This window comes from Pseudomonas sp. F-14 TE3482, assembly GCF_053629455.1.
Map to the genome: position 1 here is coordinate 2779728 of NZ_JBRJII010000001.1, position 113780 is coordinate 2893507.

Genomic DNA, 113780 nt, shown 5'->3' on the forward strand with positions numbered 1-113780 from the left:
TCGCCACGATGGTGGCAGTGGCGAGGCCGAACAGGAACGGGATGAAGGTGGCGATCTGCGAGATCACCACGGCGGCCATGATCCGGCGCTTGGAGGTGTCACGCGGGATGTAGCGCGACCAGTCGCCGAGGAACGCGCCGAAGGAAATCGGGTTGCTCATCGCTACCAGCGCAGCGCCGATGAAGGCCGCCCAGAAACCCGGTTGACCGAGGCTGACGCTGCCGGCGTAGTTCACATCGAAAGGACCGGCGAAGGCGAAGATGCCCAACAGGAACAACAGGCTGGCGCTCCACACGGCGATCTTGTTGACCCACAGCAGGAAGCGGAAGCCGTAGATGCACACGGTCAGCACCAGGATCGCGAACAGACCGTAGGCCAGGCCCAGGGTCAGGTCGGTTTCCGGCAGGCCGATCAAGCGTTTTGCGCCACCGATCAACGCATCGCCCGAACTCCACACCGAAAGCGAGAAGAAGGCGATGGCGGTCAGCAGCGACAGGAACGAACCGACGATCCGCCCATGCACACCAAAGTGTGCACCGGACGACACGGCGTTGTTGGTGCCATTAAGCGGACCGAACAAACCCATCGGCGCAAGGATCAGCGAACCCAGCAACACGCCCAGCACAATCGCCCAGACGCCCGCCTGGAAAGACAGGCCGAACAGCACCGGGAAACTGCCGAGTACGGCGGTGGCAAAGGTGTTGGAACCGCCGAAGATCATCCGGAACAAGTCCGTCGGGCCGGCGGTGCGTTCGTTGTCCGGGATCTGTTCGACCCCGTGGGTTTCGATTTGCGTAAGGCTTTGGTCTTTGTTGTTGTTATTCATGATCTGCTCCGATCATAAAGGCGCGCTCATCGTGTGTGAGCGTCACCTGTTTGGCTAAGGGGGTGGCAGCCCTTCCGGCATTGCGGACAAATGTTCGTGGCAGGCCAGCCATAGGCCTTGTTGTTCTTGGCCAGACGCCTGTTTTTTGAAAACAATCGTCTCGCGCTCCTGGCTGAAGTGTTGCTCCCCTTGCATGCGCAGCTCGGTGGCCACGTCATGGATGAAAATTGCCACGTCACCCTGCAGGCTGACGAAGGCGTTGCTCGAGGTGCACGACAGCACCTCGAAGCCGTCCTCGGCGCGCCAGGTGTCCCACAACGCCTGATAGGCATCGCGCGACAGCAGGGGCTGCTCGAGGGTGTAGAACACGAAGCTGGCATCAACGCTGAATGCGCCGAAGTAAGCTTCGCGATCGTTACGGGCAAAGGCCGACACCAGCTCAGCGGCGGCGTTGAGTACCTGATCACGTTCGCTCATGACCGATCCTCAGCGATGGACCACGCCCGGCAGTACGCAGAGCATTTCGTACAGCAGGTTGGCGCCCAACAGTGAGGTGTTACCGGTGGTGTCGTACGCTGGCGAGACTTCCACCAGATCGCAACCGACCAGGTCGAGGCCTTGGCAGCCGCGCACGATTTCGATCGCTTGAATGGTCGTCAGACCGCCGATTTCCGGGGTGCCAGTGCCTGGTGCCCAGGCCGGGTCGATGCCGTCGATATCGAAACTCAGGTACACCGGACCGCCGCCGACTTTCTCGCGAACTTCGGCCATCAGCGGTGCCAGGGATTTGTGCCAGCATTCTTCAGCCTGAACCACGCGGAAGCCTTGATTACGGCTCCAGTTGAAGTCATCAGCGGTGTAACCCTGAGCGCGCAAGCCAATTTGCACCACGCGGTCGCAATCCAGAAGGCCTTCTTCTACAGCGCGACGGAAGGTCGTGCCGTGGGCGATCTTCTCGCCGAACATGTGATCGTTCACGTCGGCGTGAGCGTCGATGTGCACCAGGCCGACCTTGCCGTGCTTTTTATGGATGGCACGCAGGATCGGCAGGGTGATGGTGTGGTCGCCGCCGAGAGTCATGGGGATCACATCGTGTTCGAGGATGTTGTCGTAGGCCTCTTCGATGATCCGCACGGCGTCCAGCAGGTTGAACGTGTTGATCGCCACGTCACCGATGTCGGCAACCGACAGCGAGTCGAACGGCGCGGCGCCGGTGGCCATGTTGTACGGGCGGATCATCACCGATTCCGCACGGATTTCACGCGGTCCGAAACGGGTGCCGGGGCGCAGGGACGTGCCGATGTCCAGCGGGATGCCGATAAAGGCAGCGTCCAGGCCGGCGGCGGATGGCAAATGGGGAAGTCGTAGCATGGTGGCGATGCCGCCGAAGCGCGGCATTTCGTTGCCGCCCAGTGGTTGGTGAAGAATCTTGTCCACGGGTAAGGCCTCATCGTCGTTGTTTTATTTATGTCGGTTGCACGCTCGGGGGAGAGACGGGCACCGCTGTGGGCCGATTCTGCGAAATGTAGTGACCGGGAAGAATCGCTACGGGCAAATACTTAGTTCAGATTTTTCTAAACTAATGACGAGGGCAGAGATAGACTTGCCGTCGTGCACAGAACCCCTGTGGCGAGGGAGCTTGCTCCCGCTGGGCTGCGAAGCGGCCCCAAAACCATTCACCCTGGTGTGTCAGACGGACCGGGGCAGCAGGTTTTACGACTGCTGCGCAGCCGAGCGGGAGCAAGCTCCCTCGCCACAAAGGCATCTTTGAAGCCACAAAACACCGCGCTTTTCCTTGCCCCCGGGAGCATTCAATGGCCAACGCTTTACCCGACCTGAAACTATTGCGCATCTTCGTCAGCGTGGTTCGCCATCAGGGGTTCGCCAACGCCCAGCAAGAGCTCAACCTCTCGACCTCGGCCATCAGCACTTACATGAGCCAGCTCGAAGCGGCCTTGGGCCTGGTGCTTTGCCATCGCGGTCGCGGTGGTTTCAGCCTGACCAGCAAGGGTGAGCTGTTCCATCAGGAAACCCTGCGGCTATTGGCCGAACTCGAAGGTTTCGAACAATACGCCGCCGCCCTCAAAGGCGAGCTGCGCGGAACCTTGAACCTGGGCGTGATCGACTCCACCGTCAGCGATAAGGCCTTGCCCTTCGCCGAAGCCATCGGTGCCTACAGTCAGGAGCACCCGGCGGTGCATTTGCATCTGTCGGTCATGAGCCCTTACGAGCTGCAACTCGGCGTGCAGGACAACCGCCTCGACCTGGCCATTGGTGCCTTTTCCACGCGCATGAGCGGTCTGGTCTACATGCCGCTGTACCGCGAGCAACATTGGCTGTATTGCAGCAGTCGCCATCCGCTGTTCACCGAACGGCGTATTCCCGAGCAAGTCATCACCCAACAGCGCATGGTCGGTCGCGGCTATTGGAGCCAGGCCGAACTGGCCCGCCACGGTTTCAAACACAGCGCGGCGACCGTGGAAAGTATGGAAGCCCAGCTGATTCTGGTGCTGTCCGGCGCCTACATCGGTTACTTGCCGGAGCACTACGCCCAGGCTTGGGCCGACAAAGGTGATTTGCGCGTGCTGCTGCCGGCGACGTTCGGTTATCAGGCGCCGTTCTCGATGATCGTGCGCCGAGGCCGCAGCCGCGAACCGCTGATCCAGACCTTCCGCGACCTGCTCAAAGCGCAGCTCAATCAGGCTTAAGACAATGTCCAGAATCCAGTGCCCGCGTTGCCTGCGTCCGCAAACCCATTGCCTGTGCCCGCTGATCCCGAGCCTCGACAGCCGCACCCGGGTGTTGCTGCTTCAGCATCCAAGCGAAGTGAACCATGCGCTGAACACCGCGCGATTGGCCGCGTTGGGGTTGAAGAATGCCGAGTTGATCGTTGGCGAGGTGTTCGAGGATTTGCCGGCACTGTTGAGTCAGCCGGGCTATCAGGCGCGGCTGCTGTTTCCCGCCGAGGATGCGCAACCGTTGCAGCCTTACACCACCCATGATGAACCGCTATTGCTGGTGGTTCCGGACGGCACCTGGCGCAAGGCGCGCAAAATGCTGCACCTCAATCCATTGTTGTCGGCGTTGCCCAGGGTGACATTGGCCGAAGGCGGGGTGTCGCGTTATCGCTTGCGCAAGGCTCCGGGGCCTGGGGCGTTGTCGACGGTGGAGGCGATTGTGCAGGCGTTGCAGACGCTTGAGTCGCCCATCAGTTTTGAGCCGTTGTTAAAACCGTTCGAGGCGTTGATCGAGGGGCAGATTGCGGCGATGGGGGAGGAGGTTTTTCAGCGCAATCATGGGCCGAGATAATCGTTGTTTGTAAGGGCCTCTTCGCGGGCAAGCCCGCTCCCACAGGTTTAGCGGTGTTCGCGGAATTTGTATTCGACACGGACACTGTGGGAGCGGGCTTGCCCGCGAAGAGGCCGGACCAATCACCGCAGTATCTGGATAATCACTATCGCTCGCGCATCGCCTCGGTCCGCGCTTTCAACACCGGTTTAAGCAGATAATCCAGCACACTTTTCTCCCCGGTAATAATGTCCACCGTCGCCACCATCCCCGGGATGATCAGCAGCGGTTTCGCATCCCCGCCCAAGTGATTCTTGTCGGTTCTTACCTGAATCAGATAAAAGCTGTTGCCCTTGTCATCGGTGATGGTGTCCGCGCCGATCAGCTCCAGCTTCGCACTCAGCCCGCCGTAAATCGTGTAGTCGTAAGCGCTGAACTTGACCATGGCTTTCTGGCCCGGGTGCAGGAACGCCACGTCTTGAGGGCGGACTTTGGCTTCGATCAGCAGGTTGTCTTCCAGCGGCACGATTTCCACCATGTCGTTGCCCGGCTGGACCACGCCGCCGATGGTATTGACCTTCAGCATTTTGATAATGCCGTGAACCGGCGACACCACGGTGGTGCGCGTCACCCGGTCGTCGATGGCAATGCTTGAAGCGGTGATTTTCGACAGGTCGGTGCGTTTCTCATTCAGCTCTTTTGCCGCGTCCGAACGGAAGGATTGTTCCGACTCGTCGATCTTGCTTTTGATCTCATTGATCGCCGATTCGGCACGGGGAATCGCCAGGGTCGTAGCGTTCAGCGAGCCGCGGATTTCCACCGCGCTGCGTTTGAGTCGCAGGATTTCCACCGGCGAAACCGCACCGGTGCCCACCAGCGGCGCCGACATGTTCATCTCTTGTTGCAGCAGCGCCAGGCTGGAACTGAACTGCCCTTGTTTAGAGCGGAACTCCGCCAGTTCCTGGGTTTTCTGCCGAAGTTGTTCGGTCAGCGTGCGCTGTTCGCTGGCCAGTCGGCGCTGGCGTTGTTCGTACAGCGAGCGTTCGTCCTCGGCCACTTGTGGCGCCTTGGCGATGACTTCCGCGGACAGCTTGAATGGCCGGCCTTCCGCTTCGGCGGACAGCCTTTCGACCTGCGCAGTCAGTGCATAACGATCAGCTTCACTTTCACCTTTGTTCGACAGGAATCGCGTGTCATCCAGGCGCAGCAAGGTGTCGCCCTTGTTCACCATTTGCCCTTCGCGCACGAAGATTTCCGTGACGATGCCGCCCTCCAGGTTCTGGATCACCTGAATCTTGCTCGATGGAATCGCCTTGCCTTCGCCCGTGGTGACTTCCTGCAACACGGCGAACTTGGCCCAGACCAGCGAGGTGATCAGCAGCGCCGCCGCCAGCCACACGGTGATCCGCGACCAGCGCGGCGAATCCTGCAACGACGCGCCGGCGGTTTCCGGCATGAATTCGCTTTCGGCACTTTTGCTGAAACTGCCGAGGTAGCTTCGGGCCGCTGAATCCGGTGTTTGAGCAGACATGGGCGATACCCGTCAGTTAGAGAAATAGCCGAACACAAACCTGTGGCGAGGGAGCTTGCTCCCGCTCGGCGGCGAAGCCGTCGCAAAATCTGCCGATAGGGTCCATCTGACACAACGAGATGAATGGCTTTGGGGCTGCTTCGCAACCCAGCGGGAGCAAGCTCCCTCGCCACAGGTTTTGTATTGGCATCGAGTGGGTGCCCCTAAACCGTCGCAGAGCCGACACGGCCCTTGCGCAGTGCATCGATGACCGCTTCTTTGGGGCCGTCGGCGACGATCCGCCCGTTGTCCAGCACCACCAACCGGTCCACCAGGCTGAGCATTGAGGTGCGATGAGTGACCAACAGCAGGGTTTTGCCCTGAATCCAGCCGTGGAGTTTTTGTCGCAGGACGTCTTCGCTGCTGTTGTCCATGGCGCTGGTGGGTTCGTCGAGCAGCATGATCGGCGGGTCGAGCAACAAGGCCCGCGCCAGCAACACTGCTTGGCGTTGGCCGCCCGACAGCAACTGACCGCGTTCACCCACCGGTCGGTCGAAGCCATGGGGATGTTGGCGAGCCAGCTCGGTGACGCCGGTCAGTTCAGCGACTTCGAGCATTCGCGCGTCGCTGATGTAGCGCGCGCCGAGGGTCAGGTTGTCGCGCAGGCTGCCGGCCAGCAATGGCAGGTCGTGGGCGACGTAACCGATTTGTTGGCGCAGGTCGGCGACGTCCAGTTGCCGCAGGTCCAGGCCATCGAGCAGCAACTGGCCTTCTTCCGGCGCATAGAAACCCATCACCAGCCGCGCCAATGTGCTTTTGCCCGAACCGCTGCGGCCGATGATGCCGATCCGTTCGCCGGGTTTCATGCTGAAGCTGACGTTGGCCAGGGCCGGAGCATTCTGGCCGTTGTAGTGGAACGTCACGCCGCTGACGTCTAGTGCGCCTTGCAATTGCGTGCGCTCCAGTGGCCGCTGTTTAGCGTCACGTTCCTGCGGCAACGACATCAGCGCATCGGTGCTTTTCATGGTCAGTTGTGCTTGCTGATAACGGGTGATCAGCCCGGCGATCTGTCCCAGCGGCGCGAGCACGCGGCTGCCGAGCATGTAGGTCGCCACCAGCGCGCCGACGCTGAGGTTGCCGGCAATGATGCTGTAGACCCCGGCGACGATGGTCGCCATGCCGGAGAACTGCTGAATGAACAGCGTGCCGTTGGTGGCCAGCGCCGAGAGGTTGCGCGCGTGGCTGTCGAGGCGGGTGAGGGCGCCGTGGGTGCTTTCCCATTTGTGCTGGCGTTCGCTTTCGGCGCTGCAGGCCTTGAGGGTTTCCAGGCCGCCGAGGGTTTCGATCAGCAGGGCCTGGCGTTCGGCGCCGAGGCTCAGACTCTTCTGCACGGTGTCGCGCAGACGTGCCTGAATCACCATGGCAAAGATGATCGTGATGGGGAATGCCAACAGCGGAATCACCACCAGCCAGCCACCGAGCAGGCCGATCACCACCAGCATCAGTACCGCGAAGGGCAGGTCGATCAGGCTGGTCAGCGTGACGGCGGTGAGAAATTCCCGAAGGCCCTGAAAGTCATGAATGCTCTGGGCGAAACCACCGATGGTTGCTGGCCGTGCTTTCATCGCCATGCCGGTGATGCGTTCGAACAAGGTCGCCGAAAGAATCACGTCGGTTTTCTTCCCGGCCGTGTCCAGTAAGTGCGCGCGAACCACCCGCAGCACCAGTTCGAAGCCAGTGCCGATCAGCAAGCCGATCGACAGCACCCACAACGTTGAAGTGGCCTGGTTCGGCACTACCCGATCGTAGGTCTGCATCACGAACAGCGGCACCATCAGGCCCAGCAGGTTGATCAGGAAACTCGCCAGAATCGCATCGCTGTACAGCCACTTCGACAACTTCAACGTGTCGCGAAACCATGCCTCGACTCGTGGCACCAGCGGCGCGCGCAAATCTTCGAGTTCATGCCGCGGCCGGGCGAACAAGGCCTGGCCGCTGTAGTTGGCGGCCAGCTCGTCCGTGCTGACCCATTGTTCTCCACCGTCGGCTTCGCTCGGCAGAATCAGCGCCTGACCGTCATCGCCGAAGCGACGCAAGATTGCGCAGCGGCCATGGTTGAGGATCAGCATCACTGGCAGGTTTAGCGCGGAAATCTGACCCAGTTCACGGCGCAGCACGCGCGCCTGCAAACTGGCCCGGGCCGCTGCGCGCGGCAGCAGGTCCAGGCTCAAACGTTGGTGTGCCATTGGCAGCCCGGCACTCAGGCTGGCGCGACTGACCGTCGCGCCATGAAGTTTGCAGAGAATCAACAGACCGTCCAGAAGCGGGTCATCGAAGCTCAGACGCGGATCGACACCCGTGTTGCCGGTTTCCATGCTGGTCATATTGATTGCCTGTGGCGAGGGAGCTTGCTCCCGCTTGAGTGCGCAGCACTCACACTGTCTTCATCTTCAATCGGTGTTCGGGGTTGCTGCGCAACCCAGCGGGAGCAAGCTCCCTCGCCACAATTGGTCACGTTGAGCTACTTCATTTCAGTTCAGGCAAGCGAGCTTCGTTTTTCACTTCGGTGGCGGCGATCGCATCGGCAGGCAGCACCACCCGTTGTTTGCTCAGCAACTGACCCATGTTCGCCAGCACGCGGTACATCGAAAACTCCTCGGTGTAGCGCACTTCGGTGTAGCGGCGGTTGGCGTTGTAGAGCTCGTTTTCACTGTCGAGCAAATCGAGCAAGGTCCGTTGACCCAGGCCGAACTGATCCTGATACGCGGCCCGCACACGGGTGGTGGTTTCGGCGTATTCACGGGCGGTCGGGGTTTGTTTCTTGGCGTTGAGCATGGCGTTCCAGGCCAGGTGGATGTTCTCGTTGAGCTGGCGCAGGGCGTTGTTGCGGATGTCCAGCGCCTGGTTGATCTGGTGCGCATCGGAGGCCAGCCGGGCCTTGTCGCTGCCACCACGGAACAGGTTGTAGTTCATCACCACACCTACTCGCCATTGGTTGTCGTGGCCTTCGTCGCCCTGGATATTGTTATTCGCGCCCACTGCCGCTTCAGCGTCAAAGCGCGGGTAGAACGGCGACTTGGCGACTTCGTACTGGCTTTCAGCCGATTGCACATCGGCCTGGGCGGATTTCAGGTACGGGTTGTTTTCCACCATGCTCTGCTGGGCTTCCGGCAGGGTGGCGGGCAATTCGCCGCGGGTCGATGGCGGTGCTTCGAGTTCATCGGGCATGCGCCCCACGACGCTGTAGAAATTTGTCTCGGCATCGGCCAGATCGACTTCGGCGGTGTCGAGGTTGTTTTGCGCCAGCGCCCGGCGGGCGGTGGACTGGTCGGAGTCGGCGTTGCTGCCGACCCCTCGCTGAGTGCGCAGGCCGATCTGATCATTGACCCGCATGTGCGCTTGCAGGTTGTTCTTGGCCAGGGTCACCAGTTCGCGGCGTTTGAGCACTTCGAGGTACACCTCGACAGTGCGCAGGGCCAGATCCTGGGCGGTGCCTTGAGCGTAATAGGCTCGCGAGTTGGCCACGCCTTTGGTGCGCGCGACCTCGTTGGAGGTGTTGAAACCGTCGAACAGCATCTGCCGCAGGCGCAGTTCCGATTGGGTGTAGTTGAGGATTTCGGTGTGGTGATTGCCCTGCGCCCGAGTGGTGGTGTTATCGCTGTATCCGCGCCCGTAGCCGGCGTTCAAATCCACCGATGGATAAAAGCCCCCTTTGGCGACTTTGACCTGCTCGTCGGCCGAGAGCCGGGCATCGACCCGCGACGCCAGCTCCGGGTGGGTCGCAATGGTGCTCTGGATCGCCTCGGTCAATGACATCGCCTGAGCCTGAGAAGTGCAGGCCATGGCCAGCAAAATCGCGCTGCAGAGGGGGGTTAAAACGCGCATGGATGCCTCTCCCTGATTCCTGATGGTACTTAGTGAGTCGCCAAATATTTGACGTTATTTTTAAGTGAAACCGTCTCACCCTTGTTACAACAGAGCTAAGAACATCCTGACGCGAAGCTAAGAAGGATTTCTCATAACGCTTATGCCGAAAAAAACTTATGCGCTCTGAAAAATCCAGCACATTGTTCAATGCGAAAGCCTTTGTTTATGAGCTCTCAGGAGCATCGAAGGGCTTGAGGAAAGTTCAATTCACTTTTCGACACAGAGCGAAGAAGTGCTGGAGGGGAGGGAAGCGAGACGGTTTAGAGGCGACAATTTTTTGTCACTCAAGTGATTCAAAACCGTTACGCATCGTTAGCAGGGCGGTTATTTTGGAAGTGGATCCCGATGCCGTTGATTGCAGAGGGTTTTATCCCGATCCAGAAATTCCCCTTGCGAGCGACACGCCTGGCGAAAGTGTCGGGAGGCAGTGGTTTACGTCAGGTAAACGCTTTCTCGGCAAACGATCCATCAGGCCAACCTGCTTGAACCATGGGCACGTTCTTCGCGCAAACAGGATGCCGACAGCAGTTGGCAGCGGAGGAAATGCACATGGCAACGCTCATCGGTATCGTCAGTAAAGTCATCGGTCAGGTGTATGCAGTGGCGGGTGATGGCACCCGACGCACCCTGGTCGAGGGCGATCGGCTGTTTGCCGGCGAGCAGCTGGTCACCGGGGCCGAAGGCGCGGTGGCGGTGCAACTGCAAAATGGCCAGGAACTGACCCTGGGGCGTGACAGCAGCCTGCAGATGACGTCCAAATTACTGGCGCATCAGGTCCCGCACGTGGAGACCTCTGAGGCGGTGACGCCGAGCCAAGCGCAACTGACTGATGTCGAGCAGCTGCAAAAAGCCATTGCCGCCGGCGCCGACCCGACTCAAACAGGCGAAGCCACTGCCGCCGGACCGGGCGCCTCGGGTGCACCGGGTGGATTGGGCGGCGGTCACAGTTTTGTGTTGCTGGAGGAAGTGGCGGGCCGGGTCGATCCCACGATTGGTTTCCCCACCGCGGGCTTCAACGGTATTCCCGAATTCCTCCTGGAGCGCCGGGACCCTGACAATGGCGACAATGGCGCAGGTGGTGCGGGGGGGGCAGGCGCGCCTAATAACCCGGTTACCCTCATCGGCCTGTCGGCGGCGGGGGGCGAACTCACCCTCAATGAAGCCCACCTGGCGGAAGGTTCGGCCAGCAACCCCGGAGCGCTGACTCAAAACGGTACCTTCACAGTCATTGCCGCTGACGGGCTGACCAGCCTGAACATCGGCGGGATCAACGTAATCAGTGGCGGTGTGCCCGCCGGTTTTCCGCAGTCGATCACCACTCAATTGGGTAACACCCTGACGATTACCGGCTATAACCCGGCCACCGGCGTAGTGAGTTACAGCTACACCTTGGTCGGCAACGAAACCCACTCGGCGGGCGATGGCGCCAACAACCTCAGTGAACAGTTCACCGTGGTCGCGAGCGACAGCAATGGCGATACCGCCACCGGTTCGCTGGACGTCAACATCACCGACGATGTGCCCAAAGCGATCGACGACACCAACGCCAATACCGCCTCGGAAACCCTGCTGACCCTGACCGGCAGCGTGCTGCCCAACGACCTCCAGGGCGCCGACCGCATTGCCACCGGTCCCGACAGCGGGCCGATCATTGGCGGTACGTTCAACGGGACTTACGGCACGCTGGTGCTCAACCCCAACGGCACATACACCTACACCCTGAACACCAGCGACGCCGATTTCAAAGCCCTGAACGGTGGCGGTAGCGCCACGGAAACCTTCACCTACACCCTGACGGATGCCGATGGCGATACCAGCACCGCGACGCTGGTGCTGAACATCCATGACAACGATGACCCAGTGACCCTCGATGGCCTGAACGTTAACGGCGGTGAACTCAACGTCTATGAGAAAAACCTCAGCGACGGCACCAGCCCCAATACACCGGCCCTGACCCAAAGCGGCACCTTCACCGTCACCGCCCTCGACGGTTTGCAAACCCTGACCGTGGGCGGTATCGCGATAGTCACCGGTGGCGTGGTCGCAGGCTTCCCGCAATCGATTGTCACCGCGCTCGGCAATACGCTGACCATCACCGGTTTCAACAGCACCACAGGCGTGGTCAGCTACAGCTACACCCTGACGGATAACGAAACCCATCCGAACGCCGACGGCACCAACAGCATCACCGAGAACCTCGACGTCGTTGCCACCGACGTCGATGGCAGCACGGCATTGGGTCAGATCAACGTCAACATCGTCGATGACTTGCCCACCGCCAACCCTGATCTCGCCACGATCGACGAGGGCGCAACGGCCTCGGGCAACGTGCTGAACAATGACGTCGGTGGCGCCGACGGCCCGGCACTCAGTGGTGCGGTGGTCGGCGTGCGCGCCGGCAGCGACACCTCGACCTCGGCCATCGGCGGCCTGAATACTCAAATCATCGGCAGCTATGGCTACCTGACTCTGGATGCCAACGGCAATGCCGTGTACCACAGCAACCCGAACTCGGTCAGCGCGCCGGGGGCCACGGATGTGTTTACCTACACCGTGCGCGATGCCGACGGTGATGAAAGCACCACGACCATCACCATCAACGTGGCCGACTGCACCCTCGTAGCGGCCAGCGACAGCGACGTGACGGTTCACGAAAAAGCCCTGGATCTGACCCAGGATGGCCAGGACCTGGCGGCGGGCACCGTCACCGGCAGCGAGCCGGGCAATGCCGGTGAAACCGGCTCCGGTACGCTGGTCGGTTCGGTCGCTGGCACCACTGGCACGATCACTTACACCTTGGTCGGCAGCGCCACCGGGACTTATGGGCAAATCGTGCTCAACCCCGACGGCAGCTACACCTACACCCTGACCTCCGCGCCAGCGACCACGCCCAACGTCAATGACGGGCCGAACACCCTGAGCGAAAGCTTCACCTATCAAGCGACTGATCCCTTGGGCAACAGCGTCACCAGCACCATCGTGATCAATATCGTCGATGACGTACCCACCGCTCACGCCGATGCAGTCGCGGTAGCGGAGGGCGGGACCGTCAGCGGTAATGTGTTGGGTAATGATGTGCTCGGCGCTGACGGCCCTGCGGCGGGTGGTGCAGTGGTCGGCGTGCGCGCCGGCAGCGACACTTCGACTTCGGCCATCGGCGGTTTGAACACGCAAATCCACGGCACCTACGGCTACCTGACGCTGGATGCCAACGGCAACGCCGTGTACCACAGCAATCCGAACTCGGTCAGCGCGCCGGGCGCTACGGACGTATTCACCTACACCGTGCGCGATGGCGACGGCGATGAAAGCACCACGACCATTACCATCGACGTGTCCAACTGCTCCCTTGTAGTGGCTCCCGATACCGACGTAACGGTTCACGAAAAAGCGCTGGATTTGACCCAGGATGGACAGGACCTGGCAGCAGGCACGGTCACGGGCAGTGAACCTGACAACACCGGCGAAACCGCTTCCGGCACGCTGGCCGGTTCCATCACCGGCGCCACTGGCGCAATCACTTACACCTTGGTCGGCAGCGCCACTGGCACCTACGGGCAAATCCTGCTCAACCCGGATGGCAGCTACACCTACACCCTGACCTCCGCACCAGCGACCACGCCCCATGCCAACGACGGACCGAATACCCTGAGCGAAAGCTTCACCTATCAGGCCACCGATTCTCTAGGCAACAGCGTCACCAGTACCATCGTGATCACCATCGTCGATGACGTGCCGACTGCTTACTGCGATTCAGTCGCGGTGGTAGAGGGCGGGACCGTCAGCGGTAATGTGCTGGACAACGATGTGCTCGGTGCTGACGGCCCGGCAGTGGGAGGTGCAGTGGTCGGCGTGCGCACCGGCAGCGACACTTCGACTTCGGCCATCGGCGGTTTGAACACGCAAATCAACGGCACCTACGGCTATCTGACGCTGGATGCCAGCGGCAACGCCGTGTACCACAGCAACCCGAATTCGGTGGGCGAGGCGGGCGCCACGGATGTGTTCACCTATACCGTGCGTGATGCCGATGGCGATGAAAGCACCACCATCCTGACCATCGACGTGTCCAACAACTGCCTCGTAACGGTCACCGATACCGACGTGACGGTCTACGAAAAAGCCCTGGATTTGACCCAGAACGGGCAGGACCTGGCGGCGGGTACGGTCATCGGCAGCGAGCCTGGCAACACGGGAGAAACCGGTTCGGGGACATTGGTCGGTGCAGTCACCGGCGCCACTGGAGCGATCACTTACACCCTGGTTGGCAGCGCCACCGGAACCTACGGGCAGATCCTGCTCAACCCCGACGGCAGCTACACCTACACCCTGACCTCTGCGCCAAAAACTTCGCCCAACGCCAACGACGGCGCGAACACCCTGAACGAAAGCTTCACCTACGCAGCCACCGATGCCGTGGGCAACAGCACCACGGGCACCCTTGTGGTCAGCATTGTCGATGACGTGCCCACCGCCGTCGCCTCGGACCGTTCGGTGCCCGCGGTGCAGATCGATTCCAATGTGCTGCTGGTGATCGACGTGTCCGGGAGCATGGTCGACCCGTCCGGCGTATCGGGTCTGTCGCGACTGGACCTGGCCAAGCAGGCAATCAGCACATTGCTCGACAAGTACGACGATCTCGGTGATGTGAAAGTGCAGATCGTCACCTTCAGCAGCAGCGCCACGGACCAGACTTCGGTGTGGGTCGATGTGGCGACCGCCAAGTTGATCATCGCTACGCTGACGGCGGGCGGCGGCACCAACTACGACGCAGCCGTGGCGGCCATGCAAACCGCGTTCAACACCTCGGGCAAACTCACCGGGGCGCAGAACGTCGGCTACTTCTTCTCTGATGGCAAACCCAACGAAGGCGACATCGGCCCCGCGGACGAGGCCGCGCTCAAAGCCTTCCTCGACGCCAATGACATCAACAACTACGCCATCGGCCTGGGCAGCGGCGTCAGTAACGACAGCCTCGATCCAGTGGCCTATGACGGCAGCACGCACACCGACACCAACGCCGTGCTGGTGACCGACCTCAATCAACTCGACTCGGTACTCTCGGGCACCGTACAAGGTGCGCCGGTCACCGGTTCCTTGTTGGGCGAGGGCGGTACTTTCGGTGCCGATGGCGGCTTCATCAAATCCCTCACGGTTGACGGCACCACCTACACCTATGACCCGAAAGCCAACAGCAATCAGGGTTCGCTGAGCTTCAGCGGTGGCGCCAACCACGGCACGTTCAACACCGCCAATAACACCCTGAGCATCGCCACCGATGACAGCGGCACGCTGTTGGTGAACCTCGATACTGGCGAGTACACCTACCTCTCGCAGAAAACCACGACGGCGGTGATTACCGAAAACATCGGCTTCACCGTCAGCGACAACGACGGCGATCTGGCCAGCTCCACGCTGGTGATCAACGTGATTCCGAACACGCCACCGGTGGCGGTCGATGACCATGTCATCACCAATATTCTGTCGGGCAGCATTGTGGTGCCGGGTGAACTGCTGCTGGCCAACGACAGCGACGTCAATGGCGATGCGCTCACGGCAACGCCGACCACCTTCAATACCGGGTGGGTGCTCAAGGGCGCGGACTTTACCGGCACCAACCCGAACTTCAGTTTCACCGGAAACAACCAGGCAGTGACCATCGCCCGCAGCGCATTCGTCGCCAACACGGCAGCCATGACCGCGGTACTGGTAGTCAGCGGGGCATTGGGGGCGGTCAGCAACAACAATACCAACGACGAGGATCAGATCACCGTCAACCTCAAGCAGGGTGAAACCCTCAACCTGGACCACAACCTGGCGGCCGGCCACGTCACCATGGAGTACTCGGTCAACGGCGGCGCTTTCATTGCCATCGCTGACGGCCAGACCATCACCGCCACGGCGGACGGCACGTACCAGATCCACATCACCAACATCGACGACGGTGGCCCGGGCAACAGCGGCAAGGGGTCGGAAAACTACCAACTGACCATGACCGTCAACTACGCCGGGGCTCATGACAACACCCCGGACTTCCACGGCACCTACACCGCCAACGACAACCACGGCGGCAGCGACTCGGCCAATGTGACCATCAGCTATCAGGACGGCCATACGCTGACCGGCACTTCTGGGGATGACGTACTGGTGGCGGGCGCTGGCAACAACGTCATCAATGCCGGCGACGGCAACGACGTACTCACCGCAGGTGGAGGCAACAACGAAATGCACGGTGGCGCCGGTAATGACCTGCTGTTCAGCGGAGCGGGCAATGACCTGCTCGATGGCGGCACCGGCAACGACACCGCGAGCTACGCCCATGCCACCGACGGGGTCATCGCCGACCTGAGCCTGATTACCGCGCAAAACACCCTTGGCGCGGGCACCGACACCCTGACCGGCATCGAAAACCTCACTGGCTCAAACTTCAACGACAGCCTCATGGGCGACAACAACAGCAACATCATCAACGGCGGTCTGGGCAACGACGTGCTCAACGGCGGGGGCGGCGACGACTTCCTGATCGGTGGCCTGGGCAACAACACCCTCACCGGCGGCAGCGGCGCCGACACCTTCCAGTGGCTCAAAGGCAACAGCGGCCACGACGTCATCACCGACTTCACCCCAGGCACCGACAAGCTTGACCTGTCGCAACTGCTGCAAGGAGAAAACGGCACCGCGGCATCGCTGGATGACTACCTGCACTTCACCGTCAGCGGCAGTGGCGCATCGGTCATCACCAGCATCGACGTCAGCGCCATGGCCGGCGCTACGCCGAACCAGACCATCGACCTTGCCGGCGTGAACCTGGCCAGCCACTACGGCGTCACCCCCGGGGCGGGCGGGGTGATTGCCGGCGGCGCGGATACGGCGACGATCATCAACGGCATGCTCAATGACCATTCGTTGAAGGTGGATACCGTGTGAGTTGAAACGACAAAACCCGCCATTCCGGTTGCACGGGAGGGCGGGTTTTTCATGGGGGTTTGAGCATTGAGGATAGGTTGCCTGTGAAACAGCTATCGCGAGCAGGCTCGCTCTCACAGTTGGCTGCATTCCCTTTGTGGGAGCGAGCCTGCTCGCGATGACGCCCGTATCAACACCGCAACTCATGATCGACATAAAACCCGTGGCGAGGGGCTGTTGTGGCGAGGGGGCTTGCCCCCGTTGGGTTGCGAAGCGACCCAAAAACCTGCAATCGCGGATTCTCAGGCAAACCGCACTCGCCGGTTTTACGACTGCTGCGCAGCCGAACGGGGTGATGCGGCATTCCGACAAGCCCCCTCGCCACAAACTCTCGCGAAGCTTTTGACTCAGGTCGCCTCGTTCAGGTATTTGCCCACGGTCGCCACGTTGTCGAGCGAGTACTGCTTGCTCAGGTTGGCGATCATTTTGTTCAGGGCTTCGGTCACGTTGAACTGATCGGTGGAGTTGTCGGTGTTTTGCTCGCGACCGGCTTGCAGAGCGTTTTTCAGTTCATCGCTGCTGACGCCACCACTGCTGTCGCTGTCCAGGATCTTGAGCAGTGCGGCACTGGTGTCGGTGCTGGTCGACGAGGTGCTATCGCTGGCCAGGGCGCTGCTCAGTTCGGTGTCTGTGACACTGCCGTCGCTGTCGGTATCGAGCTGGCTAAACAGCTCTTCGCTGGACACCTGCTGAGGTGGCGGTGGCGGTGGGGTCAGGCTGGCGACAAGTTCGTCCTGGCTGACGGTGCCGTCTTCGTTCTTGTCCAGCGCCGAGAAGATTTTGCCTGCACTGGTCAGGCCGCCGCTGAGTTCATCGCTGCTGATGGCGCCGTCGCCGTCAGTGTCCAGAGCGCTGATCAGCGCATCGGCCAGTTCGGTGCTCGGGGCCTGATCATGCGGTGGCGGCGGAGGAGGCATCGCGGCCATTTCCTCACTGCTCAGGCTGCCGCTTTCGTCGCTGTCCAGGTCGCTGAAGTTCTTGCTCAGGCTGACCAGCAAACCGTCATCGGTTTTCTGCGACAGGGCGCTCGTGAGCTCGTCCTGATCCACCGCGCCATCGCTGTTGCTGTCGAGTTTGGCGAGCAGTTCTTTCTGAAATTGCTGGCTGCGGGCACTGTTGGTGGAGGTGCTGCTGGTGCTGGTATAGCTCGTGTAGTTGCTGCTGACACTGCCGATCATTGTGCTCACTCCTTGGAATGGGAAACCGGTGAGTGCACCGGCTTATGCAGCCTCAAGGGGTGAGTTGTCGTGGGTATGTGGGGGTTGTACCAATTGGTACACACAAATATTGGCTTGGCTCAGATCCTGTGGGAGCGGGCTTGCCCGCGATGAGGCCAGCACATCCAACATCAATGTTCGCTGTCAGATCGCTATCGCGGGCAGGCCCGCTCCCACAGGGGAGTCGTTGTGGCTTAGAGGCGGGGCAGTCGGATGACGGCGGTTAAACCGCCACCGGAAGTCTCTTCCAGACTCAACTGCCCACCCAACCGCTCCGCGGCTTCCCGGGCGATGGTCATGCCCAGGCCGACGCCGCCGGAGTTGCGATTACGTGAACCTTCCAGGCGAAAGAATGGCTCAAACACCGCTTCGCGTTTATCCGCCGCGATACCCGGGCCATGGTCGATGACCCGGATCAGCAGTTCCTCGCGACTGTCCTCAAGGGTGATCAGCGCGTCCCCGGCATAACGCAGGGCGTTGTCCAGCAGGTTATTGATGCATGAGCGCAGGGCCATCGGCTGAACCTGCAACGGGGCGCAATGGCCGCTGGCCTGGACATTGGAACCCTGGTCCTGGGCGTTTTCGCTCAGGGATTCCACCAGCGCCTGCACGTCCATCCATTGTGGCGCCTCGCTGGTGCGATGTTCGTGCAGGTAGGTGAGGGTGGAATCGAGCATGCTGATCATGTCGTCCAGATCCTGACGCATCTGGCCTTGCAGCTTGTCGTCGTCGATCTGTTCCAGCCGCAGCTTGAGCCGCGACAGCGGCGTGCGCAGGTCATGGGACACCGCGCCAAGCATCCGCGAGCGCTGCTGCACCTGTTCAAGGATGCGCTTCTGCATCAGGTTGAAGGTGTGCGCCGCTTGCCGCGCTTCCCGTGGGCCCGACTCATCCAGCGGTGGGCTATCGAGGTTTTCACTCAGGCGCTCGGCGGCGTCGCTCAGGCGTTGAATCGGGCGGGTCAGCAGCTTGGCGCCGTACCAGGCGGCGATGATCAGCGAGACAAACTGAAAGGTCAGCGGCACCAGCGGCCCGCCGAACCACGGCCGTGGCGGCCGGTTGCCGAAGCGCGGGTCGGGTGGTGGGCGTTGTCCGTCGAAGCGCTCGGAAAATTCCGACGGCGCAGGCGGGGGAGGCGGTGGACCGTAATGCCTGAACCAGAAGAACGCCAACAGGTGCGCCAGTACGATCGCCAGCAGCAGCACGCCAAACAGGCGGCCGAACAGCGTATCGAAGCGCGCACGCATCAGCCGATGTCTCGTGCGTCGAACAGATAACCCTCGCCGCGAACGGTCTTGATCAGTTGTGGGGCTTTCGGGTCATCACCCAGTTTCTGGCGCAGGCGCGAGACGAGCAAGTCGATGCTGCGATCAAACGCTTCGATCGAGCGACCACGGGCGGCGTCCAGCAGTTGTTCGCGGCTGAGTACCCGGCGCGGACGTTCGATGAACACCCAGAGCAAACGGAATTCGGCGTTGGACAACGGTACCACCAGGCCATCGGCGGCGATCAACTGGCGCAGCACACTGTTCAGGCGCCAGGTGTCGAAGCGAATATTCGCACGTTGTTCGGTGTGGTCGTCGCGCACCCGACGCAGAATGGTCTGAATCCGTGCGACCAGTTCCCGCGGCTCGAATGGCTTGGCCATGTAGTCGTCGGCGCCCAGTTCCAGTCCGATGATCCGGTCGGTGGGTTCGCAGCGGGCGGTGAGCATCAGGATCGGGATGTCCGATTCGGCTCGCAACCAGCGGCACAGCGACAAACCGTCTTCGCCGGGCAGCATCAGGTCGAGCACCACCACGTCGAAATGCTCGGCTTGCAGCGCCTGACGCATGGCAGCGCCATCGGTGACGCCGCTGGCGTGGATATTGAACCGGGCCAGGTAGTCGATCATCAGTTCACGGATCGGGACGTCATCGTCGACGATCAGGGCGCGGATGCTCCAGCGTTTATCGTCGGCCGGCGCTTTTTGATCGTCGTTCAGAGGTGCTGGGGAGTTGTGCATGCGTGCGTTCATCTGCCAGATAGGCTGCCAACCACAAAGATAGGCTGCGAGGTTGTGGCTTCAGCATAGGCGTCCGGCCGTGAGGCGGGAAGTGCTGTAGGACCTGTTGCGGCTGCCGAGGGTAGCGCTGAAGGGTGTTGTAGGCGTGTCGTGTGTGTACCGGACTCGACACAATTGCCGCAGGAGCTAGTCTTGTCTTGGCCGCGACGACGAATTACCGATCATCGGGTCCCGCAGCGGCGCTGGTTCCGCTACAATGCGCGCCGATTTCGACTTGCCTGAGAGCCCACTCATGTCCGCCTGCCAGACGCCTATCATCGTCGCCCTGGATTTCCCTACCCGTGACGCCGCACTGAAGCTGGCCGATCAACTGGACCCGAAGCTGTGCCGGGTCAAAGTCGGTAAAGAACTGTTCACCAGCTGCGCCTCGGAAATCGTCGGCACTTTGCGCGACAAAGGCTTCGAAGTGTTCCTGGACCTCAAGTTCCACGACATCCCGAACACCACCGCCATGGCCGTCAAGGCCGCCGCGGAAATGGGCGTGTGGATGGTCAACGTGCACTGCTCCGGTGGTCTGCGCATGATGGCTGCCTGCCGTGAAGTGCTCGATCAGCGCAGCGGCCCGAAACCGCTGTTGATTGGCGTGACCGTGCTGACCAGCATGGAGCGTGAGGATCTGGCGGGCATCGGTCTGGACATCGAGCCGCAGGAGCAGGTGCTGCGTCTGGCCGCGCTGGCGGAAAAGGCCGGGATGGACGGTCTGGTCTGCTCGGCCCTGGAGGCCCGGGCACTGAAAACCGCGCACCCGTCGCTGCAACTGGTGACCCCGGGGATTCGTCCGGCGGGCAGCGCCCAGGACGATCAGCGCCGCATCCTGACCCCGCGTCAGGCGCTGGAGGCTGGTTCCGACTACCTGGTGATCGGCCGCCCGATCAGCCAGGCGGCGGATCCGGCGAAGGCGTTGGCGGCGGTAGTGGCCGAACTCGCTTAAACGCGACTAAACCTGTGGGAGCGGGCTTGCCCGCGATAGCGGTGTATCAGACAACATTGATGTTGACTGACACGCCCTCATCGCGGGCAAGCCCGCTCCCACAAGGTTTTGTGGTGCTTCAGATATCCGGTTAAACCTTCAACACCAACTTCCCGAAATTCTCGCCGCTGAACAACTTCATCAACGTCTCCGGGAACGTTTCCAGTCCTTCAACGATATCTTCCTTGCTCTTGAGCTGCCCCTTGGCCATCCAGCCGGCCATTTCCTGCCCGGCAGCGCCGAACTGTGCGGCGTAATCCATCACCACAAAGCCTTCCATCCGGGCGCGGTTGACCAGCAGCGACAGGTAGTTGGCCGGGCCTTTGACCGCTTCTTTGTTGTTGTACTGGCTGATGGCTCCGCAAATCACCACCCGCGCCTTCATGTTCAGACGATTCAGCACGGCATCGAGAATATCGCCGCCGACGTTATCGAAATACACGTCGACGCCTTTCGGGCACTCGCGTTTGAGGCCAGCGTGTACATCTTCGTTTTTGTAGTCGATGGCACCGTCAAAACCCAGCTCGTCAATCAGGAATTTGCACTTGTCCGCGCCGCCGGCAATGCCGATCACCCGGCAGCCTTTGATCTTGGCAATCTGCCCGGCAATGCTGCCCACCGCGCCTGCCGCGCCCGACAGCACCACGGTGTCACCGGCTTTCGGCGCGCCGACATCGAGCAGGGCGAAGTAGGCGGTCATCCCGGTCATGCCCAGCGCGGATAAATAGCGCGGCAGCGGTGCCAGTTTCGGATCGACTTTATAGAAACCTCGTGGCTCGCCGAGGAAGTAATCCTGCACACCGAGGGCGCCATTGACGTAATCCCCCACGGCGAAACCCGGATTGTTCGAAGCGATGACTTTTCCTACGCCCAATGCACGCATCACTTCGCCAATGCCGACCGGAGGGATGTAGGACTTGCCCTCGTTCATCCAGCCACGCATGGCCGGGTCCAGGGACAGGTATTCGTTCTTGACCAGGATCTGACCCGCCGCCGGTTCGCCGACCGGTACTTCTTGATAGGTGAATGTTTCACGGGTGGCCGGCCCCACGGGACGTTTGGCGAGCAGGAACTGGCGATTGGTCTGGGTAGTCATGACAGGCACTCAAGATGAATGAAGTCTTGTTGATAGACCTTCATGGGCGATGTCGCAAGGTTGGCTGACGCTGCGAATGCACGTCGATCCAGTGCGGTGATAGTCATGGCGCCGGTTCTATCACTGCAACTCATGGGGGGGCAACCGGCCTTCTGATAGTGCTGCCGCGCCATACGCCCCTGTGGCTAGACTGGCCACACGCGATCCCCTGCATTCTTCCCTCCGAGGACATAACAATGAGCATGACGTTTTCTGGCCAGGTTGCCGTTGTGACAGGCGCGGCCAACGGTATTGGCCGCGCGACCGCTTTGGCGTTCGCCGCCGAAGGTTTGAAAGTGGTGGTCGCCGATCTGGACGCGGCGGGTGGTGAAGGCACTGTGGCGCTGATTCGCACCGCCGGTGGTGACGCGACCTTCGTGCGCTGCAACGTCACGGTGGAAAGCGATGTAAAAAATCTGATGGACGAGGTGGTGAATACCTACGGTCGTCTCGACTATGCCTTCAACAATGCCGGTATCGAAATCGAGAAAGGCAAGCTGGCCGACGGCACGATCGATGAGTTCGACGCGATCATGGGCGTCAACGTCAAAGGAGTCTGGCTGTGCATGAAGTATCAGTTGCCGTTGCTGCTGGCCCAGGGCGGCGGCGCAATCGTCAACACCGCTTCGGTCGCCGGCCTGGGCGCTGCGCCGAAGATGAGCATTTACGCAGCTTCCAAGCACGCGGTGATCGGCCTGACCAAATCGGCGGCCATCGAATACGCCAAGAAAAAGATTCGCGTGAATGCGGTGTGCCCGGCGGTGATCGACACCGACATGTTCCGTCGAGCCTATGAAGCGGACCCGAAAAAGGGCGAGTTCGCCAATGCCATGCACCCGGTCGGGCGTATCGGCAAGGTCGAAGAAATTGCCAGCGCGGTGCTGTACCTGTGCAGCGATGGCGCGGCATTCACCACCGGTCATTCGCTGGCAGTGGATGGTGGGGTTACGGCGTTTTAATGCTGCAGGCCGCGTAATGCGTGTCAAAGCGCAATCCATGTGGGAGCGGGCTTGCCCGCGATGAGGGCGAGTCAGTCGACATCAATGTTGTCTGATACACCGCTATCGCGGGCAAGCCCGCTCCCACAGGTTTTTTTATCGATCGGCTCCGGTTCCCTGAAGACACCGGTCAATGTGTTTCAAATGGTTAGAACCGAGGGTTTTGACGGCGTTGTCGCACATCCCCTGAAGCGCTCCTGTGATTAACTGTTCCCCGCAAAACGGACAGGAGTTTGCTTGCTCATGGAGTTGAGAATCGATCGACAGGCATTGGTGCCGGTCGTGCAGCAAATCGTCGACGCATTGGCCGACTGGCTCCGTCGCGGCGAGGTGACGCCGGGGGGGCGTTTGCCCTCCGTGCGACAAATCGCGCGGATCAATCTGCTCAGTCAATCCAGTGTCGTCGAGGCCTGTGAGCGGCTGGTGGCTCAAGGGGTACTGGAGACGCGTAACGGGGCGGGTTTCTTTGTCGCGGCAACGGTGCTGGCCGCTCGGGAGCAACGCGATCTTCCCTGGTTCGAAGGGGTTGAGGGGAAGCAAGGCGGCCATGTCGAGGAACTGAAACTGGGTTGCGGCGGACTCCCCGAAAGCTGGCGCGAGACTGACGACCTGAGCTACGCCATACGCCAGGTCAGCCGCACCGACATGGCCGGGTTGTTCAACTACAGCACGCCGCTGGGCCTGCCTGCTTTGCGCCAGCAGATCCTCAAGCGGTTGAAACAACTGAGTATCGAGGTGGATGAAAGCCGAATACTGACCACGGCAGGGGCCAGTCATGGGCTCGATCTGATTGTGCGCACGCTGTTCAAACCGGGCGATTGCGTGGTGGTGGAAAGCCCCGGTTATTCGATGCTGTTCGATCTGCTCAGGCTGCACGGGGTCAGCATGATCGAGGTGCCACGAACCCCGCGCGGGCCAGACACCGAAGCACTCGAGGCCGTGCTGATGAAGTACAAACCCCGTGGCTTGTTCATCAACAGCTTTTATCACAACCCCACCGGCAGCAGTTTGACCCCGGGGGTGGCTCAGCAGGTCCTGCAACTGGCCAAAAACCATGGTGTGCGGGTGATCGAAGACGACGTCTATGCGGATTTTCACAGCGGTCCCGGCACGCGCCTTGCGGCACTGGGCATCGATGACAACGTGATCTACGTCGGCAGCTACTCCAAAACCCTCAGCAGTTCGTTGCGGGTTGGCTTTGTAGTGGCCAGTGCCGATGTCATTTCGCGACTGGCGCAGGTCAAGATGATCAGCAGCATGGGCGCTTCACGGTTCAGCGAGTCGGTGCTGGCGAGTCTGTTGGCCAGCGGTGCCTACCGCAAATTGGTGCAGCGTCAGCGCCAGCGTTTAAGTATTGGCAGGGAAGCAGCCTTGCAGGTCCTCGAAGACGCGGAGTGGGAGGTTTTCGGCAAACCGGTTGGCGGCCTGTTCATCTGGGCGCGATCGCGCAACGCTGACTATGCTCAGGTGCGCACTCAGGCTCGGCGCTTCGGTGTCCTGCTGTCTTGCCCGACGGCGTTCAGTCCGACCGGCCAGGCTCATGACTGGCAGCGGATCAACATAGCTTATGCCTGTGATCCTCGCGCCCGGGCATTTTTTCAGGCCACCGCCAGGGTCTGTTGACGTTTGGTGACGAACCGCGTTGCGCTGCCAAACGTCAACAGACCCTGAGGATCGACCTCGAGCGTTCTGAAAGCGACGCGGGCGTAGCTTTTTGCCATTATTCCGCAGCCAGAGACTTGTGTTGGCACAAGCCCGTTGCGAATCTGCATCAACAGACAATGGCAGGGGACTACGCGCAATGATTTCGGCCGTGCAAGGACGTTTTGCCAACCTCGGTATGGCGAAAAAACTGGGTGTCGGGTTTGTACTGGTGCTGCTGTTGACCGCACTGGTAGCGGCCATCGGCGTATGGTCCCTGCAAACCATCAGTCAGCGCTTCGACGGGCTCAAGCAGATGTCGTCGCTCAACAGCGGTTTGCTCAAGGTTCGCCTGCTCGAGCAGGAATACGCCTTGCACGGTAATCCGAAAACCGCGGACGCCTTGCGCGCCGGGGTGGACGCTCTGATCGCTCTGGCGACCCAGCTCAAGGCCCAGTCAACGGCCAACGTGCCGGTCATGAATGACGTCGAGCAGTCTCTGGGGGCCTATCGCAAGGCGTTCGACGAGTTTGTCTCGCTGAGTCAGGCCAAGGACCTGGCACTGGAAATGGCCAGTTGGTCGGTGTCCAGCGTGGCCAATAACCTGGACGTGCTGCAGGCCGGGCTCGCCGATGATGGTGCCTATACCTTGAAGGAATCCGAGGGCAAGGACGGCGCACAATTCATCGAACAAGCCAATCAGGTCAGCCAGGTTGCACGGCTGATGTTGCAGGCCATGAACGAAGCGCGCGTACGCCTGGACCAGAGCCGCAAGGGCGACGACAGCGGCGGGCAGGGCAAGATCGAGCAGGCCGATCAGGCGCTGACTCAGGCCGAGCAACTGAAAACTACGATCAAGGACGAGGGCTATCAGACTGTCCTCAATGAAGTGTCCGGTCACATCGCCGGTTTCAGTGAAAAACTCGCCGAGTACACCGGACTGTTGGCAGAGGAAAAAACCGTCTACGAGCAACTCCACCAGCGCGCCGCTCAAGTGGTGGAACGGGTGGATCAGGCCTACGTTGCCGAAGACCTGTCGATGCAGGCAGAGCTGAAAAAGAACTCGCTGTTGATCATCGGTTCTTCGGCACTGGCCTTGCTGGTGGGGCTGATTGCTGCGTGGGTGATCACCCGGTTGATCGTCACGCCGCTGCGCAGTGTGATTCGTGTCGCTCAGCAGATCGCCGCGGGGGATTTGAGTGCAACGATTGAAGTGACCCGCCGTGACGAGATCGGCCAGTTGATGCAAGCCATGCAGCAAATGGGCGCAGGGCTGAGCAGTATCGTCAGTGGTTTGCAGGCCGGTATCGAACAGTTGGCAAGCTCTGCTCAATCGCTGTCGGCGGTAACCGAACAGACCAACCTTGAGGTCAGCAGCCAGAAGGAAGAAACCGAGCAGGTCGCCACCGCGATGAATCAGATGACCGCCACGGTGCACGACGTCGCACGTAACGCGGAAGAGGCTGCTCAGGCGGCGCAGACTGCCGATGGCAAGGTTGAGAGCGGTCAGCAGGTGGTGCGTCAGAGCATGGTGCGGATCGAACAATTGGCGGACTCAGCCACCTCGGCCAGTTCCAGCATCGAAAGCCTCAGTGCGGAAATCCAGAACATTGGCACGGTACTCAGCGTGATCAAAAGCGTTGCCGAGCAAACCAACCTGTTGGCGCTCAATGCGGCCATCGAGGCAGCGCGGGCCGGCGAGCAGGGCAGGGGGTTTGCGGTGGTGGCCGATGAAGTTCGGGCATTGGCCAAGCGAACCCAGCAATCAACCGAGGAAATCGAACGGCTGGTCAGTGCCTTGCGCTCGGCGGCGCAGTCGTCGGTGCAGCAGATTCAGAACAGTGGCGAGTTGGTGAAACTGGCGGTGAGCGATGCATTGCAAACCGAGAGCGCGTTGGGGAGCATTGCGGCAGCGGTGTCGTTGATTCAGCAGATGAACCAGCAGATCGCAGCAGCTGCGGAAGAGCAGAGTTCAGTGGCCGAGGAGATCAATCGCAGTGTCACCAGTATCCGCGCCAGTGCGGATCAGTCGTCGCTGGCGATGCAGGGCAATGCAGCGTCGAGTATTGAGTTGGCGCAGCTGGGGGTTGAACTGAAGGGGATGGTGGGGCACTTCAGGTTGTAAACGCTGCCCTCCATCAATCCCGATGCAAAAAAAAGCCACCTGACCCGGTGGCTTTTCAGCATTGGCATGATCAGTCGTAGATCGCTTTTTTCTTCCAGTCGGCGTCAGCCTCAACGTCTTTGAGGCCTTCAGTCAGTTGGTTCATCTCGCCTTCCACCGGAGCGATCTTGTCCATGACCTGGGCGTTGGCGCGGGCCAGCAGTTTCTCCAGGTATTCCAGCTGTTCTGCGTAAATCTGCGGTTCCTGTTGTTTGCGCAGGTATTGCACGCCGCGTTCGAAGGCCAGACGAGCCTGGCCGGGCTGGTTCTGCTGCAGCGAATGCTGGCCCAGGTTGTTGAAAAATTCGATGTGCAGCAGGACCAGGATGTGGCGCACTTCACGGATCCAGCGCTTGGCTTCGTTGGGCGGCAGGAAACCGTCCTGTGCCGCGCGGGTGATCTGGCCATGCAGGGCTTCGAGCAAAAAGCGCACGTCTTTGGCTTTGGCTTCGGTCTGGATCGGTGCCGGCGGGTTGTTGACCGGGATCGATTCGCCTTGGGCGACGAGGGCACTCAGCTCGGCAATCCGTGCCTTTAAGGTGCTGTTGGATTTTTCCAGGTTCAGCAAGCGCTGGCAGACGTTCAATTCAAGACGGGTCAACAGCAGCTTGAGGGTCGGTGTCATCAACTGACCGGGGAAGGTCTCGGTGATTTCACCGCAGCGACGCAGGCGGTCATTGAGTTCAACCTTGGTGCGGGCCTTTTCCAGCTTATTGTTCTCCACCACATGGTTCATGTAGCCAATGGCGATCAATAGTGCGATCCCGGCTACGACTAGCAGGGTGATCATGAGTGGTGTCACCGGTAAGACCTCTTTTATTAGGGTTCGCGTGCGAGTCGAGTGTAGTAGCTTGGCATTTGGGCGCCTAGGGTCGCTCGACGAGTTGAATCGGCAATGGCTTTGCTTATATCGGCCGTAACGCCGGATAGATAAGTAAATAGCAGGTGAGATGCACATTGCCATCATCCGGGCCGGGACTATAGCGCCTTGCTGGATGCCAGAATATAGGCGCCAAAGGTCAGTCGACGGAAAAGCCTCAATCGCTGCTGAAAGCAGGGCGAAGTCATTGATTTAAATAAATTTATATCTGGGGGTTGACGACCCCTCAATCCATCCATAGAATGCGCGCCACTTACAGCGTAAAGCACACAGCGAAACGCGGTAGGGAGTGAATGTTGTACGTGTGTCCCCTTCGTCTAGTGGCCTAGGACACCGCCCTTTCACGGCGGTAACAGGGGTTCGAGTCCCCTAGGGGACGCCAATGCGGGAATAGCTCAGTTGGTAGAGCACGACCTTGCCAAGGTCGGGGTCGCGAGTTCGAGTCTCGTTTCCCGCTCCAGTTTTAAACGGCTTTGCTTTCGGGCAGGGCTGAGTGAAACCAGAACCTAATCTTCGGATGCGGATCTGGGCACCGAAACACACACCATGTGTTCCGGGCAGCGTGTCCCCTTCGTCTAGTGGCCTAGGACACCGCCCTTTCACGGCGGTAACAGGGGTTCGAGTCCCCTAGGGGACGCCATTTGCGGGAATAGCTCAGTTGGTAGAGCACGACCTTGCCAAGGTCGGGGTCGCGAGTTCGAGTCTCGTTTCCCGCTCCAAATTCAAAAAAAACGCCGCTCATTGAGCGGCGTTTTTTTATGCGCGTTATTTGTCACGGGCCTAAAAACCGCCTCAACTTCCGAGGCTCTGTACCAGGCTTTCGAGCACTTCAGCGGTTGTATCCTCCAGCGCCGGTTGCGCTGCTACTGCTCTGAGTTGGCAGGTCAAACGGTATTCGCTGGGTGTGCAGTTGACGAACTGCTTGAAAGCGCGAGCGAAGTAGGACGGATCCTTGAAGCCGGCTTCATAGCCGATGCTGGTAATAGGCATCTGGCTATTGTCGAGCAGTTGTTTGGCGAAGCTCATGCGCTTGTTCAGAATGTAATCGGTGAAACCGACGCCATTGGCTTCCTTGAACAGGCGGCTGAAACGGAAGGTCGTCATGCCGCAGCGCTTCGCCAACTCCCTCTGATCGATGCTGTCGCGAAAGTGCTGGTCGATGTACAGCATGACGTGGCTCAACGCCTGGTGTTTTTGGTGTCCCGAGGTCAATCGGATGCTGTCCGGCAAGGTCGGGGAGTGATCGATCAGCGAGGTCGGGCCCTGGCCGTTGGCATTTCTGCGCAACTCGCACAGCTGCACCACGGCCGTCAGGTAACGCTTTCTCTCGTTGGATGAGAGCGGCAACACCATGTATTCCCAGACACTGGAACGCATGGCCCATACCGCCAGTTCTTCCGAGTGCTGCACAGTGAACATGGTGATCGGAATGGTGGGGGTGGTGCGTTTGATCTCCAGCAACAGCCTCAAGCCCGGCGTGTCGGGGCGATCAAAATGGATGCAGATCATGTCCGCCTGTTCCCCGATGGGCAACGCGGAATTTTTCGCCAATTTGCAGTCGCAAGCACTCTCGAACTGCGCGATGAGTTCCTTCGTGGAATGATCGTGGGTCAGATCGAACCACAGTAGCGATGGCCTTCTGGTCAAATTGGACGTCATGTCTCTACTCTGGGGTTCTTAGCGCCGCTCTTCGCTGAGTAGTATTGCTAACGTTCGATCATTTTGCAGACTAAATGCTTATAAGGAACTCATGCTTTAGTTCTATGCGCTCTATATTTCGTTGAAAAAACGATACCACCCAGTTGTTTGTTAGTGTGGATCGATGTCTCGAGCCGCAACCGCTCGTCGCTTGTGAATTAACGACAATCGCATTCGCAAGTCATTTCCTTTTTTTGCCCTGCCGTTCCTTCCAAAAGCCAACTACCTGGTAGTTGGTGCCCCCGCAAAAAAGTCCTAGTGATGTGCAAAATCTTCCTAACGCCTATGCCTTGCCCCTGACTAGTGTTGCATCCAGGCAGAGCAGAACGCACTGCCTCCGAAAAAACAACATTCGAGTGAGGTGGGCAAAATGATCATGCAAACAATCAAGGCTTCGGTAGTGAAGTTCGCCAAAGACGAAGACGGCCTGACCATTGTGGAATACGCAGTGGCGGGTGGGCTGATTACAGCAGCTGTTGTCGTAGCATTCACCCTTCTTGGTGGGGTGGTGGACACCAGAATCCGGCAACTTTGCAACGCCATCATTGCTGGTTCTTGCTGATAACAACTCTGCTAGGGAGATGCGCGATGTCCATGGAACAGCTGGCAGCTACCGTAGTGCTGATAGGACTGCTGGGCGTAGCGGTGGTGAGCGACTTGCGTCGCCACCGCATTCCTAACCTGCTGATCCTGGTGGGTCTGGCCTTGGGATTGGCCGGCCAGACTTATTCAGGTGGGCTCAGCGGGATGGGGGACGGCCTGCAGGGGCTTCTGATCGGTTTTGGGCTGTTTTTGCCCATGTATGCTCTGGGCGGCATGGCTGCCGGCGACGTCAAGCTGATGGCTATGGTTGGCAGTTTTCTACCCCCCCATTTCGCTTTGTGGGCTGTGTTCTTCAGTCTGCTATGGGGAGGCTTGTGCGGTTTTCTGATCGTGCTGGCGCGCGGTCAATTGTTGCAGACCCTGGGGCGCTATCGGCTGATGTTTCGGGCACGGGCCTACATGGCGCCGAACTCGGACGAGGTGGCTGGCAAGCCCTTTCCTTATACGGTAGCGATCCTGCTCGGGACGTTGAACAGCGTCTACTGGCAACTCGTTGTCGGTGGATTCGGATTCGGAGGTTAGTCATGCACGTCATCGTCGATAGTGATGCCTACCCCAGCGATAGGGAAGCGGTGCAACGGCTGGCGCCTCAGCCATGCACCATCCGCGAAACCGGTCTGACCGACAGTTTCCTCGGTGAGTTGGTGTGCAAGCATTTGCATGACGCCGGTGTGCTGGACATGTCGCGGCTGGTGGAACGCCTGGCGCTGACCGGCGCTGTACTGGAAGAGGTCCTGGCGTTTCTGCGCAAGGATGGCCGTGTCGAAGTGCTTGGCCAGATGGGGCCGCAAACCACGAGTGGGCAGATGCTGCGTTATGGCCTGACCGAACGGGGGCGCAGTGCCGCCCGCGATGCCCTGTCACGTAGCGGCTATATCGGTGCGGCACCTTTCCCGGTGAGTACTTACCGTTCCCTGATCAAAATCCAGACCATTCACCACGGTCGCATCAACGCCGATGATATGCACAGGGCCCTCGCGGGCGTAGTGCTCACGGAAGGGATGCTTGATCAGTTGGGTGTGGCGCTGAACTCCGGGCGCGCGATCATGATTTATGGCCCCGCGGGTACCGGCAAGACGTATGTCAGCAGTCGGCTGATTCGTCTGTTCGCCGAAGCGATCTGGGTGCCTCATGCCATCGTCATCAATGAGTCAGTGATCGAGATCTATGACCCGCAGGTGCATCAGCGCCTGGATGACAACAGTCAATCGAACAATCTGATGCTCAACGAAGGGATCGACCGTCGTCTGCTGTGCTGCAAACGCCCGATTGTCATTACGGGCGGCGAGCTGAGCATGGAACAGCTGGACGTTCGCTATGACCCCTACACGCGTCAATACCAGGCCGCCTTGCAGCTCAAGGCCAGTAACGGCCTGTTCATCATTGACGACATGGGACGCCAGCGCATGGCTCCGGCCGAGCTGTTGAACCGCTGGATCGTACCCATGGAAGAGAAGCGCGACTTCATCAACCTGGGCGGCGGTCGGCATTGCGAGCTGCCGTTCGATTTGATTCTGGTGTTCTCCACCAACCTCAATCCCCTGGAGCTGGCCGATGAAGCCTTTCTGCGCCGGATTGGCTACAAGCTGCAGTTCGGTTACCTGAAGCCTGAGGAGTACGAAAAGATCTGGCGTCAGGAAAGCGAGCGTTTGGGCATTCCTTTTGACCCGCTGCTGCTGCGTTATGTATTGCAAAGGCTTTATGCAAGTGAAGGCATGCCCCTGGTGCCTTGCCATCCCCGCGATCTCCTGAACATGGCCCTCGACCGTCAGCGTTATCTGGGCGGTTCCGGAGCCCTGTCGCCGCAGGAGCTGGAATGGGCCTGGCACAACTATTTCGTCCAGCTCGACTTTCTTTGACGCGGAGATACTGACATGAGCTCTCGTACTGTTTCCCTGATAGGCATTTCCCTGGTCATGGGCCTTGGGGCTGCATGGATGGCCGACTCCTGGCTGAGCGCACGGCTCAATGCCAGCCCGGATGACAACCTTCGAAGCGTGGTGGTTGCTACGGTAGAAATTCCCTTCGGGCAGATGGTCGAGGCTCAACAGGTCACGACCATGCGCATGCCCATGGACACGATTCCGGACGATGCCTTCGACTCCACCGACAAAGCAGTGGGCAAGATCGCAACGTTCGACATTCTGAAGGGCGACATCATGCGTGGCGCGCGTCTGAGTGAGCATTTGGGCGGCAGTACCCTGGCCTCGCTGATTGCGACAGACAAACGTGCCATATCGGTACGCGTAGACGATGTGGTCGGCGTGGGTGGGTTCCTGTTACCGGGTAACCGGGTCGATGTACTGGCAACCAAACGCACTGATGGCACTGGCAACAACGCCGTGTCCAAGACCATCCTCGAGAACTTGCGAGTGTTGGCAGTGGACCAGACCGCAGGTACCGACAAGACCCAGCCGGTAGTGGTACGTGCAGTGACGCTGGAAATGACGACTGCAGAGGCTGAAACCCTGGTTACCGCACAAACGGAAGGCAAGTTGCAACTGACCTTGCGCAATCCGCTGAACGACCAGAAGAAAATCGCGACCGTTGCGCCTGCACCTGTGGCACCGGTCATGGCGATGGCCGCTGCTCCGGCGCCAAAACGCGTGGTGCGCCGCGGCAATGGCGAGGGTGGTGGTGCTATCACCATTATCCGTGGGACCCAAACCAGTGTAGTCAAACGTTGACACGGCGATAAGGGTGCCTGGGCATCAAGGTATTGGCGGAGCCGATCCGGATCAGTATCGGTAAATGAGGGCTTGATGATGAATCTTCGAATTCAGCAGCCGTTCACTGCGACGCCAAGGCGCCAGGAAGGTTCGGTGAGCGTATTGATGGTGATCGCTTTGGCGGCGATGGCGATGATGGCGGCGTTGGCTCTGGACGGTGGACACATGTTGCTGAACAAGACGCGCCTGCAGAATGCGGTGGACGCCGCCGCCTTGAGTGGTGCCAAAACCCTGAGTCAGGTGATGGGGAGTATCAATTCTGCCAGCGCGACGCAGGCTGCGGCGCTCAATACGCTGGCACAGAATGCTAATGCTGCGGGCAACAATGAATTGGCCACGGCGGTCGCCGGCAGCCCAGGCACCTTTGCGGTGGTGGAACTGTCCAGCAGTGTCTATGGCCCGTTCTCCTTTCCCGGGCCGGCGGATGCCAAATACGTTCGGGTATCGGTACCGAACTATAGTCTTACGGGGTTTTTCTGGAGCTTCGTCCAGACATTCGGCACCGGCGGCTTGGGGAACAAAAGAGTGGCGGCGATCGCCACCGCTGGACCCAGCCCTACCAGCCCGTGTGATCTCGCCCCGTTGATGATCTGTGGCGACGCGACCCAATACGACCCTGATGCCGGTATGTTCTGGGGCTTCCAGTTTGGTGATTTGCAGGTATTGAAGTCGGCGGCTGGCAATTCGTCCGCCATTGGCCCAGGCAACTTCCAGTTACTCGATTTCGGCTCGGGCGGCAGTACGGTCAGGCAGGATCTGGCTGGAGGCGGCTCGGTCTGCCGCAATGTGGGAGAGAACGTCCAGACCTCTCCCGGCAACATGGTCGGCCCTGCGTCTCAAGGCCTGAATACGCGCTTTGGCATCTACAACGGTCCGGTCAGTGCTTCGAACTACCCGCCAGACCTGGTGACCGCGTCCAGCAACCCTCAGATTACTTACAACGATTCAGTTACCCCGGCACAAGCGCAATACAAGGGGCAGCCTGTCACATCGAGCGATGGCAATCTTACGGCAGGTGGCGAGGCGATAATGGATTACAACGACTGGCGTGCCAGCGTGGCCGCGTGCGTGGCAGGGAGCGGCAGTGGCTGTGAGAGCAATGGGGTGTTCGAGCGCCGGATGCTGAAAATCGTGGTGGGTGAATGCACCGGGAAACAGGGTGGTTCAACCTCGATCCCTGTCCTGGGTTTTGGCTGCTATTTCGTGGTGCAGCCCATGAACGGGGGCGGCACGGAGGCGCAGATTTTCGGACAGTTTGTGAAGGAGTGCGAAGGCGACAACGTGCCCAGCCCCTCGCCGGAAGACGATGCCGGCCCGCAGATCATCCAGCTCTACAAAACCTATCTCAACAGCGGCACTCCGAGCACTGACTCGTAGGGAGGGGACGTCATGAGACTTCACGCGTTTAAACAGTCGCAGCGCCAGCAAGGCCTGGCCCTGGTGGAATTCACCCTCGTGCTGCCATTGTTGCTCCTGCTGTTGCTGGCTTTCGGCGAGTTCGGCCGCATGCTCTACCAGTACAACGTGTTACTGCAGGCCAGCCGTGATGCCGACCGTTTCGTCGCCAGTCAGGCCTGGAACTCGACGCTCGGCGCTGTCTCTCTGAGCAGTACGCTACAGACCCAGACGAAAAACGTCGCCGTCTATGGCGTGCCTGCAAATACCGGGACCGCGGTGGTGTCGGGGTTGACGACCGCGAACGTAGTGGTCGCCGCGGTGGGCATCGACCATGTGCGGGTCACCATCACTTATACGTTCTGCCCAGTGATTGGCGGAGGCAATTGCACCGGCTCGATTCCGGGTTTCTTCGGTAATCCGATTGCGCTGAGCATTCCGCTGGTCGCCACCACTGTCATGAGGGCACTGTGATGAATCGCAAACGCATGCGCGGCACCTATGTCGTGGAGTTCGCCATCATTGGCATGCTGGTGTTCACGCTGTTGTTCGCCGTGTTGGAAATGGGCCGCCTGTACTTCACGATCAATGCGCTGGATGAAGCCGCGCGGCGTGGTGCACGCCTGGCGGCCGTGTGCAACATCAGCGATCCGGTGGTGTTGCGGCGGGCCATCTTCAATGCCGCGACCGACGCCGGTACCAGCCAGTTGATCACCGACTTGACCACCAACAACCTGACGCTGACTTACCTGGATGCCAACGGCGCTTTGGTCGCCAACCCCGCTGACACAAGTGGAGCCAACGGATTTCGTGCCATCCGCTATGTCCAGTTGAGCCTGCAAAACTTCGTTTTCAATTTGTTTATTCCCGGGTTCGGCGTGCCCATTACCTTGCCCACATTCAGGGCAACGTTGCCACGCGAAAGCCTTGGGCGTCATTCCGATTCCGGGGAGATCACACCATGCTGAATACCAAGGAAACTCCAGTCGCCACCTCGACCGGCAAAGCCGGGCTCCGGTTGCTGATCAGCAGCCGTGACGCCACCTCTTTGCGCGATCTGCAGAGTGTCTGCCAACGCATGCCCGGCCTGGAGGTGAGCACTCGCCTGGTGAGTAATGGACATGTCGACCCGCTCTACGGCCTGGACCGGATGCCCGATCTGTTGCTGTTGCGCGTCAGCCACCTGTGGCGTGAGGAGCTGTCGGCGTTGTTGCAGCGTCCAGCCCATGAACGTCCACCGATGTTGGTGTGTGGTCTGCTGAGCGAACAGGAAGGCATGCGCCTGGCGATGCAGGCCGGCGCCCGTGACGTGCTGCCCGAGCCCATTGCCGAGACCGAGCTGGTTGCCGCCTTGAATCGTCTGGTCATGGAGGTTCGGACCGGCAGTGGAGCAGAAGGCAAATTGATCGCCGTGATGAGCGCCAAGGGTGGCTCCGGCGGAACCTTGCTGGCCTGCAACCTGGCACAACAGCTCAGCGCCAAGGGCGGCAGTACCCTGTTACTGGACATGGACCTGCAGTTTGGCAGCGTGACGCATTACCTGGATGTGGCGCAGACCCACAGCCATCTGGAGGTGTTGCATCAGATCGACGGCATGGACAGCGTCGCGTTACGTGGTTTTTGCAGTCACTTCAGCCCGACCTTGCATGTGCTGGGTGGCCGGGCCGGTGAGCTGTGTCTGCCACAGGATGCCCAGCCCGAACAGCTTGATGCCCTGTTGAAGCTGGCCCGCGCCAGCTACGACTGGGTGGTGATCGACCTGCCGCGGCAAATCGACCACCTCACCGGCTCTGTGCTGGAACAGGTGGATCGGGTGTACGTGGTGGTGCAGCAGAGCGTCAGCCATCTGCGCGATGCCAGCTCCCTGGTGCGAATTCTTCGCGATGACCTGGGTGTGCGCGGCGATCAATTGCAGATCGTGGTCAACCGCTATGACAAGGCAGCCACCATCAGCCTCAAAGACATCGGCGAGGCGCTGCGCTGCACGAATCTGTCGAAATTACCCAACGACTTCAACCTGGTCAGCCAGAGTCAGAACACTGGCGTGCCGTTGGGGCTGCATGCGCCGAGGGCAGCGATTACTACCGCTCTGCGCGACATGACCGAGGACCTGGTCGGTCAACAAGTTGCCGGGAACAAAGGCTTACTCAAACGCGCCTTCAACCGTTTTTTCGGGGGATGACCCATGATCAGCGACTTTCGTAACCGCTTGCGCAAACAGTCCGGTAAACCCGCCGCTTCGTCGGCTACTCAGCTGGGCGACGACCTGCTGGACCCGGCAGAGGAAATAATGGCGTGGGAACGTGCAGCGCCGGACGTTCTTTACGAAACCAGAAGCCAGGTCACTCCAGTGGAAGCCGAGTGGCGGGAAAAGATCTACCAGCAGTTGCTCAAGGTCATGGACCTGTCCTTGCTGGACTCCCTTGAACAGGCCGAGGCCACGCGGCAGATTCGCGATATTTGCCAGCGCTTGCTCGATGAACATTCGGCGCCGGTGAGTTCTGCCAGCCGCCAGTTGATCATCAAGCAAATCACAGACGAAGTGCTTGGCTTGGGTCCCCTGGAACCGTTGCTGGCCGATCACAGCGTGTCGGACATTCTGGTCAACGGCCATGCCTCGGTCTATGTCGAGCGCTTCGGCAAACTGCAACGGACCGATGTGCGCTTTCGCGATGATCAGCATTTGCTGAACATCATCGACCGCATCGTTTCCAGCCTGGGGCGGCGTATCGACGAGTCCTCGCCATTGGTGGACGCCCGGCTCAAGGACGGTTCGCGGGTCAACGCAATTATCCCGCCGTTGGCCATCGACGGCCCGAGCATGTCGATTCGCCGCTTTGCAGTGGACCTGCTCAATACCGACAGCCTGATCTCGGTGGGCACATTGACCCCGGCCATTGCACTGCTGCTCAAGGCGATTGTTCGTGGACGCCTGAACGTGTTGATTTCCGGCGGTACCGGTAGCGGCAAGACCACCATGCTCAATGTGCTGTCCAGTTTCATTCCGCAAAACGAGCGGATCGTCACCATCGAAGACTCGGCTGAACTGCAACTGCAGCAACCCCACGTAGTACGCCTGGAAACCCGGCCTTCGAATATCGAGGGGCGAGGCGAGGTGAGTCAGCGGGAGTTGGTGCGCAACAGTTTGCGGATGCGCCCGGACCGCATTGTGATCGGCGAAGTGCGCGGCGCCGAGGCGCTGGATATGCTGACGGCGATGAACACCGGCCACGACGGCTCATTGACCACTATTCACGCCAACACCGCACGCGATGCGTTGGGCCGAATCGAAAACATGGTGTCGATGACCGGGGCGACTTTCCCGATCAAGGCCATGCGTCAGCAGATCGCGTCGGCCATCGATGTGGTGATCCAGCTGGAACGACAGGAGGACGGCAAGCGCCGTCTGGTCAGCGTGCAAGAGATCAACGGCATGGAGGGCGAGATCATCACCATGACCGAAATCTTCTCCTTTGCGCGTCAAGGCATGGGTGAAAACGGCGAAGTGCTTGGCGATTATCGCCCCAGCGGCATGATCCCGGCCTTCCGCGATGTGCTGGCCAAGCGCGGTATCGAGTTGCCGCTGACGATGTTCAGGCCTGAGTGGATGGAGGCACGGCAGTCATGAACAATATTCCCAGTGAATTCATTCTGATGTTCCTCGGCATGGTGTTTATCGCCGTGTTCCTTCTGTCCCAGGGCGTGGTGGTGCCGGTGTTCGGCGAGGCCGGCAAGATGCGCAAGCGCATCCGCGGTCGTCTGCATGTGCTGGAGAAAGCCAATAATTTGCCCAACATGCAGACGGTGTTGCGGCAGAAGTACCTGACGCGCTTGTCGCCGCTGGAGGCCATGCTCGAGCAGTTGCCCTTTATGGCGAACCTGACACAGATGATCGAGCAGGGCGGCCACGAATACCGGGCTTATCGGGTGCTGTTGCTCGGGCTGTTCCTGGGCATTTGTGCAGCTATCTCGATCTGGATGATTTCGGCGGTCTGGTGGATGGCGCTGCTGGCGGGCTTCGGGGTGTTCTGGTTACCCCTGCTGAAAATTATTCGTGACCGTGGCAAACGTTTCGCTGAATTTGAGGAAGGCCTGCCGGATGCGCTGGATGCCATGTGCCGGGCCCTGCGCGCCGGACACCCATTCAACGAAACCCTGCGCCTGGTTGCCGAGGAGCACAAGGGCGCGGTTGCTCATGAATTCGGCCTGACTTTCTCCGATATCAACTATGGCAATGATGTGCGCCGGGCCATGCTCGGCCTGCTGGAGAGGATGCCGAGCATGACGGTGATGATGCTGGTGACCTCGATCCTTATCCATCGTGAGACTGGCGGCAATCTGACCGAGGTGCTAGAGCGTTTGAGTCGCCTGATCCGCGGGCGCTTTCGCTTCCAGCGCAAGGTCAAGACCTTGTCGGCAGAAGGCCGGATGTCGGCCTGGATACTGGTGGCCATTCCCTTCGTGCTGGCGGCAGTAATCGTGTTCACCAGCCCTACCTATTTGCCGGTGCTCCTCAATGATCCGGTCGGTCATAAGCTGATCTTCGGCGCTTTTGGTGGCATGTTGATCGGGATTTTCTGGATACGCAAAATCATCCGGATTCAGGTTTAAGCGTTATTCGCCATGTGGAGGTACAGGTCATGGATTTTTTACTCGGGTTGTTCAGTCGAGTAACAGGCAATGAGGAGATGGCACGCCTGTTGTTTATCGGTGCGATGAGTCTGAGTGCAGTGCTCGCGATCATCACCGTGATGCTACTGCTATTGGGGCTGCAGGACCCAGTGCGGCGTCGCCTGGCGCTGATCAAACGCGGTCATTCGGGGAGTTCAGTCGGGCAGGATGCACCGGGAAATCTGCAGTTATTGCTGGAGCGGGTCGGCCAACGCTTTGCCTCGCCTGAGGCGGGTCAGACATCCGCTACACAAACCCTATTGATGCACGCCGGTTACCGCTCACCGTCGGCAATCCAGATGTACTGGGCGGTGCGATTGTTGTTGCCACTGGTATTGGTTGGTCTTGCGTTGTTGGCATTGCCGCTGATCCCCAGGCTTTCTCTGATTACAGGGTTGTTGCTGGTGTTAGCAGCTGCTGCTGTCGGCTGGTTGCTACCTGCGCTGTATATCGGGAAACGCAAGCAGGCGAGGCAGGGCAGACTGCGTGCCGCCTTTCCGGATGCTCTGGACCTGATGGTAGTTTGTGTGGAGTCGGGCCTGGCCCTGCCCACGACCATCGAGCGGGTGGCTGAAGAAATGTCGGTCAGTCAGATTGAGCTAGCTGAAGAGCTAGCTCTGGTCAATGCGCAAATCCGGGCGGGCATTTCCAGTACCGAGGCGCTCAAGCAACTGGCCGTGCGCACCGGTCTTGATGACGTACAAGGGTTGGTCAGTCTGTTGGCGCAGAGTATTCGCTTCGGTACCAGCGTGGCCGATACTTTGCGCATCTATGCCGACGAGTTCCGTGACCGGCGTACGCAGGCCGCCGAAGAGATGGGGGCGAAAATCGGCACCAAGATGATATTCCCTCTGATTTTCTGTTTGTGGCCGAGTTTCTTTCTGGTAGCTATTGGCCCCGCCATGATCGGAGTGTTCAAGGCATTCGGGAAGTAATTAGGTCCTTGCTATTGAACAGGATGGCCTTGCCAACTGAGCCTGATCTGCACTTCCCTTCCATAGGTCCACATTCCTGTAAGAAGCTGCCGCAGGCTGCGATCTTTTGATTTTTCTGGCAGGCAATTCGTTGCCCAGGCCTCTGAAACAAAAGATCGCAGTCTGCGGCAGCTCCTACAGGGATTTGCGTACGTCTGTTCATCACGACCGGGCGCTGATTGTCGCGATATGCTCGGTGACAGGCTGGTCAGGGCGCAAGTAATGGTTGCCAGTCATTCCTTTAAGGAGCAGCGCGGTCAGGCGTAGGAGCTGGCGAAGCCTGCGATCTTTTGATTTTGATGGGCGAGGAATCGCTGAAGCAAAAGATCGCAGCCTGCGGCAGCTCCTACAGGGATTTGCGTACGTCTGTTCATCACGACCGGGCGCTGATTGTCGCGATACGCTCGGTGACAGGCTGGTCAAGGCGCAAGCAATGGTTGCCAGGCATTCCTTTAAGGAGCAGCGCGGTCAGGCGTAGGAGCTGGCGAAGCCTGCGATCTTTTGATTTTGATGGGCGAGGAATCGCTGAAGAGCAAAAGATCGCAGCCTTCGGCAGTTCTTACAGGGTAATCCGGCCAAGCGGGATCATTTGTAGATGCCAATGCTTTCCTGCATACGACGTCTAGCCCGGCTTTGCAGCCAGGCCACTCTGAACGACGCCAGAGGCTGATCACCCCTTGACGTGCCTCAGTTGCTGATGGTCATTTTTCCCGCTGCATCCTGGTCAAAAAACTCCGGAATCGGGTAGTTGAAGCTGTTCAGCCAACGCTGCATGGCCAGGTCACGTTCGGTGGCCGAAGCGGTTTGCAGTTTGGGTGAAGCAACTATCCCGCGAATCTGTAGCTGCATCCACTGCTCGGTGCCTTTTTGCTCCTTCGAAGAGGGACCCGGTTCAATAGCCCAGGCACTGGTGGACAGGCAAGCCATGCACACGATCAACAGCCTCTTGGTATTCATCTCGACTCCTCGTACGTTTTACTTGGTCGCACTGGATGAGGCAGCGGCTACCTCAGTTCTGCGATTCCCCTCGGATGCCACTGCTTTTTTAGCAGAAGCCTTGAGTTTTTCCGCGCGGGTTTGAGCCTCTGCGACTTGCTGAGGGCTTAAGCTGGCGCGGGTCACGAGTTCGGAAGCTGCCTTCCAGTTATCCTGATAGATCAGCAGCGTCACCATATTGATTGCCGCCAGTGAATTGGACTGTTTGAGTTCCATGGCGGTCATGAACTCAAAGCGTGCTTCAGGGATCCGTCGCTGATTGAGGTAGACCACCCCCAGGTCATTGCGCATCCTTTCGTCGGTGGGGGCCATCTTCACCGCGCGCTCAAGGTGAGTGGTAGCGTTGGCGTAATCATTTTTGGCCGCGGCCAACTGGCCCAAGCCATGTTCCCCGTCAGCGGCCATACAGGTGCCGAGCAAGCTTTGATACAACGGCCCCGCCTCGTTACGCCCCATCAAGCGCAGTACCCGAGCCTTGCGCAGGCGAACCTGAACCAGGTTGTCGGGCAAACCTTCAAGATTCGCCAGGCTGGCATACAAACGGCCCTCATTGACCATGTTATCGGCCAAGCTCAGGGCCAGCTCTTGATCCGAAGCGGGCTTGGCACACTCAGCCGGTCGCGACGACAGGCCATTGCTGGCACAACCTGTGAGCATGATTGTCGCCGCTATTGCAATGACTGCTTTCATCGAGTGTCCTCTGGCTACAACACGTTGAACGCCTGGCCAATGGCAATAAAGCTGGCTTGGCAAGCGTTCAAGATCACCGTTACGAGTGAGGTCGAGGCAAGTCTGATTCAGGCTCATTGCGAGAGCCCGGAGCGACTGTCGAAATCGCCATTTTCGAGGAAGAACATGCGGTAGAAGTTCGGGTCGTAATTGCGCAGCTGCTCGCCAGGCAATGATGGTAGTTGTGCATTGGCAGCCAGTGGCTGGACCAGATGCGGAGTAACGATCATCAGCAGTTCACGCTCTTCACGGTTGACGCTGTTGTCGCGGAAGAACGCGCCCAGAATCGGGATATCGCCCAGCCCCGGAAACTTGTTCACCTGGGAACTGTTGCGGGTGCTGATCAGGCCGCTGATGACGAAGCTTTCGCCGTCGGCCAGGGAGATGCTGGTGTCGGTACGTCGAATGGTCAGCGCCGGAACGATGGTGCCGGCGATGCTTACGGCGTTGGTGAAGTCCAGTTCACTGACTTCCGGCGCCACCTTCAGCGCGATACGGTTTTTGCCGATGATGGTCGGCGTCAGGGTCAGGCGAATACCGAATTCCTTGTACTCGATGGACACGTTATCGCTGCCGGAACTGGGCACTGGAATCGGCACTTCACCACCGGCCAGGAAGCTCGCACTCTGCCCGCTGAGCGCTACCAGGCTTGGCCGTGCCAGGGTGTAGGCGAAACCGCTGCCTTCCAGTGCGTTGATCGACACTAGAGTATCGCTGGACGCAAAAGCGAAGTTGAACATGCCGTTGTTCACCGGCACCGAGGGCGTGACAATGCCGCCGACGGTGGGCAAGGTTCTCGGTGAGCCGAACAGGAAGTTGCCTTGGCGGCCAAAAATCGAGGCATTGGCTTCCTTGAGTTTGGTCCGGCTGACTTCAACGAAGCGGATGTCGGTTTGCACCTGGATCGGCAACAGCGGATCTTCGGAAGGCACTGTCGAGACGCTGGTGAGCGCCGCGGTGGCCTTGCCCTTGACGAACACCATGCTTTGGCGCGGCGTTGTCGAACAGGCAGTCCAGACCATCAGGCTGGTGGTCCCCGGCGCCATACCGGTGAGCAAGAAGGCATTGGGGTTGTTGCCGCTGGGTTGCACGTCGGCGATTTTCGGATCGCCGACTGCCAGCTGTGTCACCGGGACGGGGACGCGCAGTTCATTCTGAAGCCCCTGACCGACCTCAAACGTTGTCGGCATATTATCCAGTTGCGAACAATTGGCCGGCGCGGCCTGAGCCGCATTCACGCTGAGGCCCGTCCAGAACAGACCATGGATAATTCGCTTGAAAGCGGGCACGGTACGATAGCTCATTAAGTGCATCCTCGCTGAATAGCCATCTTTGAGGCAAAACCAGGTTGCCTCGGATCACTACAAGGGGCCTTGGTCGGCCCTCTACCCCGCCAGACCCCTGACTAATGGCCCCGGCAATATTCCGTGGTGCTACATGCAAGCAACTGCAATACGCTGTTCTGACGGAACAACGAGCGACCTTCGCTATAACGGTTTTTAGTGATCCAGATGCCAGGGCTGTCAACCCGAACGATATACGCAGGCTCGACAGCAGCAGCTAAAGACGGCACTTTGCGCCGACCTGACTCCCCTAAAAAGCAACCGGCAATTAACGCACTGAGCCGGAAAACGCTTGTCAGGATCATAGTGAGGTAACTCCTTTTGCCAATCCGCTATCTGATCGCTGAACCTAACGTGGCATTTCGAACCGTTATGTCTTCTTCTTGTTTGAAAGGTAGTTCAACCAAGGCAAAGCGCCATGCTTTGAACGAAAACTTTCGATACAGATGTTGGTTTTTTTTCTGAAAAGCACGGCTAGGCCACGCAATCATTGGTATTGCGCTGGATGCTGATGAAATAAGGGGTGCTTTACGGTCCTGCGAGTTTTTCTTTGGGTTTTGCGCTGCATATTTCACAAAAACGCCACTCATTGAGTGGCGTCTTTTCAGGTGTGCCGGTTTGTACTTTTCGGATGCTGACCAAACCTAACAATGGCGTCTGAGGGGATATTACAAGGAAGCTGAATACGACTGATTGTGTAGCTCTACACCTGCGAAGTGCAGGTTGGCGTATTGGCCGTAAGGTACTGGATCACCTCTTCAAGCGTGTCTATATCAGGAGCATTGCTCACTAAGGCTTGCGAACTGCACCATGGGTAATCCAGATGCGATACCCACTCCATGATGCAGTGCAGATCAGTCGCTGGCAGGGTTTTCATGTGCTCAATGGTGATAGTGAGCCTCTCGACAAGCCTCGACTCGGGGCTGAACTGCCACTCATACAGACCGCAACCGACTCGGCCTTCGCCGCAGCTCTTGTCGGACATGCCGACCAGCCATTTGCACTGGAATGTTTTTGCCTGCGGTTCTGGTGGGAGTCCCAGGCAAAAGGTATAGACGTTTTCGAAAGTCTGGCCGAATCGCCTGACGAGTACATCGCCGATAGATCCGAGGCCTTCAACGTGGGGTGGAAACGAGATAGATCCGGTGTGCACGACCATGTCCAGTATCGCGTCTGGCGCAAAGGCCTGGCGTAACAAATATGGGCGATTACTGTCCTTGGCTTTTATGTACTGTTGAATCGATTGTTGAGCAGTGTTCATTGTTTGTCCGTCGAATCCCTATCAGGTTGAGAACATCCTTATCCGAGGCTCACGTTACTATGCCACGCGAGCCCGCCCTCATTTACAAAGCGCTATTCCACACATCCGTTACCAGCATGCAGCCGGGAGCATGGGTGATGCACAGCGGTGGACGTGAAGTTTGCACCACCGATTGCGGGGTCACACCGCAGGCCCAGAATACCGGGATTTCGTCGGCTTCGACTGACACGGCATCGCCGTAGTCCGGGCTGCTTAGTGAATCGATGCCGATCAGCGCCGGATCACCGATGTGCACCGGTGCGCCGTGGACGTTGGGCATGCGTGCGGTGATCTGGATCGCCTGGATCGCCGCGGCGGCCTTCATCGGGCGCATGCTCACTACCAGCTTGCCGCTCAGGCGAGCGGTAGGGCGGGTGTCTATGTTCGTCCGGTACATGGCGACATTGCGCCCCAGATCGATGTGCCTGAGGGCGATGCCGGCATCCAGCAGCGGTTGTTCGAAGGAGAACGAGCAACCGATGGCGAAGGCCACCAGATCGTCCTGCCACAAATGTCCGATATCCGACGGTTCTTCGCTCAGTTCGCCATGGCGATAGACCCTGTATCGGGACACCTCGTGACGAATATCAATGGCTGTGCCGAGATTGCGAAAATACGGATCACCGGGGTCGGTAACGTCGAGCACCGGGCAAGCCTGCCGATTGAGTGTGCAATACCGCAGAAACTCGTTAGCCCAATCGTTGGGCAGAATCACGATATTGGCTTGCACCCGACCTTGGGCCAAGCCGCTGGTGTGGCCCTGATATTGTCCGGCAGCGATGCATTGGCGCAGGGCCGGTGGAACGCTGTGCTTCAGTTGTTCGAACGACAGGGTGGGTTGGCTCATCACGGCATCTCTTCAGGTTCGATGACCCTTTTTAGAAAACCATGACGATGCCGTCCAACCAGGAATGTTGTTACCCCCCGACAACTAAAAGTTATTCAAGGGACCGTCGGCTGTTGAGACCGGGTGCCGGAACCATTCGAAGCGGGCCGACATCCGCAGCGTATTGGGAGACTACCTGGCGGCTCATGTCGACGATGCTCTCGATCAACTCCAGGCCGACGCCGGCGCGCCATGAAGCCACGACATCCAGCTGCGGCAAGCTTGTACCTGGTTCCAGCTGAATCAGCTCACCGCTGGCCAAGGGCTTGGCCACCAGCGCGGCCGGCAAGGCGCCAATACCGAATCCGTCACGAATCAGCCGGGTCATGGCCGACACCGAGTTGACGCAACTGACGCGTGGCGTACTGATGCCGTGGGCGTGCAGCAGGTTGAGTACATCCTGATGCGGCCGGGAGTTTTTGACGAAGGTGATGATGCGTTCACTGGCCATTTCGGCCAGTGAGGCATAGGGGCGGGCATAGATTGAGTTACTGGCGGCGATCCAGTGCATGGGATAGTGCGCCAGTTCGAGATTGCGCACACTTTCGTGGCGGATCAGGTCCGTCTGGAACACGATGTCCAGATAGCCCTTTTGCAGCTGATCGCACAGATTGCGTGCGGCGTCGGCCGTGATCTCGATTTCCACGGCGGGGAAGGTCTGCATCAAGGTCGACATCAACGGGCTGAGCCAAGTGTGGATCACCGTATCCATCACACCGATGCGCACCAGGCCCTGTTGCGGGTTGGTGTTATCCAGTGAGTGTTTCAACGCTCGCTGAACCTCGAGCATCTGCTCGGCGTAGTCGAGCACCTTGAGGCCTTCCAGCGTTAGCGATACCCCGCGCGAATCGCGCACAAACAAACGCAGGCCCAACTCTTCTTCCAGCGAGGCAATCCGGCTGGAAATAGCCGCCTGAGTGCTGAACATTTTCTCTGCGGTGAGGCTGAAGCTTTGCAGGCGTGCGACCCAGACGAAGGTTTCGAGAAATTTGAGGTTCATGGCAGTTCTCGTGGTGGGGCGTTCACTGTTTTTCCACAGAGAACCGTGGTGGGGGTGCAGTAATTGTTACTCCAGAGTTCGTCGCCGGGGGTATCAAATTTTCTTATGCATAACCTCGTTTTTTTCCCGTTTGACGCAGTTTGGCCTTGGCGCGAAGAATCCGCTCCACGACGCAGCCACTGCGTCTGCCCCCCCACGACAACGCCTTCACAAAAAAATAATGAGGCGTGTCCGTCATCTTCGCTTGCTGCCGCAGGAACTCCCATGGAAAAGACCATGACTGACCACGTGCTTTCAGGTTCGGGCCGCACCGGCCCGTTCAGTTGGTACGGCCCCCTGTCGAAAAATGAAAAGCGTACCTTCTGGAGTTGCAAGATCGGCTATGCCCTGGATGGCATGGACACACAGATGCTCAGTTTCGTCATTCCGACCCTGATCGCAACCTGGGGCATCTCCAAGGGCGATGCCGGGATGATTGGCACTTGTACGCTGCTGGCCTCGGCAGCGGGTGGCTGGATCGCCGGAATACTGTCCGACCGCATCGGTCGGGTGCGCACCTTGCAACTGACGGTGCTGTGGTTCGCCTTCTTCACTTTCCTCTGCGGACTGGCACAAAACTACGAGCAACTACTGGTGGCCCGGACCCTGATGGGCTTTGGTTTCGGTGGTGAATGGACAGCGGGTGCGGTGCTGATTGGCGAGGTGATTCGCTCCAAGGATCGCGGCAAGGCAGTGGGCATGGTGCAGGCCGGATGGGCGCTGGGGTGGGGGCTGACGGCATTGCTCTATGCCGGACTGTTCAGCTTTCTGCCGCCGGAAGAGGCCTGGCGGGCGCTGTTCATGATCGGGTTGGTGCCAGCGCTATTCGTATTGGTAATCCGCCGACTGGTCAAGGAGTCGGACACCTTCGAGCAGGCCTGCATTGAGCGCAAGGCCAAGCCTGAAAAGGATTCGCGTTGGGCCTTCTTTGAAATCTTCGCACCTCGGATGCTCAGTACCACCTTGCGCGCTTCGTTGCTGACCACTGGCGCACTGGGTGGATACTACGCGATCACCACATGGTTGCCGACTTACCTGAAAACCGAGCGCGGCTTGAGCGTACTCGGCACTGGCGGCTATCTGGCGATGGTGATCGTCGGTTCCTACATTGGCTATGTGACCAGTGCATTGCTGACCGATGCCATCGGCCGAAAGAAGAACTTCATCCTGTTTGCCGTCGGCTCCATGGCGATCGTTCTGGCCTACACCCAACTGCCCATCGACAACACCTGGATGCTCTGGCTGGGCTTTCCGTTGGGTTTCTTCGCTTCGGGCATTTTTGCCGGCATGGGCGCTTTTCTGACCGAGTTGTTTCCGACCCGCATGCGCGGTTCGGGCCAGGGCTTTTGCTATAACGCCGGGCGTTCCATTGCGGCGCTGTTTCCGTTGTTCATCGGTGCGCTGAGCGAAACGTTGCCGATTGGTACGGGGATCGGAATCTTCGCTGCCGGTGCCTATGGCGTGGTGATTCTGGCCGCGTTAAGCCTGCCGGAAACCCGCGGTCGCCAACTCGAATCCTGAACCCCGACACGTCTGGGCCATTGTGCCCAGACGTCGCTGATCCATTGCTAATCGACAAACATCGGCCGCGATCGCAACGCCCCCGAGAGGGCTCGCTCGCGTCCGTAACAGGAGCAGGCATGAACTATTCGCTTTCCACCCAACGGTTGTACCTCCTGGTCGGCACATTGCTCGGGTTGAGCTTGCTCGGCGCACCGGCCGCTCAGGCGGATTTCATTACCGACAGTAAAGGCAGCCTGGAAGCACGCAACTTTTACTTCAATCGCGATTTCCGCCAGGACGGCTCGCGAGACAAAGCCGAGGAATGGGCACAGGGTTTTCTGTTGAGGATGGAGTCCGGGTATACCGCTGGCACGCTGGGGTTTGGTCTGGATGCACTGGGCATGGCCGGTTTTAAACTGGACTCCGGCGGCGGCACGGCGGGCACCAATCTGTTGCCGCCGGATTTGTCAGGCGGCTCGCAGGATCGCTATGGCGAGTTGGGCCTGACCGCCAAAGTGCGTTTGTCCAAGAGCACCCTGAAGCTGGGGACGTTGCAGATCAAGGATCCGGTGGTGAACTCCAACGACACTCGCCTGTTGCCGTCAACTTTCAAGGGCGGCCTGGTCAATGTGCAGGAAATCGACCGTTTGAAGCTCACCGCTGGTCAACTCACGCAGATAAATTTTGTCGATTCCACTGACTACCAGGACATGACTGCCAATCGCATCGGCGGGCAAAGCGACAAGTTCCAGTTCGCCGGGGCTGACTATCAATTCCTGCCGAACCTGACAGCGCAGTACCGCTACGGCAAGCTGGACAATATCTACCAGCAAAACTACCTCGGATTGGTGCACCTGCTGGATCTGGGGGCCGGTCAGTCACTCAAGAGCGACGTGCGCTATGCGCGCAGTATTGAAGATGGCAACTTTCGTGACCTCGACAACCAGGCTCTCGGTGCGATGTTTACCTACAGTCGCGACGGCCACGCGCTGGGCTTCGGCTACCAGCGCATGAGCGGCGATGATCCATTTCCGTACATTGGCCGCAGCGATCCGTACCTGGTCAACTTCGTGCAGATCAATGACTTCGCCAATGTTGACGAACACTCCTGGCAAACGCGCTACGACTATAACTTCGCCGCATTGGGTGTGCCGGGGTTGAGCTTTATGACCCGTTATATCTCGGGGGATAACGTGCAGCGCAGTGCTGCGGGTGAAGGCAAGGAATGGGAGCGCGACACCGATATCGCTTACGTGGTGCAGGACGGTACGTTGAAAGGCTTGGGCTTTAAATGGCGCAACGCGTCGGTGCGTTCGAACTTTGGCAATGATCTGGATGAGAATCGCTTGATCGTCAGCTATACCCTGGCGCTTTGGTAAGTGTCTGGGTTATCGAACAAGAAATGATATCGACGGCCCGCCAGTCAGACTGGCGGGCCGATTGTTTTACATCGACAGAATCAACCGGCCAGCGAACAGAATCAGGATCACACCCATGGTTCGTTCGAACCAGTGCCCCATGCGCATGAACAGCAATCGCACCCGGGCGCTGGAAAAGAACAGCGCCACGATCACGAACCACAAGGCGTTCACGAAACACATCCATAGCCCGTATAGCGCCTGAATCTGCAGCGGTGTCGTGGCACTGATGATCGTGGTGAAGATCGCCAGGAAAAACAACGTGGCCTTGGGGTTGGTGGCGTTGGTTAGAAAACCTGTGATGAACGCCTTCAGCAATGTTTGCTCGACCACCGGTTCGTCTGCACCTTTGTCGCCTTCCAGCACAGTTTTGGGTTTGCTACGCAGCAGGCTCACGCCGAGGTACAAAATGTAGGCCCCCCCCACAACCTTGGCCACCGTCAACAACCAGGGTGTGGTGTGCATTAGCGCACCGACGCCGAGCAAGGTGTAAAGCACATGCACGGAAATGCCCGCGCCGATGCCCAGCGCCGTGCAAATCCCCACCAAGCGGCCGAAACGCACGCTTTGGCGGATGGTCACGGCGAAGTCCGGTCCGGGGGCGACCACGGCCAGAAAGTGGATGGTTGCCAGCGCCAGAAACTCGCCCAGGTAATTCGAAAACATCTCAGCTCCAGAAAGTCAGGGGTGAAGCATTGCCGCGATAGCCGACAAAGAAGGAAAGGCTCAATCGCGGATCGTCCACCCCCGGGGTCACCGAGTGCATGCAGCGCGAATTGAACATGATGAAATCACCCGGCTCAGGACGAATCTCCAGGGTCGGAGGGCCAAGCAAGGCCGGGTCGATGCCGTAACTGTCGCCACGCATTTCATCGAACTGGTCCGGAGAAATGTCGTGGTCCCACATCTGCAACGCGCCGCCCTCGGTCGGCATGTTCAGGTAGACGTTGCAGGCGAACTGCGCTTCCAGGCTTCTGGCCTGGAAGCTGTCCGGGGCGTCCTTGGCGAAAATGTCGTGATGGGCGAGGAAGCACACCCCGGGTTTCACGACCCGGGACAGGCCCACATACATCTTGCGGCCATAGAGATTCTCCAGGTGCGCCCCCGCCGGCCAGGACTCGTCGAGCATGCAGCGCAGCGTGTCGACAGGAGAGGAGTAGGGCGCACAACGGCTGCGCAACTCGGCGATATTGCTGGTGGCGCGCTCGAAATAGTCTTCGATCAACAGCGGCTGGTTTTCCGCTTCATAAAACGCCATGCCAATGCGGCCGATACTCGGCGCGTTGATGTAGCCTTCGAAGCCGGGGGCGAGGATCTTGTCGCCGATCTGGATCGCCAGCGGCCCAGGCAACAAGCCCTTGACGCGGATGGCGAGGACTTCTTCATTGGCCAGTTTTTGTATGCACGTCTCATCGAGACGCTCGACGTCAAGCATCATGTCTTTAGGTCCATCTATCGATAGTCAACAGAGCCCGCGAACGCAGACTCCCCCGGCGTCAGGCGATGACGGGGCCGACATCGCCCAAATGTTCAGTCCACGCTGTAGTGGACTGACAGCGTTCCCTTTTTCTGTGAAAGGGAAGCGATCGTGACCGTGCCCAAATCCTTCAGGCTCCGTACATGGGTGCCGCCGCAACCGTAGGCGGGCAGTTCACCGAAACCGATTTCCCGGGCGCCTTCGCGCAACGACGTCAGGCGCGGCAGGTCATGGGCGATCCATTGCTTGATGCCGTGCTGAATCGTCTGCGCATCGACCTCCTGCGCGCTATCAGCCGGCTTGAACTGGACACGTCCTTCATCCGGCCAGTGATGAGCCTTGATCGGCATCCAGCCCATCGCCTGGACGAAGTGACCAATCAGGTGACCCGCCGAATGCATGCGCGTGTTGAACCGGCGGCGTTGCTCGTCGACCCGAATCTGGGTCATGCCGAGTTTTACCGGGTGGTCGACGAAGTGGATGATCCGGTTAGGATCCTGAACCACGCGCATCACCTGGCTTTCGCCGATCCAGCCGGTATCCCAGGGTTGCCCGCCGCCTTGGGGATGAAACAGTGTGGCCCGCAGCACCACAGCGAATTCGTTCTCCTGAGGTGTGCATTCCAGGACTTCCACGTTGGCCTTGAGCTCATCACTATGGAAGAAGAGGCGAAGCGTCATATTCCATGCTCTTATTAAAGTTTCTATTTTTATTATATGAATCGTGGAATTGCGTGATAATCCGTTCAATCATCAAAGGACTGTTGCGCTGTGAGCATAAATCTTCCTCTGCCTCTGCTCGGTGAAATGGCGATTTTCGTCAAGGTTGTCGAGACTGGCAGTTTCTCCGAAGCGGCACGCCAACTAGGTTCTTCACCCTCGGCGGTGAGTCGCAGCATTTCGCGGCTGGAGAAGGCACTCGCCACGCGGCTGCTGCAACGAACCACGCGCAAGCTGCGCCTGAGTGACGGTGGCGAAGAGGTGTTCAAGCGTTGCCAGGAGATGGTCAGCGCGGCGAAGTCGGTGATGGAAATCAGCGGTCAGTTCACCCATGAAGCGGAAGGGCTGGTGCGTGTCAGCGTGCCCAAGGCTGTCGGGCGATTCGTGATTCATCCGCACATGCCCGAATTTCTGCGGCGCTATCCCAAAGTAAATGTGGAGTTGTTGCTCGAGGACCGTCAGGTGGATTTGATCGACGACAACGTCGATCTGGCGATCCGTATTACCGACCGCCCGCCCGCGGGGCTGGTGGGGCGGCAGTTGTTGACCATCGATCATTTACTCTGTGCAACGCCACAGTACCTGGCCGAACACGGCACGCCGACTCATCCCCACGACTTACTCAACCACAGCTGTATCTATCTGGGCGAAACCCCGAGCGATGCGCGCTGGAAATTCAAGAAAGGCAGCAAAGCCGTGACCGTCGGCGTGCGCGGACGTTATGCCGCCAATCACACGGGGGTGCGGTTGGGCGCGGTATTGCAACACATCGGAATCGGCAGCCTGCCGTACTTCACCGCCCGTTATGCGCTGGAACAAGGGCTGATCGTTCAGGTTTTGCCGGACTGGACTTTTCTGGCGTCCTACCACGGAGGCGCCTGGCTGCTGCATTCGCCCACCCGCTATCTACCGCCCAAGTTACGGGTGCTTATCGATTATCTGGTGGAGTGCCTGGAGAAGGAGCCGACCTTGAGCAGGCCGGGCAAGCCGGGTGCGTTGGGCAAGGTCGCGGCAGAGTATGAGTTGCCCGAAAGTGATGGGTTGCTCTGAAGAGCCCTTTCGCGAGCAAGCCCAAACACCACATCACTCGACAATGCCACAAAAAAAGCCCGCATGAATAACCATGCGGGCCTTTGCATTTGCTGACAGTGGAATCAGTGCTTGCTGTCCTGGTTCGACATCGCCAGTAGCTGTTTTTCCTGATTCCAGTCGAATGGTTCGTCGTTCTGTTCGGCTTCGAAGCGACGTTCTTCAAGGGCCTGGTACAGGTCGATTTCATCATCGGGCATGTAATGCAGGCAGTCGCCGGCGAAATACCACAGCAGGTCGCGCGGGACCAGGTGGGCGATTTGCGGATAACGAGTGATCACCTGACACAGAATGTCCTGGCCCAGGTATTGGCTTTCGATCGGGTCGACCGGCAGCAATGCACGCAGTTCATCGAAGCGCTCCAGGAACAAGGCATGGCTTTCTTCGGGAACCTGTTCGGCCTCACCTACGGCGACCAGGATGCTGCGCAGGTGGTCGAGCAAGACGAGATGATCGGCAACGACGTTGGACACGAGATAAGTCCTCAAGAGCAAAACGGGCGCGGGAGTATAAAGCTCCTGAGCCCCTTTTCACATATTAAAGAGCCCCATGCAAGACACAGGGTCCGCCGGATCAGCGGACCTTGCCTTTGGCCAATACCAACTCCTTTGGATCGAAATCATCGACATCGATCACCTTGCGTCGCGCCACTTCTGCCTCGCGCAAGGTCTGGGCTTCAAGCGGTTGCAAGACGCCAGCCTCCAGGGCGGCATCAATGGGAGACTCTCCGACAGTGGGTTTGACCTGGCGACTTTTCAGTGCCGTATTGAGCTTTTTCTGTAGCGGCTTGGCGGCATTCAACAAGTCGCAGGCGTGCTGCAGGGCGCCGACCGAATCCTCTGGCGATTGCGGGCGATAGCAGCCGCCCAGTAACTCCTCAAGCGTTGGATCGCCCTTGGGACGGCCGATGACGGCTGCGACGTTGGCCGCCAGTCTGTCCGACGGGCCTCTGTGACGACGACCGAACGGGAACACCATCACCCGCAGCAGGCATCCGAGTACCTTGTTCGGGAAGTTGGTCAGCAGTTCGTCCAGCGCACGTTCGGACTGACCGAGGCTCTCTTCCATGGCCCAGGCGAACAGCGGATGCATATGCTCCGGCGAATCGAGATCGTGATAACGCTTGAGTGCGCCGGAGGCCAGATACAGGTAGCTGAGTACATCGCCCAGACGTGCGGACAGCCGTTCGCGACGTTTCAAATCACCGCCCAGCAGCATCATGCTCAGGTCTGCAAGCAAGGCAAAGGCCGCGGCCTGACGGTTGAGGGCGCGGAAATAGCCTTGGCTGAGCCTGTCCCCGGGCATGTGTTCGAAATGCCCGAGGCCGAGGTTCAGCACCAGCGTGCTGGCGGCGTTGCACACGGCAAAACCAATGTGGTCGAGCAGCAGTGCATCGAACTCGATCAGTGCCTGTTGTTTGTCTTCGCGATGGGCGAGGGCCATTTCCTTGAGCACGAACGGATGGCAGCGAATAGCGCCCTGGCCGAAGATCATCAAACTGCGTGTCAGGATGTTCGCACCTTCGACCGTGACGGAAATGGGCGCACCTTGCCAGCCACGCGCCAGGTAGTTGTTCGGGCCCATGATGATGGCCCTGCCGCCGTGAACATCCATGGCGTGGCTGATGCATTCGCGGCCGCGTTCAGAGAGGTGGTATTTGATAATGGCCGAAGGTACCGAGGGTTTTTCGCCGAGGTCGACTGCGTTGGCGGTGAGCATCCGTGCGCTGTCCATCAGCCAGGTGTTGCCGCCAATCCGCGCCAATGCCTCTTGAATTCCTTCGAAGGCTGACAGCGGTGCGTTGAATTGTTCGCGAACCTGCGCGTATTGGCCTGTCACCAGACTGGTGAACTTGCCCGCAGCGGTACCGATGGCAGGCAGCGAAATGGAACGCCCGACCGACAGGCAGTTCATCAGCATCATCCAGCCCTCACCGAGCATCTCCTGACCGCCGATGATGAATTCCAGCGGTACGAACACGTCCTTGCCGGAGTTCGGGCCGTTCATGAATGAGGCGCCCAGCGGCAGGTGACGGCGACCGATTTCTACACCGGGGGTCTGGGTTGGAATCAAGGCGAGGCTGATCCCCAGGTCGACTTTGTCGCCCAGTAGATGGTCCGGGTCATAGGCCTTGAAGGCCAGGCCGATCAAGGTCGCCACCGGGCCGAGGGTGATGTAGCGTTTTTCCCAGTTCAGACGCAGGCCGAGGGTTTCCTTGCCCTCCCATTCACCTTTGCAGATGACCCCGGTGTCGGTCATCCCGCCGACGTTGGAGCCCGCCATCGGGCCTGTCAGGGCAAAGCAGGGGATATCTTCTCCACGGGCCAGCCGTGGCAGGTAATGATTGCGTTGTTCGTCGGTACCGTAATGCAGCAGCAGCTCCGCAGGTCCGAGGGAATTGGGCACCATGACGGTCGACGCCAGGTCGCCGCTGCGGGTGGCCAGTTTCATCGCCACTTGGGAGTGGGCATAGGCCGAGAAGCCTTTGCCACCGTACTCTTTGGGGATGATCAGGGCAAAAAAGCCATGTTGTTTAATGTGATCCCAAGCCTTGGGCGGCAGATCCAGCAACTGGCCGATCTGCCAATCGCTGACCATGGCGCAGAGCTCTTCGGTCGGGCCATCGATGAACGCTTGTTCCTCTTCGCTCAGTTGCGCTTTTGGATAAGCCAGCAGCTTGTTCCAGTCCGGGCGCCCGCTGAACAGCTCGCCGTCCCACCAGACCGTGCCCGCTTCAATGGCTTCACGTTCGGTTTGCGACATCGGCGGCAGGTTTTTTTGAAACCAGCCGAATATTGGCGTAGTGAAGAGTTTTCGGCGCAGATCCGGCAGCAACAGGAAAGCGGTCACGACCGCGAGCATCACCCAGAAAATCAGCATGAGCCAGACGGGGGCATGGCTGAAGATGCCCATCGCCAAGAGATAGACAGCGATGATGCCCAAGGCGGGCAGAGGCGCGGTGCGGCGATGTGCTAGGTAGGCAATCCCGACCACCAGAACCAGTATCCACAACAGCAACATATTCAATTCTCCATGAAGCCAGGGGCAAAACCACTTTCAGAGCTTAGACGGCATCCATAAAAGTGGGGGGTCAGCGCATGAGTCTGAGCGTGTAGGAAGCAACGGCTGAAATTCGTCAGTTATTTCGAGGGCAGACGGTTTAGCGCTTGCGTAAATAGGGCCGCAAGCGCTGACATTTGGCCGAAACGTCGTTATCTCTGTGCTGAAGGTGTCGCTAGACTCGTGGCTTCCCCCAGGAGATTGTTGCCATGCATGCGTATCTGAGCCCCGGCCGCTTCATCGACAGTGACCATCCCTCGGTGGTGGCGTTCGCCGAAAAACATCGTGGCGCCGGGCGCGATCCGCTTGAACAGGCGATCAATCTCTATTACGCGGTGCGCGAGGCCGTGCGCTACAACCCTTACACCTTCAGTCGCGATCCAGAAACCTTGCTCGGCAGCTATGCACTGGCGGCCGGAGAGAGTTATTGCGTGCCCAAATCCACGCTGCTCGCCGGTGCAGCCCGGCACTGCGGGATCCCGGCGCGTATCGGTCTGGCAGATGTGCGTAATCATCTGTCGACGCCGCGTCTGCTCGAATTGCTCAAAAGCGATGTGTTCGCCATGCACGGCTACACCGAGTTATACCTGAATGATCGTTGGGTCAAAGCCACCCCCGCGTTCAATCAACAACTCTGTGAACTGTTCAATGTCGCGCCGCTGGAGTTCGACGGGATCAACGACAGCGTGTTCCACCCCTTCAATCGTGACGGCGCGCAGCTGATGGAGTACCTGATCGATCACGGCCAGTTCACCGATGTGCCTGAAGCGTTCTTTTTCGAACACCTGGAAAAGTGCTATCCGCATCTGTTTGGCGAGCAGCTGCCGGTGCTGCTGGGGGACATGCAGAGCGATTTGAGTCGCGCCTGATCCGGCGTATGCTGCCTGCGCATTCATCCAAAAAGGGGCGGTCATGCTGAAGATCTGGGGTCGGAAAAATTCGTCGAATGTCAGGAAGCCGTTGTGGGCGGCCGAAGAACTGGGCCTGGCCTATGAAGCCATCGATGCCGGCGGCGCCTTTGGTGTAGTCGACACGCCTGAGTACCGCGCGATGAATCCCAACGGCCGCGTGCCGGTGATCGAAGACGACGGTTTTGTGCTGTGGGAATCCAACACCATCGTCCGTTACCTGATGGCCCGTCATGCCAGCGGTACTGCCTGGTATCCGACAGACCTGCAAGCCCGAGCCTCTGCCGAAAAGTGGATGGACTGGACCACCTCAAGTTTTGCCGCCCCGTTCCGCACGGTGTTCTGGGGCGTGTTGCGCACCCCGGAAGACCAGCAGGACTGGCCGGCCATCAAGGCCGCGATCAAGGAGTGTGACGCTCTGCTGTCGATGGCCGATCAAGCGCTGGCGGCCAAACCGTATCTGTCGGGCGATGAGATCGGCATGGGCGACATTCCCTTGGGCAGTTTCATTTATGCCTGGTTCGAGATGCCGATCGAGCGCGCACCACAGCCTCATCTCCAAGCCTGGTATGCGCGGTTGAAACAGCGTCCGGCCTATCAGAAGGCGGTCATGACCGCGTTGACTTAATACTCACTATCGACACGCTTGACTGTACTTGTGCGGCAGCGACAAGCACCATTGCGCTCATGCCTCCAAGCCTGGTATGCGCGGTTGAAACAGCGTCCGGCCTATCAGAAGGCGGTCATGACCGCGTTGACTTAATACTCACTATCGACACGCTTGACTGTACTTGTGCGGCAGCGACAAGCACCATTGCGCTCATGCGCCGCGGTTGTATTGCTCGCCGCCCGCCCTTATTTATTCCTTTCTTCCCTTCTTGGTGCGTAATCCGATATGAGTTCCGCTCTGTCCATCCGGCAGCTAACCAAAACCTACGGCAACGGTTTCCAGGCCTTGAGTGGTATCGATCTGGATGTCGCCGAAGGTGACTTTTTCGCCTTGCTCGGCCCTAACGGCGCCGGCAAATCCACGACCATCGGCATTCTCTCGACCCTGGTGAACAAGACCAGCGGGACGGTGAATATCTTCGGTCATGACCTGGACAAGGAACCGGCGGCGCTCAAGCGCTGCATTGGCGTGGTGCCCCAGGAATTCAACTTCAACCAGTTTGAAAAGACGTTCGACATTGTCGTGACCCAGGCCGGTTACTACGGCATCCCGGCGAAAATCGCCAAGGAACGTGCCGAGCAATACCTGACCCAACTGGGCCTGTGGGACAAGCGCGATGTGCCGTCGCGCTCCCTGTCCGGCGGCATGAAGCGCCGACTGATGATCGCCCGTGCGCTGGTTCACGAACCGCGCCTGCTGATCCTCGACGAACCGACGGCGGGGGTGGACATCGAATTGCGTCGCTCGATGTGGACCTTCCTCACCGAACTGAACAAGAAAGGCATCACCATCATCCTCACCACCCACTATCTGGAAGAGGCTGAGCAGTTGTGTCGCAACATCGGCATCATCGACCACGGCACCATTGTCGAGAACACCAGCATGAAGCAGTTGCTCAGCCAGCTGCATGTCGAAACCTTCCTGCTGGATATGAAGAATACGTTGCAAGTGGCCCCGCAATTGCTCGGTTACCCGGCCAAACTGATCGACAGTCATACCCTGGAAGTCCAGGTCGACAAGGCCATGGGCATTACTGCGCTGTTCACCCAATTGGCGCAGCAGAACATCGAAGTGTTGAGCCTGCGTAACAAAACCAATCGCCTTGAGGAGTTGTTCGTGTCCCTGGTGGAGAAGAATCTGTCGAAGGTGGCGGTATGAGTTCCGAGCTGCAACCCAACCTCGTTGCCCTCAATACCATCGTCTACCGTGAGGTCAAACGCTTCACCCGGATCTGGCCACAGACCCTGCTGCCGCCGGCCATCACCATGGTTCTGTACTTCGTGATCTTCGGCAATCTGATCGGTCGGCAGATCGGCGACATGGGTGGCTTCACCTACATGGAGTACATCGTGCCGGGGCTGATCATGATGTCGGTGATCACCAACTCCTACGGCAACGTGGTGTCGAGTTTCTTTGGCAGCAAATTCCAGCGTTCCATCGAAGAATTGATGGTGTCGCCGGTGTCGCCGCATACGATTCTGATCGGCTACACCCTGGGCGGCGTGCTGCGCGGGTTGATGGTCGGGATCATCGTGACCCTGCTGTCGTTGTTCTTCACTCAATTGCAGGTGCATCACTTGGGCGTGACCGTTCTGGTGGTGGTGCTGACGGCGACGATCTTCTCGCTGCTGGGTTTCATCAACGCGGTATTTGCGCGCAACTTCGATGACATTTCGATCATTCCGACATTCGTGCTGACGCCATTGACGTACCTGGGCGGGGTGTTCTACTCGATCAGCTTGCTGCCACCGTTCTGGCAGACCGTGTCGCTGGCCAACCCGGTGCTGCACATGGTCAACGCGTTCCGTTACGGCATTCTTGGTGTGTCTGATATCAGGATCAGCGTGGCGATCACCTTCATGCTCATTGCGACCGTTGTGCTGTATATCGGTTGTGCGCGGTTGCTGGTGAGTGGGCGTGGGATGCGTACCTAAAGCGACCGAGTCGTCTGCATCGCGAGCAGGCTCGCTCCCACAATGAATTGGAGTCGGCCACATTATTTGTGAACGACACAGATCCCTGTGGGAGCGGGCTTGCCCGCGATGACGTCAGCCCAGACACCGCAAAAAAACGGCCTCCCAAGCGGAGGCCGTTTTACATTCTCACATTCGACTTTTCTTACGCCGCTTCCACTGCCGACTCACCCACCAACGCCAATACATCATCACCAGACAATAAGCGAGGGCACCCAGCACCAACCCCGTCACCACCGAGCCAAGCAAGAACGGTTGCCACAGGCTCGAGAGTTCGCCGCTGATCCATTCCCAAGTCAGCTCATCCGGCAGGCTGCGGGCGGGGACGTCCATCAGCCAGGCACCAGTCTGGTAAGTACAGAAGAACACCGCCGGCATGGTGATCGGGTTGGTCAGCCAGACCAGGCTGACGGCAATCGGCATGTTGCCGCGTACCCCAATGGCAAGGATGGCCGCCAACAGCATCTGCAACGGAATGGGCAGGAACGCCGCGAACAGACCGACCGCCATGGCCCGCGCGACGGAGTGGCGATTGAGGTGCCAGAGGTTCGGGTCATGCAGCAGGGTGCCGAGAAAGCGTAAGGATTTGTGTTCCCTGATGCTGGTCGGGTCTGGCATGTAACGTTTGAACAAGCGCCGGGGCATAAGGCTTCTCGGTCGGTTAAGGCGGCAAGTATGTCTTGATTCTACGAACCGCCCATTCAGACTTTGTGACAATTGATAACGGCGGACGTGCGACAGACCGGCTAAGCCTAGGGCTGGAACTCTCAAGGACGGGCTTATGCGCACAGGGATGATGGCGCTGGCGTTGGGTCTGTTGGCCCTGCGTTTTTTACCGGTACTACCGCCGGCGGGGTTGTGGCTGTTGTTGCCGGTAGTGGGTTTGATGTTGTTGCCGTTTCGCACCTTCCCCCTGGCATTTTTGCTGTTCGGTTTCAGTTGGGCGGGCGCGAATGCACAGTGGGCGCTGAATGATCGCCTGGCGCTGAATCTTGATGGTGAGACTCGCTGGCTCGAAGGTCGTGTGACCGGGTTGCCGCAGCAGGCCGAGGGCGTAGTGCGTTTCGAACTGACGGACAGTCAGTCGCGTCGCACCAGACTGCCTCGGCACCTGCGCCTGGCCTGGTATGGCGGGCCGCCCGTCAATAGCGGCGAGCATTGGCGGCTGGCGGTCAAATTGAAGCGTCCTGCCGGGTTGCTCAACCCGCATGCGTTCGATTACGACGCCTGGTTACTGGCCCGGCACATCGGCGCCACCGGGACCGTCAAGGATGGCCAGCGACTGATGGACGCGCAATGGGCCTGGCGCGACGGTATCCGTCAGCGTTTGCAGGCCGTGGATGCCCAGGGACGAACGGGTGCGCTGACGGCGTTGGTGCTCGGGGATGGCGCCGGGTTGAGTCGTGAGGACTGGCAGGTGCTACAAGACACCGGCACCGTGCATCTGTTGGTGATTTCCGGGCAGCACATCGGTTTGCTGGCGGGAGTGATGTATCTGCTGATTGCCGGGTTGGCGCGTTATGGCTTATGGCCCAAGCGCTTGCCGTGGCTGCCATGGGCATGCGGACTGGCGTTCGCGGCGGCGCTCGGTTATGGGCTGCTGGCCGGCTTCGAAGTGCCGGTGCGGCGGGCCTGCCTGATGATCGGTCTGGTGCTGTTGTGGCGACTACGGTTTCGTCACCTTGGCGCATGGTGGCCGCTGCTGTTGGCGCTTGACGGTGTTTTGCTGCTGGACCCGCTGGCGAGCCTGCAACCGGGTTTCTGGTTGTCCTTTGCGGCGGTCGCGGTGCTTATTTTCACTTTTGGCGGCCGATTGGGGGCATGGCGCTGGTGGCAAACCTGGACCCGTGCCCAGTGGCTGATCGCGATCGGCCTATGCCCACTGCTGTTGGTGCTGGGGTTGCCGATCAGTCTCAGCGGGCCGCTGGCCAATTTACTGGCGGTGCCCTGGGTCAGCCTGGTGGTCCTGCCACCGGCCTTGCTTGGGACGATGTTGTTGCCCGTTCCTTATGTGGGCGAAGGATTGCTGTGGCTGGCCGGCGGTCTGATCGATCTTTTGTTCAAGGGGTTGGCGTTGATCGCCGGGCAATTGCCCGCGTGGGTGCCGGTGGCGGTCCCATTGTGGGTATGGGCGCTCGGCACACTGGGGGCTTTTCTGCTGTTATTGCCGCTAGGCGTACCGTTGCGCCCGTTGGGCTGGCCGATGTTGCTGTTACTGGTTTTTCCGCCCCGGCACACGTTGCCTGAAGGCATGGCCGAGGTCTGGCAGCTGGATGTCGGTCAGGGTTTGGCAATCCTGGTGCGTACCCGCCATCACACCTTGCTGTATGACGCCGGGCCGAGGTTCGGCGATATCGACCTGGGTGAGCGGGTGGTACTGCCATCATTGCGCAAACTAGGCGTGAATGGCCTCGATCTGATGCTGATCAGCCATGCCGACGCCGATCATGCCGGCGGTGCGCGAGCAATTGCCAATGGAATATCGGTGAAGCAAATACTGAGCGGCGATCACCAGGCCCTGCCAGACGAACTGCACGCCGAGGGCTGCGAGAGCGGTCAGCAATGGGCCTGGGACGGGGTGAAGTTTCAACTCTGGCAGTGGCCGTCTGCCATCGACAGCAATCAGAAATCCTGCGTGCTGCAGATCGAGGCCAACGGCGAGCGGTTGCTGCTGACTGGCGATATCGATAGTGCGGCCGAGCGTGCGCTGCTCGACGGTCCATTGGCGGTGCCGACGGATTGGTTGCAGGCCCCGCACCATGGCAGTCGCAGTTCGTCTTCGATGGCGTTGCTCAGCGTATTGCAACCCAAAGCGGTGCTGATCTCCCGTGGTAACGGCAATTCTTTCGGTCATCCCCATCCCACGGTCGTGGCGCGGTATCAAAAGCGCGGGGTGGCGATTTACGACAGCGCCGAGCAAGGTGCCATTCGTCTGCAACTGGGGCGCTTCAAGCCGCCGTGGACGATGCTTCAAGAACGGCGCTTCTGGCGTGATCTGCCACCATCCAGCCAGTAACCCGAACTGTCGAAGCCCGACCGGATACGACATCGCGGTCTTCGGTGCGTCCACCCCCTATGTTAGAGTGGCGCACTTTTTCGAGGGGACTGTCACTGTGTGGGAATTGGTAAAATCCGGCGGCTGGATGATGCTGCCGATCATTCTGAGTTCCATCGCGGCCATGGCGATCGTCGCCGAGCGTCTCTGGACCCTGCGTGCCAGCCGCGTGACCCCGGAGCATTTGCTCGGGCAGGTCTGGGTCTGGATCAAGGACAAACAACTCAATAAAGAAAAGCTCAAGGAACTGCGTGCCAACTCTCCGTTGGGCGAGATCCTGGCCGCCGGTCTGGCGAATTCCAGGCATGGTCGCGAGATCATGAAAGAGTGCATCGAAGAAGCCGCTGCGCGGGTGATTCACGAGCTCGAACGCTACATCAATGCCCTCGGCACCATCGCCGCCATGGCCCCGTTGCTGGGTCTGCTGGGTACGGTGCTGGGCATGATCGATATTTTCAGTGCATTCATGGGCACGGGCATGGGTACCAACGCCTCGGTACTGGCCGGTGGTATTTCCAAGGCGCTGATCACCACCGCTGCAGGCCTGATGGTCGGCATCCCGGCCGTGTTCTTCCACCGCTTCCTGCAACGCCGCATAGATGAACTGGTGGTGGGTATGGAGCAGGAAGCGATCAAGCTGGTCGAGGTGGTGCAGGGTGACCGCGACGTGGATCTGGCTGAGGGCAAAGCGTGAAATTCCGTCGTAAACCACGGGAAACGATAGACATCAACCTCGCGTCGTTGATCGACGTGGTGTTTATCCTGCTGCTGTTTTTCGTTGTGACCACCACATTTACTCGTGAAACCCAGTTGCGCGTCGACCTGCCGGAAGCGGTCAGCGGTTCCCCGGCCGAAGACCAACAGGCCAAGCAACTGGACATCGCTATCAGCGCCGAAGGGGTGTTCTCGGTCAACAACCAATTGTTGCCCAAGAATGACCTGACCAGCCTGATGGAAGCGCTACAGAAAGAATCCAACGGCGATACCAACCTGCCGTTGTCCATCAGCGCTGATGGCAAGACCCCCCATCAGTCCGTCATCACCGCAATGGACGCTGCCGGCAAACTCGGTTTCAGTCATTTGCGCATGACCACTGTCGAGGCGGCGCCGGCATCCTGATGGCCATGTCCGATCGATTGCTCGCTGCATGGTACGAAGGCCATCCGGCGCTGAAGCTGTTGCAGCCTCTGGAATGGCTGTATCGGCGTGTGGTCATCGGCAAGCGCGAGCGCTTTCTGGCAGGTGAGGGCGAGATCTATCAGCCGCCGGTGCCGCTGATCGTGGTTGGCAACATCACGGTGGGCGGCACCGGCAAGACGCCGCTGATTCTGTGGATGATCGAGCATTGCCAGCGCAGCGGTTTGCGAGTTGGCGTTGTCAGCCGTGGTTACGGCGCCAAACCTGCGCAATTGCCGTGGCGGGTCGAGGCGGATCAAGGCGCGGACGTGGCGGGCGATGAGCCATTGTTGATCGTCCAGCGCACCGGCGTGCCGCTGATGATCGACCCGGACCGCAGTCGTGCGGTAAAAGCCTTGCTGGCGAGCGAGCCGCTGGACCTGATCCTCTCCGACGACGGTATGCAGCATTACCGGCTGGCCCGGCACCTGGAACTGGTGCTGATCGATGCCGCCCGGGGGCTGGGCAACCAGCGCTGCCTGCCGGCCGGGCCGTTGCGTGAACCGATCGAGCGTCTGCAAAGCGTCGATGCGGTGCTTTATAACGGTGCCACGGCCGACCGCATCGACGGTTTTGCCTTCCAGCTGCAACCCACGGCACTGGTCAATCTGCAAAGCGGCGAACGCCGGCCCCTTGACCACTTCCCCCCAGGCCAGGCCATTCACGCCGTGGCCGGGATCGGCAATCCCCAGCGTTTCTTCACGACCCTCGAAACGCTACACTGGCGGCCAGTGCCGCATGCATTTGCCGACCACGCCGAGTACAGCGTGCAGGCCTTGAATTTCACCCCGTCATTGCCAGTGGTGATGACGGAAAAAGACGCGGTGAAGTGCCGTGCCTTCGCCGCCGCCGATTGGTGGTACCTGGCGGTCGATGCTGCGCCATCGCCGGCCTTCGTGGCCTGGTTCGATACGCAGCTGATGCGCCTGTTGCCGGCTCGTCTTTTGCCTTAAATCCGTTTCTATCCAGGGAATGTTCATGGACACCAAATTGCTCGATATCCTCGCTTGCCCGGTCTGCAAAGGCCCGCTCAAGCTCAGTGCCGACAAAACCGAGCTGATCAGCAAGGGCGCTGGCCTCGCATACCCGATTCGCGACGGCATCCCGGTGATGCTCGAAAGCGAAGCGCGCACCCTGACCACCGACGAGCGTCTGGATAAATGACCACAGCCTTTACCGTTGTCATTCCATCGCGCTATGCCTCCACCCGTCTGCCGGGCAAACCCCTGCTGCTGATCGCCGGCAAGCCGATGATCCAGCATGTTTGGGAACAAGCGAGCAAAAGCAGTGCCCAGCGAGTGGTCGTTGCCACTGACGATGCGCGCATTGTCGAGGCCTGCAAAAGCTTTGGTGCCGAAGTGGTGCTGACGCGCGAAGACCATAATTCCGGCACCGACCGTCTGGCCGAAGTCGCAGCGAAACTGGGCCTGGCCCCGGACGCCATCGTGGTCAACGTTCAGGGCGACGAGCCGTTGATTCCGCCGAGCGTGATCGATCAGGTCGCCGCCAACCTGGCCGCCCACACCGAAGCGCGCATGGCCACCCTGGCCGAGCCGATCGAAGACGTGGAAACCCTGTTCAATCCCAACGTGGTCAAGGTGGTCAGCGACCTCAATGGTCTGGCGCTGACGTTCAGTCGTGCCACCTTGCCGTGGGCTCGCGACGCGTTCGCCAAGAGCCGCGAGCAATTGCCGGAAGGTGTGCCGTATCGCCGCCACATCGGCATTTATGCCTATCGCGCCGGTTTTCTGCATGACTTCGTCACCTGGGGCCCGTGCTGGCTGGAAAACACCGAAGCGCTGGAGCAACTGCGGGCGCTCTGGCACGGCGTGCGGATTCACGTGGCCGATGCGCTGATCGCCCCGCCTACCGGCGTCGATACCATTGAAGACCTCGAGCGCGTTCGTCGCTTGCTGGAGGCCTGATGCGGGTTCTGTTCGTCTGCCTGGGCAATATCTGCCGTTCCCCTACGGCCGAAGGCGTGTTGCGGCACAAACTGCGTGAGGCGGGGCTGGCCGATCAAGTCGAAGTGGCTTCCGCCGGCACCGGTGACTGGCACGTCGGCAAGGCCCCGGACAAGCGCAGCCAGGCCGCGGCGAAACTGCGTGGCTACGACCTGTCCGCCCAACGCGCGCGGCAAGTCAGCCGCGCCGATTTCGCCACCTACGACCTGATTCTGGCGATGGACAACAGCAACCTGCGCCACCTCAAGGCCTTGCAACCGGCCAAGGGCAAGGCCGAGCTGGACCTGTTCCTGCGTCGCTTCCAGTCGGAAATCGATGAAGTGCCGGATCCTTATCACGACAGCGACCAGGGTTTCGAACAGGTACTGGACCTGATCGAGCGCGCCAGCGATCTGCTGGTCATCGAATTGAAGGGCCGGTTATGAGTTTGCAGGTTCAACCCCGGGTTTCGCTCAAGCCGTTCAACAGCTTTGGCGTGGATGTTCAGGCCCGGCTGTTCGCCGAAGCCCATAGCGATGCCGACGTGCGCGAAGCGCTGGCCTATGGGTTGGAACATGATGTGCCGGTGCTGGTGATCGGTGGCGGCAGCAACTTGTTGCTGACCGCCGATGTGCAGGCGCTGGTGCTGCGCATGGCCACACGAGGGATTCGCCTGCTGAGCGATGACGGTAACCAGGTGGTGATCGAAGCCGAGGCGGGCGAGCCCTGGCATCCGTTTGTGCAACATACCTTGGCGCAAGGGTTGGCGGGACTGGAAAACCTCAGTCTGATTCCCGGCACCGTGGGCGCGGCACCGATGCAGAACATCGGCGCTTACGGTGTCGAGATCAAAGACGTTTTTGCCGGCCTGACCGCCCTCGATCGCCAAACCGGCGAGCTACGGGACTTCACGCTGGCCGAGTGCAACTTCGCCTACCGCGACAGCCTGTTCAAACAGGAGCCGGGGCGTTGGTTGATCCTGCGGGTGCGTTTCACCCTCACGCGCACCGCGCACCTGCACCTGGAATACGGTCCGGTTCGCCAGCGTCTCACATCGCTGGGCATCGATCACCCGACGCCTACCGATGTCAGTCAGGCCATTTGCTGCATTCGCAACGAAAAGCTCCCGGATCCGGCGGTGCTCGGCAATGCCGGCAGCTTCTTCAAGAACCCCTTGGTGCCGGCGACATTGGTCGCGCAACTCAAGGAGCAATACCCGGAGCTGGTAGCCTACGCGCAACCCGACGGGCAAATGAAACTGGCGGCGGGATGGCTGATCGAACGGGCCGGCTGGAAAGGCTTTCGCGACGGTGATGCCGGTGTGCATAAATTCCAGGCGCTGGTGCTGGTCAACTACGGCACCGCAACGGGCCTGCAATTGTTGAATCTGGCGCAGCGTATTCAGAAAGACATTTCAGAACGATTTCATGTCGACCTGGAAATGGAGCCCAATCGATATTGAGGCTACGCTTTCACGGCTGATTTCAAAGCCCTGCACATCTTCAAATGTGCAGGGCTTTTTTGTTAATGCTCAGTTAACTTAGCCACCTAACGATGCAAGCATTTGCTCCACCAAAGGCCCGATGCAGACGTTGTCGTCCGCGTAAGAGAGCCCATTAGCCTGAGTCGATCTGCGTGAAGGAACCCACGCGGCAGATTGCTCGACCCCATAACCTCTATAACTATGCGGGCGTGCCCATGATTACCCTGAAACTCAATGGTCAAGATCATCAACTCGATGTCACCGAGGACATGCCGCTGCTCTGGGCGATCCGTGACGTGGCCGGTTACAACGGCACCAAATTCGGCTGCGGCATGGGCCTGTGTGGCGCATGCACCATTCATATCGACGGCGCGCCTGCGCGCAGTTGCATCACGCCGATTGGCTCGGTAGTCGGCCAGAACGTCACCACCATCGATAACCTGCACGCTGACCCGGTTGGCAAAGTCGTCCAGCAAGCCTGGCTCGACAGCGCCGTGGCCCAGTGCGGTTACTGCCAGGGCGGGCAGATCATGTCGGCCACAGCGTTGCTGAAAACCAATCCGAACCCCAGCGACGAGCAGATTGAAGAGGCGATGGTCGGTAACATTTGCCGTTGCGGCACCTACAACCGGATCAAGACCGCCATCCGCCAGGCATCCACTCACCTGAAGGAGGCCAAGGCATGAGTCAGCTTCCCAATGATTTTGCGCTGAGTAACCTCAGCCGCCGTGGCTTCCTCAAAGGCGTGGGCGCCACCAGTGCCCTGGTGCTGGCAGCCAGTTGGGGTTGGCAGGACGCGCTTGCCGCCGAAAAAGACAAGAAGTTCGGCGCCGACGGCATGCCCAACGGCTGGATCGATGATCCAAAGGTTTACGTCAGCATCGCTGCCGATGGCAGCGTGACCGTGGTCTGCAACCGCTCGGAAATGGGTCAGGGCGTACGCACCAGCCTGACCATGGTAGTAGCTGATGAACTGGACGCCGACTGGGCGCTGGTCAAAGTGCAACAGGCGCCGGGCGACGAAGTGCGTTTCGGTAACCAGGACACTGACGGTTCGCGCAGCATGCGTCATTGGTACGAGCCGATGCGCCGTTGCGGGGCTGCCGCGCGGACCATGCTTGAGCAAGCCGCCGCCGCGCAGTGGAAAGTGCCGGTCAGCGAGTGCCGTGCGCAACTGCATAAAGTCATTCACCAACCGACCGGTCGTGAACTGGGCTACGGCGCATTGGCCGCTGCTGCCGGTGCACTGGCGGTGCCGGCTCGCGACAGCCTGCGGCTCAAGCAGCCATCGGAATTCCGTTACATCGGCAAGGAAGGCACCAAGGCCATCGACGGTGCGGACATCGTCAACGGCCGGGCGGTCTACGGCGCCGATGTGCATTTCGACGGCATGCTATTCGCCACCATCGCGCGTCCAGCGGTCTACGGTGGGAAGGTCAAATCCTTCGATGCCAGCGCCGCGATGAAAGTCCCGGGCGTGATCAAGGTCCTGCAAGTCGAAAGCCGTCCATTGCCGTCCGAGTTTCAGCCTCTGGGCGGCGTGGCCGTGGTGGCCAGCAATACCTGGGCGGCGATCAAGGGCCGCGAAGCGCTGAAAATCGAATGGGATGACGGCCCCAACGCCAGTTACGACTCGATCGCCTACCGCAAGGAACTCGAAGCAGCGTCCCTCAAACCCGGCAAAGTGGTGCGCAATACCGGCAGCATCGACCAGGCCATGAGCAGCGCCGACAGCACCCTTGAAGCCTCTTACTACCTGCCGCACCTGGCGCAATCGCCAATGGAACCGATGGTCGCCATTGCCCGTTTCAAGGACGGCGTGTGCGAAGCCTGGGCTCCAAGCCAGGCGCCGCAAGTCACCCGCGAACGGATCGGCGAGCGCCTCGGCATTCCATTCGATAACGTCACGTTCAACGTCACCTTGCTCGGCGGCGGTTTCGGTCGCAAGTCCAAGCCGGACTTCGTCGTTGAAGCGGCGATCCTGGCCAAGGAGTTCCCGGGCAAGGCGGTGCGGGTGCAATGGACCCGTGAAGACGACATCCACAACTCCTATTTCCACACCGTGTCTGCTGAATACCTGAAGGCCAGCCTGAACAAGGACGGTCTGCCGTCCGGCTGGCTGCACCGCACGGTGGCGCCGAGTATCACCGCGTTGTTCGCGCCGGGCATGAACCATGAGGCGGCTTTCGAGCTGGGCATGGGCTTTACCAACATGGCTTACGCGATCCCCAACGTGCGCCTGGAAAACCCCGAAGCGGCGGTCCATACCCGGGTCGGCTGGTATCGCTCGGTGTCGAACATTCCCCACGGCTTTGCGATTCAGAGCTTTGTCGATGAACTGGCCCACAAGGCTGGCCAGGATCCACTCAAGTACCAGATCAAATTGCTCGGCCCGGACCGTCAGATCGATCCGCGCACCTTGAGTGAAGAGTGGAACTACGGCGAATCTCCCGAGCGTTATCCAATCGACACTGCACGGATGCGCACCGTGCTGGAAACCGCCGCCAAAGCGGCCGGTTGGGGGCGTGAGTTGCCCAAGGGCCGAGGCTTGGGGCTGGCGGTGCATTACAGCTTTGTCACGTATGTGGCGGCGGTGATCGAGGTGGAAGTCAAAGACGATGGCACGCTGATCGTACACAAGGCCGACATCGCCGTGGATTGCGGCCCGCAGATCAACCCTGAGCGGATTCGCTCGCAGTTCGAAGGTGCTTGCGTCATGGGGCTGGGCAACGCGGTGCTGGGGGAGATCAGCTTCAAGGACGGCAAGGTTCAGCAGGACAACTTCCACATGTACGAAGTGGCGCGCATGTCCCTGGCGCCGAAGGAAGTCGCCGTGCATCTGGTCACGCCACCGGGCGATGTGCCGTTGGGCGGAGTCGGTGAGCCGGGCGTACCGCCAATCGCGCCAGCGTTGTGCAACGCGATCTTTGCTGCCACCGGCAAGCGCATCCGTAATCTGCCGGTACGCTATCAGCTGCAAGGCTGGCAGAAGGCGCAAGCCTGATGGACAGCGTCGATCTGAACGTCCTGCGCAGCGTGCTGGAATGGCGCCGCGCCGGTCAGCGGGTGATGTTGTACAGCGTGGTCCAGACCTGGGGCACCGCGCCCCGGGCACCTGGCGCCATGCTCGCCTTGCGTGAAGACGGCGTGGTGATTGGCTCGGTGTCCGGTGGCTGTGTCGAGGATGACTTGATTGCCCGGCTGCACGATGGCCGTATCCCGGCCGATGGGCCGCCGGTGCAGTTGATTACCTATGGCGTCACCCGTGAGGAGGCCGCACGGTTTGGTTTGCCGTGCGGCGGCACGTTGCGCCTGACCGAGGAGCGCGTCGGCGATCCGTCGTGGGTCGCCGAATTGCTGACCCGCTGCGAGGCCCATGAAATCGTTGCGCGTGAGCTGAACCTGGCGACCGGTGAAGTGATCCTGCAACCAGCGAGCAAGACCGATGCGCTGGTGTTTGACGGACAGACCTTACGCGCCATTTATGGTCCGCGCTGGCGGCTGTTGCTGATCGGCGCCGGCCAACTGTCGCGCTACGTTGCCGAGATGGCGCGGCTGCTGGATTTCGAAGTGCTGATCTGCGATCCGCGCACCGAGTTCGTCTACGGCTGGGAAGAGCAACACGGTCGCTTCGTCCCGGGCATGCCCGACGAAGCGGTGCTGACCATCCAGGCCGACGAGCGCACAGCCATTATCGCGCTGACCCACGATCCACGCCTGGATGACATGGCGCTGCTCACGGCGCTGGATTCCAAGGCATTTTATGTTGGTGCGCTGGGTTCACGGGTCAACAGTCAGAAGCGCCGGGACAATCTGGCTCAGCTAGGCTTGTCACAACAGGCCATCGAGCGCTTGCACGGCCCGATCGGTTTGCACATCGGCAGCCATACACCGGCGGAAATCGCCTTGTCGCTGCTGGCCGAAATTGTGGCGATCAAGAACGGCGTCGAGCTGAAACAGAAGAGGCCGTTGCAGGAGGGCGTATGAGCGACTCCATTGGCGTTATCGTTCTGGCCGCAGGGCAGGGCAGTCGGTTTCGACAGGTAGCGGGCGACGAGAAGGACAAGCTGCTGGTGGACTGCACCGCTCGAGACGGCGTTACCGTGCATTCGATAATCGAGCAGGTGCTGGTAAATCTGCCGGCCGCGCTTGAGAAGCGCGTGCTGGTGACAACGGCGGATCGCCCGCAAGTGATTCGCATGGCTCAGGCTTATGGTTGTGAAATTGTGCGGATCGAGTCGACCGGTCTGGGCGACAGCATTGCGGCGGGTGTGGCGGCGTGCTCACAACTCGGTGGCTGGCTGATCGTGCTGGGGGATATGCCGTTTATCCTGCCGTCCAGCATTGAACAGGTTGTTGCGAATATTGCGGATGATGCCGTCAGCGTGCCGGTGCATAAGGGACGATATGGGCATCCGGTGGGGTTCGGGCGAAGTTTTGGTCCGGGATTGATGGCATTGACCGGTGATCACGGCGCCAAGTCGCTGTTTGCACAGGCGAGGGTGGTCGAGGTGGCGGTGGACGATCCCGGGGTGTTGTGGGATGTGGATGTTCCAGAGGCGTTGATCTTCGTCTGATGGATCGCCATCGCGGGCAAGCCACGCTCCCACAGGTTTTGTGTCGGTTCACATACTCAGAGAACGACACAAAACCTGTGGGAGCGTGGCTTGCCCGCGATGAACGAAAACGCGGTCCCGCTGCTTCCCTGCAAACATAAAAAAAGCCCCGCCTGGGATCACCAGGCGGGGCTTTTTAGTGGCCGATGGAATCAGGCGAGGGGTTTAGGCTCGTGCTCTTTTTCCTGGGCTTGCTCGTGTTGCTCCACCGCTTCCTGAACGGAGCGCGGTGCTTCGTCGAACGCGGATTCAACCGGTTCGGCAGGGACTTCAGCGGCCGGGGCAGGGGCTGCCTCGACAACTTCAGCAACAACCGGGGCTGGCTCGGCAGCGGCCGGAGCAGCAGCGGCAGCCAGTTCGGCTTCCTTCTGCAGGCGCTCGGCTTCACGCTTGCGACGACGTACTTCACGCGGGTCGTTCGGCGCACGGCCACTTGGGGTCAGAGCGCTGACAGGGGCGGCTTCAACCACCGGTGCAGCCTCTTCGGCAACAACGGGCGCTTCAACAACCGCTGGAGCAGGCTCGGCAGCAGCAACCACTGGCTCGGAGACCATGGCTTCGGCAACCGGAGCTTCAGCGACTGGCGCTGGCGCTTCGACCGCTACAGGTGGCTCGGCAACCCAGTTGAACGTGGTTTGCTCTTCGCGAACTTCACGTGCCGGTTCAGCCGGCGCTTCAACCACAGGCTCGGTAGCAGCCACTGGTTCAGCGACGACGGCCGGCTCAGCGGCAGCTTCAACTTCAGGCTGGGCTTCACGAACCGGTGCTACTTCGATTTCCGGAGCAGCGGTGACTTCTACTGGTGTGGTTGCTTCAACGACTGGCGTTTCAACCGGAGCAGTTTCCAGCGTGGCGGCAGTGGCGCGTTCAGCTTGCTCGTTGGCTTGTGCTTCAGCAGGCGCGCTGATCACGGAGCTGGCAACGGCTGCGGTAACAGCCAGGCCGGCGGCCAGATCGGCAGCGCTTGGCGCTTCGGCGTTTTCAGCCGATTCGGACTCTTCCGAACCTTCGATCACATTGCCGTTGGCATCGCGTTGACGCTCACGACGGTTGCTGCGACGACGCTGGCCACGGGAGCGGCGGCGTGGACGATCACCCTCGGCGTGTTCCTGACCGTCTTCCTGCAGTTGCTCTTCGTTGGTGGTCAACTCTTCTTCAGCAACGGCAGCAGCGGCTTGCTCGGTACGTGGCTGACGTTCTTCACGCGGTGGGCGTGGAGCGCGTTCTTCACGTGGCTGACGGGCTGGACGCTCTTCAGCGTTGGCAGCGGCGGCCGGAGCGGCATCCAGGGGCTCGCGCAATTCACGAACCGGACGTTCTTCACGCTCGCCACGTGGCTTGCGATCTTCACGCGGGGCGCGCGGTGCACGTTCTTCACGAGGGGCGCGTGGTGCGCGCTCTTCGCGCGGAGCGCGTTCCTGGGCAACTGCTGGAGCTTCTTCGCGGGCTTCACGTGGCTCACGTGGTGCGCGTTCTTCACGCGGTGCACGTTCCTCACGAGGCTTGCGCTCTTCATCGCGGCGACCGTTACGGTTGCGGCTCTGTTGACGGCCGTTGCGGCGCTCTTCGTTGCGAGCAGGGCGTTCGGTGGCTGGCTTTTCAACCACAACCGGCGCAGCAGGCTCTTCCTTGGTGGCGAACAGGCTGACCAGCGACTTCACCAGGCCTTTGAACAGGCTTGGCTCTGGGGCAACGGCCGGTGCAGCCACCGGAGCCGCGACGACTTCGGTCGGAACCGGAGCGTTAGCGCGGGCCGGAGCGGTCTTGACCGCGGCTTCCTGGCGAACCAGGGTGCGGGTCGCGGCGGCTGGCTGGACTTCTTCGACTTCGGCAGCGGCAGCGGCGATTTCGTAGCTGGACTGGCCGACCGCGGCTTCCGGGCTGTCATCGCGCAGGCGCTGAACTTCGAAGTGCGGCGTTTCGAGGTGATCGTTCGGCAGAATGACGATGCGGGCACGGGTGCGCAGTTCGATCTTGGTGATCGAGTTGCGTTTTTCGTTGAGCAGGAAAGCTGCAACCGGAATCGGCACTTGAGCGCGAACTTCGGCGGTGCGGTCTTTCAGGGCTTCTTCTTCGATCAGGCGCAGGATCGCCAGCGACAGCGATTCAACGTCACGGATGATGCCGGTGCCGTTGCAACGCGGGCAGACGATGCCGCTGCTTTCGCCCAGCGATGGACGCAGGCGCTGACGGGACATTTCCAGCAGGCCGAAGCGCGAGATGCGACCGACTTGCACGCGAGCGCGGTCGGCTTCCAGGCATTCGCGGACTTTCTCTTCCACGGCGCGCTGGTTCTTGGCAGGGGTCATGTCGATGAAGTCGATGACAATCAGGCCGCCGATGTCGCGCAAGCGCAACTGACGGGCGATTTCTTCGGCAGCTTCAAGGTTGGTCTGCAGTGCGGTTTCTTCGATGTCGCTGCCTTTGGTGGCGCGCGCCGAGTTGATGTCGATGGACACCAGGGCTTCGGTCGGATCGATAACGATGGAGCCGCCGGAAGGCAGTTCGACGACGCGCTGGAAGGCGGTTTCGATCTGGCTTTCGATCTGGAAACGGTTGAACAGCGGAACGCTGTCTTCGTACAGTTTGATTTTGCTGGCGTACTGCGGCATCACCTGGCGAATGAAGGTCAGGGCTTCGTCCTGGGCTTCAACGCTGTCGATCAGTACTTCGCCGATGTCCTGGCGCAGGTAATCGCGGATGGCGCGGATGATCACGTTGCTTTCCTGGTAGATCAGGAACGGCGCGGAACGATCCAGCGAAGCTTCTTTGATGGCGGTCCAGAGTTGCAGCAGGTAATCGAGGTCCCACTGCATTTCTTCGCTGCTGCGGCCAAGGCCGGCAGTACGAACGATCAGACCCATGTCGGCCGGGGCAACCAGGCCGTTCAGGGCTTCACGCAGTTCGTTGCGCTCTTCACCTTCGATGCGACGGGAGATACCGCCGGCACGCGGGTTGTTCGGCATCAGCACCAGGTAACGACCGGCCAGGCTGATGAAAGTGGTCAGGGCGGCGCCCTTGTTGCCACGTTCTTCTTTTTCGACCTGAACGATGACTTCCTGGCCTTCGCTCAGGACGTCCTTGATGTTGACGCGGCCTTCGGGGGCTTTCTTGAAGTATTCGCGGGAGATTTCTTTGAGGGGCAGGAAGCCGTGGCGCTCAGAGCCGAAATCGACAAAGGCAGCCTCAAGGCTTGGTTCGATGCGAGTAATCCGGCCTTTATAGATGTTGGCCTTCTTCTGCTCGCGTGCACCGGATTCGATGTCCAGGTCGTAGAGGCGCTGGCCATCTACCAGTGCAACACGCAACTCTTCGGGTTGAGTTGCGTTAATCAGCATTCTTTTCATGTAGTACCGTCGGTTTCCGGGCTGCCGGAAACGGCGTTCGGCACACACGACTTCTCACGGTCGGTGTCAGGTGCGTCAGGAGTGGTTGGCCACTCCAGTGTCTAGCGAACCCCGGCCAATTGGGCCGGTGTCGCGACGTACGCGTCCTGCTTGCTGTGGCTACTTAAGCACTCAGTCAGGAGGAGGAATCAACCGGCGGCTGTGGACGAGATGAAGCGTCTTGATAAAGCCTATTGCTACACAGTCCAGCGGTTGTGCATCTCCACCCTACACGTATCCCTGATAATTCGGGTGCTGCCGCGCGCAGAATCCGCAGCGGGTTGGCATTTACCGTGAGCTCCGAAAGGGGAGGTCACGCATCATGGCTAATTTAGGCGGTGTTTCCGAAGCGTTCGCTCGGGGTCGTTCGCAGCTGACTGCACTTTGTGAACTGGCCGTGAATATTTGCTCGGAAGGCGAGTGAAAACTCTGCTTTGCGGCATGATTCAGGCCTTATGTCACCTGCGCTCGTTACAACTGCAAACTCTGCCGTTACGTAGCGAAAGCCCCGTAGGACGGCCTCTCGTCCTCGTGAATTGCGTTGGTCAGGGCCGGTTTTTGACCGTTAGTCCGCTGTCCAGGCCACTTTTGGCGGCGTTCGCGACTATAGCAGCAATGATTAAGTGCTTCAATTCCATAAAAAATTGTTATCATCCGCACCATGACGACTACTGCCCCTTCGACCCCAGCCGTACAACTGCTGGAGGTCTCGCCGGAATATGCCGGCCAACGTATTGATAACTTCCTTCTCGCTCGGCTCAAAGGCGTGCCCAAGACCTTGATTTACCGCATTTTGCGCAAGGGCGAAGTGCGGGTGAACAAAGGTCGGATCAAGCCCGAATACAAGCTGCAGGCGGGCGATATCGTGCGCGTGCCGCCGGTTCGCGTGCCTGAGCGCGACGAACCCGTGCCCTTGGCCCAAGGGTTGCTGCAGCGGCTTGAAGCCTCGATTGTCTACGAAGACAAGGCGCTGATCGTGGTCAACAAGCCTTGCGGCATTGCGGTTCATGGCGGCAGCGGCCTGACTTACGGAGTGATCGAAGCCTTTCGTCAGTTGCGTCCCGATTGCAAGGAGCTCGAACTGGTTCATCGTCTCGATCGTGATACCTCCGGCCTGCTGATGATTGCCAAAAAGCGCAGCATGTTGCGCCACTTGCACACGGCATTGCGCGGCGATGGCGTCGATAAGCGCTATATGGCGCTGGTGCGCGGCAACTGGGCGGCCTCGATCAAGCAAGTCCGTGCGTCGCTGGGCAAGAGCAATCTGCGCTCCGGCGAGCGCATGGTCGAGGTGGACGAGGAGGAGGGCAAGGAGTCTGTGACCGTGTTCAAGGTCCTGCGTCGTTTTGGCGACTTCGCTACCCTGATCGAAGCCAAGCCGATCACGGGTCGCACTCACCAGATTCGCGTCCATACTCTGCATGCGGGCCATTGCATTGCTGGTGATACCAAGTACGGCGATGAAGGTTTCAGCAAAGAGATTCGTGATCTCGGCGGCAAGCGTCTGTTTCTGCACGCCTACATGCTGACTGTGCCGCTGCCTGATGGTGGTGAGCTCAAGTTGCAGGCGCCGGTCGACGAGATGTGGGCTAAAACCGTGGAGCGCTTGAGTGCACCCTACTGATTACAAGCTGCTGATTTTCGATTGGGACGGCACGCTGGCTGACTCCATTGGTCGGATTGTCGAGGCGATGCATGTCGCGTCCGAGCGGTCCGGTTTTCAGTTGCGTGATGATTTTGCCGTCAAAGGCATTATCGGTCTGGGCTTGCCGGAAGCGATTCGCACCCTGTATCCCGAGATTGGCGACACAGAGCTGATAGCATTCCGTCAGCACTATGCGGATCACTACATTGCGGCGGAGGCCGAGCCTTCCCCGCTGTTTGAGGGCGTTGTCGAGTCTCTCGAAGCGTTTCGTGTCGAGGGGTATCATCTGGCAGTAGCGACCGGCAAGGCTCGTCGTGGGCTGGATCGGGTGCTGAAGTCTCACGGCTGGGAAGATTATTTCGATATCACCCGTGCCGCTGACGAAACTGCCAGCAAACCCCATCCGCTGATGCTTGAGCAGATTCTCGCCCATTGCGAGGTTCGTCCGGAGCAGGCGCTGATGGTTGGCGATTCGTCGTTCGACCTGCAGATGGCGCGCAACGCGGGCATGGATTCGGTGGCGGTCAGTTATGGTGCTCAATCGATCGACGCCTTGAAGCTATTCGAGCCGAGACTGGCCATTGATCGTTTTTCAGAGTTGCACGCCTGGCTGAGTCAGCGGGTTTAATTGGTTTTTTTGCTGGGGTACATGGCATGACCGACGAATGGAAAGCGCCCGCCAAGGCGAGTGCGGAAAGCGGTGACGAGAAAAGCTGGAAGCTGCTGGAAAAAACCCTGCTGGCTGGTGTGCAGGAACAGCGCCGGTCCCGTCGCTGGGGGATATTCTTCAAGTCGCTGACTTTTTTGTACCTGCTCGGCGCGTTGATTCTGTTATCGCCGTTGATAGGCATGGAGAAAGGCGCGAGCCTCGGCTCTGGCTACACGGCGCTGATTGATGTGACGGGTATGATTGCCGACAAAGAGCCGGCCAGTGCCGATAATATCGTCGGCAGTCTGCGTGCAGCCTTCGAGGACAAGAAGGTCAAGGGCGTGATTCTGCGAATCAACAGTCCGGGCGGCAGTCCGGTGCAGTCGGGTTATGTCTACGACGAGATCCGTCGTTTGCGCGGTCTGAATCCGGATACCAAGGTTTATGCGGTGATCTCGGATCTGGGCGCTTCCGGTGCCTATTACATCGCTAGCGCCGCGGATCAGATCTACGCCGACAAGGCGAGCCTGGTGGGTTCCATCGGTGTGACGGCGGCCGGTTACGGTTTTGTCGGGACCATGGAAAAGTTGGGTGTGGAGCGTCGTACCTACACCTCTGGAGAACACAAATCGTTCCTCGATCCGTTCCAGCCGCAGAAGCCCGCGGAAACCCAATTCTGGCAGAGCGTGCTCGATACCACTCATCAGCAGTTTATCAGTAGCGTCAAGAAGGGCCGGGGTGATCGCCTGAAGGATAAAGAGCATCCAGAGCTGTTTTCCGGGCTGGTCTGGTCCGGCGAGCAAGCGCTGTCGCTGGGCTTGATCGATGGTCTGGGTAATGCCAGTTCGGTTGCCCGTGATGTGATCGGCGAGAAAGAACTGGTGGATTTCACTGTTGAGGAATCGCCATTCGATCGCTTCTCGAAAAAGCTTGGCGCCAGCGTGGCTGAGCATTTGGCAATGTGGATGGGCTTTCAAGGGCCTTCGCTGCGCTGATTGTCTCGCGATGAAAAAAACCGGCTTCGGCCGGTTTTTTTAGGATCAAAAGATCTAGGGTATCTGCACACCTTCAGCTAGCAGCATATCGATCAGGCGAATCAATGGCAGGCCGATCAGGCTGGTGGCGTCAGGGCCTTCGGTGCTTTGAAACAGGCTTACCCCCAAACCTTCGGCCTTGAAGCTGCCAGCGCAGTCATAGGGCTGTTCAGCGCGCAGGTAGCGTTCGATGCGCGCTGCGTCGAGCGTGCGCATGTGTACGGTAAAAGGCACGCTGTCGACGTGGCAGTGGCCGGTCTGGCTATTGAGCAGTGCCAGGCCGGTCAGGAAGGTCACGCTGGAGCCGCTGGATGCGACGAGTTGTTCGCGGGCCTTTTCGAAGGTGTGGGGCTTGCCGATGATCCGCTCGCCGAGTACCGCGACCTGATCCGAGCCGATGATCAGGTGGGCCGGATGACTGTCTGCCAGTGCACGGGCTTTTTCTTCGGCGAGGCGCTTTACCAGTTCGATGGCTGACTCGCCCGGGCGATGACTTTCGTCGATATCCGGCGAGCTGCACGTGAACGGCAACTGCAAACGGGCCAGCAATTGCCGGCGATAGGCCGAGCTTGAAGCGAGTAATAAAGGCAGCATGCGCATCTCCAAAGGGCAGGGGCGAATTCTAGCGCAGGCTCAAGTGACGGGCAGGGCTGAATTTCCTTTGACATGGCTGGGGGCATCCCTATAATGCTGCGCCTATGTTGAATGACCCGATTCCACCTCACGTTGACCCGCGCAAATTGGCTGACCGTGGCACCACCCTTCAAGGTGAACTGCTGCTGGCCGATTTGGAGAGACTCTGCGACCCGCTTTCCGATACTGTCGGTACGGTGCAGGCTAAATTCGTTTTTGAACGAGATGAACGTAAATCTGTGGTAATTCACAGCTTTATCGACACCGAAGTCAAAATGGTTTGCCAGCGTTGTCTTGAGCTGGTCACCCTGCCGATCCATAGCGAATGCAGTTATGCTGTGGTGAAGGAGGGTGCGAATACCCAGTCGTTGCCGAAAGGTTATGACGTGCTGGAACTGGGCGAAGATCCTTTGGATCTGCAGTCACTGATCGAGGAGGAGCTTCTGCTCGCCTTGCCCATTGTGCCTGCTCATCATCCGGAAGAATGCCAGCAGCCGGCGGGTCTCGATGAGCCCGAACCGAGCGAGGACGAGGTAACGCGGTCCAACCCGTTCAGTGTATTGGCGCAGTTAAAGCGTGACCCAAACGTTTAGGAGTTAATCAATTATGGCTGTTCAGCAGAACAAAAAATCCCGCTCTGCCCGTGACATGCGTCGTTCGCACGACGCTCTCGAGGCTAGCACCCTGTCTGTAGAAAAAACCACCGGTGAAGTTCACCTGCGTCACCACGTATCGCCAGAAGGCGTATACCGTGGCCGTAAAGTGATCGACAAGGGCGCTGACGAGTAATCACTTGTCCGCTCAAGTCATCGCGATTGACGCAATGGGCGGGGACTTCGGTCCCCGCAGCATTGTTCAGGCCAGTCTTGCTTGCCTGTCTGCTACATCCTCGCTGCACCTGACCCTCGTCGGTCAACCCTCCCTTCTTGAAGAACTGCTCGCCAGCCAATCGGCTGTGGATCGCGCGCGCCTGTCGATTGTGCCGGCGTCCGAAGTCATCACCATGGACGAAAAGCCTGCCCAGGCCTTGCGCGGCAAACCCGATTCGTCGATGCGCGTGGCGCTGGAGTTGCTGCGAGACGGCAAGGTCCAGGCCTGCGTCAGTGCCGGCAATACCGGTGCGCTGATGGCGTTGTCGCGTTTTGTGCTCAAGACCTTGCCGGGCATTGATCGGCCGGCAATGATCGCGGCCATTCCAACGCAGAAGGGCTACTGCCAGTTGCTTGATCTGGGTGCCAATGTCGATTGCACTGCCGAGCACTTATTGCAGTTTGCAGTGATGGGCTCGGTTGCGGCAGAAACTCTGGGTATCGTTCGCCCGAGGGTCGCATTGCTGAACATCGGTACTGAAGACATCAAGGGCAATCAGCAGGTCAAGCTGGCAGCCACCTTGTTGCAGAGTGCTCGTGGCATCAACTACATCGGGTTTGTCGAAGGTGACGGCTTGTACCGTGGCGAGGCGGATGTGGTGGTGTGTGACGGCTTTGTCGGCAATATCCTGCTCAAGTCCAGCGAAGGCCTGGCGACCATGATTGCCGGGCGCATCGAGGCGTTATTCAAGAAAAATTTCGCGTCCAAAGTGGTGGGTGCGCTGGCGCTGCCGCTGATGAAACGCTTGCAGGCCGAGCTGGCGCCGGCGCGACATAACGGCGCAAGTTTCCTCGGTTTGCAGGGAATTGTCGTGAAAAGCCACGGTTCGGCGGGGGTGCAGGGTTTTCAGAGTGCGATACAGCGAGCGCTGATCGAGATCCAGGAAAACCTGCCGGAGCGGCTTCATGGGCGCCTGGAAGATTTGTTGCCTTAGGCGTTTTCGTCGGACAATGCTTAAATGTGACCGCTCAGTTCAATGGGCCATCCAACTGTGAGTTTCTTGCGTTCCAGAAACGGGACGTCATTCTCCGACGACAAGATCATTAGGGGCTTGTTACATGTCTGCTTCCCTCGCATTCGTCTTTCCAGGACAGGGTTCGCAGTCCCTCGGCATGCTGGCCGAGTTGGGCGCGCAACATCCGGTGGTCCTCGAAACATTCAAAGAAGCTTCCGATGCTCTGGGTTACGACCTGTGGGCACTGACCCAGCAAGGGCCGGAAGAACAACTCAATCAAACCGATAAAACCCAGCCGGCCATTCTGACCGCCTCGATCGCCTTGTGGCGCCTGTGGCTGGCTGAAGGCGGCGCGCGTCCGGCGTACGTCGCCGGTCACAGCCTGGGCGAATACAGCGCCCTGGTGGCTGCAGGCAGTCTGAGTCTGGGCGATGCAGTGAAACTGGTAGAGCGTCGCGGTCAGTTGATGCAAGAGGCCGTTCCGGCCGGGCAGGGCGGCATGGCTGCAATCCTGGGTCTGGAAGATGTCGACGTGCTGGCAGCCTGTGCCGAAGCGGCGCAGGGCGACGTGGTTAGTGCGGTCAATTTCAACTCCCCGGGTCAGGTAGTGATCGCCGGTGCCAAGGCGGCGGTCGAGCGCGCCATCGAGGGCTGCAAGGCACGCGGCGCCAAGCGCGCCATGCCATTGCCGGTCAGCGTGCCGTCCCACTGCGAATTGATGCGCCCAGCCGCCGAGCGGTTCGCCGAATCGATTGCAGCGATCGACTGGCAGGCGCCGCAGATCCCTGTGGTACAGAACGTCAGCGCTAACGTGCCGGCGGATCTGGAAACCCTCAAGCGCGATCTGCTTGAACAGCTCTACAAGCCTGTACGCTGGGTCGAGTCGGTCCAGGCGCTGGCGGCCAAGGGTGCGACCGAACTGGTTGAGTGCGGGCCTGGCAAAGTGCTGGCCGGTTTGAACAAACGTTGCGCCGAAGGCGTGTCGACCTCTAATCTCAATACCCCAGACGCTTTCGCTGCCGCCCGCGCAGCGCTGGCCTGAACAAGGAGAAGCTTGCATGAGTCTGCAAGGTAAAGTTGCATTGGTCACCGGTGCCAGCCGTGGTATCGGCCAGGCTATCGCTCTGGAATTGGGTCGTCAGGGTGCCATTGTCATCGGCACCGCGACTTCCGCTTCAGGGGCCGAGCGTATTGCTGCGACCCTGAAAGAAAATGGTGTTCAGGGCACTGGCCTGGAACTCAATGTCACCAGCGACGAGTCCGTAGCGGCTGTGCTGGCGAGCATCCAGGCGCAATTCGGTGCGCCGGCGATCCTGGTCAATAATGCCGGTATCACCCGCGATAATCTGATGATGCGCATGAAAGATGACGAATGGCATGACGTCGTCGACACCAATCTGAACAGTCTGTTCCGCCTGTCCAAGGGCGTTTTGCGCGGCATGACCAAAGCCCGTTGGGGACGAATTATCAGTATTGGCTCGGTTGTGGGTGCCATGGGCAACGCAGGCCAAGTAAACTACGCTGCCGCCAAGGCCGGTCTGGAAGGTTTCAGCCGTGCACTGGCGCGTGAAGTCGGTTCGCGTTCGATTACGGTAAACTCGGTGGCCCCAGGGTTCATCGACACCGATATGACCCGTGAATTGCCCGAGGCGCAGCGTGAAGCCTTGCAGACGCAGATTCCGCTGGGTCGTCTGGGGCAAGCTCAAGAGATCGCGTCTGTGGTCGCTTTTCTTGCATCTGACGGTGCGGCTTACGTTACTGGGGCTACAATCCCGGTGAACGGCGGGATGTACATGAGTTAAATGTGACGGATTGCTTCAAAAAAATGTCATACGAGCTGTCTAAAATCCGTTATAAAGCTGCAATCTATTTATAGACAGAGGGTCGCCGGGTTTGAGGAGTGAAGCTTTCAGTTGAAAAACTGAAAAGTCTTTCTATACACTTACCCACCGGCCAGCTGCCTGAATTTGTCCATTAGGAGTGAAAACAAGGTATGAGCACCATCGAAGAGCGCGTCAAGAAAATCGTTGCTGAGCAACTGGGCGTTAAAGAAGAAGAAGTGGTCAACACTGCTTCCTTCGTTGAAGACCTGGGTGCCGACTCCCTTGACACTGTTGAGCTGGTGATGGCTCTGGAAGAGGAATTCGAGACCGAAATCCCTGACGAAGAAGCTGAGAAGATCACTACTGTACAAGCAGCAATCGACTACGTTACCAGCCACCAGGCGTAATAGTTTTTAGTCGTCGCTCGCTGTCATGGAAAAACCGCACTGCCATCATGGCGTGCGGTTTTTTCTTTAGGCCTGATGCAAAGTCGTCATTTGAAAAAGGAGAGTGCTGTGTCGCGTAGACGCGTCGTAGTCACCGGTATGGGTATGTTGTCGCCACTGGGCACGGATGTGCCGAGCAGCTGGCAGGGCATTCTGGCTGGCCGCAGTGGCATTGGTCTGATCGAACACACCGACCTTTCTGCCTATTCCACCCGTTTTGGCGGCTCGGTAAAGGGCTTCAATGTCGAGGAATACCTGTCGGTCAAGGAAGCTCGCAAACTCGACCTGTTCATTCAATACGGTCTGGCTGCAGGTTTTCAAGCCGTGCGTAACGCAGGTCTTGAGGTCACCGACGCCAATCGCGAGCGGATCGGCGTGGCCATGGGCTCGGGTATTGGCGGTCTGACCAATATCGAAGAGACCAGCCGCACACTGCATGATTCCGGGCCACGACGGATTTCTCCGTTTTTCGTGCCTGGCTCGATCATCAATATGATTTCCGGTTTCCTGTCCATCCATCTGGGGGCACAGGGACCTAACTACGCCATCGCCACGGCGTGTACCACCGGTACGCACTGCATCGGCATGGCGGCACGCAACATCATGTACGACGAAGCCGACGTGATGATTGCCGGTGGTGCCGAGATGGCCGCGTGTGGTCTGGGCATGGGCGGCTTCGGTGCCTCCCGCGCACTGTCGACCCGCAACGACGAGCCGACCCGCGCCAGCCGTCCATGGGACAAAGGCCGTGATGGCTTCGTTCTGTCCGACGGCGCCGGCGCACTGGTGCTCGAAGAACTGGAGCACGCCAAGGCCCGTGGCGCGACCATCTACGCCGAGCTGATCGGCTTCGGCACCAGTGGCGATGCTTACCACATGACTTCGCCACCGGCCGATGGCGCGGGTGCTGCGCGTTGCATCACCAATGCCTTGCGCGATGCGAAGATCAACAGCGATCAGGTTCAGTACATCAACGCCCACGGCACCTCGACCTCCGCTGGCGACCTCGCCGAAGCCTGTGCGATCAAGTCCGTGTTCGGTGATCACGCCTACAAGCTGGCGGTCAGTTCGACCAAGTCCATGACCGGTCACCTGTTGGGTGCGGCGGGCGCGGTCGAGGCGATTTTCAGCGTGCTGGCAATCAACAGCCAGGTAGCACCGCCGACCATCAACCTCGATGAGCCGGACGAAGGCTGCGACCTCGACTTCGTACCCCACACCGCGCGTGGCATGGATATCGACGTGGTGCTGTCCAACTCCTTCGGATTTGGCGGTACCAATGGCTCGCTGGTGTTCCGCCGGTTCGCTGACTGATGGACAGCTGGGTCGACGGTCAACCGGCTGACGCTTTGTCGCTGAAGGATCGCGGCCTGGCTTACGGTGACGGTCTGTTCGAAACCGTTGCGGTCAAGGGCGGGCAGCCGCTGCTGCTGGATCGACATCTGTCGCGTCTGGCGGAGGGGTGTTCGCGTTTGGCTATTTCCGCCGATCATCAACTGATCCGCGCGGAGCTGCTGGCCTATGCCGCCGCGCTGGGTGAGGGCGTGCTCAAACTCATCCTCACCCGCGGCGACAGCCTGCGCGGTTATGCCGCCGATCCCTCGGCTCAGGCTCGACGTATTCTGCAAGGCAATCCTCCTGCAACTTATCCGGCTGTTCATGCGGAGCAGGGTGTTCGCCTGTTTCCGTGTGCGACACGGCTTTCCAAACAACCATTGCTCGCCGGCCTCAAGCATTTGAATCGTCTGGAGCAGGTCATCGCCCGTTCCGAATGGCAGGACACCGAGCATGCCGAAGGCTTGATGCTGGATCAGGTCGGGCGGGTGATTGAAGGCGTGTTCAGCAATCTGTTCCTGGTACGCGATGGCGTGCTGGTGACGGCCAATCTCAAACGCTGCGGTGTGGCGGGTGTGATGCGTGCCGAATTATTGTTTCAAGCCAAGTCATTGGGGATTCCCACGCAAATCACCGATATCACCCTCGAGCAGCTGCAATGGGCTGACGAGGTCTTTGTCTGCAACAGCGTGTATGGCGTTTGGCCGGTGCGCGCCTATGCCGCACTGAGCTGGCCGGTTGGGCCGCTCACCCGTAAACTCCAAACCATTGCCCGTGCGCTACTGGATGCTTGATTCGTGAGACGTAAATTCTTGCTGCTGCTGGAAACCGGATTGGTTCTGGCGGGGCTGTTGGCCGGCGCTTGCGCCTGGAAAATCGATTCGGCGCTGGAACAGCCGCTGAACATCGCCCAGGAAGAGCTGCTGGAAGTGCCCAAAGGCACTACGCCAAACCGCACCTTCCTTCGACTCGAAGCCGATGGCGTCATCAAAGACGCTTTCTGGCTGCGCGTGTATTGGCGCTTTAATCTGGCAGGGCAACCGTTGCACAGTGGCGAATACCGCATGGTGCCGGGTATGACAGTCAATGGGCTGATCGACCTGTGGAAGCGCGGAGAAATGGTGCAATACAGTCTGACGCTGGTCGAAGGCTGGAATTTTCATCAGGTTCGCGCAGCGCTGGCCAAGGATGAAAAACTCGAACAGACCCTCAACGGTTTGAGCGATAGCCAAGTGATGGACAAACTCGGGCACAGCGGGATTTTCCCCGAAGGACGATTCTTCCCCGACACCTATCGTTTCGTGCGGGGCATGACCGACGCCGATCTGCTCAAGAAAGCTTACGACCGCCTCGATGAGGTCCTCCTCAAGGAATGGAACCAGCGCGCTGCCGACGTCCCTTACACCGAGCCCTATCAGGCGCTGATCATGGCCTCGCTGGTGGAAAAGGAAACCGGTGTGCCGCAGGAGCGTCGGCAGATCGCCGGCGTATTCGTGCGGCGCATGGAGATGGGCATGCTGTTGCAGACCGATCCAACGGTGATTTATGGTCTGGGTGATCGTTACAATGGCAAGTTGACCCGTGCTCATCTCAAGGAGCCGACGCCGTATAACACTTACATGATTGCTGGCCTGCCGCCGACGCCGATTGCGATGGTGGGCCGCGAAGCGATCCATGCGGCGCTGAATCCGGCGGACGGCAACAGCCTGTATTTTGTCGCGCGCGGTGATGGCAGCCACGTGTTCTCCGATGATCTGGACGCTCACAACAATGCGGTGCGGGAGTTCCAGATCAATCGACGTGCCGATTACCGCTCCAGCCCTGCGCCGACTGTTACGCCGTCGACGGAGGATGCCCAGGCGCCAATCCCGGCGGCTTCGCCCAATACGGCGCCCGAAGAAATGCCGCCAGTAGCGCCGCAAGACTCTGAGCAAGGCTCTGCACAAGAGCCTTCACAAGAGCCTGCACAAGAATCTGCGCCAGCACCCGAAGCGGATGCACCTGCGCCACAAAGCCCGCAATGACTCTGACTAAGGACTGCCTGTGACTGGCTTGTTTATTACCCTGGAAGGCCCGGAAGGTGCCGGCAAGAGCACCAATCGCGAATACCTGGCCGAGCGTCTGCGCGCTGCCGGGATCGAGGTGGTGTTGACCCGGGAGCCCGGCGGCACGCCCCTGGCTGAGCGGATTCGCGACGTGCTGTTGGCGCCGGTCGATGAGGTCATGAATCCTGACACCGAGCTGCTGTTGGTGTTTGCCGCGCGAGCCCAGCATCTGGCCGAGGTGATCCGTCCGGCGCTGGCCCGTGGCGCGGTAGTCCTGTGCGATCGCTTTACCGATTCGACTTATGCCTATCAGGGCGGTGGTCGCGGTTTGTCGCTGGAGCGCATTGCGACCCTCGAAACATTCGTCCAGGGCGATTTGCGCCCGGACTTGACGCTGATTTTCGATCTGCCGGTAGAAGTGGGCCTGGCCCGCGCCAGCGCCCGCGGTCGGCTGGACCGCTTCGAGCTCGAAGGCCGAGCGTTTTTCGATGCAGTGCGCACTGCCTTCCTTGGGCGTGCCAAAGCGGATCCTGCGCGTTATGTGCTGGTGGATGCCGCTCAGCCGTTGGCACAGGTTCAGCAGTCTCTGGATGCCTTGTTGCCACGTCTGCTGGAGCTGACCCGTGGCTGAAGCCTATCCGTGGCAGGACAGTCTCTGGCAGCAATTGGCCGGCCGTGCCCAGCACGCCCATGCCTATTTGCTGCATGGCCCGGCCGGGATCGGCAAGCGCGCGCTGGCCGAGCGTCTGATGGCCCATTTGTTGTGTCAGCGCCCGACCGCCCAAGACGCCTGCGGTGAGTGCAAATCCTGTCTGCTGCTGAAGGCTGGCAGTCACCCCGACAACTACATTTTGGAGCCGGAAGAAGCAGACAAGGCGATCAAGGTTGATCAGGTGCGTGATCTGGTCAGCTTCGTGGTTCAGACCGCGCAGATGGGCGGGCGCAAAGTGGTGCTGATCGAGCCAGTCGAGTCGATGAACATCAACGCCGCCAACGCCTTGCTGAAAAGCCTTGAAGAGCCGTCCGGCGATACTGTTTTGCTGTTGGTCAGCCACCAGACCAGCCGTCTGCTGCCAACCATCAAGAGCCGTTGCGTGCAGCAAGCCTGTCCATTGCCAAGCGAAGCCATGAGTCTGGCCTGGTTGGCCAGCGCTTTGCCGGATTGTGCGCAAGAAGAGCGCATCGAGCTGCTTACCCTCGCCGCCGGTTCGCCATTGGCCTCGGTCAAATTGCAGGCACAAGGCGTGCGCGAGCAGCGGGCGCTGGTGGTCGAGGGCGTGAAGAAGTTGCTCAAGCACCAGCAATCGCCGACGCAACTGGCGGAAGAGTGGAAAACCATTCCCATGTTGCTGCTGTTCGACTGGTTTTGCGACTGGTCGAGCCTGATCCTGCGTTATCAATTGACTCAGGATGAAGCTGGGTTGGGGTTGGCGGACATGCGCAAAGTGATTCAATACCTGGCGCAGAAATCCGCTCAGGACAAGGTCCTGAATATCCAGGACTGGATCCTCGCCCAGCGACAGAAAGTGATGAGCAAAGCCAACCTCAATCCGGCATTGTTGCTGGAGGCGCTGCTAGTGCAATGGGTATCTTTGCCTACCCCAAAGTGACCGTCTGACACTAGACTCTGATCATCAGACAGTGGAGGTCAACATGAACGAACCCATCAGTCCGGGGCCGCGAAATGGCATTTTGTCCTTGACCATCAAAGACAGGGCCGTGCTCTACGCGGCCTACATGCCGTTCATCAAGAACGGTGGCCTGTTTATCCCGACCAACAAAAGCTACAAGTTGGGCGATGAGGTCTTCATGTTGCTGCACCTGATGGACGAACCGGAAAAAATTCCGGTCGCCGGCAAGGTCACCTGGATCACTCCCAAAGGCGCCCAGGGCAACCGTGCCGCCGGGGTTGGCGTGCAATTCAACGAAGGCGACAACACCGCGCGCAGTCGAATCGAAACCCATCTGGCCGGAGCCCTGAAGTCCGACCGTCCCACTCATACGATGTAAGTTGCAGCCCTTTTATGCTCGTAGATTCCCATTGTCACCTTGATCGCCTCGACCTCACCGCCCACGACGGCTCCCTGGATGCCGCGCTCGATGCGGCCCGTGCGCGTGGGGTAGGGCACTTTCTATGCATTGGTGTCAGCGCCGATAACGCCGCCGACGTCAAAGCGCTGGCCGAACGTTACGACGATGTCGACTGTTCGGTCGGCGTGCATCCACTCGATGTGCAGCCGGGTGCCGCACCGGCGCTGGACTGGCTGTTGCACGAACTCAATCATCCGCGGGTGGTGGCAATCGGTGAAACCGGCCTGGACTATCACTACGAGCCGGAAGCGGCAGCGTTGCAGCAGGAGTCGTTCCGTCTGCACCTGCAAGCAGCGGGGCAGACCGGCAAACCGGTGATCATCCATACCCGTGGCGCGCGGGCCGATACCCTTGAACTGCTGCGCGAAGCGGCACTGCCTCAGGCGGGTGTGCTGCATTGCTTCACCGAAGACTGGGAAATGGCCAAGGCTGCGCTGGACATGGGGTATTACATTTCCTTGTCCGGTATTGTCACTTTTCGCAATGCCGATGCCCTGCGGGATGTGGCCAGCAAGGTACCGGCTGACCGTTTGCTGGTGGAGACCGATTCGCCGTACCTGGCGCCGATCCCTTATCGCGGCAAACCGAACCTGCCGCAATACGTGCGTGAGGTAGCGGAATTTCTGGCCATGTTGCGAGGTGAGTCCTACGAGCGATTTGCCGAGCAAACCACCGAGAATTTCAAGCGTTTGTTCCCGTTGGCGCATGTCAGGGCGCCGGTGTAACGTTAGAAAAGATCGCAGCACCTATGGGGCTTTGGCCGCTGAATCACAGGCAAAAAAAACCCGGGTTCTGGGGGGGGAATCCGGGTTAAGACCATTAGGAGTAAAACAAAGGCACGCAATCCGTTGGTACCTTCATCGGCGCGACACTTGGGGGAGATGCCTCGCCGACAGTTGAAGTATTGATCAGTATTGCGCCGAGTCCAGTTTAGCTGGTCGGGTTTTTAAACAAATTTGGAATACGCGCGCTTCGGTTGAGTTCTCATCAACCCTCGAGGTGGCGCGAATTCATCAAGAAACACATATATGGTCGGATGATCCGTGCATTTTGGCGTAAGTTAGGCATAATACGCGGCTTCGAATTTTGACCCCTACAGACCTTTTCTTATGCATAAAGAACCTCGTAAGGTCCGTGAGTTTCGTCGCCGCGAGCAAGAAATTCTCGATACCGCGCTCAAGCTGTTCCTCGACCAAGGTGAAGACAGTGTCACCGTCGAGATGATTGCTGATGCCGTCGGTATCGGCAAAGGCACGATCTACAAGCACTTCAAATCCAAGGCGGAGATCTATCTGCGCCTGATGCTCGATTACGAGCGCGATTTGAACGAGCTGTTGCATTCGGCCGATGTCGATAAGGACAAGGAAGCCCTGTCCCGGGCCTATTTCGAATTCCGCATGCGCGACCCGCAACGCTATCGGTTGTTCGATCGCCTGGAAGAAAAGGTGGTCAAGGGCAACCAGGTGCCGGAGATGGTCGAGGAATTGCACAAGATCCGTGCCTCGAACTTCGAGCGCCTGACCCTGCTGATCAAGGGCCGGATCAGCGAAGGCAAGCTCGAAGACGTGCCGCCTTACTTCCATTACTGCGCGGCCTGGGCTCTGGTACATGGCGCGGTGGCGCTGTATCACTCGCCGTTCTGGAGCAATGTGCTGGAAGATCAGGAAGGTTTCTTCCAGTTCCTGATGGACATCGGCGTGCGCATGGGCAACAAGCGCAAACGCGATACCGACACGCCGAGCAACTGAACCCGTCAGTTGCCTTGTTGCGCCATGATTTAGCTACATGGCGCAGTACCGCAGGAATATACTCAGGCATAGGGCTTGCTAAAACTTGATTTGTGAGTCAAGTTTTGCGTGTTCGAATCTTCTTTCGCCGGAGTGATCCATGATCGTTGACCGTCAAGGCAGGCGTTTTCGCAATTTGCGGATCAGTCTGACCTCAGCCTGCAACTACGCTTGTACCTACTGCGTGCCCAACGGCAAGCGGCTGGTGGCTGCACAGGATGAGTTGTCGGCCGAGGCCATGGCACGCGGCGTGGCCTACCTGATCGAGGCCGCGGGCATCGAGCGTTTGCGCATTACCGGTGGTGAGCCACTGGTCAGCCCCAAACTCGAAGCCTTCATGACCGCCGTCGGTCAGATGGGCCTGGCGGACATCAGCCTGACCACCAATGGTCAGTTGCTGGCGAAGAAGCTGCCACTGCTGGTGGATGCCGGCATTCGGCGCATCAACGTTTCCCTCGATACCCTGGATGCCAGCGCTTTTCGCAGTATTGCGCGCGGCGGTGATCTGGCGACCGTTCTCGACGGCATGGACCAGGCCGCAGCGGCCGGTATGAAGATCAAGGTCAATATGGTGCCGCTGCGTGGGCAGAACCTTGATCAGGTGATGCCGCTGCTCGATTACTGCCTGGAGCGCGGCTACGAGTTGCGCTTCATCGAGTTGATGCGCATGGGCCATCTGGCCAGCGACTCCAACGCCTTCCTGCAGCAGTTCGTCAGCCTTCAACAATTGCTGAGCCTGATCGGCGAACGCTACGAGTACCTTCAGGCCGATGCGCCGGTCGATGCCACGGCGGTGCGTTACCAGATTCCGGGGCTGGGCCACTTCGGCGTGATTGCCAACGAAAGCGTTCCGTTTTGCCGCACCTGTTCGCGTCTACGCTTGTCGTCCACTGGTTGGCTGCATGGCTGCCTGTCGTCGAGCAATCGTCACTATGTCGGCGATTTGTTGGACAAACCTCGTCACCAGGCGCTGCCGGCGTTGCAGCGACTGCTGGTCAAAGCCTTGGGCGACAAGCAGGAAGTGGCGTTCTCCGGTGGCGCGACCATCATGAAAATCATCGGCGGCTGATCGGGCCTCTTCGCGGGCAAGCCTCGCTCCCACAGGTCATCTGTCGGATGCAGAAACTGTGACCGACAGATGACCTGTGGGAGCGAGGCTTGCCCGCGATAGCCATCTTCCAGTCACCTTAAAAACACCTGACACATCCCTGCACATTGAGCTGGCGCGGAAGCTGCATCCCATGGCCATTCGCCGGTTTTCCGTCACCGGCCTCTGGAGGGTAGGATGCGTAGCCTGGTTTTGCTGCTGGCCGTTTTGGCGCTTGGTGGCTGCATGAATGTCAGTGATATGGCCGAAGGGACTCGCTACCACATGAGCGACGCGGGCCTGCTGGACCACAGCGACAGCCGTCGTGTGAATAACTTCCGCATTCAGCCGGACTCGTTCATCTACATTGCCCAGGGTGCCTTCGTGCCGCCGGGCAATGCCTACCCGCGACCTAACGTGGTGGCTGAAGAGGCCTTCAACGGCTTTATCGAATATTTCCCGATGGTCCGCCGCGCCCGTGCTCCGGAAGGCCTTGACGCTGCCATGGGCGAAGCCCGTGCCGCCGGCGCCCATTACCTGCTCTACACGCGTTTCGCCAAGGCCGACGACCGCATCGGCAACTCGGACGAATGGCTCGACCAGGAACACGTGGATCGCCTCGGAATCGACAACGGCGTGATTCAAATCATGTTGATCGAGACCAGCACCCAGTATTTGATTGATACTGCACGTATCAAGAGTCGTGGCGGTTTACTGACGTTCCACGACAACAAGCCAGAAGACTTGTTGGGCCCGCCGCTGGAGCAATACGCTCGCAGCCTGCTGGGGCTCAGCGACCAGTAATTCAAAGGAGAACGCCATGAGTGGCCCGCAAAAAGCCAACGATCTGTTGGGGCAAATCCCCAAAACCAAAGGCTTGCCGCCGGTCCACTTGTGGAACCCCGACTTCTGCGGCGATATCGACATGCGCATCGCCCGCGATGGCACCTGGTATTACCTGGGCACGCCGATCGGACGCAAGCCGATGGTCAAGCTGTTCTCCACCATCATTCGCCGCGACGGTGATGATTACTTTCTGATTACCCCGGTCGAGAAGGTTGGCATCAAGGTCGACGACGCGCCGTTCGTGGCAATTGCTGTGGAGGTCGAAGGCGAGGGTGATGCCCAGGTCTTGCGCTTTACCACCAACGTCGATGAAACGGCCGATGCTGGCGCCGAGCACCCTATGCGCGTGGTGATCGATCCGGTAACTCAGGAGCCCGCGCCGTACGTGCATGTGCGCACCAATCTTGAAGCGCTGATTCACCGCAATGTGTTCTACCAACTGGTGGAGCTGGCGGTGAGTCGTGAAATCGACGGGCAGCGTTGGCTGGGCGTGTGGAGTGGCGGCGAATTCTTCCCGATCGGGCTTGAGCCATAGTCGATTGAGCGTTGGCAACGAAACGGCCCGTTATTGCAACGGGCCGTTTTTTTATGGGCTTACAAACCTTTGCTCTTGAGCCGGGCGGCATGTTCAAGGTAGAGCATGACCGGGCTCACGTTCCAACTGTTGATCCCTGCCATCTGATTGACTGCGTCGAAATGGTCCATGGGGTAATCCGAGCGGATCACTTTGCCCAAGTGAGAGCTGTAGCGGCCGACCAATCCATCGTTGGCGTGCTCCTCCTTGTAAAACAACTTCGACAGCACTTTACAGTTCAAATGGGTCGGGTCGAGGAGTTGCAGGCTTTGGAAGTTCTGCACGATCCCGCTCCAGGAGTAGTAATACACGCCGTTTTCAATTTCGTTGCCTTCGCCGCCCCAAACCTTTGGCACCCCTTGCGGGTACTTGCGATTGAAGGCAGCCAATCCCGCGCTAGTCAGCGATTCGAATGCCGCTTCAGCATCAATCGGGTTTTCCGGATGGCCGCTGATCAACGAAATGAAGGTGCCGACCGCGCCAAACAGGGCCAGTACGAACGCTTCGGGCAACTCTCCGGGCGTCAGCGCCTTATGCAATTGGTCGGCAATCTCGGAGCCATGATTGGGGCAACTGACAGACGTGACCGACGCGACCTTTTCCGGGTGCAGCGCTGCTACGTAGCGTGCGGCCAGAGGGCCTTGGCTATGGCCGATCAGATTGACCTTGGCAGCTCCCGTTTCCAGCAAAATGCGGTTGACGTGCTCGAGCAGTTTTTCACCGCGTTCTTCATTGCCGTTGACGGTTGGAATATTGACGGCGAACACTTGGGCGCCGGCGCGTTCCAGGGCTTCCTCGATTTCGAAGAAGTAGGGGTAACCGGCGATTTTATCGAAGCCGAAAAGGCCGTGAACCAACACAATGGGGTATTTCGTAGACGCATCCATGTCCATGTTCATACCTGTCGATAGCGGATTTGAAGGGGAACAGACCGCTGACTGCCCGATCTGCTGCGGCTAACCGTAGTTTACAAAGTGGATGGGATCAAAGCGCTTCGGGCAGGATTCGGACGAACAGCCGTGTTCGTATAGCGAGGCATCTGAAAATCCAATTGACACCCAATCATATGATGATTAGCGTGGACACCCATCGCGAACGGCTTTGTGTCGTTTGTTTTTTATCACCGGTCGACGAGGTGCCCATGTCCAGCAGTTTTCATGCGTCGACGGTCGACTGGCTGGGGTGCTGGATTGCTGCCGGCCAGGTAAAACCCGGCGAAACCATCAAAGTCGAAGCCGATCTGGGCGAGCAGCTCGGTGTCAGCCGTACGGTCATCCGCGAAGCCATCAAAACCCTGGTGGCCAAAGGCATGCTCGAAGTTGGGCCAAAGGTCGGCACACGCGTATTGCCGGTGCGACGCTGGAACCTCTTCGATCCGCAAGTCGTCGGCTGGCTGTCGCGCAGCGGCTTACCGGAAAACTTCGTCGACGATTTGCTCGACCTGCGCCGCACCATCGAACCCATGGCGGTGCGCTGGGCCTGCGAGCGGGCGACGGTGGAACAAGTGCAAGCCGTACTCCAGGCCTATAACGCGCTGGAACGGGCGGTGGACAGCGGCATCGATTACAACCGCGCCGACCAGTTCTTCCACGAGTGCATCCTCGCCGCCAGCCACAATCAATTCATCGAACAAATGGTCCCGGCCCTCGGCGCGTTGCTGGCCGTGTCTTTCGAAGTGTCTGCCGCCGACCCGGACGAACTGCGCCGAACCTTGCCAATCCACAAAGACATGGCCGACGCCATCGCCGCCCGGGATGCCGCACGGGGTGTGTGGGCCTGCATGACCCTGATCGATAACGCAGACTTGGCGATCAAACGCTTCTACCCCCAAGTCATGGCCGATAAAAAAGCTAGCTAACCAGACGAACCCTGTGGGAGCGAGCCTGCTCGCGATAGCATCGGTACATCCAACATCCATGTGCCAGACAGACCGCAATCGCGAGCAAGCCCGCTCCCACATAAAAGCAATAAAAAAGGAGGTTTCATGACGTGGACTGCGGTTACCGGACACCGTGCGCAACTCGGCGAAGGCCCGTTCTGGGATGCTCCGACCCAGGCGCTGTATTGGGTAGATATCGCCGGTAAACAAGCGCTCAGGCTGATCGGCGCCAATGTGCAAATCTGGCAGATGCCGGAGCACGTGTCCGCGTTCATCCCATGCGAAAGCGGCGATGCCCTGGTGACATTGAGCAGTGGGGTTTATCGGCTGGATCTGGATTCCCCGGGCCTTGAACCTCGGCTGAGCTTGTTCTGCGTCGCCGATCCGCAACCCGGCAATCGCCCCAACGAAGCCCGCTGCGATGCCCAGGGCCGGCTCTGGCTGGGCAGCATGCAGAACAACATCGGTGAGCAGGGCGAAGATTTGCCCGTCGTGCGCCGCTCCGGTGGCCTGTTTCGCATCGACCGCGATGCGCGGGTCACGCCGCTGCTTCGAGGATTAGGCATCCCTAATACATTGCTGTGGAGCGACGACGGCACAACCCTGTATTTCGCCGACAGCCTCGACAGCACGCTTTACCGGCATTTCATCCATACCGACGGCAACCTGGACACCGCCTATGTCTGGCTTGGCCCCCACGAACGCGGAGGCCCCGACGGCTCGGCGATGGATGCCGAGGGCTATATCTGGAATGCCCGTTGGGATGGCAGTTGTCTGCTCAGGCTGAACCCGGACGGTTATGTGGATCGGGTGATCGAACTGCCGGTCAGCCGTCCCACCAGTTGTGTATTCGGTGGTGAAGACTTCAAAACCCTGTACATCACCAGCGCCGCAAGCCCGCTCAATCATCCGTTGGACGGCGCGCTGTTATCGATTCGAGTGGATGTGCCCGGAAAACCCTGTCAGCGATTCGCTGGATAAATCCCAAAATATGGGATGTAAAATTATATATTGAGATTATTTGGCGGTCGGGTTTATAGTCGGCCCCATCAGTTACACGCACTCACACTTAAAAAAACAAAACAGGTGAAGTGATGCAGCGATATTCCACCGCACTCCCGTACGGAGTCAGTGCTTCAGGCCGCCTCGGCGCCCGGGCGTTTTCGCGCCTGCCTGCCTGGTCCCAACAGCTTTTTGACCGGACATCGACAGATGTCCGGTTTTCGTCGTGCCTTCAAACAGGAGTGTTGATCCATGGCTGAACCTCTTTCCTTGCCTCCGGTGCCCGAACCGCCCAAGGGTGAGCGCCTGAAAAACAAGGTGGTGCTGTTGACCGGTGCCGCTCAGGGTATCGGCGAAGCGATTGTCGCAACCTTCGCCTCCCAGCAGGCCAAGCTGGTCATCAGTGATATCCAGGTCGAGAAAGTTGAAAAAGTCGCGGCGCACTGGCGTGAACAAGGCGCGGATGTCGTAGCGATCAAGGCCGACGTGTCGCGCCAGCACGACCTGCACGCCATGGCTGAATTGGCCATCGAACTTCACGGCCGGATCGACGTGCTGGTCAACTGCGCCGGGGTCAACGTGTTCCGCGACCCGCTGCAAATGACCGAAGAAGACTGGCATCGCTGCTTCGCCATCGATCTGGACGGCGCCTGGTATGGCTGCAAAGCCGTGTTGCCGCAGATGATCGAGCAGGGCATCGGCAGCATCATCAATATTGCCTCGACCCATTCCACTCACATCATTCCCGGCTGCTTCCCGTACCCGGTGGCCAAGCATGGCTTGCTCGGGCTGACCCGCGCCTTGGGCATCGAATACGCACCCAAAGGTATTCGGGTCAACGCCATCGCCCCGGGCTACATCGAGACCCAACTGAACGTCGATTACTGGAACGGTTTTGCCGACCCCCATGCCGAACGTCAACGGGCCTTCGACCTGCATCCACCGCGGCGCATCGGCCAGCCGATTGAAGTGGCGATGACCGCTGTGTTCCTGGCCAGCGATGAAGCGCCGTTCATCAATGCCTCGTGCATCACCATCGATGGTGGACGCTCGGTCATGTACCACGACTGAATAACTCGGGTTTCAAGCGCGAAACTACGTCTGAAATTCAATCATCATACGATATGACTATTGGCTGCATGCTTTGAAGGCTTTCAAATAACGCTCAAAAAAAATAACAAGGAGTCAGCTTATGAAACGTCGTCGTGGGATCCGTTCCCTGTGCTGTGCCGCTTTGGCGGTCACCGCGGTCAGCCTGAGCAGTACATTGCTGGCGGCCGAGGAAGTGAAGATCGGTTTTCTGGTCAAGCAAGCGGAAGAGCCCTGGTTCCAGACCGAATGGGCCTTCGCCGAAAAGGCCGGCAAGGACAAGGGCTTCACCGTCATCAAAATCGCCGTGCCTGATGGCGAGAAAACCCTCTCGGCCATCGACAGTCTGGCGGCCAACGGCGCCAAGGGCTTCGTGATCTGCCCGCCGGACGTGTCCCTGGGCCCGGCGATCATGGCCAAGGCCAAGCTCAACGGTTTGAAAGTGATCGCCGTCGATGACCGTTTCGTCGATGCCGGCGGCAAGTTCATGGAAGACGTGCCGTACCTCGGCATGGCTGCATTCGAAGTCGGCCAGAAACAGGGCGCCGCCATGGCCACTGAGGCGAAGAAACGCGGCTGGGACTGGAAAGACACCTACGCGGTGATCAACACCTACAACGAACTTGATACCGGTAAGAAACGCACCGACGGTTCTGTCAAAGCGCTGGAAGACGCCGGTATGCCGAAAGACCACATCCTCTTTTCTGCGCTGAAAACCCTCGACGTACCGGGCAGCATGGACGCCACCAACTCAGCCTTGGTGAAGCTTCCGGGGGCGGCGAAAAACCTGATCATCGGCGGCATGAACGACAACACCGTGCTGGGCGGCGTACGCGCCACCGAAAGCGCCGGTTTTGCCGCGGCCAACGTGATCGGCATTGGCATCAACGGCACCGATGCCATCGGCGAACTGAAAAAGCCTAACAGCGGCTTCTTCGGCTCGATGCTGCCGAGCCCGCACATTGAGGGCTACAACACCGCGAGCATGATGTACGAGTGGGTCACCACCGGCAAAGAACCGCCCAAATACACCGCGATGGACGACGTTACGCTGATCACGCGCGACAACTTCAAGCAGGAACTGGAAAAAATCGGCCTGTGGAACTGAGGCGCGGTTGATTTCATCGGCGGCCCTGGCGATGGGGCTGCCTGACCGGTGTGATGAGGTGAGTTTATGCACGCGCACGTACAAACAAATGAACAGAGTATTGGCGGCAGCTTGCGCTTCAACGGGATCGGCAAAACCTTTCCCGGGGTGAAGGCGCTGGACGGCATCAGTTTCGTCGCCCATCCGGGGCAGGTTCACGCCTTGATGGGCGAGAACGGCGCCGGTAAATCCACGCTGCTGAAAATCCTTGGCGGTGCTTACACGCCGAGCAGCGGCGATCTGCAGATCGGCGAGCGGACGAGGGTCTTCAAGTCCACCGCCGACAGCATTGGCAGCGGGGTTGCGGTGATCCATCAGGAGCTGCACCTAGTGCCGGAAATGACCGTCGCCGAGAACCTGTTTCTCGGGCATCTGCCGGCGAGTTTCGGCCTGATCAATCGCGGCGCTTTGCGGCAACAGGCATTGGCCTGCCTTAAAGGCCTGGCCGATGAAATCGATCCGCAAGAGAAAGTCGGGCGCTTGTCCCTCGGTCAGCGGCAACTGGTGGAAATCGCCAAGGCGTTGTCCCGTGGCGCGCATGTGATTGCGTTCGACGAACCCACCAGCAGCCTGTCGGCGCGGGAAATCGATCGCTTGATGGCGATCATCGGACGCCTGCGCGACGAAGGCAAAGTGGTGCTTTACGTCTCACATCGCATGGAAGAAGTGTTCCGCATCTGTAACGCGGTGACGGTGTTCAAGGACGGTCGCTTCGTGCGCACCTTCGAGGACATGAGCGCGCTGACCCATGATCAGTTAGTGACGTGCATGGTCGGTCGCGACATTCAGGATATCTACGATTACCGCAGCCGCCCACGTGGCGCGGTGGCGCTCAAGGTCGACGGGTTACTGGGGCCGGGCTTGCGTGAGCCGGTGAGTTTCGAGGTGCACAAGGGTGAAGTCCTCGGGCTGTTCGGCCTGGTCGGGGCCGGGCGCACCGAGCTGTTCCGGATGCTTAGCGGGCTGACGCGCAATACCGCCGGGCGCCTGGAATTGCGCGGTCATGAACTGAAACTGCGTTCGCCGCGCGATGCCATCGCCGCGGGGATTCTGCTGTGCCCCGAGGACCGCAAGAAGGAAGGCATCCTGCCGCTCGCCAGCGTCGCCGAGAACATCAACATCAGTGCTCGCGGCGCCCATTCCACCTTCGGCTGCCTGTTGCGCGGCTTGTGGGAAAAAGACAATGCCGACCAGCAGATCAAGGCGCTGAAGGTGAAGACGCCCAACGCGGCGCAGAAAATCATGTACCTGTCTGGCGGCAATCAGCAGAAGGCGATTCTCGGTCGCTGGCTGTCGATGCCGATGAAAGTCCTGCTGCTCGACGAGCCCACCCGGGGCATCGACATCGGTGCCAAAGCCGAGATTTACCAGATCATCCATAACCTGGCTGCCAGCGGCATCGCGGTGATTGTGGTGTCCAGCGACCTGATGGAAGTCATGGGCATTTCCGACCGCATCCTGGTGCTTTGCGAAGGCGCGATGCGCGGCGAACTGACCCGCGAACAAGCCAATGAATCCAACCTGCTGCAACTAGCGTTGCCACGCCAACGCGCTGCCGACGTGGCGAACTGAGAGGTGACTATGACCATCCAAAACAACGCTTTGCCAACCCCGCGCAAACCGCTGGACCTGCGGCGCTTTCTCGATGATTGGGTGATGCTGCTGGCGGCCGTCGGGATCTTTGTGCTTTGCACCTTGCTGATCGATAACTTCCTGTCGCCGCTGAACATGCGCGGCTTGGGCCTGGCGATTTCTACGACCGGAATTGCCGCATGCACCATGTTGTATTGCTTGGCGTCCGGGCATTTCGACTTGTCGGTGGGCTCGGTGATTGCCTGTGCCGGTGTAGTCGCGGCAGTGGTGATGCGCGACACCGACAGCGTGTTCCTCGGCGTGAGTGCAGCACTGGTGATGGGGCTGATCGTCGGGCTGATTAACGGGATTGTGATCGCCAAGCTGCGGGTCAATGCGTTGATCACCACGCTGGCGACGATGCAGATCGTGCGTGGCCTGGCTTACATTTTTGCCAACGGCAAAGCGGTGGGCGTTTCCCAGGAACAGTTCTTCGTGTTCGGTAATGGTCAGTTGTTCGGCGTGCCGGTGCCGATTCTGATCACCATCGTCTGCTTCCTGTTTTTCGGCTGGTTGCTGAACTACACCACCTACGGGCGCAACACCATGGCCATCGGCGGCAACCAGGAAGCGGCGTTGCTGGCCGGGGTCAACGTTGACCGGACCAAGATCATCATCTTCGCCGTACACGGTGTGATCGGTGCGTTGGCCGGGGTGATTCTGGCGTCGCGCATGACGTCCGGTCAGCCGATGATTGGCCAGGGTTTCGAGTTGACGGTGATCTCGGCTTGCGTGCTCGGCGGGGTGTCGCTGAGTGGCGGGATCGGGATGATTCGGCATGTGATTGCCGGGGTCTTGATTTTGGCGATCATCGAGAATGCGATGAACCTGAAGAATATCGATACGTTTTATCAGTACGTGATTCGTGGTTCGATCTTGTTGCTGGCGGTGGTGATTGACCGGTTGAAACAGCGCTGATTTTCCTTGTGGGAGTGGGCTGTCTGACACATTGAGCTTGAATGTGCCTGCGCCATCGCGAGCAGGCTCGCTCCCACAGTTGATCGGTGTCGCGCACAAGATTTGTCTACACGGCAGATCCTCTGTGGGAGCGAGCCTGCTCGCGATTGATCGCGCAGCGGTCGATTTTGAACCGGGATTCTTCACCCACTTTCACAAAATATCCCTTGCTCGCCCCAACCCGTTTCAGCTATGACGGTACACCCGAGGTGTACATGATTAGACCGCTACGAATTGACAAGAAACAACAGGTGGTCGACGAGCTCGTCCGGCGCATCGAAAACGGCCTCATGGAGGACGGCGTTCTATTGCCGGGCGAACATCAGTTGGCTCAAGAATTCAAGGTCAGCCGCGGCACGCTGCGTGAAGCCCTGGTCGAACTGAAGCGGCGCCACGACATCGCTACGCAAGGCGCAGTGGGGTCCATCGTCACGTTCGATGGTGTGGTGCTCGATCAGCGCAACGGCTGGGCCCAGGCGCTTGCAGACAACGGGGCGCTGATCAATACCGAAGTGCTGCGGCTGGAGGCGGTTACTCGTCCGGACCTGTTGACGCGTTTCGGTATCGATCAATTCATCACCCTCGACCGGCGGCGGCGCGGCACCGATGGCACGCTGGTGTCCCTTGAGCGCTCATTGATGCCCGCCACCGGAGGCCTGGAAGGCCTGCCGCGAGTCGGTCTGATCGATGACTCCCTGACCATCACGTTGGCCGCCTACGGCTATATCGGCGACCACGGTGATCAGTGGATCGGCGCCGAACCCTTGAATGCCGAAGACGCCGAATTGCTCGGGCGCCCGGAGGGCACGGTGTTCCTCAAGGCCCTGCGCACCACTTACGACCGTCAGAACCGCTTCATGGAACAGGTCGAAAGCCTGCTCGATCCGGTGCATTTTCGTCTACACCTGCAAATTGGAACTTCAAAATGACCGCGCTCGACCGTGGCCTCGGCGCGTTCTACGGACTGGCCCTGGGCGATGCGTTGGGCATGCCGACCCAATCTCTGAGTCGCGCCGAGATCAAGGCGCGCTTCGGCGAGATCACCGAGCTGCAAGACGCTGGCCCGGATCAACCGATTGCCGCCAACATGCCCAAAGGTTCGATCACTGACGATACCGAGCAGGCGATTCTGCTCGGCCAGTTGTTGATTGAAGGCGAGGGCTGGATCGAACCGGCGGTGCTGGCCCAACGCTTGATCAAATGGGAAGCCGGGATGCAAGCCAAGGGCTCGCAGGATTTGCTCGGCCCCTCGACCAAACGCGCGATCGAGATGATCCTCGCCGGCCACTCGCTGGAAGAGGCAGGCCGCCACGGCACCACCAATGGCGCGGCCATGCGTATCACGCCGGTGGGTATTGCGGCCGATGTTGCCGATCCCGAGCGTTTCATCCGCGCCGTGGTGCAGGCCTGTCAGGTGACCCACAACACCACGCTGGGAATTGCCAGTGCGGCGGCGGTGGCGGCGGTGGTTTCTGCCGGGATCAACGGCATGGACCTGGGCGAAGCATTGAACCTTGGCCAGCAGATCGCTCAGCAAGCCGAAAGCCATGGCCACTGGGTCGCTGGCGGACGTATCGCCGCGCGCATCGGTTGGGCGTGGAACATCAGCGTCGACTGCGACAAGGCGTTGCTGGCGGATTTGCTGTACGACGTGATCGGCACGTCGGTGGCCTCGCAGGAATCGGTGGTGGTGTCGTTTGCCCTGGCTCGGCAAGTGGCTAGCGGGCAGATGACGGCCTTCGAAGCATTGTGCATGGCTGCCAGTCTGGGCGGAGATACCGACACCATCGCGGCGATTCTCGGCGCAATGCTTGGTGCCTGCCTGGGGCTTGAGAGTTGGCCTGCCGCGATGATCGAGCAGGTTAAAGCAGTAAATGATTTGCAGCTGGAACCGTTGGTGCAAGGGCTGTTGGCCTTGCGTTGATTGTACTGACGCCATCGCGGGCAAGCCCGCTCCCACAGGTACGGCGTGCATCTCAAGGTTTGTACTATTCCTGTGGGAGCGGGCTTGCCCGCGATAGGCGCGCCGCTTACTAGAATTGTTCACCCGCAATGGAACGCACTGATATGGCAAGGATCGCCGGAATGTTATCTCGACTTCCGAAATTGCCCATAACCACAACAATGGCAACAGGAGCATTTTTATGAGTTCATCGAACACCGGGCAAAGTGCCGGGCAATTGGAAACCCGTGGCATCGAGCCGGTGCCGGAAGGGGAGTGCAACGGTCATCCACAGCAACTGTTCTGGGTCTGGTTTGCGGCCAACATCTCCATCCTCGGCTTACCGTTGGGCGCCACGCTGGTGGCCTTCCGCGGCCTGGCGATCTGGCAGGCGATCATCGTCGCCATCCTCGGTGCCGCCGGCTCGTTCGCGGTGGTCGGGATCATCTCCATTGCCGGTCGCCGTGGCCGCGCACCGAGCCTGACGCTGTCGCGAGCCATCTTCGGGGTGCGCGGCAATATCGGCCCGACGCTGGTCTCGCTAATGTCGCGACTGGGTTGGGAAACCGTCAACACCACCACCGCCGCATTCGTCTTGCTGTCGCTGTGCTCGATTCTGTTCGGCTCGCCGGTGGAAGCCAAAAGCGCGCCGCTGCTGACCTTGGTGTTCATCGCGATTTTTGTCCTGCTGACGTTGTCGGTGTCCGGCCTCGGCCACGCCACGTTGCTGGTGATCCAGAGGTGGGCGACCTATGTGTTCGGTGGGTTGAACATCCTGGTCGGCGGTTTCCTTTGCGCGACCATCGACTGGAGCGCCGTATTCAACGCCACGCCAGCGCCCCTGAGCGCAATGATCATCGGCATCGGCACCATGGCCGCCGGCACCGGGATCGGTTGGGCCAACGCCGGTGCCGACATGTCGCGCTACCAGCACCGCAGCGTCAAAGCCGTGCGTCTGGTGGCGTCGGCGGCGTTCGGTGCGGGGATTCCGCTGGTTCTGCTGATCACCCTCGGTGGTCTGCTGTCAGTGGGCAATAACGATCTGGCCTCGGCCACTGACCCAATCGTCGCGATCCGCGACATGCTGCCGACCTGGATGGCCGTGCCGTATCTGATCACCGCATTCGGCGGGCTGCTGCTGTCGAACAACCTGTCGGTGTACTCCGCCGGTTTGACCACGCTGACCCTCGGCCTGAAGGTCAAGCGCGTGTATGCGGTGGTGCTCGATATCATTGCGATCTTCGCCGGTTCGATCTACTTCATGCTGATCGCCGAGAGTTTTTACGGCCCGTTCATCACCTTCATTTCCTTGCTGGCGGTGCCAATCACGGCATGGGTCGGGATCTTTGTGGTCGACCTGATGCACCGGCATTACTACAGCCCCAAGGACCTGCTGGACGTCAGCCCGAGCAGCGCCTACTGGTATCGCGGCGGCATCGAGTGGCGCGCCTTCGGTGCATGGGCGGTGGCGATTGTGTTGGGTTTCAGTTTCACCACCATTGGCACCACTGAACACGATGTCTGGTTCCGGGGCTTTTTGTCCGACTCCTGGCTGGGCCACAACGGCCTGGGCTGGATCGTCACGTTCGTGGTGGCCGGTGGCATTTACGGGATACTCGGCGGTGCCAAGGATCGTCGCACTGCGTTGATCGAGCCGGCCCATGCCTAAGCTTTTGCACACTGGCCAGGTCATGATCGATCTGGTCATGGCCGTGGATAAATTGCCTCAATCGGGCGGTGACGTGCTGGCGCAATCCGCCCGTTTCGAGGCTGGCGGTGGCTTCAATGTGATGGCTGCCGCCCGGCGAAACGGCTTGCCGGTGGTCTACCTCGGTGGCCATGGCAAGGGCCGTTTCGGTGACATGGCCCGAGAGGCGATGACGGCTGAAGGCATTCGGATCGGCATTGATCAGAGCACCGAGCGCGACACCGGGCTGTGCGTCGCGCTGACCGAAGCCTCGGCCGAACGCACCTTCATTTCCTGCATCGGTGCCGAAGGCAAATTGACTGCCGAAGACCTGGCGAGTGTGCCGGCCGAGGCGGGCGACTTTGTCTATGTCAGCGGCTATAGCCTGCTGCATGGCGGCAAGGCTCAGGCGCTGGTGAACTGGGTGCTGGATTTGCCGGACGGGATCAAGGTGGTGTTCGATCCGGGGCCGTTGGTGGGTTCGCCGGACGCGCCGCTGATGAAGGCCTTGTTGCCGCGCATCGATCTGTGGACCAGCAACCGTGTCGAGGCGCTGCGGTTTACCGGGGCGACGGACATCGGCGAGGCATTGAATGGGCTGGCGGATCATTTGTCGGCGGATGCCTTGTTGGTGGTTCGCGATGGGCCGCAGGGGTGCTGGATCAGCCAGCGCGGCAATCACCAGCATGTGCCGGGATTCAAGGTTGTGGCGGTGGACAGCAACGGCGCAGGGGATGCTCACGCGGGCGTTTTTGTCGCCGGGTTGGCGCACGGATTATCGGCGATAGACGCGGCGCGGCGGGCCAATGCGGCAGCTGCTTTGGCCGTCACTCGTTGGGGGCCGGCGACTTCGCCGGGGGGGGCTGAACTGGATGCATTCATTCGCGAGACTTTCGGCGCCTGATCAGCCGCTATCGCGGGCAAGCCCGCTCCCACACTGGACCGTGAACGACACAAATCTCCTGTGGGAGCGGGCTTGCCCGCGATGAGGCCCTCGACTCCACCCTCAATCCTGACCTTCAACCCGCCCTGCGCAACGCCTCGATCAACTCCTGCTTGCGCATGCTCGAGCGCCCCGGAATTTTCTTCGCCCGGGCTTCTTTCATCAGGCTGTCCACCGTTTGCGTATCGCGCGAAGCCTTGCTGTTGCGCGGCTTGCCTTCACGGGTGGCCACCGCACGTCGGGCTGATTCCTTGCGATCTGCAGACTTGGCGCTGGCCGGCTTCTTGCGCCCCGAGCCGCCGGCGCGTTCACCGCCACCCGACTGCTTGTTCACCGTGGCCCAGGCGCGAGCTTCGGCTTCATCTTTCGACACGCCTTTGTGCTCGTAGCTTTCTTCGATGTGTTCGGCCTTGCGTTTTTGCTCGGCGGTGTATTTGTCTTTGCTTCCACGAGGCATGGGTTTTCTCCTGGTTGTAGGCGCTGGCGAAGCCTGCGATCTTTGTTTTTCAAACATTCAAAGCAGCGCCAACTCGGTTAGACATCCAGCTTGCGCGCCGCTTCAACCCCAGCGGCGCTAAGTTTGATCGGCAGGTTCAGCGAGTGCTCGCCGGCTTCGTTGCAGATCACATGACCGTGCTGGATCAGCCCGCGATCCTGCAGAGTGGCGAGGGTGCTGGCCACGACTTTCTCCCCCCGGTAATTGTCCAGAACCTCCTTGCCCAAGCCATTTGGGTGGGCGTGCAGCAGGCGGGTCAGGACTTCTTTTTCCAGGTTTTTATCGACGTTCATGGTTACCTCTTCGTTAGGGCGGATAGGTATTGCAGGTCGCTCGCATCGGCGATTTTATGGACGGGTGCCAAGGCCTTCGGAACCCGAGCCACCGGTGGTGGTTTTCGAGCCGATGCCGGTGCCGGCATTGTCGGGAGTCTGAGGGCCGGGTGTATTCATCCCGCCCTGACGGCCCGCGTCGTCGTGATAAATCCGTGGGTCTGTGGCCGTCGGAGAAGGCGATCGGCCGCTGTCGATACCTTGGGTGGTCGCAGATTCGGGCCTTTGAAGTGGGTCGCTCGGGTCGGTCCCGGAAGAGCTGGTCGCGGCGAACGCGACAGAGGAGAGCAGCGTGGTAAGAGCGAGGGCGGTCAGTCGGGACGTGGTCATGGTGTCGTCTCCGTTGATTAGAGTCCTTACCCGATATTGGTCCTTTCCGAGCTGAATTGGTGCCTGATGAACGACGAGTGGTGCCGCCCAGACTTATTGACCGACGCCAATTTCCTCTTTGAACAGCTCCATGAAACCCTTCAGGCGTTCGTGACGAATCTGTGCCAGACGCTGACCGGTGGTCGTTTGGAAACCGTCCGCCAGGTGCAGCAACTTGGTCTGGAAATGATCGAGGCAAAAGCGCTTGTCGTCGTAGTCCCGTTCTTTTGCCTCTGGGTCCAGAGGATCGTACAACGCACTGCCCATGCGCCCGGCAATGTAGAAGGTACGTGCCACGCCGAGCATGCCAAGGGAATCGAGGCGGTCGGCGTCCTGGATGATTTTCGCTTCGAGGGTGGTGGGCGTGATATTGGCGCTGAAGCTGTGGGCTTCGATGGCGTGAACGACTGCTGTGATTTTTGCGCCAGGCCAATCCAGGGCTATCAGTACGGTCGAAGCTTTCTGCGCCGCCAGTCGTGATGCCTGTGAGCGCAGCGGCGAGTTCTTCTCCACCGCCACGCAATCGTGCAACAGCACGGCGGCCAGCAGTACCTCAAGATCACCGCCTTCTTGCACATGAAGCGTGCGCACGTTGTGCCACACCCGCTGCAAGTGCGACAGATCATGGGCGCCGTCTTCGCCAGGTTCCAGTGCGTGGGGCAGCAGTCTTGAGGCCAGATTATGCAGAGGCGCAAAAGCGATAGCGGTCATAAAAGTCCTTTAGTGTGGAAACGCTTTTGTGGCGAGGGAGCTTGCTCCCGCTGGGCTGCACAGCAGCCCTTACTCCAGACGACACGGTATTTCAGTTAGATCAGCGTCGCCAGTTTTGCGACTGCTTTGCAGCCGAACGGGAGCAAGCCCCCTCGCCACAGTGCTTTCAAATGTGACGAGCGCCGCGCGCGGACTTAGTATGGCGTTTTCAACTTTTCACAAGGCACGTCCATGACGATCGAAATCCGCCCGGCAACCCCCAGCGATGCTCCGCAAATCCTCGCGTTCATCACTGAACTGGCCGACTTCGAACGTGCCCGCCACGAAGTCATCGCCAGCGTCGCCGACATCGAGCGCAGCCTGTTCAGCGAAGGCGCCACCGCCCATGGCCTGATTTGCCTGCGCGATGGCCTGCCGATCGGCTTTGCGGTGTTCTTCTTCAGTTATTCCACCTGGTTGGGCAGCAATTGCCTGTACCTCGAAGACCTCTACATCACCCCTGAACAACGAGGCGGCGGCGCCGGTAAAACCTTGCTGCGCCACCTGGCAAAAATCGCCTGCGCCAATGACTGCGGCCGTTTCGAATGGAGCGTGCTGGACTGGAACAAACCGGCGATCGACTTCTATAAATCCCTCGGCGCACAGCCGCAGGAAGAGTGGGTGCGGTATCGGATGGATGGGGCGGTGTTAAGGGATTTTGCCGAGGGCAATTGATCCCCTAAAAGATCGCAGCCTTCGGCAGCTCCTACACGGGATTGTGTTCGACCGCGTTATTGCGTCGTACATCGATCTGTAGGGACTGCCGAAGGCTGCGATCTTTTTTTGTGCTCCTCCCAATATATGGGATTGATATTTATATATTGAGATTTACCTTCGTCCAGGTTTATAGTCCAGCTCACTCACTGCCAAAAACCAAAACAGGTGAAGCGATGCTGGCGCAATTGATCGCGCTCGATTGGGGGACAACCTCATTACGTGCTTACAAACTCGGCTTCGGTGGCCAGGTGCTGGAACAGCGCTCGCTGTCGTCCGGGATCATGCAGCTGCCCAAGACGCCGCGAATCATCGCCGGTCAGGCATGCGTCGACGGTTTTGAATTGGCCTTCGATGAGGCGTGCGGAGACTGGCTCGACGCACAGCTCGATTTGCCGGTGATTGCTTGCGGCATGGTCGGCAGTGCTCAGGGCTGGCGCGAAGCGGCCTACTGCGACACGCCGGCGAACGTCGCCAATCTCGGAACTTCCCTACAAACCGTTCGCAGTCTTCGCGGTGTCGATGTGCACATCGTGCCGGGCGTGATTCAGCGTTCGCGCTTGCCGAACGTGATGCGCGGCGAGGAAACCCAAGTCCTCGGTGTGTTGCAGAATCTGCCGAGCGGGAGCGGGGCGGGCAACGATCTGTTGATCGGTCTGCCGGGCAGTCATTCGAAATGGGTGGAAGTGGCCGACGGCTGCATCGTGCATTTCGATACTTTCATGACAGGCGAAATCTTCGCCGTCCTCAGTGAACACAGCATTCTTGGGCGCACTCAGCAGCGCTGCGCCTCTTTTGATGGCGAAGCGTTTGATCGTGGCGTGCGAGTGGCTCTGTCGGCGGACGGCGAGATCGGTCCTCTGTCGACGTTGTTCAGTGCCCGCAGTCTGGGGCTGACCGGTGAGCTGAGCGGTACGGCTCAACCGGACTATCTGTCGGGATTGCTGATTGGTCATGAACTGTCAGCCCTGGCCAACGTTCAGCGGCGTCGGCGTAACAGCGTCCATCTGCCGTCGATCATCCTCATTGGTAACTCTCAACTCTGCGCCCGCTACAGCCGTGCGCTCGACGCCTGCGGTTTTGCCCGGGTGACCCTGGCCGAGCAGGCCACCGAACGCGGGTTGTGGCAGTTGGCGCTTGCCGCCGGACTGATCACGACACCCCCATCCCGTTAAACCTGACTGGAGGTCTGACATGCTCAAGCAAGCACTGGCACAAAACGGACTAATCGCGATCCTGCGTGGCCTGCGCCCGCAAGAAGCGGCGGCCGTCGGCGAAGTCCTGTATTCGGCGGGATTTCGCGTCATCGAAGTGCCGCTTAATTCCCCTGAGCCGTACGAAAGTATCCGCATCTTGCGCAGTACCTTGCCCGCCGATTGCCTGATCGGTGCGGGCACGGTATTGACGCCGCAACAGGTCGAGCAAGTGAAAGCGGCGGGCGGCCAAGTGATCGTCATGCCCCACAGCGATGCCAAGGTGTTGCGCGCGGCGAAAGCGGCGGGGCTGTTCCTGTCGCCGGGCGTGGCGACGCCGACCGAAGCCTTTGCTGCATTGGCCGAAGGGGCGGATGTGCTGAAGATGTTCCCGGCCGAACAAATGGGCCCCGCCGTTGTGAAAGCCTGGCTGGCGGTGTTGCCGGCAGGGACGGTGCTGGTGCCGGTGGGCGGGATTACGCCAGACAACATGCAGGTGTTTATCGAGGCCGGTGTCAAAGGTTTTGGCCTTGGTTCCGGGTTGTTCAAACCGGGCATGACACCTGAACAAGTGGCCGTAAACGCCAAGGCGTACGTCGCTGCCTGGAATGCATTGCAGTAAGACTTCTTGGCGCTGCGAGCGCTGCATCTAATAAGAGAGGCAATAGATGAAAATCACCAAACTCACCACCTTCATCGTTCCGCCGCGCTGGTGCTTCCTCAAGGTCGAAACCGACGAGGGCGTGACCGGTTGGGGTGAGCCCGTGGTCGAAGGCCGCGCGCACACCGTCGCTGCAGCGGTTGAGGAATTGTCCGACTACCTGATCGGCAAAGACCCACGCAACATCGAAGACATCTGGACCGTGCTCTACCGTGGCGGCTTCTACCGTGGCGGCGCGATCCACATGAGCGCTCTGGCCGGTATCGACCAGGCATTGTGGGACATCAAGGGCAAGGCGCTGGGTGTGTCGGTCAGCGATCTGTTGGGTGGTCAGGTGCGGGACAAGATTCGCGTTTATTCGTGGATCGGTGGTGATCGCCCGGCGGACACCGCTCGCGCTGCGAAAGAAGCGGTCAGCCGTGGTTTCACGGCGGTGAAAATGAACGGCACCGAAGAGCTGCAATTCCTCGATTCCTTTGAGAAGGTCGACCTGGCGCTTGCCAACGTCGCCGCCGTACGCGATGCCGTCGGCCCGAATGTCGGCATCGGCGTGGACTTCCATGGTCGGGTGCACAAGCCCATGGCCAAGGTGCTGATGAAGGAACTCGACCCGTACAAACTGATGTTTATCGAAGAGCCGGTGCTGAGCGAAAACTACGAAGCGCTGAAAGAACTGGCACCGCTGACCAGCACACCGATTGCCCTTGGCGAGCGGTTGTTCTCGCGCTGGGATTTCAAGCGGGTGCTCAGCGAAGGCTACGTCGACATCATCCAGCCGGATGCTTCCCATGCAGGTGGCATCACCGAAACCCGCAAGATCGCCAACATGGCCGAAGCCTACGACGTGGCACTGGCGCTGCATTGCCCGTTGGGCCCGATTGCCCTGGCGGCATGCCTGCAACTGGACGCGGTTTGCTACAACGCGTTCATCCAGGAACAGAGCCTGGGCATCCATTACAACGAGAGCAATGACCTGCTCGATTATGTGAAAGATCCACGGGTGTTCGACTACGACAAAGGCTTCGTGAAGATCCCCAACGGCCCGGGCCTGGGCATTGAGATCAACGAGGAATATGTGATCGAGCGCGCCGCCGTCGGCCACCGCTGGCGCAACCCGATCTGGCGCCATGCCGATGGCAGTTTTGCCGAGTGGTGAGTTCCTCCTGAGTCAACACAAATCCCTGTGGGAGCGGGCTTGCCCGCGATAGCGTCCTGTCAGTCACATCAATGCTGAATGTGCCGCCGTCATCGCGGGCAAGCCCGCTCCCACAGGGTGCAGCGCAAGTCTTCAAATCGACCTCAATAAACATAAGAAGAGGCACCCCCATGCAACCGCAAACCCTCACTGGGCAGGCGTCGTTGGTGACGCCGAGCCGCAAGCGCTTTTTCATCATGGTCCTGTTGTTCATCACGGTGGTGATCAACTACCTGGATCGCAGCAACCTGTCGATTGCCGCCCCGGCGCTGACCAGCGATCTGGGCATCGATCCGATCCATGTCGGGCTGATCTTTTCCGCGTTCGGCTGGACCTACGCCGCCATGCAGATCCCCGGCGGCTGGCTGGTGGACCGGGTGCCGCCGCGCATCCTGTATAGCGTCGCATTGCTGCTGTGGTCGCTGGCCACGGTGATGCTCGGCTTCGCTGCCAGTTTCATCGCGCTGTTTGTGCTGCGCATGGCCGTCGGTGCGCTGGAAGCACCGGCGTATCCGATCAACAGCCGTGTGGTGACCACCTGGTTTCCCGAGCGCGAACGCGCCACCGCCATCGGTTTCTACACCTCCGGGCAGTTCGTCGGCCTGGCGTTTCTCACGCCGGTACTCGCGTGGTTGCAGCACCAATATGGCTGGCACATGGTGTTTGTCAGCACCGGTGCGGTGGGCATCATTTGGGCGATGATCTGGTACGCAGTGTATCGCGAGCCCCGGGATTTCAAGGGCGCCAACGACGCTGAAATCGAGCTGATCCGCGAGGGCGGCGGGTTGGTGGATATCCAGGCTGAAGCCGCGAAGACCAAGGCTAAATTCAGCTGGGTCGACCTCGGGATTGTCCTGAGCAAACGCAAGTTGTGGGGCATTTACCTCGGTCAGTTCTGCCTCAATTCGACGTTGTGGTTTTTTCTGACGTGGTTCCCGACCTATCTGGTGAAATATCGCGGCATGGACTTCATCAAGTCTGGCTTGCTGGCGTCGCTACCGTTTCTGGCTGCATTCGTCGGTGTACTGTGTTCGGGGTTCTTCTCGGACTTTTTGATCCGTCGCGGTTACACGGTGGGTTTCGCCCGCAAGTTGCCGATCATTGGCGGCCTACTGATTTCCACCTCGATCATTGGTGCCAACTTCGTCGAGTCGACGCCGCTGGTGATTGCCTTCCTCGCGCTGGCCTTTTTCGGCATCGGCCTGGCGTCGATCACCTGGTCGCTGGTGTCGACCCTGGCCCCGGCGCGCTTGCTTGGATTGACCGGTGGGGTGTTCAATTTCATCGGTAACCTGGCGGCGATTACCACGCCGATCGTCATCGGCTTCCTCGCCTCGGGTGATTCGTTTGCCCCGGCGATTACCTATATCTCGGTTCTGGCGTTGTTGGGTGCGCTTTCCTACGTGCTGCTGGTGGGCAAGGTCGAGCGTATCAAGTTGTAGTCGCGGCCTTCGGGCGACCATAATGCCGCCCGTTCACTCGCTCAACGGTAAAGGCTGGATATGCAGGAAGACGCCCCAAAAATCGCCAAGGACGCCGCGCCGACTGGCACCCAGACACTGCTTCGTGGTTTGGGTGTGGTTCAGGCCGTGGCCAGTGGCGCCCGCGATCTCAAGGAAATCGCCCGGCTGATCGGCACGACGCGCAGCACCACCCATCGTCTGGCCAGTTGCCTGGTGGACGAGCGTTATCTGCGCGTAGTGCCGCAAGTCGGTTATCTGCTGGGGCCGAAACTGATTGAGCTGGGTTTCCAGGCACGTGAAGAGCTGCCGCTGGTGACGCTGGCCGGGCCGTATCTGGATGAGTTGTCGGCGTTGACCGGCGACACCATTCACTTGGCGATCCGTGAGGGCGACGAGGTGTTGTACCTGCACAAGAATCCGGGGCGCAACGGTCCGGAAATGCGTTCGCGGGTGGGGCATCGCATGCCATTGGCGCGTACCGGGATCGGTAAGGCGCTGATGCTCGATGACACGCAGGAAGAATGGCAACGGCTGTACGAAATCAGCTTGCCGGTGGCTGGGAAAAATCAGTTCTGGCCGCAGCACCCGGAGCAATCCTGGGAGCAGTTTCAGCAGCGCATGATTGAGTATGTGGCTGGCGGGTACGCCTTCGACCTGGAAGACAACGAACCGTCGATTCGCTGCGTGGCGGCGCCGATCCGCGATGCCAGCAAGCGCATCGTCGCCGGTATCAGCATCGCCAGCACCGTGCCGTACATGCCGCTGGAAAAAATGGCCGAGCTGATTCCCCTGATCAAAGGGGTCACCGCCCGGCTGTCGGCGGAGCTTGGCTTGAAGGTTTAAACCTTCAGTGTCGCCATGTCGATCACGAAGCGGTACTTCACGTCACCGGCAATCATGCGGGTGTAAGCCTCGTTGATCTGGCGGATGTCGAGCATTTCGATGTCGCAGGTGATGCCGTGCTCGGCGCAGAAATCCAGCACTTCCTGGGTTTCGGCGATGCCGCCGATCAGCGAGCCGGCCAGCACGCGACGACCCAATACCAGTTTGGCAGCGTGCACCGGTGGATCGATCGGTTCGATCAAGCCCACCAGAATGTGTACGCCGTCGAAACGCAGGGTATCGAGGTAGGGATTGAGGTCGTGTTGCACCGGAATGGTGTCCAGCAGGAAGTCGAAATGTCCTGCAGCGGCCTTCATCTGTTCTGCGTCGGTGGACACGATCACGTGGTCCGCGCCCTGGCGACGACCCTCTTCAGCCTTGCTCGCCGAGCGGGTGAACAACGTCACCTCAGCGCCCATCGCCTTGGCGAACTTGATGCCCATGTGGCCGAGGCCACCCATGCCGAGAATCCCGACCTTGTCACCGGCCTTGACGCCGTAGTGCTTGAGCGGCGAGTAGGTGGTGATGCCGGCGCACAGAATCGGCGCGGCGCTGGCCGGGTCGAGTTGCTCCGGAATACGCACGACAAAGTGCTCGCTGACCACGATGCTGTCGGAGTAACCACCCATGGTGTTGCTGCCATCGACCCGGTCCGGGGTGGCATACGTCATGGTCGGACCTTCCAGGCAGTATTGCTCCAGATCCGCCTGGCAGGCTTCGCAGTGTCGGCACGAGTCGACCATGCAGCCGACCCCGACCAGATCGCCGATTTTGTGTTGGGTAACGTTCGCACCGACGGCGGTCACTTTGCCTACGATTTCGTGGCCGGGCATCAGCGGGTAAACAGCAATGCCCCACTCGTTGCGTGCCTGATGAATGTCGGAATGGCAGACGCCGCAGTAGAGAATGTCGATCGCAACGTCGTCGGCCCGTGGGCTGCGGCGTTCGAATTTCATCGGGGCGAGGGGAGTGGTGGCTGACTGAGCGGCATATCCGATGGCGGTGTACATGGTGAACCTCGCAAAAGCGATGACAGGTGAGGCGAGCAATTCTGGGCGCCGCACGGGTGACCGACCATGGCGATTCCTCCGGGTGTCATGCCTAATCCTCCGGCATGCACCGTTGATTGGTCGCATTGGCGTTCAGACCTGCGATGATGCTTTCATCCCGTTTTTCGCGACTTTTTTTGACTTCTTTTGTG

At 59.6% G+C, this 113780-nt stretch carries 106 protein-coding genes, 4 tRNA genes and 1 pseudogene (1 of these 111 only partly in view); 78 read left to right on the top strand and 33 right to left on the bottom strand.

Going from position 1 to position 113780, the window contains the following annotated elements; translation table 11 throughout:
- The 3 genes in view from AB7M26_RS12510 to speB are tightly spaced (at most 54 nt apart) and all read right to left on the bottom strand, a layout consistent with a single transcriptional unit that may run on beyond the window.
- Window positions 1–826: the 5' portion of a purine-cytosine permease family protein gene (locus AB7M26_RS12510; protein WP_429384519.1), read on the bottom strand. 686 nt of this gene lie to the left of the window's left edge; only the first 826 of its 1512 coding nucleotides appear in the window; it begins with the start codon at window positions 824–826; the stop codon falls past the left edge of the window.
- A gap of 54 nt (window positions 827–880) precedes the next feature.
- Complete coding sequence (locus AB7M26_RS12515; protein ID WP_218397821.1) at window positions 881–1303, bottom strand: YybH family protein; 423 nt, start codon at window positions 1301–1303, stop codon at window positions 881–883.
- Window positions 1304–1312: 9 nt separating this feature from the next.
- Window positions 1313–2263, bottom strand: a complete 951-nt coding sequence (speB, locus tag AB7M26_RS12520) for an agmatinase (protein WP_007905133.1) — start codon at window positions 2261–2263, stop codon at window positions 1313–1315.
- A 377-nt stretch (window positions 2264–2640) separates the two neighbouring features.
- Here speB and AB7M26_RS12525 point away from each other — a divergent pair, with 377 nt between their 5' ends.
- Both AB7M26_RS12525 and AB7M26_RS12530 read left to right on the top strand, forming a co-directional pair.
- The gene (locus AB7M26_RS12525) at window positions 2641–3534 is read left to right on the top strand and encodes a LysR family transcriptional regulator (protein ID WP_008013540.1); all 894 of its coding nucleotides are present in this window, start codon (window positions 2641–2643) and stop codon (window positions 3532–3534) included.
- A 4-nt stretch (window positions 3535–3538) separates the two neighbouring features.
- Window positions 3539–4135, top strand: coding sequence for a tRNA-uridine aminocarboxypropyltransferase (locus tag AB7M26_RS12530; RefSeq protein ID WP_429384524.1), 597 nt, complete (start codon window positions 3539–3541; stop codon window positions 4133–4135).
- A 145-nt stretch (window positions 4136–4280) separates the two neighbouring features.
- Here AB7M26_RS12530 and AB7M26_RS12535 read toward each other — a convergent pair whose 3' ends face one another.
- The 3 genes from AB7M26_RS12535 to AB7M26_RS12545 all read right to left on the bottom strand — a co-directional run bounded on the left by AB7M26_RS12535 (window position 4281) and on the right by AB7M26_RS12545 (window position 9509).
- Window positions 4281–5645, bottom strand: coding sequence for an HlyD family type I secretion periplasmic adaptor subunit (locus AB7M26_RS12535; protein WP_123494640.1), 1365 nt, complete (start codon window positions 5643–5645; stop codon window positions 4281–4283).
- Between the two features lie 203 nt (window positions 5646–5848).
- On the bottom strand, window positions 5849–8008 hold the full coding sequence (locus tag AB7M26_RS12540) for a type I secretion system permease/ATPase (protein WP_429384529.1): 2160 nt from the start codon (window positions 8006–8008) through the stop codon (window positions 5849–5851).
- A 142-nt stretch (window positions 8009–8150) separates the two neighbouring features.
- A complete protein-coding gene (locus AB7M26_RS12545) occupies window positions 8151–9509 on the bottom strand; it encodes a TolC family outer membrane protein (RefSeq protein WP_063341253.1) in 1359 nt (452 codons plus the stop codon).
- A gap of 591 nt (window positions 9510–10100) precedes the next feature.
- On the opposite strand from AB7M26_RS12545, the gene AB7M26_RS12550 reads away from it, so the two are divergent.
- Window positions 10101–16478 (top strand): retention module-containing protein, encoded by a 6378-nt coding sequence (locus tag AB7M26_RS12550; protein WP_429384533.1) that lies wholly within the window; start codon window positions 10101–10103, stop codon window positions 16476–16478.
- A 386-nt stretch (window positions 16479–16864) separates the two neighbouring features.
- Here AB7M26_RS12550 and xopAW read toward each other — a convergent pair whose 3' ends face one another.
- From xopAW to AB7M26_RS12565, 3 genes are all read right to left on the bottom strand, one after another.
- Complete coding sequence (gene xopAW / locus AB7M26_RS12555) at window positions 16865–17695, bottom strand: XopAW family type III secretion system calcium-binding effector (RefSeq protein WP_429384536.1); 831 nt, start codon at window positions 17693–17695, stop codon at window positions 16865–16867.
- 233 nt (window positions 17696–17928) lie between these two features.
- Window positions 17929–18981: a sensor histidine kinase gene (locus AB7M26_RS12560; RefSeq protein ID WP_429378400.1), complete on the bottom strand. Its 1053-nt coding sequence runs from the start codon at window positions 18979–18981 to the stop codon at window positions 17929–17931.
- Complete coding sequence (locus tag AB7M26_RS12565) at window positions 18981–19739, bottom strand: response regulator (protein WP_429384540.1); 759 nt, start codon at window positions 19737–19739, stop codon at window positions 18981–18983. The genes AB7M26_RS12560 and AB7M26_RS12565 overlap by 1 nt, the downstream gene beginning before the upstream one ends.
- 292 nt (window positions 19740–20031) lie before the next feature.
- Between AB7M26_RS12565 and pyrF the strand changes: the two genes are divergently transcribed.
- Entirely contained in the window at window positions 20032–20730 is a 699-nt protein-coding gene (gene pyrF / locus AB7M26_RS12570) for an orotidine-5'-phosphate decarboxylase (protein ID WP_008011684.1), read from the top strand.
- Between the two features lie 130 nt (window positions 20731–20860).
- On the opposite strand, the gene AB7M26_RS12575 is transcribed toward pyrF, so the two are convergent.
- The gene (locus AB7M26_RS12575; protein ID WP_123494632.1) at window positions 20861–21865 is read right to left on the bottom strand and encodes an NADP-dependent oxidoreductase; all 1005 of its coding nucleotides are present in this window, start codon (window positions 21863–21865) and stop codon (window positions 20861–20863) included.
- Between the two features lie 236 nt (window positions 21866–22101).
- Here AB7M26_RS12575 and AB7M26_RS12580 point away from each other — a divergent pair, with 236 nt between their 5' ends.
- The 4 genes and pseudogenes from AB7M26_RS12580 to AB7M26_RS12595 all read left to right on the top strand — a co-directional run bounded on the left by AB7M26_RS12580 (window position 22102) and on the right by AB7M26_RS12595 (window position 26668).
- On the top strand, window positions 22102–22863 hold the full coding sequence (locus tag AB7M26_RS12580; protein ID WP_429378405.1) for an SDR family oxidoreductase: 762 nt from the start codon (window positions 22102–22104) through the stop codon (window positions 22861–22863).
- A gap of 282 nt (window positions 22864–23145) precedes the next feature.
- The gene (locus AB7M26_RS12585) at window positions 23146–24525 is read left to right on the top strand and encodes an aminotransferase-like domain-containing protein (protein WP_429384545.1); all 1380 of its coding nucleotides are present in this window, start codon (window positions 23146–23148) and stop codon (window positions 24523–24525) included.
- A gap of 1057 nt (window positions 24526–25582) precedes the next feature.
- Window positions 25583–25807: pseudogene (locus AB7M26_RS12590) on the top strand (HAMP domain-containing protein); the annotation flags it as partial.
- A complete protein-coding gene (locus tag AB7M26_RS12595; RefSeq protein WP_429388828.1) occupies window positions 25805–26668 on the top strand; it encodes a methyl-accepting chemotaxis protein in 864 nt (287 codons plus the stop codon). The pseudogene AB7M26_RS12590 and the gene AB7M26_RS12595, both read left to right, overlap by 3 nt.
- A gap of 70 nt (window positions 26669–26738) precedes the next feature.
- Here the strand turns inward: AB7M26_RS12595 and AB7M26_RS12600 are convergent, their stop codons facing one another.
- On the bottom strand, window positions 26739–27497 hold the full coding sequence (locus tag AB7M26_RS12600) for a hypothetical protein (RefSeq protein WP_185022054.1): 759 nt from the start codon (window positions 27495–27497) through the stop codon (window positions 26739–26741).
- 396 nt (window positions 27498–27893) lie between these two features.
- On the opposite strand from AB7M26_RS12600, the gene AB7M26_RS12605 reads away from it, so the two are divergent.
- From AB7M26_RS12605 to AB7M26_RS12620, 4 genes are all read left to right on the top strand, one after another.
- A tRNA-Glu gene (locus tag AB7M26_RS12605) sits at window positions 27894–27969 on the top strand.
- Between the two features lie 2 nt (window positions 27970–27971).
- Window positions 27972–28047: transfer RNA gene (locus AB7M26_RS12610), tRNA-Gly, on the top strand.
- A 104-nt stretch (window positions 28048–28151) separates the two neighbouring features.
- Window positions 28152–28227: transfer RNA gene (locus AB7M26_RS12615), tRNA-Glu, on the top strand.
- A gap of 3 nt (window positions 28228–28230) precedes the next feature.
- Window positions 28231–28306: transfer RNA gene (locus AB7M26_RS12620), tRNA-Gly, on the top strand.
- A 73-nt stretch (window positions 28307–28379) separates the two neighbouring features.
- Here the strand turns inward: AB7M26_RS12620 and AB7M26_RS12625 are convergent.
- Entirely contained in the window at window positions 28380–29246 is an 867-nt protein-coding gene (locus tag AB7M26_RS12625) for an AraC family transcriptional regulator (protein ID WP_123494627.1), read from the bottom strand.
- 409 nt (window positions 29247–29655) lie between these two features.
- On the opposite strand from AB7M26_RS12625, the gene AB7M26_RS12630 reads away from it, so the two are divergent.
- From AB7M26_RS12630 to AB7M26_RS12680, 11 genes are all read left to right on the top strand, one after another.
- A complete protein-coding gene (locus AB7M26_RS12630; RefSeq protein ID WP_052964891.1) occupies window positions 29656–29847 on the top strand; it encodes a Flp family type IVb pilin in 192 nt (63 codons plus the stop codon).
- A gap of 26 nt (window positions 29848–29873) precedes the next feature.
- A complete protein-coding gene (locus AB7M26_RS12635; RefSeq protein WP_123494625.1) occupies window positions 29874–30410 on the top strand; it encodes an A24 family peptidase in 537 nt (178 codons plus the stop codon).
- 2 nt (window positions 30411–30412) lie between these two features.
- Window positions 30413–31747 carry a P-loop NTPase family protein gene (locus AB7M26_RS12640; protein WP_123494624.1) on the top strand — a complete coding sequence of 445 codons (1335 nt, stop codon included), beginning with the start codon at window positions 30413–30415 and terminating at the stop codon, window positions 31745–31747.
- Between the two features lie 15 nt (window positions 31748–31762).
- Complete coding sequence (gene cpaB / locus AB7M26_RS12645; protein WP_123494623.1) at window positions 31763–32575, top strand: Flp pilus assembly protein CpaB; 813 nt, start codon at window positions 31763–31765, stop codon at window positions 32573–32575.
- Window positions 32576–32650: 75 nt separating this feature from the next.
- Window positions 32651–33994, top strand: coding sequence for a TadE/TadG family type IV pilus assembly protein (locus AB7M26_RS12650; RefSeq protein WP_123494622.1), 1344 nt, complete (start codon window positions 32651–32653; stop codon window positions 33992–33994).
- 12 nt (window positions 33995–34006) lie between these two features.
- Window positions 34007–34486, top strand: a complete 480-nt coding sequence (locus AB7M26_RS12655; RefSeq protein ID WP_123494621.1) for a TadE/TadG family type IV pilus assembly protein — start codon at window positions 34007–34009, stop codon at window positions 34484–34486.
- On the top strand, window positions 34486–34980 hold the full coding sequence (locus tag AB7M26_RS12660; protein ID WP_123494620.1) for a TadE/TadG family type IV pilus assembly protein: 495 nt from the start codon (window positions 34486–34488) through the stop codon (window positions 34978–34980). Before AB7M26_RS12655 ends, AB7M26_RS12660 begins: the two co-directional genes overlap by 1 nt.
- Complete coding sequence (locus AB7M26_RS12665) at window positions 34974–36194, top strand: AAA family ATPase (protein ID WP_123494619.1); 1221 nt, start codon at window positions 34974–34976, stop codon at window positions 36192–36194. Before AB7M26_RS12660 ends, AB7M26_RS12665 begins: the two co-directional genes overlap by 7 nt.
- A gap of 3 nt (window positions 36195–36197) precedes the next feature.
- A complete protein-coding gene (locus tag AB7M26_RS12670) occupies window positions 36198–37640 on the top strand; it encodes a CpaF family protein (protein WP_123494618.1) in 1443 nt (480 codons plus the stop codon).
- On the top strand, window positions 37637–38623 hold the full coding sequence (locus AB7M26_RS12675) for a type II secretion system F family protein (protein WP_123494617.1): 987 nt from the start codon (window positions 37637–37639) through the stop codon (window positions 38621–38623). Before AB7M26_RS12670 ends, AB7M26_RS12675 begins: the two co-directional genes overlap by 4 nt.
- A 29-nt stretch (window positions 38624–38652) precedes the next feature.
- Complete coding sequence (locus AB7M26_RS12680) at window positions 38653–39618, top strand: type II secretion system F family protein (RefSeq protein WP_123494616.1); 966 nt, start codon at window positions 38653–38655, stop codon at window positions 39616–39618.
- A gap of 726 nt (window positions 39619–40344) precedes the next feature.
- Here AB7M26_RS12680 and AB7M26_RS12685 read toward each other — a convergent pair.
- The 7 genes from AB7M26_RS12685 to AB7M26_RS12715 all read right to left on the bottom strand — a co-directional run bounded on the left by AB7M26_RS12685 (window position 40345) and on the right by AB7M26_RS12715 (window position 45911).
- The gene (locus AB7M26_RS12685) at window positions 40345–40614 is read right to left on the bottom strand and encodes a DUF3613 domain-containing protein (protein ID WP_123494614.1); all 270 of its coding nucleotides are present in this window, start codon (window positions 40612–40614) and stop codon (window positions 40345–40347) included.
- An 18-nt stretch (window positions 40615–40632) separates the two neighbouring features.
- Window positions 40633–41343 (bottom strand): tetratricopeptide repeat protein, encoded by a 711-nt coding sequence (locus AB7M26_RS12690; RefSeq protein ID WP_123494613.1) that lies wholly within the window; start codon window positions 41341–41343, stop codon window positions 40633–40635.
- Window positions 41344–41456: 113 nt separating this feature from the next.
- Complete coding sequence (locus tag AB7M26_RS12695) at window positions 41457–42686, bottom strand: type II and III secretion system protein family protein (RefSeq protein ID WP_038982062.1); 1230 nt, start codon at window positions 42684–42686, stop codon at window positions 41457–41459.
- Window positions 42687–43057: 371 nt separating this feature from the next.
- A complete protein-coding gene (locus tag AB7M26_RS12700; protein WP_148050123.1) occupies window positions 43058–43315 on the bottom strand; it encodes a hypothetical protein in 258 nt (85 codons plus the stop codon).
- A 113-nt stretch (window positions 43316–43428) separates the two neighbouring features.
- Window positions 43429–43986 (bottom strand): hypothetical protein, encoded by a 558-nt coding sequence (locus AB7M26_RS12705; RefSeq protein WP_123494611.1) that lies wholly within the window; start codon window positions 43984–43986, stop codon window positions 43429–43431.
- A gap of 82 nt (window positions 43987–44068) precedes the next feature.
- Window positions 44069–44872, bottom strand: a complete 804-nt coding sequence (locus AB7M26_RS12710) for a putative hydro-lyase (RefSeq protein ID WP_123494610.1) — start codon at window positions 44870–44872, stop codon at window positions 44069–44071.
- 91 nt (window positions 44873–44963) lie between these two features.
- Window positions 44964–45911 (bottom strand): LysR family transcriptional regulator, encoded by a 948-nt coding sequence (locus AB7M26_RS12715; RefSeq protein WP_123494609.1) that lies wholly within the window; start codon window positions 45909–45911, stop codon window positions 44964–44966.
- Between the two features lie 276 nt (window positions 45912–46187).
- On the opposite strand from AB7M26_RS12715, the gene AB7M26_RS12720 reads away from it, so the two are divergent.
- Together AB7M26_RS12720 and AB7M26_RS12725 are read left to right on the top strand one after the other, a co-directional pair.
- Window positions 46188–47471 carry an MFS transporter gene (locus AB7M26_RS12720; protein ID WP_185022051.1) on the top strand — a complete coding sequence of 428 codons (1284 nt, stop codon included), beginning with the start codon at window positions 46188–46190 and terminating at the stop codon, window positions 47469–47471.
- A 119-nt stretch (window positions 47472–47590) separates the two neighbouring features.
- The gene (locus AB7M26_RS12725) at window positions 47591–48832 is read left to right on the top strand and encodes an OprD family porin (protein WP_123494608.1); all 1242 of its coding nucleotides are present in this window, start codon (window positions 47591–47593) and stop codon (window positions 48830–48832) included.
- 66 nt (window positions 48833–48898) lie between these two features.
- Here the strand turns inward: AB7M26_RS12725 and AB7M26_RS12730 are convergent, their stop codons facing one another.
- The 3 genes from AB7M26_RS12730 to AB7M26_RS12740 form a co-directional block, all read right to left on the bottom strand.
- Entirely contained in the window at window positions 48899–49537 is a 639-nt protein-coding gene (locus AB7M26_RS12730; protein ID WP_123494607.1) for a LysE family translocator, read from the bottom strand.
- Window position 49538: 1 nt separating this feature from the next.
- Window positions 49539–50309, bottom strand: coding sequence for a 2OG-Fe(II) oxygenase (locus AB7M26_RS12735; protein WP_008070203.1), 771 nt, complete (start codon window positions 50307–50309; stop codon window positions 49539–49541).
- 92 nt (window positions 50310–50401) lie between these two features.
- The gene (locus AB7M26_RS12740; protein ID WP_123494605.1) at window positions 50402–51028 is read right to left on the bottom strand and encodes an alanyl-tRNA editing protein; all 627 of its coding nucleotides are present in this window, start codon (window positions 51026–51028) and stop codon (window positions 50402–50404) included.
- Window positions 51029–51118: 90 nt separating this feature from the next.
- Between AB7M26_RS12740 and AB7M26_RS12745 the strand changes: the two genes are divergently transcribed.
- Window positions 51119–52117: a LysR family transcriptional regulator gene (locus tag AB7M26_RS12745; protein WP_123494604.1), complete on the top strand. Its 999-nt coding sequence runs from the start codon at window positions 51119–51121 to the stop codon at window positions 52115–52117.
- Window positions 52118–52221: 104 nt separating this feature from the next.
- On the opposite strand, the gene AB7M26_RS12750 is transcribed toward AB7M26_RS12745, so the two are convergent.
- Entirely contained in the window at window positions 52222–52629 is a 408-nt protein-coding gene (locus tag AB7M26_RS12750; protein WP_007905217.1) for a PA2817 family protein, read from the bottom strand.
- Window positions 52630–52729: 100 nt separating this feature from the next.
- Entirely contained in the window at window positions 52730–55177 is a 2448-nt protein-coding gene (locus tag AB7M26_RS12755; protein WP_123494603.1) for an acyl-CoA dehydrogenase, read from the bottom strand.
- A gap of 248 nt (window positions 55178–55425) precedes the next feature.
- Here AB7M26_RS12755 and AB7M26_RS12760 point away from each other — a divergent pair, with 248 nt between their 5' ends.
- From AB7M26_RS12760 to AB7M26_RS12775, 4 genes are all read left to right on the top strand, one after another.
- Window positions 55426–56085, top strand: coding sequence for a transglutaminase-like domain-containing protein (locus AB7M26_RS12760; protein WP_123494602.1), 660 nt, complete (start codon window positions 55426–55428; stop codon window positions 56083–56085).
- Between the two features lie 43 nt (window positions 56086–56128).
- Entirely contained in the window at window positions 56129–56752 is a 624-nt protein-coding gene (locus tag AB7M26_RS12765; RefSeq protein WP_123494601.1) for a glutathione S-transferase family protein, read from the top strand.
- Window positions 56753–57019: 267 nt separating this feature from the next.
- Window positions 57020–57952 (top strand): ABC transporter ATP-binding protein, encoded by a 933-nt coding sequence (locus AB7M26_RS12770; protein ID WP_123494600.1) that lies wholly within the window; start codon window positions 57020–57022, stop codon window positions 57950–57952.
- Complete coding sequence (locus tag AB7M26_RS12775) at window positions 57949–58728, top strand: ABC transporter permease (protein WP_030131947.1); 780 nt, start codon at window positions 57949–57951, stop codon at window positions 58726–58728. The genes AB7M26_RS12770 and AB7M26_RS12775 overlap by 4 nt, the downstream gene beginning before the upstream one ends.
- A 168-nt stretch (window positions 58729–58896) precedes the next feature.
- Here the strand turns inward: AB7M26_RS12775 and AB7M26_RS12780 are convergent, their stop codons facing one another.
- Window positions 58897–59412, bottom strand: coding sequence for a DUF2062 domain-containing protein (locus AB7M26_RS12780; protein WP_123494598.1), 516 nt, complete (start codon window positions 59410–59412; stop codon window positions 58897–58899).
- A gap of 136 nt (window positions 59413–59548) precedes the next feature.
- Here AB7M26_RS12780 and AB7M26_RS12785 point away from each other — a divergent pair, with 136 nt between their 5' ends.
- From AB7M26_RS12785 to AB7M26_RS12840, 12 genes are all read left to right on the top strand, one after another.
- Entirely contained in the window at window positions 59549–61783 is a 2235-nt protein-coding gene (locus AB7M26_RS12785) for a DNA internalization-related competence protein ComEC/Rec2 (protein WP_123494597.1), read from the top strand.
- A 97-nt stretch (window positions 61784–61880) separates the two neighbouring features.
- The gene (locus AB7M26_RS12790; protein ID WP_008067747.1) at window positions 61881–62516 is read left to right on the top strand and encodes a MotA/TolQ/ExbB proton channel family protein; all 636 of its coding nucleotides are present in this window, start codon (window positions 61881–61883) and stop codon (window positions 62514–62516) included.
- Window positions 62513–62941, top strand: coding sequence for an ExbD/TolR family protein (locus tag AB7M26_RS12795; protein WP_007904055.1), 429 nt, complete (start codon window positions 62513–62515; stop codon window positions 62939–62941). The genes AB7M26_RS12790 and AB7M26_RS12795 overlap by 4 nt, the downstream gene beginning before the upstream one ends.
- A complete protein-coding gene (gene lpxK / locus AB7M26_RS12800) occupies window positions 62941–63951 on the top strand; it encodes a tetraacyldisaccharide 4'-kinase (RefSeq protein ID WP_123494596.1) in 1011 nt (336 codons plus the stop codon). Before AB7M26_RS12795 ends, lpxK begins: the two co-directional genes overlap by 1 nt.
- A 25-nt stretch (window positions 63952–63976) precedes the next feature.
- Window positions 63977–64162 carry a Trm112 family protein gene (locus AB7M26_RS12805; protein WP_003179363.1) on the top strand — a complete coding sequence of 62 codons (186 nt, stop codon included), beginning with the start codon at window positions 63977–63979 and terminating at the stop codon, window positions 64160–64162.
- Window positions 64159–64923, top strand: a complete 765-nt coding sequence (gene kdsB / locus AB7M26_RS12810; protein ID WP_123494595.1) for a 3-deoxy-manno-octulosonate cytidylyltransferase — start codon at window positions 64159–64161, stop codon at window positions 64921–64923. Before AB7M26_RS12805 ends, kdsB begins: the two co-directional genes overlap by 4 nt.
- Window positions 64923–65387: a low molecular weight protein-tyrosine-phosphatase gene (locus AB7M26_RS12815; RefSeq protein ID WP_123494594.1), complete on the top strand. Its 465-nt coding sequence runs from the start codon at window positions 64923–64925 to the stop codon at window positions 65385–65387. Before kdsB ends, AB7M26_RS12815 begins: the two co-directional genes overlap by 1 nt.
- Window positions 65384–66403 carry a UDP-N-acetylmuramate dehydrogenase gene (gene murB / locus AB7M26_RS12820; protein WP_123494593.1) on the top strand — a complete coding sequence of 340 codons (1020 nt, stop codon included), beginning with the start codon at window positions 65384–65386 and terminating at the stop codon, window positions 66401–66403. The genes AB7M26_RS12815 and murB overlap by 4 nt, the downstream gene beginning before the upstream one ends.
- A gap of 236 nt (window positions 66404–66639) precedes the next feature.
- On the top strand, window positions 66640–67110 hold the full coding sequence (locus tag AB7M26_RS12825; RefSeq protein WP_038982082.1) for a (2Fe-2S)-binding protein: 471 nt from the start codon (window positions 66640–66642) through the stop codon (window positions 67108–67110).
- Window positions 67107–69428, top strand: a complete 2322-nt coding sequence (locus AB7M26_RS12830; RefSeq protein ID WP_123494592.1) for a xanthine dehydrogenase family protein molybdopterin-binding subunit — start codon at window positions 67107–67109, stop codon at window positions 69426–69428. Before AB7M26_RS12825 ends, AB7M26_RS12830 begins: the two co-directional genes overlap by 4 nt.
- Window positions 69428–70411, top strand: a complete 984-nt coding sequence (locus tag AB7M26_RS12835; RefSeq protein WP_123494591.1) for an XdhC family protein — start codon at window positions 69428–69430, stop codon at window positions 70409–70411. Before AB7M26_RS12830 ends, AB7M26_RS12835 begins: the two co-directional genes overlap by 1 nt.
- Window positions 70408–71001: a nucleotidyltransferase family protein gene (locus AB7M26_RS12840; RefSeq protein ID WP_123494589.1), complete on the top strand. Its 594-nt coding sequence runs from the start codon at window positions 70408–70410 to the stop codon at window positions 70999–71001. Before AB7M26_RS12835 ends, AB7M26_RS12840 begins: the two co-directional genes overlap by 4 nt.
- Window positions 71002–71192: 191 nt before the next feature.
- Here the strand turns inward: AB7M26_RS12840 and rne are convergent, their stop codons facing one another.
- The gene (rne, locus tag AB7M26_RS12845) at window positions 71193–74387 is read right to left on the bottom strand and encodes a ribonuclease E (RefSeq protein ID WP_123494588.1); all 3195 of its coding nucleotides are present in this window, start codon (window positions 74385–74387) and stop codon (window positions 71193–71195) included.
- Window positions 74388–75087: 700 nt separating this feature from the next.
- On the opposite strand from rne, the gene rluC reads away from it, so the two are divergent.
- Genes rluC through sppA form a run of 3 tightly spaced genes read left to right on the top strand, consistent with a single transcriptional unit; the run spans window position 75088 to window position 77715 of the window.
- Window positions 75088–76050: a 23S rRNA pseudouridine(955/2504/2580) synthase RluC gene (gene rluC, locus AB7M26_RS12850; RefSeq protein ID WP_008014368.1), complete on the top strand. Its 963-nt coding sequence runs from the start codon at window positions 75088–75090 to the stop codon at window positions 76048–76050.
- Entirely contained in the window at window positions 76037–76699 is a 663-nt protein-coding gene (locus tag AB7M26_RS12855; protein WP_123494587.1) for an HAD-IA family hydrolase, read from the top strand. Before rluC ends, AB7M26_RS12855 begins: the two co-directional genes overlap by 14 nt.
- Before the next feature lie 26 nt (window positions 76700–76725).
- The gene (sppA, locus tag AB7M26_RS12860) at window positions 76726–77715 is read left to right on the top strand and encodes a signal peptide peptidase SppA (RefSeq protein ID WP_123494586.1); all 990 of its coding nucleotides are present in this window, start codon (window positions 76726–76728) and stop codon (window positions 77713–77715) included.
- A gap of 54 nt (window positions 77716–77769) precedes the next feature.
- Here sppA and AB7M26_RS12865 read toward each other — a convergent pair whose 3' ends face one another.
- Window positions 77770–78348, bottom strand: coding sequence for a Maf family protein (locus AB7M26_RS12865; RefSeq protein WP_123494585.1), 579 nt, complete (start codon window positions 78346–78348; stop codon window positions 77770–77772).
- Between the two features lie 104 nt (window positions 78349–78452).
- Here AB7M26_RS12865 and AB7M26_RS12870 point away from each other — a divergent pair, with 104 nt between their 5' ends.
- The 17 genes from AB7M26_RS12870 (at window position 78453) to AB7M26_RS12950 (ending at window position 92207) form a co-directional block, all read left to right on the top strand.
- Entirely contained in the window at window positions 78453–78980 is a 528-nt protein-coding gene (locus AB7M26_RS12870) for a YceD family protein (RefSeq protein ID WP_004371317.1), read from the top strand.
- Window positions 78981–78993: 13 nt separating this feature from the next.
- A complete protein-coding gene (rpmF, locus tag AB7M26_RS12875; protein ID WP_003179396.1) occupies window positions 78994–79176 on the top strand; it encodes a 50S ribosomal protein L32 in 183 nt (60 codons plus the stop codon).
- A 4-nt stretch (window positions 79177–79180) separates the two neighbouring features.
- On the top strand, window positions 79181–80191 hold the full coding sequence (plsX, locus tag AB7M26_RS12880) for a phosphate acyltransferase PlsX (RefSeq protein WP_123494584.1): 1011 nt from the start codon (window positions 79181–79183) through the stop codon (window positions 80189–80191).
- A gap of 124 nt (window positions 80192–80315) precedes the next feature.
- Window positions 80316–81254, top strand: coding sequence for an ACP S-malonyltransferase (fabD, locus tag AB7M26_RS12885; RefSeq protein ID WP_123494583.1), 939 nt, complete (start codon window positions 80316–80318; stop codon window positions 81252–81254).
- A gap of 16 nt (window positions 81255–81270) precedes the next feature.
- Window positions 81271–82014, top strand: coding sequence for a 3-oxoacyl-ACP reductase FabG (fabG, locus tag AB7M26_RS12890; RefSeq protein ID WP_123494581.1), 744 nt, complete (start codon window positions 81271–81273; stop codon window positions 82012–82014).
- Window positions 82015–82205: 191 nt separating this feature from the next.
- Complete coding sequence (gene acpP, locus AB7M26_RS12895) at window positions 82206–82442, top strand: acyl carrier protein (protein ID WP_003175607.1); 237 nt, start codon at window positions 82206–82208, stop codon at window positions 82440–82442.
- A 108-nt stretch (window positions 82443–82550) separates the two neighbouring features.
- The gene (gene fabF, locus AB7M26_RS12900) at window positions 82551–83795 is read left to right on the top strand and encodes a beta-ketoacyl-ACP synthase II (RefSeq protein ID WP_008067780.1); all 1245 of its coding nucleotides are present in this window, start codon (window positions 82551–82553) and stop codon (window positions 83793–83795) included.
- Entirely contained in the window at window positions 83795–84610 is an 816-nt protein-coding gene (pabC, locus tag AB7M26_RS12905; protein ID WP_123494580.1) for an aminodeoxychorismate lyase, read from the top strand. The genes fabF and pabC overlap by 1 nt, the downstream gene beginning before the upstream one ends.
- Window positions 84611–84613: 3 nt before the next feature.
- Window positions 84614–85840, top strand: coding sequence for an endolytic transglycosylase MltG (gene mltG / locus AB7M26_RS12910; RefSeq protein WP_123494579.1), 1227 nt, complete (start codon window positions 84614–84616; stop codon window positions 85838–85840).
- Between the two features lie 19 nt (window positions 85841–85859).
- On the top strand, window positions 85860–86492 hold the full coding sequence (gene tmk, locus AB7M26_RS12915) for a dTMP kinase (RefSeq protein WP_123494578.1): 633 nt from the start codon (window positions 85860–85862) through the stop codon (window positions 86490–86492).
- Window positions 86485–87471: a DNA polymerase III subunit delta' gene (locus AB7M26_RS12920; RefSeq protein ID WP_429384590.1), complete on the top strand. Its 987-nt coding sequence runs from the start codon at window positions 86485–86487 to the stop codon at window positions 87469–87471. Before tmk ends, AB7M26_RS12920 begins: the two co-directional genes overlap by 8 nt.
- Window positions 87472–87514: 43 nt before the next feature.
- Window positions 87515–87871, top strand: a complete 357-nt coding sequence (locus AB7M26_RS12925; RefSeq protein WP_008014345.1) for a PilZ domain-containing protein — start codon at window positions 87515–87517, stop codon at window positions 87869–87871.
- A gap of 14 nt (window positions 87872–87885) precedes the next feature.
- Window positions 87886–88677 (top strand): TatD family hydrolase, encoded by a 792-nt coding sequence (locus AB7M26_RS12930; RefSeq protein WP_123494576.1) that lies wholly within the window; start codon window positions 87886–87888, stop codon window positions 88675–88677.
- A gap of 384 nt (window positions 88678–89061) precedes the next feature.
- Entirely contained in the window at window positions 89062–89700 is a 639-nt protein-coding gene (locus AB7M26_RS12935) for a TetR/AcrR family transcriptional regulator (protein ID WP_008067794.1), read from the top strand.
- Window positions 89701–89839: 139 nt separating this feature from the next.
- Window positions 89840–90808, top strand: a complete 969-nt coding sequence (locus AB7M26_RS12940) for a GTP 3',8-cyclase MoaA (RefSeq protein WP_123357798.1) — start codon at window positions 89840–89842, stop codon at window positions 90806–90808.
- A gap of 216 nt (window positions 90809–91024) precedes the next feature.
- The gene (locus tag AB7M26_RS12945) at window positions 91025–91630 is read left to right on the top strand and encodes a DUF4823 domain-containing protein (protein WP_007903975.1); all 606 of its coding nucleotides are present in this window, start codon (window positions 91025–91027) and stop codon (window positions 91628–91630) included.
- Window positions 91631–91646: 16 nt separating this feature from the next.
- Complete coding sequence (locus AB7M26_RS12950) at window positions 91647–92207, top strand: DUF1285 domain-containing protein (protein ID WP_123494575.1); 561 nt, start codon at window positions 91647–91649, stop codon at window positions 92205–92207.
- 59 nt (window positions 92208–92266) lie between these two features.
- Here AB7M26_RS12950 and AB7M26_RS12955 read toward each other — a convergent pair whose 3' ends face one another.
- Window positions 92267–93139 carry an esterase/lipase family protein gene (locus tag AB7M26_RS12955; protein ID WP_123494573.1) on the bottom strand — a complete coding sequence of 291 codons (873 nt, stop codon included), beginning with the start codon at window positions 93137–93139 and terminating at the stop codon, window positions 92267–92269.
- Between the two features lie 248 nt (window positions 93140–93387).
- On the opposite strand from AB7M26_RS12955, the gene AB7M26_RS12960 reads away from it, so the two are divergent.
- From AB7M26_RS12960 to AB7M26_RS13005, 10 genes are all read left to right on the top strand, one after another.
- Window positions 93388–94104 (top strand): FadR/GntR family transcriptional regulator, encoded by a 717-nt coding sequence (locus AB7M26_RS12960; RefSeq protein WP_050683259.1) that lies wholly within the window; start codon window positions 93388–93390, stop codon window positions 94102–94104.
- 126 nt (window positions 94105–94230) lie between these two features.
- Window positions 94231–95106: an SMP-30/gluconolactonase/LRE family protein gene (locus AB7M26_RS12965; protein WP_123494572.1), complete on the top strand. Its 876-nt coding sequence runs from the start codon at window positions 94231–94233 to the stop codon at window positions 95104–95106.
- Window positions 95107–95379: 273 nt separating this feature from the next.
- The gene (locus AB7M26_RS12970; RefSeq protein WP_123494571.1) at window positions 95380–96198 is read left to right on the top strand and encodes an SDR family oxidoreductase; all 819 of its coding nucleotides are present in this window, start codon (window positions 95380–95382) and stop codon (window positions 96196–96198) included.
- Window positions 96199–96319: 121 nt separating this feature from the next.
- Window positions 96320–97324, top strand: coding sequence for a substrate-binding domain-containing protein (locus tag AB7M26_RS12975; protein ID WP_123494570.1), 1005 nt, complete (start codon window positions 96320–96322; stop codon window positions 97322–97324).
- Between the two features lie 66 nt (window positions 97325–97390).
- Window positions 97391–98935 carry an L-arabinose ABC transporter ATP-binding protein AraG gene (araG, locus tag AB7M26_RS12980; protein WP_123494569.1) on the top strand — a complete coding sequence of 515 codons (1545 nt, stop codon included), beginning with the start codon at window positions 97391–97393 and terminating at the stop codon, window positions 98933–98935.
- 9 nt (window positions 98936–98944) lie between these two features.
- Window positions 98945–99913, top strand: coding sequence for an L-arabinose ABC transporter permease AraH (gene araH, locus AB7M26_RS12985; RefSeq protein ID WP_123357792.1), 969 nt, complete (start codon window positions 98945–98947; stop codon window positions 99911–99913).
- Window positions 99914–100167: 254 nt separating this feature from the next.
- Window positions 100168–100881: a GntR family transcriptional regulator gene (locus tag AB7M26_RS12990; protein WP_429384601.1), complete on the top strand. Its 714-nt coding sequence runs from the start codon at window positions 100168–100170 to the stop codon at window positions 100879–100881.
- Complete coding sequence (locus tag AB7M26_RS12995) at window positions 100878–101876, top strand: ADP-ribosylglycohydrolase family protein (protein WP_123494567.1); 999 nt, start codon at window positions 100878–100880, stop codon at window positions 101874–101876. The genes AB7M26_RS12990 and AB7M26_RS12995 overlap by 4 nt, the downstream gene beginning before the upstream one ends.
- A 220-nt stretch (window positions 101877–102096) precedes the next feature.
- A complete protein-coding gene (locus tag AB7M26_RS13000) occupies window positions 102097–103563 on the top strand; it encodes a purine-cytosine permease family protein (protein WP_123494565.1) in 1467 nt (488 codons plus the stop codon).
- Window positions 103556–104485: a PfkB family carbohydrate kinase gene (locus AB7M26_RS13005; RefSeq protein ID WP_123494564.1), complete on the top strand. Its 930-nt coding sequence runs from the start codon at window positions 103556–103558 to the stop codon at window positions 104483–104485. Before AB7M26_RS13000 ends, AB7M26_RS13005 begins: the two co-directional genes overlap by 8 nt.
- A 115-nt stretch (window positions 104486–104600) precedes the next feature.
- On the opposite strand, the gene AB7M26_RS13010 is transcribed toward AB7M26_RS13005, so the two are convergent.
- From AB7M26_RS13010 to AB7M26_RS13025, 4 genes are all read right to left on the bottom strand, one after another.
- Window positions 104601–104981: a Rho termination factor N-terminal domain-containing protein gene (locus tag AB7M26_RS13010; protein ID WP_123494563.1), complete on the bottom strand. Its 381-nt coding sequence runs from the start codon at window positions 104979–104981 to the stop codon at window positions 104601–104603.
- A 77-nt stretch (window positions 104982–105058) separates the two neighbouring features.
- Window positions 105059–105313 carry a hypothetical protein gene (locus AB7M26_RS13015; protein ID WP_007903936.1) on the bottom strand — a complete coding sequence of 85 codons (255 nt, stop codon included), beginning with the start codon at window positions 105311–105313 and terminating at the stop codon, window positions 105059–105061.
- 54 nt (window positions 105314–105367) lie between these two features.
- Window positions 105368–105682: a hypothetical protein gene (locus AB7M26_RS13020; protein ID WP_123494562.1), complete on the bottom strand. Its 315-nt coding sequence runs from the start codon at window positions 105680–105682 to the stop codon at window positions 105368–105370.
- A gap of 93 nt (window positions 105683–105775) precedes the next feature.
- Window positions 105776–106432 carry an HD domain-containing protein gene (locus AB7M26_RS13025; RefSeq protein WP_123494561.1) on the bottom strand — a complete coding sequence of 219 codons (657 nt, stop codon included), beginning with the start codon at window positions 106430–106432 and terminating at the stop codon, window positions 105776–105778.
- A gap of 231 nt (window positions 106433–106663) precedes the next feature.
- Here AB7M26_RS13025 and AB7M26_RS13030 point away from each other — a divergent pair, with 231 nt between their 5' ends.
- The 6 genes from AB7M26_RS13030 (at window position 106664) to AB7M26_RS13055 (ending at window position 112540) form a co-directional block, all read left to right on the top strand.
- Window positions 106664–107146, top strand: coding sequence for a GNAT family N-acetyltransferase (locus AB7M26_RS13030; RefSeq protein WP_095634928.1), 483 nt, complete (start codon window positions 106664–106666; stop codon window positions 107144–107146).
- A 215-nt stretch (window positions 107147–107361) separates the two neighbouring features.
- Window positions 107362–108360 (top strand): 2-dehydro-3-deoxygalactonokinase, encoded by a 999-nt coding sequence (locus tag AB7M26_RS13035; RefSeq protein ID WP_454238985.1) that lies wholly within the window; start codon window positions 107362–107364, stop codon window positions 108358–108360.
- 19 nt (window positions 108361–108379) lie between these two features.
- Window positions 108380–109000: a 2-dehydro-3-deoxy-6-phosphogalactonate aldolase gene (locus AB7M26_RS13040; protein ID WP_123494559.1), complete on the top strand. Its 621-nt coding sequence runs from the start codon at window positions 108380–108382 to the stop codon at window positions 108998–109000.
- 46 nt (window positions 109001–109046) lie between these two features.
- Window positions 109047–110195, top strand: a complete 1149-nt coding sequence (gene dgoD, locus AB7M26_RS13045) for a galactonate dehydratase (RefSeq protein ID WP_007903915.1) — start codon at window positions 109047–109049, stop codon at window positions 110193–110195.
- A 170-nt stretch (window positions 110196–110365) separates the two neighbouring features.
- Window positions 110366–111676, top strand: a complete 1311-nt coding sequence (locus tag AB7M26_RS13050; RefSeq protein WP_429511208.1) for an MFS transporter — start codon at window positions 110366–110368, stop codon at window positions 111674–111676.
- Window positions 111677–111736: 60 nt separating this feature from the next.
- A complete protein-coding gene (locus AB7M26_RS13055) occupies window positions 111737–112540 on the top strand; it encodes an IclR family transcriptional regulator (RefSeq protein WP_123494557.1) in 804 nt (267 codons plus the stop codon).
- Here the strand turns inward: AB7M26_RS13055 and AB7M26_RS13060 are convergent.
- Window positions 112537–113589 (bottom strand): NAD(P)-dependent alcohol dehydrogenase, encoded by a 1053-nt coding sequence (locus AB7M26_RS13060; protein ID WP_123494556.1) that lies wholly within the window; start codon window positions 113587–113589, stop codon window positions 112537–112539. The genes AB7M26_RS13055 and AB7M26_RS13060 overlap by 4 nt on opposite strands.
- Window positions 113590–113780 lie beyond the last annotated feature (191 nt).

Bases quoted from the DNA above. Each gene is read 5' to 3' on its own strand.
- AB7M26_RS12515 (WP_218397821.1), bottom strand. From the start codon at position 1,303: ATGAGCGAACGTGATCAGGTACTCAACGCCGCCGCTGAGCTGGTGTCG.
- AB7M26_RS12525 (WP_008013540.1), top strand. From the start codon at position 2,641: ATGGCCAACGCTTTACCCGACCTGAAACTATTGCGCATCTTCGTCAGC.
- AB7M26_RS12530 (WP_429384524.1), top strand. From the start codon at position 3,539: ATGTCCAGAATCCAGTGCCCGCGTTGCCTGCGTCCGCAAACCCATTGC.
- AB7M26_RS12535 (WP_123494640.1), bottom strand. From the start codon at position 5,645: ATGTCTGCTCAAACACCGGATTCAGCGGCCCGAAGCTACCTCGGCAGT.
- AB7M26_RS12540 (WP_429384529.1), bottom strand. From the start codon at position 8,008: ATGACCAGCATGGAAACCGGCAACACGGGTGTCGATCCGCGTCTGAGC.
- AB7M26_RS12545 (WP_063341253.1), bottom strand. From the start codon at position 9,509: ATGCGCGTTTTAACCCCCCTCTGCAGCGCGATTTTGCTGGCCATGGCC.
- AB7M26_RS12550 (WP_429384533.1), top strand. From the start codon at position 10,101: ATGGCAACGCTCATCGGTATCGTCAGTAAAGTCATCGGTCAGGTGTAT.
- xopAW (WP_429384536.1), bottom strand. From the start codon at position 17,695: ATGATCGGCAGTGTCAGCAGCAACTACACGAGCTATACCAGCACCAGC.
- AB7M26_RS12560 (WP_429378400.1), bottom strand. From the start codon at position 18,981: ATGCGTGCGCGCTTCGATACGCTGTTCGGCCGCCTGTTTGGCGTGCTG.
- AB7M26_RS12565 (WP_429384540.1), bottom strand. From the start codon at position 19,739: ATGCACAACTCCCCAGCACCTCTGAACGACGATCAAAAAGCGCCGGCC.
- pyrF (WP_008011684.1), top strand. From the start codon at position 20,032: ATGTCCGCCTGCCAGACGCCTATCATCGTCGCCCTGGATTTCCCTACC.
- AB7M26_RS12575 (WP_123494632.1), bottom strand. From the start codon at position 21,865: ATGACTACCCAGACCAATCGCCAGTTCCTGCTCGCCAAACGTCCCGTG.
- AB7M26_RS12580 (WP_429378405.1), top strand. From the start codon at position 22,102: ATGAGCATGACGTTTTCTGGCCAGGTTGCCGTTGTGACAGGCGCGGCC.
- AB7M26_RS12585 (WP_429384545.1), top strand. From the start codon at position 23,146: ATGGAGTTGAGAATCGATCGACAGGCATTGGTGCCGGTCGTGCAGCAA.
- AB7M26_RS12595 (WP_429388828.1), top strand. From the start codon at position 25,805: ATGGGCGCAGGGCTGAGCAGTATCGTCAGTGGTTTGCAGGCCGGTATC.
- AB7M26_RS12600 (WP_185022054.1), bottom strand. From the start codon at position 27,497: ATGATCACCCTGCTAGTCGTAGCCGGGATCGCACTATTGATCGCCATT.
- AB7M26_RS12625 (WP_123494627.1), bottom strand. From the start codon at position 29,246: ATGACGTCCAATTTGACCAGAAGGCCATCGCTACTGTGGTTCGATCTG.
- AB7M26_RS12630 (WP_052964891.1), top strand. From the start codon at position 29,656: ATGATCATGCAAACAATCAAGGCTTCGGTAGTGAAGTTCGCCAAAGAC.
- AB7M26_RS12635 (WP_123494625.1), top strand. From the start codon at position 29,874: ATGTCCATGGAACAGCTGGCAGCTACCGTAGTGCTGATAGGACTGCTG.
- AB7M26_RS12640 (WP_123494624.1), top strand. From the start codon at position 30,413: ATGCACGTCATCGTCGATAGTGATGCCTACCCCAGCGATAGGGAAGCG.
- cpaB (WP_123494623.1), top strand. From the start codon at position 31,763: ATGAGCTCTCGTACTGTTTCCCTGATAGGCATTTCCCTGGTCATGGGC.
- AB7M26_RS12650 (WP_123494622.1), top strand. From the start codon at position 32,651: ATGATGAATCTTCGAATTCAGCAGCCGTTCACTGCGACGCCAAGGCGC.
- AB7M26_RS12655 (WP_123494621.1), top strand. From the start codon at position 34,007: ATGAGACTTCACGCGTTTAAACAGTCGCAGCGCCAGCAAGGCCTGGCC.
- AB7M26_RS12660 (WP_123494620.1), top strand. From the start codon at position 34,486: ATGAATCGCAAACGCATGCGCGGCACCTATGTCGTGGAGTTCGCCATC.
- AB7M26_RS12665 (WP_123494619.1), top strand. From the start codon at position 34,974: ATGCTGAATACCAAGGAAACTCCAGTCGCCACCTCGACCGGCAAAGCC.
- AB7M26_RS12670 (WP_123494618.1), top strand. From the start codon at position 36,198: ATGATCAGCGACTTTCGTAACCGCTTGCGCAAACAGTCCGGTAAACCC.
- AB7M26_RS12675 (WP_123494617.1), top strand. From the start codon at position 37,637: ATGAACAATATTCCCAGTGAATTCATTCTGATGTTCCTCGGCATGGTG.
- AB7M26_RS12680 (WP_123494616.1), top strand. From the start codon at position 38,653: ATGGATTTTTTACTCGGGTTGTTCAGTCGAGTAACAGGCAATGAGGAG.
- AB7M26_RS12685 (WP_123494614.1), bottom strand. From the start codon at position 40,614: ATGAATACCAAGAGGCTGTTGATCGTGTGCATGGCTTGCCTGTCCACC.
- AB7M26_RS12690 (WP_123494613.1), bottom strand. From the start codon at position 41,343: ATGAAAGCAGTCATTGCAATAGCGGCGACAATCATGCTCACAGGTTGT.
- AB7M26_RS12695 (WP_038982062.1), bottom strand. From the start codon at position 42,686: ATGAGCTATCGTACCGTGCCCGCTTTCAAGCGAATTATCCATGGTCTG.
- AB7M26_RS12700 (WP_148050123.1), bottom strand. From the start codon at position 43,315: ATGAGTGGCGTTTTTGTGAAATATGCAGCGCAAAACCCAAAGAAAAAC.
- AB7M26_RS12705 (WP_123494611.1), bottom strand. From the start codon at position 43,986: ATGAACACTGCTCAACAATCGATTCAACAGTACATAAAAGCCAAGGAC.
- AB7M26_RS12710 (WP_123494610.1), bottom strand. From the start codon at position 44,872: ATGAGCCAACCCACCCTGTCGTTCGAACAACTGAAGCACAGCGTTCCA.
- AB7M26_RS12715 (WP_123494609.1), bottom strand. From the start codon at position 45,911: ATGAACCTCAAATTTCTCGAAACCTTCGTCTGGGTCGCACGCCTGCAA.
- AB7M26_RS12720 (WP_185022051.1), top strand. From the start codon at position 46,188: ATGACTGACCACGTGCTTTCAGGTTCGGGCCGCACCGGCCCGTTCAGT.
- AB7M26_RS12725 (WP_123494608.1), top strand. From the start codon at position 47,591: ATGAACTATTCGCTTTCCACCCAACGGTTGTACCTCCTGGTCGGCACA.
- AB7M26_RS12730 (WP_123494607.1), bottom strand. From the start codon at position 49,537: ATGTTTTCGAATTACCTGGGCGAGTTTCTGGCGCTGGCAACCATCCAC.
- AB7M26_RS12735 (WP_008070203.1), bottom strand. From the start codon at position 50,309: ATGATGCTTGACGTCGAGCGTCTCGATGAGACGTGCATACAAAAACTG.
- AB7M26_RS12740 (WP_123494605.1), bottom strand. From the start codon at position 51,028: ATGACGCTTCGCCTCTTCTTCCATAGTGATGAGCTCAAGGCCAACGTG.
- AB7M26_RS12755 (WP_123494603.1), bottom strand. From the start codon at position 55,177: ATGTTGCTGTTGTGGATACTGGTTCTGGTGGTCGGGATTGCCTACCTA.
- AB7M26_RS12760 (WP_123494602.1), top strand. From the start codon at position 55,426: ATGCATGCGTATCTGAGCCCCGGCCGCTTCATCGACAGTGACCATCCC.
- AB7M26_RS12765 (WP_123494601.1), top strand. From the start codon at position 56,129: ATGCTGAAGATCTGGGGTCGGAAAAATTCGTCGAATGTCAGGAAGCCG.
- AB7M26_RS12770 (WP_123494600.1), top strand. From the start codon at position 57,020: ATGAGTTCCGCTCTGTCCATCCGGCAGCTAACCAAAACCTACGGCAAC.
- AB7M26_RS12775 (WP_030131947.1), top strand. From the start codon at position 57,949: ATGAGTTCCGAGCTGCAACCCAACCTCGTTGCCCTCAATACCATCGTC.
- AB7M26_RS12780 (WP_123494598.1), bottom strand. From the start codon at position 59,412: ATGCCCCGGCGCTTGTTCAAACGTTACATGCCAGACCCGACCAGCATC.
- AB7M26_RS12785 (WP_123494597.1), top strand. From the start codon at position 59,549: ATGCGCACAGGGATGATGGCGCTGGCGTTGGGTCTGTTGGCCCTGCGT.
- lpxK (WP_123494596.1), top strand. From the start codon at position 62,941: ATGGCCATGTCCGATCGATTGCTCGCTGCATGGTACGAAGGCCATCCG.
- AB7M26_RS12805 (WP_003179363.1), top strand. From the start codon at position 63,977: ATGGACACCAAATTGCTCGATATCCTCGCTTGCCCGGTCTGCAAAGGC.
- kdsB (WP_123494595.1), top strand. From the start codon at position 64,159: ATGACCACAGCCTTTACCGTTGTCATTCCATCGCGCTATGCCTCCACC.
- AB7M26_RS12815 (WP_123494594.1), top strand. From the start codon at position 64,923: ATGCGGGTTCTGTTCGTCTGCCTGGGCAATATCTGCCGTTCCCCTACG.
- murB (WP_123494593.1), top strand. From the start codon at position 65,384: ATGAGTTTGCAGGTTCAACCCCGGGTTTCGCTCAAGCCGTTCAACAGC.
- AB7M26_RS12825 (WP_038982082.1), top strand. From the start codon at position 66,640: ATGATTACCCTGAAACTCAATGGTCAAGATCATCAACTCGATGTCACC.
- AB7M26_RS12830 (WP_123494592.1), top strand. From the start codon at position 67,107: ATGAGTCAGCTTCCCAATGATTTTGCGCTGAGTAACCTCAGCCGCCGT.
- AB7M26_RS12835 (WP_123494591.1), top strand. From the start codon at position 69,428: ATGGACAGCGTCGATCTGAACGTCCTGCGCAGCGTGCTGGAATGGCGC.
- AB7M26_RS12840 (WP_123494589.1), top strand. From the start codon at position 70,408: ATGAGCGACTCCATTGGCGTTATCGTTCTGGCCGCAGGGCAGGGCAGT.
- rne (WP_123494588.1), bottom strand. From the start codon at position 74,387: ATGAAAAGAATGCTGATTAACGCAACTCAACCCGAAGAGTTGCGTGTT.
- rluC (WP_008014368.1), top strand. From the start codon at position 75,088: ATGACGACTACTGCCCCTTCGACCCCAGCCGTACAACTGCTGGAGGTC.
- sppA (WP_123494586.1), top strand. From the start codon at position 76,726: ATGACCGACGAATGGAAAGCGCCCGCCAAGGCGAGTGCGGAAAGCGGT.
- AB7M26_RS12865 (WP_123494585.1), bottom strand. From the start codon at position 78,348: ATGCTGCCTTTATTACTCGCTTCAAGCTCGGCCTATCGCCGGCAATTG.
- AB7M26_RS12870 (WP_004371317.1), top strand. From the start codon at position 78,453: ATGTTGAATGACCCGATTCCACCTCACGTTGACCCGCGCAAATTGGCT.
- rpmF (WP_003179396.1), top strand. From the start codon at position 78,994: ATGGCTGTTCAGCAGAACAAAAAATCCCGCTCTGCCCGTGACATGCGT.
- fabD (WP_123494583.1), top strand. From the start codon at position 80,316: ATGTCTGCTTCCCTCGCATTCGTCTTTCCAGGACAGGGTTCGCAGTCC.
- fabG (WP_123494581.1), top strand. From the start codon at position 81,271: ATGAGTCTGCAAGGTAAAGTTGCATTGGTCACCGGTGCCAGCCGTGGT.
- acpP (WP_003175607.1), top strand. From the start codon at position 82,206: ATGAGCACCATCGAAGAGCGCGTCAAGAAAATCGTTGCTGAGCAACTG.
- pabC (WP_123494580.1), top strand. From the start codon at position 83,795: ATGGACAGCTGGGTCGACGGTCAACCGGCTGACGCTTTGTCGCTGAAG.
- AB7M26_RS12925 (WP_008014345.1), top strand. From the start codon at position 87,515: ATGAACGAACCCATCAGTCCGGGGCCGCGAAATGGCATTTTGTCCTTG.
- AB7M26_RS12930 (WP_123494576.1), top strand. From the start codon at position 87,886: ATGCTCGTAGATTCCCATTGTCACCTTGATCGCCTCGACCTCACCGCC.
- AB7M26_RS12935 (WP_008067794.1), top strand. From the start codon at position 89,062: ATGCATAAAGAACCTCGTAAGGTCCGTGAGTTTCGTCGCCGCGAGCAA.
- AB7M26_RS12940 (WP_123357798.1), top strand. From the start codon at position 89,840: ATGATCGTTGACCGTCAAGGCAGGCGTTTTCGCAATTTGCGGATCAGT.
- AB7M26_RS12945 (WP_007903975.1), top strand. From the start codon at position 91,025: ATGCGTAGCCTGGTTTTGCTGCTGGCCGTTTTGGCGCTTGGTGGCTGC.
- AB7M26_RS12950 (WP_123494575.1), top strand. From the start codon at position 91,647: ATGAGTGGCCCGCAAAAAGCCAACGATCTGTTGGGGCAAATCCCCAAA.
- AB7M26_RS12955 (WP_123494573.1), bottom strand. From the start codon at position 93,139: ATGGACATGGATGCGTCTACGAAATACCCCATTGTGTTGGTTCACGGC.
- AB7M26_RS12960 (WP_050683259.1), top strand. From the start codon at position 93,388: ATGTCCAGCAGTTTTCATGCGTCGACGGTCGACTGGCTGGGGTGCTGG.
- AB7M26_RS12965 (WP_123494572.1), top strand. From the start codon at position 94,231: ATGACGTGGACTGCGGTTACCGGACACCGTGCGCAACTCGGCGAAGGC.
- AB7M26_RS12970 (WP_123494571.1), top strand. From the start codon at position 95,380: ATGGCTGAACCTCTTTCCTTGCCTCCGGTGCCCGAACCGCCCAAGGGT.
- AB7M26_RS12975 (WP_123494570.1), top strand. From the start codon at position 96,320: ATGAAACGTCGTCGTGGGATCCGTTCCCTGTGCTGTGCCGCTTTGGCG.
- araG (WP_123494569.1), top strand. From the start codon at position 97,391: ATGCACGCGCACGTACAAACAAATGAACAGAGTATTGGCGGCAGCTTG.
- araH (WP_123357792.1), top strand. From the start codon at position 98,945: ATGACCATCCAAAACAACGCTTTGCCAACCCCGCGCAAACCGCTGGAC.
- AB7M26_RS12990 (WP_429384601.1), top strand. From the start codon at position 100,168: ATGATTAGACCGCTACGAATTGACAAGAAACAACAGGTGGTCGACGAG.
- AB7M26_RS12995 (WP_123494567.1), top strand. From the start codon at position 100,878: ATGACCGCGCTCGACCGTGGCCTCGGCGCGTTCTACGGACTGGCCCTG.
- AB7M26_RS13000 (WP_123494565.1), top strand. From the start codon at position 102,097: ATGAGTTCATCGAACACCGGGCAAAGTGCCGGGCAATTGGAAACCCGT.
- AB7M26_RS13005 (WP_123494564.1), top strand. From the start codon at position 103,556: ATGCCTAAGCTTTTGCACACTGGCCAGGTCATGATCGATCTGGTCATG.
- AB7M26_RS13010 (WP_123494563.1), bottom strand. From the start codon at position 104,981: ATGCCTCGTGGAAGCAAAGACAAATACACCGCCGAGCAAAAACGCAAG.
- AB7M26_RS13015 (WP_007903936.1), bottom strand. From the start codon at position 105,313: ATGAACGTCGATAAAAACCTGGAAAAAGAAGTCCTGACCCGCCTGCTG.
- AB7M26_RS13020 (WP_123494562.1), bottom strand. From the start codon at position 105,682: ATGACCACGTCCCGACTGACCGCCCTCGCTCTTACCACGCTGCTCTCC.
- AB7M26_RS13025 (WP_123494561.1), bottom strand. From the start codon at position 106,432: ATGACCGCTATCGCTTTTGCGCCTCTGCATAATCTGGCCTCAAGACTG.
- AB7M26_RS13030 (WP_095634928.1), top strand. From the start codon at position 106,664: ATGACGATCGAAATCCGCCCGGCAACCCCCAGCGATGCTCCGCAAATC.
- AB7M26_RS13035 (WP_454238985.1), top strand. From the start codon at position 107,362: ATGCTGGCGCAATTGATCGCGCTCGATTGGGGGACAACCTCATTACGT.
- AB7M26_RS13040 (WP_123494559.1), top strand. From the start codon at position 108,380: ATGCTCAAGCAAGCACTGGCACAAAACGGACTAATCGCGATCCTGCGT.
- dgoD (WP_007903915.1), top strand. From the start codon at position 109,047: ATGAAAATCACCAAACTCACCACCTTCATCGTTCCGCCGCGCTGGTGC.
- AB7M26_RS13050 (WP_429511208.1), top strand. From the start codon at position 110,366: ATGCAACCGCAAACCCTCACTGGGCAGGCGTCGTTGGTGACGCCGAGC.
- AB7M26_RS13055 (WP_123494557.1), top strand. From the start codon at position 111,737: ATGCAGGAAGACGCCCCAAAAATCGCCAAGGACGCCGCGCCGACTGGC.
- AB7M26_RS13060 (WP_123494556.1), bottom strand. From the start codon at position 113,589: ATGTACACCGCCATCGGATATGCCGCTCAGTCAGCCACCACTCCCCTC.